This window comes from Catellatospora chokoriensis (assembly GCF_011297315.1).
In the GTDB taxonomy this organism is placed as follows: Bacteria; Actinomycetota; Actinomycetes; order Mycobacteriales; family Micromonosporaceae; genus Catellatospora; species Catellatospora citrea.
Map to the genome: position 1 here is coordinate 227,741 of NZ_JAAOTI010000003.1, position 113,634 is coordinate 341,374.

The window sequence follows — 113,634 nt, forward strand, 5'->3', positions numbered from 1 at the left end:
ACGGGTCAGCTTCGCCGCCAGCTCGGCCCGCGGCACGACCTCGCGGCCCGCCGCCGCCCACACCGCCACGACGGCGTCGTAGTCGCTCCACCCGAACTGCCGAATCTGGATCACCGCGTGATCTTCCCAGGTCACGTCAGGATCGGAAGGCCCGGGCCGGCGCCAGCGGCACCTCGCCCCATCGGGCGACCAGGGCCGCGCGCAGCTCACCGGCGAACGCCGCGATCTCCGGAGCCGCCGACGTGCGTTTTGCCAGTTCGAGGCGATGCAGCAGCAGCGCACGGCGGCGTGGGGAGTCCCTCCTGCTCGCCGCGAGCGGGTCGCCGGACAGCGTCAGCGGCAGGAACCACGACGAGTACAGCACCGCCCACAGGTCCGTGGCCGCGCCCAGGTCGAGCTCGAACTCCGGGGTGGCCACGTATGGCAGGCCGGCGGCGGCCGCCTGCCGGTAGCGGGCCACCGCGCGGTCGGCGACCTCGTCCGGCAGCCGCCAGGAGCACCAGCACGACGGCCACGGCACCCGCAGGTACGCGACGTCCCAGGCGACGTGCCGCCACTCGGCGTGCTCGAAGTCGATGAGCGCGAGGCCGTCGCCGGTGAACACGTTGTTGTCCGGGCACGCGTCGCTCGGCGACAGGGCCGACGCGGCGTCGTCGTCGAGGCGGGCGGCGTGGGCCCGGAACGCGTCGGCGAGCGGCTCCGGCACGGCGACGCCGAGCGGTCCGCACGCCTGCCGCAGGTCGGCGATGTTCTGGTCCAGGGTCGCCGCGACGGAGGTCAGCGGTGCCGAACCTGGCTGCGCCCGCGCGTCCAGCTCGGCGCGGAACGCGTCACGCAGCCCCAGCGTCGCCTGGTGCACGGCCGCGATGGCGTCGGTCCACGCGTACACGGCGGCTTCGGCGGCGGACGGGTCCGTGCCGAGCAGGGCATCGGCCACGTTCGTGCCGGTGCCGAGATCGGACATGACCACGACCGGCGGCGACGCCCCGGCGGCCAGCAGCCGCGGCGCGGGCGTGCCGACCGGCAGCAGGCCGAGCGCGGCGGATTCACGGGCCCAGCTCTCCGGGTGGTCGAACGTCTTCACGATCACCGTCGTCGGCGCCTCGCCGGGCTGCGTGATCCGTGCCCGGCGCACCGCCGAGCGGTCGCTGCCGCCGAGGGCGTCCACCGGGGAGATGGTCACTCCGGGCAGCAGGGCGCGGACTTCGTCCAGATCGTCGACCACCGCGCCACGCTACTCCCTCAGCGAGCCCCGAGCCGCGGAATATCGGGTCGGACAGCAGCTCGGACAGGGTGCCGGACTCGGTTTCCCGGCCGCTGCCTTCCCCGGTCGCGCGAGAGCAGCCGCGTCCGCGCCTACGCTCGTCCCAGGCGCAGGAGAGGGGGAAGCGACGTGGCTTACGACAGGGAACTGGCAGAACGCCTGCGCGGCATGCTTGACGGGCAGGCCCAGGTTCGCGAGGTGAGTATGTTCGGCGGGCTCTCGTTCATGGTGAACGAGCAGTTGGCCGTGGCGGCCGACACCGGCGGCGACCTGATGGTCCGGGTCGATCCGCACCGGGTGGACGAACTGCTCGGCGTCGCCGGCGCGCACTGGGCCGAGATGCGCGGCCGCAGGATGAGCAAGGGCTGGCTGGTCGTGTCGCGTTCGGAGGTGGACACCGAGGAGTCGTTACGGTTCTGGGTCGGGGCGACGCTGGAGCATGCCGCCCTGAAGACCGACCAGGGATCAGCGCCCGTCCGGCTCGCGTCAGGCGGGCCGGAAGGCCAGTAGCTCCAGGATCAGCTGGTTGACCTCCTGCGGCGTGTCGGTGATCGAGAAGTGGGCCGCCCCGGGGATGGTCTTGAGCGCCACGTGCGCGGAGCCTTCGATCGCGGCCTGCTCCTGCGCGGTGAAGCCCACCTCGTCGCGGTCGCCGCGGCCGACCCACACCGTGTTGCCCGTGCCGGCCAGGCGGGTGGCCAGGTCGCCGTGCCGTCGCAGGTTGTCGAAGAACGCGGCGACCAGGTGCCGGTTCGCGGCGTGCGGATTGCGTTTCATCTGCGCGAACAGCTCGTTGAAGCGGTCCGAGGGCAGCCGGTCGCGCATGCCCTTCTTCAGGGTCGGGTTGATGCCGAGCCAGACCAGCGTGCCGAGCACCGGGACGTGCCCGGCCTCGTCGAGGGCGATGAGATCGTGCTCCTCGTCGTCGCGGGAGAACGACGGCGACAGCAGCAGCAGGCGGCCCGGATAGTCGCCACGCGCGGCGATCTCGATGCCGACGTTGGCGAAGTACGAGTGCCCCACGATCACGTCGACGGCCTCGCGGGCGGCGAACTGCTCGACCAGGTCGGCGTACCGCTCGACCGTGTAGTCGAACCCGGACGGCACGGGGCGGCCCGCGAAGCCGGGCGGGTCGGCGGCCATGGCGAGCACACCGGCTTCGGCCAGCGCCGGATCTGCCAGCATGGCCGTGTAGAACTCGGCGGTGCAGAACAGGCCGGGCAGCAGGAGCACCCGGTGCCGGACCGTGGCGGGCTCGTTCTCGATGATCGCCCAGCCGTCCTGCTCGCGCCGGCGCAGGGGCGGGTGCTGTGTCGCGGTCATGGCGCTCCCTCCGCATACCCACGTTGATCATAATTTGGTCCTCCGGTCATGCGGGCGTTTTCCCTGTTCCGCTGCGATGCCCGGTCGTACGCTGCGGTCATGGCCGGTTTCACGGGCAGCCCGCAGGACGAGGACGCGATCGGCGTGGTGCTGGCGCGCCTGGGGCGCGCGTTCGGCAGCCTGTCCGCCGACAGGGTCGCCGACCTCTACACCGCGGACGCCGATTGGACGAACGCGTTCGGCACGACCCGCACGGGCGGCGCGCAGATCGCGGCATACCTGACCGAGCTGTTCGCCGACCGGCACTTCGCCGCGGGCCGGCCGCTCGGGCCGCCGCGGGCCGACATCCGCTTCCTGAGCGCGGACGTGGCGGTGGTGAAGACCTATCTCGAACGCGAGGGGCAGCAGCGCGCCGACGGATCGGCGATGCCGGTGCGGCGCAACTTCTCACTGAAGGCGTTCGTCCGCGAGCCGGACGGCTGGAAGATCGCGTCCGACATGTACATGGACGCCCGCGACGACTCCACCCTGCCCACCCGGGCGTGACCGCCCTCAGGCGGTGGCCGTGCCCGTGGCGCGCGCGTCGGCCTTCACCCGCTCGGGATACCAGGCGGTGAACTTGAACGCGCCGACCAGCACCGCGATCGGAATGATCCAGTTGAGCCAGGCGGAGCCGCCGTGATCGGGCTGCGCGAACATGCCCAGCACCGCGCAGACCGCGAACGTCAGGCCCCAGACCAGGGTCAGCATCCGGTTGACGTGCTTGAACTGCGGCGTGGACCAGAACTGCTGCGGCACCTGCTCGCGGGCGTACTGCTCGGTGAACGGCGTGAACGCCAGCGAGCCGAGCACGACGACCGCGAGCACGGCGCTGGAGATCGCCTGCGCGTACTCCTCCAGCCACACCAGTCTGCTGTGGTCGAGCACCAGCCCGGCGATGGTCAGCGCGCCGAAGAACAGCACGGAGACGATCTCCAGCAGCTTGATCCGGCCGCGCTCATGTGACGGGATGAGCAGGATCAACGCGGCCACCAGCGCACCGCCGGCCGCGTACTCCCAGGTGCTCGGGCCGCTCACCACCCAGAAGATGATCCACGGCACGAAGCCCAGGAACGCCTTTGCCCCCATTGTCCAAATTTCTCACACTCCCCCGGAACCGGCGGTCGAATCCGGATCTCCATGCGGTCCCGACCGGCCTGCAACAAATCTGCAACCGTCAACCCTTGCCTTATGGCAAGCGCTTTCCAGAGACTGGGTCGCAGCGACGTTCCGGGTCCCCTCCGGGCGAGGACCTCGCGCGTCACCCCGCCCCGCGGCGCGTGATCCGCACTGCCGTGCGCTCGCACCACGCCCGCTCCAGCTTGGGAGACCCATGAGAGTCACATCATTGGCCGCAGCCGCCGCGCTGACCCTCGGCGCGGTGCTGGCACTGCCCGCGCCCATGGCGACCGCCGCGCCGACCCGCCACGAGGCCGAGACCTCGCCCGCCGTGTGCGTCGGCACCATCGACAGCAACTGGGCCGGGTTCTCCGGCAGCGGCTTCTGCAACGGCGACAACAACACCGGCGGCTACGTGCAGTTCACCGTCACCGCCTCGGCCGCGGGCACCGCCACCCTGGGCATACGGTTCGCCAACGGCACCACGACGGCCCGGCCCGCCGCCCTGGCCGTGAACGGGACGACAGTGCAGACCGTGTCCTTCGAGGGCACCGGCACCTGGGCCGCCTGGACCACCAAGACGCTGACGGTGAACGTCAACGCCGGCAGCAACACCGTCCGGCTCACCCCGACCACGTCGACCGGCCTGGCGAACGTGGACCACCTGGAGTTCGAGGCGGGCTCCACTCCGCCGCCCACGACCGCGCTGTACGTCGCGACCACCGGCAACGACGCGAACGCGGGCACGCTCAGCGCTCCGCTCAAGACCATCCATCGGGCGGTCGACCTGGCCCAGGCGGGTTACACGATCTACGTTCGCGGCGGGACGTACGCGCCGAGCACCAACGTGCAACTGCTCAAGAACGGCACGTCGAGCCAGCCGATCACGCTGCGCAACTACGGCAGCGAGAAGGTCGTGCTCGACGGCGAGAACATGTCGTACACGCCGGGCGCGGTGGACTCCACGATCCCCCGCTCCGAACGCGGCGCGATCCACATCGAGGGCGACTGGTGGCGCATCGTCGGCCTGGAGATCATCCACGGCCCGTACGCCGTCTTCGGCCTGGACACCAACAACAGCGTGTTCGAGCGGCTGATCACCCGCGACAACTACGAGAGCGGCCTGCACCTGCAGGGCTCGTCCAGCAACAACCTGATCCTCAACCTGGACAGCTACGGCAACCGCGACCCGCGCAAGAACGGCGAGAGCGCCGACGGCCTGGCCATCAAGGAGGGTTCCGGCAGCGGCAACGTCGTGCGCGGAGCGCGGCTGTGGAACAACTCCGACGACGGGCTGGACTTCTGGATGTTCTCCGCGCCGATCCTGCTGGAGAACAGCCTGTCCTGGGGCAACGGGTTCAACCGGTGGAACCTGCCGAACTACACCGGCGACGGCAACGGGTTCAAGCTCGGCGGCAACGCCGTGGCCGCGAGCCACACCGTACGCAACAGCATGACCTGGGACAACGCGGTCGGCGGCTTCATCGACAACAACAACCCCGGCCAGCATCTCATCGACCGCTGCACCGCCTGGGACAACCCCGGCACCGGGTTCAACGTCAACCGCTCCGACAGCACGCTGACCAGGAACCTCGCGGTGGCCAACGGGACCGCGGTCTCGCTCGGCGCGAACTCCAGCGGCTCGGGCAACTCGTGGGACCTCGGCGGCACCTGGACGCTGCAGAGCACCGACCCGTCCACGATCACCGGAGCGCGGGCCGCCGACGGCTCGATCCCCTCCTCCACGTTCCTGCGTCCGGCCAACGGCGCCGACGTCGGAGCGCGCTTCTGACCCCGGCGCGCAGGTAGGCCGGCGGGCCGCCCGATGCCGTCGGGCGGCCCGCCGCCCAGCCCGTTGCACCGGCCCGCCGCACATGACACGATGCACATCAATAAACGCCTCTCTATATAGGAGGGTTTCCATGGCACGCGTGCTCCGCCACGTGGCCGCTCGCCTGATGGGCAGGTCCCAGGTCAGCGGCCGCTATCCGTACTGGTTCTACAACTACCCGGAGTAGGCCGACCGGCATCCGGAACCCCGGTCGCGGGACCTCGGTCCGGGGACCTGCGACCGTGGGAGATCCAATGGCACAGGCCGAGCAGCGCACCCGGCCGCCAGGGCCGCGCGGGCACTGGCTCATGGGCAACACGCCCGCCTACGACGACGACCGCATCGGTTTCCTGCGGCGCACCCATCACGAGTACGGCGACGTGTTCGCCTTCGACGAGCGCACGGTCTTCGTCACCGCCCCTGAGACCGCCCACGACGTGCTCGCGCGCACCAACACCGACTTCCTCACCGAACTCGCGCCCTTCGACGCCCGGCCCGACCTGGGCGACGCCGCCGGCCAGGCCGCCGCCTGGATGTCCGCGCGCCGCACGGTGTGGCCGGGACTCAACCACACCGCCGCCGCGTCCGCCGACACCCGCACCGTCGAGCTGCTCGACGAACTGACCCGACCCGGCGCCACACGCGAGGTCGACGTCCTGCCGCTGGCGCGCGCGTTCACCGCCCACGCCATCGCGGACTACTGCTTCGGCCGGGACGCGGCGGGGCTGCCGGCACTGCTCACCGACAACCTCGACATCACCGAACCGTTCACCGCGTCGTCCTACCAGTTCCCCGCCTGGCTGCCGCTGCCCCGCCACCGCCGTTTCTTCCGGGTGCACCGGCACACGGTGCAGACCCTGACCGCCCTGGTTCGGCGGCGGCGCGCGGACCCGCGCCCGGCGGCACCGGCCGACCTGCTGGACTTCCTGCTCGACGCCGACCCGGCGATGTCCGACAGCACGGTCATGGCCACGTTGCGCGGCATCCTCATGGGCGGACACGGCATTCCGGCGGCCGCCGTCGTCTCCATCGTCCGGGAACTGGCCATGCGGCCGGACCTGGCCGCCGACCTGCGCGACGAGGCGGGTCCCGGCGATGCCGTGCCGAAGGCGCGCCTGCCGCTGGCCGAGGCGGTGGTCAAGGAGGTGCTGCGGCTGTATCCGCCGGTGTGGCTGATGACCCGCACCGCGTACCACTCGACGACGCTCGCGAACTGGTCGCTGCACCCCGGCGACGAGGTGCTGCTGAACCCGTACCTGATCCACCGCGATCCGCGCTGGTGGGAGCGCCCGGACGAGTTCGACCCGAGCCGCTGGCTCACCGGACGGCCCGCACCGCGGGCGGCCTACCTGCCGTTCGGCGCCGGGCCGCGGGTCTGCGTCGGATCGGCCCTGGCCGTGCGCCAGCTCACCCTGACGACCTCGCGGCTGGCCCAGGCCTACACCGTCGCGTCGAGCAACGCCGTCACGGCCGCGCCCAGGTTCCTCGGCCGGCTCGCCCCGGCGGGCCTGCGGGCGCGCTTCACCCCGGCGCGCCGCTGCCCGGTCACGGGGGCGGGCGGCAGCCGGTGACACGGGTCGGGCCGGCGACCGGGCCTTCCCCGGTCGCCGGCCCTCGGTGACGCTTACGCGGCAGGTCAGAGCTTGCCCGCGCCCGCACCGGCGGTGACCGACGACTTGACCGCGCCGGAACTCTGCGCGGTGTAGCCGTAGGGCACCGAGGCCACGGAGCCGTTGGTCTCGCACGGCCCCGAGTTGGTGAGCAGGTTGTCGCGGGCCACCAGGCGGCCCGGGTCGGAGTCCGCGTAGCCGCTGGCCGACCAGCACGCCTGCACCACGTTCTCGAACACGTTGCCCTCGACGAGCACCCCCGCGTTCATGGTCGACGCGATGCCGTACGACGAGGTGTTGTTGTCGATGTTGGAGTAGTAGTTGTTGAAGACGTGGACCGTCTCGCCGAACCGCACCCGCGGGTTGCGCTCGAAGGTCCGGTCGAACCAGTTGTGGTGGTACGTGATCCGCAGGTGGCCCACGTCCTCACCGGCGTTGCCGTCGGAGTGCCCGACCAGCGAGTCCTTCCAGTGGTTGCGCAGGATGTTCCAGGACACCGTGACGTAGTCGCCGGCATGGGTGATGTCGATCATCCCGTCGTAGAAGTCGACGTCGCTCTCGATGGTGCTGGACATCATGTTGTGGTCGATCCAGATGTGGGTGGCGTTCTCGATCTGGATCGCGTCGCCGCCCGGCACCCCGCGGATGTTCATGTTCTGGATGATGACGTTCGCCGGGTGCAGGTCCTCGATGTTGAGCGTGGTCCCGGAGACGCCCGAGTTCGCGCCGACACCCTGGATGGTCTTGTTGGCGGTGATCTCGACCGTGCCGGATCCACTGAGCATGCCGTTGACCAGGATGGTGCGGGTGCCCGACGCCTGCGCCTGGGTCCGGAAGTCGGCCCACGTGCTCACGGTGACCGTGGCGCCGCCCGCACCGCCGGTGGTGCCGCCCGCCTGGGTGGCCCAGCCGATGATCCCGGTGGGCGGCGGTGGTGGGCTGGTGCTCGGCGACGGCGGCACGGACGCCGACGGCGAGGCCGACGGCGGCGCGGACGGCGAGCTGGACGCCGACGGCGGCGTCGACGGGCTCGGGCCCGCCGCATCGGTCGCCACGACGTCGTCGAACGAGGCCGCGGTGTAGTTGGCCAGCAGCCCGGCGCGGCCGGTCGGATACGAGCCGTCCGAGACGGACACCAGTTGGCTGCCGTTGACCGACCCGACCAGCGAGCTGCCGGACGCGCTCAGGGCCAGGGTGTACCAGGTGCCGGTCGCCGCGGAGAACGGCGCGGTGGCCAGCACGGTGGTGCTGCCCTTGCGCAGCTGCACCGCGGTCGGGGTGAGCACGAGCGCGTAGAAGTTCGACGTGCTCTGCACGCGGGCCGCGACGCCGACCCCGCGCGAGGTGGAGTTGCTGAACGTGTTCGCCCGGACCTTCGCCGACACTGTGGCGGTCGACCAGGACGTGGAGCCGGCCAGGGCCTTGGCGCTGGCGCCGGTGCTCGACTGGGCGTAGGCGCCGGACGACACCGACCAGCTGCCACCGGACGTGGTCCAGCCGTTGGCGTTGCCGTCGTTGAAGTCGTCCGAGAGGAGCGTGGCCGCGTTCGCGGCCGCACCGATGGTCAGGATCAGCGCCGTGACGGTGACGCTGACGCCGGCGGCCAGGGCGCTGCGGGCGCGCCTGCTCCGCCGGAGGGGGACGTGCGCTTCCTGCACTGTAGGACCTCCCTGTGTGGGAATGCGCTTTCCCCCAACGTAGGAAGACATACTTAAAACAGTCAATGGCTCCTATGTGCAGCTTTGTTGCATTCAATCGGGTCAAACGCCCATGGCCGACGGTCGGTCGGCCCCGATAGGTCTGCTATGGCGAACTTTGCGGCGCGGGCGGAAGTCCCTCCGTTCGCAGGAATGGCTCCGATCGTATGGCAAGCGCTTTCCCGGTCGCCAGTGCCCGCCTCGGGAGTGTCCGGCAGCAATGTCGCACCCGGTGCCGAAGATTTCCGGCGAGCAGTGTCGGATCTGCCGGATGCCGTTCGTGGTTGAGTCGACGACGGACGCCGTCCGGCCGAGCAGAGGAGCAGCCATGACCGAGTACCTCATCTACTTCAACCAGCAGTGGGTGGGCGACCACAGCGAGGAGTGGTTCCGCGCGCGCGGGCCACTGGCCAAGGCGGTCGTCGACGAGATGAAGGCGGCCGGGGTGTACGTGTTCGCCGGGGGGCTGGAGGAGGACAACGCGGCCTTCACCGCCGACGACACCAGCGGCACGCTGCTGTTCACCGACGGGCCCTACGTCGAGAGCAAGGAGTTCCTGGGTGGGCTGACCGTGGTGAACGTGCCCGACGAGGCGGCCGCCCGCAGGTGGGCCGGCAAGGTCGCGCAGGCGTGCGGCTGGCCGCAGGAGGTCCGCCGCTTCAAGCCGAACGGGCCCGGCGATGGAGCCGGGGCATGACGGCGAGCGGATGACTATAACGTCATACTTCGATACGCTCGCGCTTCTGGATGCTTTCTTTCCAGTTCCGAAAGCGACCTGAGGAGGAGCGATGCCCCGCTCGCCATCGTCTGTCGTCACTACGTTCCTGGCGCTCGCATCGATCGCCGCGACCCTGTCCGTCCCGCTCGCCGTCGCCACCCCGGCCGCCGCGGCCGCCGCCACGGCCGCGCCGCAGCTCGTCATCGGCAGCGACTTCGCCGACCCCGACGTCTCGCGCTTCGACGGTGTCTACTACGCCTACTCGACCAACAACGGCTTCGGCAACGTGCCGGTCGCCTCGGCGACGTCGCCGGCCGGGCCGTGGACCCGCCGCGGCAACGCGCTGCCCACCCTCGGCGCCTGGGCCAGCGGCGGCCTGACCTGGGCGCCCGACGTGTCGCGCCGGGCCGACGGCCGGTACCTGCTCTACTACACCGCGCGCAGCACCGCCGTCGGCAGGCAGTGCATCGGCGCGGCCCTGGCCACCTCCCCGATCGGGCCGTTCACGCCGGTCGGCACCCAGCCGCTGGTCTGCAACGGCGGGGAGGGCGGCGACATCGACGCGTCGAGCTTCGTCGACAGCACCGGCGCGCGCTACCTGCTGTACAAGGACGACGGCAACGCCATCGGCCAGCCGACCAGCCTGTGGCTGCAGGGCGTCGCCGCCGACGGCCTCACCTTCCAGGGCGGCCGCGTCGAGCTGCTGCGCAGCGGGCGGCCCGAGGAGGCGGGCGTCATCGAGGCCCCGGTCCTGACCAAGGTCGGCACCCAGTACGTGCTGTTCTACTCGCTCGGCGGATACGGCGGCGACGGCTACCAGACCAGCTACGCGACCTCGGCGGCGCTGACCGGGCCGTACACGAAGGCGTTCCGCTCGCTGATCACCACCGAGAGCGTCGACGGCACCGTGCGCGGCCCCGGCGGCGCGGACGTGGTGCGCGACGCCGCCGGAGACAGCATCGTGTTCCACGGCTGGATCAACAACTACAGCGCCCGCGGCATGTACGTGGCGGCGCTGGGCTGGGCCGGCGGCTTCCCCGTGGTCCGGGGCAGCCGGGTGCGCACCGAGGCCGAACGCGGCACGCTGAACCGGTGCTCGGTCCGGGCGACCACGACCGCCTCCCAGGGCCAGGCCGTCGCGTACATCGACTACGCCGACAGCTGGGTGCAGCTGAGCGTGTTCGCGCCGCGGGCCGGTGCCTACACGGTCCACGTCGGCTACGCCGCGGGCTTCGGCGACGCGCAGCACACGCTCACCGTCAACGGCGGCACGCCGACGACCGTCAACTACCCGGACACGGGCTGGGAGACCTGGCGGCAGGCCCCGGTCGGGGTCACCCTGGCGGCCGGGTGGAACACGGTGCGCCTGACCTACCTGAGCCGCTGGGCCGAGCTCGACTACATCGAGGTCGCCTGAGCAGCGGACTGCCCCGGCGGATGTCCCCCGCCGGGGCAGTCCTCCGGCGGCCCGTCAGGACGGGCGGCCGGTGGTGTAGAGCCACTGGTCGAAGAAACCGTCGAGCCGGCGGCCCGAGGCCTTCTCGGCGAGCGCGATGAAGTCGGCGGTGCTGGCGTTGCCGTCCTTGTGCTGCTGGGTCCAGGTGCGCAGGATCCCGAAGAACGTGTCGTCGCCGACGAGTTTGCGCAGTGCGTGCAGGGTCATGCCGCCGCGCTCGTAGACGCTGTCGGAGAAGATCTCCTCCCGGCCCGGGTCGCCGGGCGGGACCTTCCACAGGTCGGACTTCGTGTCGGCGTAGCGCTTGTCGTACTGCTGCTGCGCGGTCGGGCCGCCGTCGTGCTCCTGCCACAGCCACTCGGCGTAGGTGGCGAAGCCCTCGTTGAGCCAGATGTCGCGCCAGGTGTCCACCGACACGCTGTCGCCGAACCACTGGTGCGCCAGCTCGTGCGCGAGGATCACCGTGTCGGGGCCGTCGGCCCAGGTCTCGGCCGTGTAGACCGGGCGGGTCTGGCTCTCCATCTCGTCCTCGACCCGCTTCTCGGCCACCACGATCCCGCCGTACGCGTCGAACGGGTACGGCCCCGCGATCGTCTCCAGGAAGTCGGCGACCTCCGGGGTCCGGGCCAGGTTGCGGTCCGCCTCCCCCACCGGCACCTTCTCGGCGATCGCGGTGATCACCGGCTTGCCCTTGTGCTCGCCCTGGCTCACCCGGAACTTGCCGACCGCCATCAGCGCCAGGTAGGACGCCATCGGCGAGGTGACCTCCCACCGCCAGGTGCTCCAGCCCGCGTCCTCGGTCCGGCCGCGCAGCAGCCCGTTGCTGATCCCGCTGTAGCCCGGCGGCACCGTCAGCTCGATGTCGTACAGCGCCTTGTCGCGGGGATGGTCGTTGACCGGGAACCAGGCCGCCGCCGACTGCGGCTCGCCGACCGCGACCGCGCCGCGGCGGCTGGTGAAGAAGCCGTTGCCCTCGGCGTCGCGGTCGGGCGTGTCGGCGGGCCGGCCGCCGTAGACGACCTCGGTGGTGAACGCCGCGCCGGAGGCGATCGGCACGGCCGGTGTGATCACCAGCTCGTCGCGCTCCCGGGCGGTCTTGGCGGCCCGGCCGTCGACCTTGACACCGCTGACGGTCAGGCCGTACAGGTCGAGGTGGAACTCGTCCAGGGACTGGGTCGCCTTCGCGCGCACCGTCGTGGTCCCGTCCAGCCGCCCGGTCGCCGGATCGAACTTGACCTTCAACTGGTAGCGCTCGACGTCGTACCCGCTGTTGCCGTAGGTCGGGAAGTAGGGGTCGCCGATGCCGGCCAGGCCGACCTGCCCGGTCAGGCTCGGGGGAAGCAGGCCGCAACCGGCCAGCAGGGACGAGGTGACGACCATCATCCCCACGATTCGGGCTTTTCGCATGGAATCACGTTAAGTGAGACGCAGGCTCCCCGCCGACGGTCGGCGAAGCTGGGAAGAACCTGTGATTCTCGGCGTCAGAGCCCGGAGTAGCCGCGCGCGAAGTCGGCGGCCAGTTCCCGGCGGTAGACGTGCGTGGCCGCCGGGCAGGGCACGGGCCGCCCGCAGCCGTCGCAGACGGGCTCGTCCACCCTCGCCTCGTGCTCGGCGGGCGGCGGGTCCAGCGCCGGGCGGGCCAGCACGGTGCCGCTTTCGAACGCGTACATGGTGTGCCCCTCGCTTGCCGTGGACCGGCTCCGGACGAGGACGGCCCCACGGCGTCGATTCCCGTGCGGATTCCGGCACAAACACGGCCCGTCACCTGTGACCCGATCGGATGATCGACGCCTTTCACCATCCACATACGATGTGCGCACCCCTCCCTCTCCGCAGACAGGTGTGCGATGTCCACAGCAGACCCCACGGCCGTACCCAAGATCGCCTGGTCGCAGCGGATGGCCGGGATCCTGGCCAGCTCCATCGCGCTCCCGCTGATCTTCGAGATCCTGCTGGCGCTGCTGGGCGACGAGCCGTTCAACTTCGGCCGGGCCGGCGTGACCGTCGTGGTGGTCGGCATCGCCGCGGGCGGGCTGTACCTGTTCCGGCCCGGCTGGCTGAACATGCAGCGCGCCCGGGCCACGTTCCTGGTGCTGGCCGGTCTGGGCACCGCCCTGCACGGGTTCCTGGTCACGGCCGCCTTCGACCTGTTCGAGAACAAGGATCTCGTGCAGGACGTGGTGGGCATGACGACCCTGCTGCTCGGGGTGACCGTCTTCGCCATCGGCTGCTTCTACTTCCGGGTCGAGGACGTGCAGGAGGTCATCGAGAACCCGTCGACGACCCGGGTTCCCGTCGAGGAGATCGCCGTCTCGCCGGTGACGGGCGTCTACCAGGCCGATTCCAGCGACCGCGCCTTGCTGGAGGCCTGCCGCGACGCCTTGAGCGTCGAGCGGCTGCACTACATCGCGTTGTACGAGCCGCCGGACACCGACCCGGCCGCACCGGCCCAAAGGGTGTTCAGTGTGGACACGTTCGAGCAGGCCAGGTACCGGGTGCGCCAGCTCAGCGCGCACCAGCGCCGGGAGTTCTACCACGCCCAGGGCGAACGCGTGGTCGAGCTGCGGCACTCCCTCGACCCGCAGCTCGCCCACCTGCACACCGGCCCCCTGGTCCGGCTGGTGCTCGACGTCGAGCAGGGCGCGATCTACTACTACGAGATCAGTCGCAACCCCAGCCGGCACCTCGTGGCGGTCACCCTCGACCAGGACCACGTCTACACCACCGACGCGGAGCTGGACATGCTCAAAGGAAAGCTGCGCAGGGAACTAGGCCTGCCGCGCGCCTGACGACCGGCGCCGCGTGGCGTCGAAGGCCGGGCCGCGGCGCGGGCGCCGCGCTCACGACTCGCGGCGATACCTGCCGGGGGACGTGGCATGGCTGCGTTTGAAGGCGGCGGCGAAGGCGAACTCGGAGCCGTAGCCCACTTGTCCCGCGATGGATCTCAACGGTGCGTCGGTGGTCCGCAGCAGGCGCTCCGCCGTGGTCATCCGCCACCAGGTCAGATAGGCAAGGGGTGGTTGACCGACGAGCGTGGCGAAGCGCCTGGCGAACGCCGCCCGGGACAGTCCCGCCTGGGCGGCGAGTTGTGCCACCGTCCAGGGAGCTGCCGGCTCCCGGTGCATGGCGTGCAGCGCCGCGGCGACCGGCGGGTCGCTGAGCGCGGCCGCCCAGCCGGCGGTGTCGCCCCGTGCGGCCTGTTCGTCGAACCACACCCGCAGGATGTACAGCAGCAGCGTGTCCAGCAGCGCCCGCCTGGCCGCGTCCGCGCCCAGGCGAGGATGGCGCACCTCGGCGGCGAGCAGCCGGACGGCCGAGGTGAGCTCCGGGCGCCGGCCCGACCGCGCGGGCAGGTGCATCACCTCGGGCAGGCTCAGCAGGAGCGGGTGAGCGCGGGAGACGTCGAGTTGGTACGCACCGCAGAGCACCACGGTCTCGGGACCGCCCTGCCCGGTGCGGTCGACCGAGTCCGACACCGACTGCGGGTCGCCGGGAACGCAGGCGGGCGCCACGGGGCTTTCCGGACTGTCGGCCAGGGTGTGCCCGGTGCCGCGGGGCAGGAACACCACGTCGCCTTCGCCGAGCGGAACGGGCTGCGCGTCCGGTGGCAGCAGCCAGCACGAGCCCTCCAGGATCACCTGGAAGCCCGCCGACCCGGGCACCGCGGCGAAGTGCTGCCCCCAGGGAGCGTGCCAGCGCACGTGTGCCGAGCGGGGTCGGCCGGTCCGCGTCACCGAGATCACGTCACTGAGCACGTCCACCGCCCGAGGATACGGCTGGCGAGACGCACGCGTATGAACCGGGCAGCCTCACACATGGATCGTCTCAGGACACGATCGTAGGTTCGTGGCATGACCATGATGACCGCACGGATCCACGAGTACGGCGCAGCGTCGGTGATCCGCTACGAGACCAGCGCCCGCCCCCGGCCCGGTGCCGGCGAGGTGCTCCTCCGCGTCGCGGCGACGTCGTTCAACCCGACCGAGGCCGCGTTGCGTGCCGGGCTGCTGCAGAGTCTCCTCCCCGTGGACCTGCCCTACACGCTCGGCTGGGACGTTTCCGGCACGGTCGCCGAGATCGGCCCCGGCACAGCCGGATTCGAGGTGGGCGACCAGGTCATCGGGCGGCTGGACGACGCGGGTGCGGCCGCCGAATACGTAAGCGCGCCGACTGCCGCGCTGGTCCCGCCCCCCACCCGGATCCCGCTCGCCCACGCGGCGGCCCTGCCCGTGGCCGGCCTCACGGCATGGCAGGCGGTGTTCGAGCAGGGGAAGGTGGGCGGCGGTCAGCGGGTGCTCGTCAACGGCGCCGGTGGCGGTGTCGGCGGTTTCGTGACGCAGCTGGCCAAGCACGCCGGAGCGCACGTGACCGCGACAGCGAGTGCCCGCAGCGCCGACACGGTCCGCCGGCAGGGCGCGGATCACGTGATCGACTACACGGCCGTTCCGGTGGCCGCCGCTCTCGACGGTCCCGTGGACACGCTGCTCAACCTGGTCCCACTCCGCTCGTCGGACGCCGCGGCGCTGGTTTCGGTGGTGCGGCCCGGCGGGCGGATCGTGTCGATCGCGACACCGATCGAACCGCCCGCCGGCGCCGGAATCACCGCACTGCACCTGGTCGCCCGCAATGATGTCGCGCACCTGGCCGCCCTCGTGGAATTGGTCGACGCAGGCGTCGTCACGGTCGACATCAGCCGGACCCGACCCTTGGCCGATCTCGCTGAGGTCCACCGCCTCAGCGAGGCGGGCCTGCTCCGGGGCAAGGTCGTCCTCGTTCCGTGAACCTCGGCCGACGCGCCGGGAGGCCTCGACCAGACAAGCAAGGCCTGGTCGAGGCCGCAACGGTCAGAAGGTGTACGGCGTCGCGTACTGCGGCCGCAGGATGGTGGTGCGCGGTGCGGCCTGCCGGATCGCCGCCTCGAACGCGGCCAGCCGCTCGGCGTCGGCGGGCGCGACCACAGGCGGGTTCTGCAGCGGCGTCTCGAAGTTGTCCCAGTGCACCGGCACCACGACCGCCGGGCGGTCCAGGGCCTCGATCAGCCGGGGCACGTAGTCGTGGGTGTTGCCGGTCGACGGCAGGGCCAGCATCGCGACGTCCGGGTGCAGGCCCCGCAGGTTGCGCTCGACGAAGTCGCTGGCACCCATGAAGAACACCGACGGCCCGTCCTTGACGGTGACCTGGTAGGACAGCGTGTCGCCTTCGGGCAGATCGGCGATGGTCCGCGGAGCCGGGACGCCCGGGCTGGTGCGCACCCCCGGGAAAGCCACCGAGTACGCCGCGTTGCGGCTGTGCAGCGCGGACACCACCTCGACGGAGTAGTCGCCGAACTCCAGCACCTCACCGCCCTTGACCGGGCTCAGCTGCCCGGCGGCCACACCCGACGCGAGCCCGAGGTGGTACGCGGTGAGCGTGCCGAAGACCCGTGCGCCGGTGGTCGTCGCGACGTGCGGCACGTCGTTGAAGTGGTCCCAGTGGGTGTGCGTGACGAACACGTTCTCCGGCTTGCCGACGTGTGCGGCGACCGTGGCCGCGTTCACGGTGAGTGAGGTGGCGGGGTCGAACGCGCCGGTGAACAGGCCGGTCGGGAACCGGGTCAGGTACGGGTCGATGAGCAGGGTGCGCGCGCCGACGTCGATGCGCCACCCGGAGGTGCCCAGCCAGCGCAGCGTCGCCGTCTGCCGCTTGGCGGTGCCGGTCCGGGGACCGGGCGCGGCGGCGGCCGGCGTGGCGAGGGCCGGCGCGGCGGCGACCGGGATGGCGGCGATCGCGGTGCCCGCTGCGGCCGTACGCAGGAAGCGGCGGCGGTCGGCCGAGTGCTCAGACATGGGTGTTTCCCCTCGTGCGGTGGATCAAGATGACCAGCGCAGCGAAGCACCCGCCCCGCGGCACCGTCCAAGATCGCGAGACGGCACCCGCCATATCGATCCGGATATCAGCGCAGTTCAGGAGATGCCCGGCGAGCCCGACAAGTGGCCTATGTCACTCGCCACGGAGGTCGTCCACGGCCAGTTTCGCGGCCCGGCCGAGCGCCAGGTCGAGCTCCAGCCGCGGCATGGACAGACGTTCGGTCTTGGCGAACACGGCCACCGCGTAGCGGCCGCCGTCGGGATACTCCACGACCCCGGCCTCCATGTGCAGGCCCGGCAGCGTTCCGGTCTTGCCCGCCACCCGCACGCCCGGCGGGAACGCCGCGGCGAGCCGGGTCCAGAACAGCTGCCGGAACATCAGCGCGCGGACGTCCGCGCAGGCCCGCGCGGGGCCGGCCTCGTCCCGCCAGATGAGCCCGAGCAGCCGGGTGACCTCCTCGGGAGTGCTGGAGTTGGTGTGCGCGGGGTCGAACACCCGCAGTGCGCGGACCCGCTCGTCGGGCAGCGACGGGAAGATCCGCGCGAACTCCCCGTCGTCGCGCGCGCCGACATCGGCGATCATGGTGGCGAGCAGCTCCCGCGGCCCGCCGATCAGGTGCGTGCGGGTCAGGCCCAGCTCCTGCGCGAGCAGTGGCAGCAGGTCCGGGCCGACGCGGCGCAACAGCAGGTCGGCGGCGGTGTTGTCGCTGACGGACATGGCGAAGTAGGCCAGGTCGCGCAGCGACATCTCGACGTCGTCGGCGCAGCCTGCCGTGCCCCAGCCGCCGAGCCGGTCGCCGGCGCGGACCAGCACCCGGTCGGCCGGATCGAGGGAGCCCGCGGCGGTCTGCCGGGCGAACTCCAGGACGAGCAGGATCTTGAAGATGGACCCGATGACGACCTGGTCGTCCGCGCCGACCGCGACCTCCCGGCCGGTGTCGAGGTCGCGGGCGTGCAGCCACCCCCGCATGTCCGCGCCGGCGAACACGTCCGCGATCCGGTTCGTGATCAACATCGGATCAGCCTATGGTCGGACGGTGGATCTCTCCAAGCACCTGCGCTACTTCCTGGTCGTCGCGGAGGAACTGCACTTCAGCCGGGCCGCCGCGATCCTCGGCATGGCCCAGCCGCCGCTCAGCCAGGCCATGCGGCGGCTGGAGGACGAACTCGGGGTCACCCTGTTCGACCGGCTGCCCCGCGAGACCGCCCTGACCGCCGCCGGGCACGCGCTGCGCGACGAGGCACGCGAGTTCCTGGCCGCGGAGCAGCGGATGCGGACCCTCATGAACACCATCCGCGACGGCACGCTCGGCACCCTGCGGGCCGGGGTGCCGCCGGAGACACCCGCCGCGGCCCTGGGCGAGCTGCTGCGCCGGCTCGCCGAGCAGGCCCCCGGACTCGACGTCGACCTGCAGGAGCTGACCACCGCCGAGCAGCTGGAACTGCTCGCCGCCGCGCGGCTCGACGTGGGCCTGGTGCACCAGCCGGTCGACGACGCGGACCTGCACGCCGGCCCGGTCGTCCGGACCCGCCTGGGCGTGGTCCTGTCCCGGACCAGCCCGCTGGCCCGGTCGAGCGAGGTCGCCCTGGCCGATCTCGCCGGGCACGGCCTGGTCGTCTTCCCTCGCGCCACCGCCCCCGCCTGGCACGATCACCTGCTCGCGGTATGCCGCGAGCACGGCTTCACGCCGAGCCGGGTGCGGCACGCCCGCAACCCCGAGTTCCTGTGCGGGCTGGTGCTCGCCGGTCAGGGCGTGGCGCTGGAGCGGGAGTCCGCGACCCGCCGGGAGCCCCGGGTCACCTGGCGGCCGCTGACCGGCGACCCGCTGTGGCAGCAGGTCACCGCGGTGTGGCCACGCCGGTCACCGCACCCGGCGGCGCAGCGCTTCGCCACCGTCGCCGGCGAGGTCCTGGCCGGGACCGGGGCGCCGCCCGCGACGGTGCGGGCGGCAGGGGCGCCGGCGCCGTGGTCGGTCGTCTTCCATACCGCCCCGGGCGTGTGAGGCCACCACGGGGCAGGCGGCCCCGCCGCAGATGCCCATAATCCGCAGGTCAGGGCCACTTGCCGAGACGCTGGCGCATGAAGATCCAGACTCTCGCCACCGAGCTGGCGGTCGCGGTCAGGGGGTCGATCATGGCGGTGGGCGGCCCGTCCGAAGGCGCGGACGCGGCATTCGACGCGGTGCTCGCCGACGGGCGCATCCACGCGGTCTACTGCACCGGCTGGTGCCGGCCGAACCGGACACGTACTGGTAGGCCACCGCCCGAAGCGCCCGCCGGGATCAGCCGTTCAGCAGGTCACGGACCTCGCGGGCGAGTTCGACCGACGCCTCGATCTCGACCTTGCGGATGGAGACGCTCTCGACGTTGAACCCGAACGGCACGCCCAGCCGCCGGCAGAACGCGGCCAGCTCGCGGGCGGTGACCAGGCACTGCTGGTAGGACTCGGTCAGCGGGTCGTCGGAGTAGCGCAGCGCGTTCTCCAGCCAGCGGGGCACGTTCACGCCCAGCCAGTGCAGGAACGACAGCGTCTTCAGCGAGCCGCACACCGACAACGTGAAGATCACCGGTCGGGGCGCGACGCCCTTCTGCGCGCAGGTGTAGTAGTAGTCCGACAGCAGGCTCTTGGTGGCGTCGACGTCGTACACCACCTGCGTGATGAAGAACGACGCGCCGCGGTCCTGTTTGGTCAGCATGCGCAGGTGCTCGTCGCCGGTGCGGGTGTAGCGCTCGGTGATGGCGACCGCCCCCAGCGGCAGGTCGGCGCGCACCCGGTCGCGCAGCGCGTACGCCTGGGTCAGCCCCGTGCGCACGCCCTTGTCCCGCGACGACGCGCCGACGAACACGCCCAGCACCCGGTCGGTGTCCACCTCGCCGAGCCAGTCCGCCAGCTCCGGCTCGGTGTACTTGCCCACGCACCGGTAGACGACCGACGGCAGCTCCCACGAGCCCAGGTGGTCGCGGTGGAACGACACGGGATCCATCGTCGGCAGGTACGGGAACGGGCGCTCCTGCGGGTTGCGGTCGCTCTCGTCGTCGATGTCGTAGAGGATGAGCCCGTCGAGGTCCACCGTGGCCAGCCGGGCGAGGGTGACCTCGGCGATCTGGGCGGCCTGCTCGGGCGAGACGCTGCGCCGCGGCGGCGTGATGCCGAGCAGCAGCACGCCGTCCTCGGCCCGCTCCAGCATCGCCCGCAGAGACCGGCGGGCAGTCACGCTGTCGTCACTCATGGAAGCACGGTATCGAACCCGCTCGCACCGCACCGACCCGTGCTCAGGCGATCCGCGCCACATCACGCGGCGCGCGACGGCGTCGAGCGGCGCGTGGCCGGGTGCGCGGTGCCACCCGGCCACCGTTCGCTCAGTCCACGAGCGTGCAGAGGTTGGTCGTGGTGCCGTGGACCATCGTGAGGGTCTTCTGGAACGTTGGCGTGAACGCGACGCTGTAGACGCCGTCGATCAACCACATGCCGCGCGGCAGGGTGCTGCCGTCCGCCCGGAACCCGAAGATCACCGGGCCGACCACGTAGTAGGTCATCGACCCGTCCGTGCCGTACTCGACCAGCGCCGTGCCGCTCGCGTCGACCTCGGTGAACGCCCCTGTCTCCAGGTTGGTGAACTTGACGACGAGGTCACCGGCGTAGAGGTCGCGCTTCGGCTTGCCGTCGGCGTAGGTGTCCAGGACGAGCTTGCGCACCTCGTCCCGGATCGGCTCGCTGCGGATGGCGAAGTCGCAGCGGGCACCCGCAGGCTGCTCGAAGGCAGCCGACGGGGCCGGCACCCAGCCGCCGTGCGCACCGGCCCCGCCGGCCGGTTCGGTGGCCTGAGCCGGCACGGCCCCGGCCAGCAGCGCGGTGACCATGACCGCGGCCGCGATGACTGCTCGACGCATGAACGCTCCTTTCCTGTTCCTTCGTGGTGTGCCGGCACAGCCTGGCCCGGCCGGCTCACCACGGTCTGACCACCCAAAAAGGACCGGTAGAACGAAACACCCGATCCGGCAGCGGCGACACACCCGCGACTCGGCACGCCTCACCACGTCCTCGACACGCGCCAAGGTCAACCACCCGGGCGGGGCCGAGCGTCCTACCGGTATGGAGTTCCGCCTGCTCGGCCCGTTCGAGGCCTGTCACGACGGCCGTCTCGTGGAGATCGCCAGCCGCCGCCAGGAACGCTGCCTGCTGGCCCTGCTGCTGCTCGACCTCGGGCACCTGGTCACCATCGACCGCCTCATCGACCTGCTGTGGAACGGCAGCCCACCGGCCTCGGCGCGCGGCGCCGTGTACACCTACGTGGGCCGCCTGCGGGCGGCGCTGAGCCCGTACGGCGTGCGCATCACCACGCGCGCGGACGGATACCTCGTCGAGGCGGACGACCACCGCGTCGACGTCACCGACTTCCATCGCACCGTGCAGCAGGGCCTGGACGCCGCCGATCCCGCGGCGCGAGCCGCTCTGCTCGACGGCGCGCTGCGGCTGTGGCGCGGGCCGCTGCTGGCCGACGTGGCCGACGACGCACTGCGGCACCGGCTCGACGGGCAGCTCGACGAGGCCCGGCTGGTGGCCGTCGAGAAACGCGCCGAAGCGCACCTCGACCTCGGCAGGCACGCCCGCGTCGGCAAGGACCTGGCGGAGCTCGCCGACGTGTTCCCCCTGCGCGAACGGCTGATCGGCCTCCTGATGACCGCCCACTACCGCGCCGCCCGCCGGGCCGACGCCCTGCTGCTGTACGAGGCCACCCGCCAGGCCCTGGCCACCGAACTCGGCGTCGACCCCGGCCCCGACCTGCAGGAACTGCACCGGCGCATCCTCCGCAACGATGCGCGCCTGGACCAGCCGCGCCGCGCGGTGTACGAGGTGCGGGTCCGCGAGCAGGTGCTGCCCTGGACCGTCGGCGGGCATCCCGCGCTCGACTTCTGCAACACCTTCGCCGGCTGGGGTCTGCCGAGCCCGGCCCCGCCCGGCGCCGAGTGGCTGCGCGGCTACGACACCTTCGCCGTGTGGTGCGGCTACATCGGACTCGCCGACGACCCGACGGTCAGCCGGCTGCTAGCCCTCGCCGGCCGCGACCCGGCCGGGGCCGAGGCGACCCTGGAGCAGGCGCGGGCACTTCGCGCACAGGTGTACGCGTGCCTGCGCGGGCACGCCGACCACGGCGCGTTCGACGCGGTCGCCAGGGCGGCCGAGGCGGCCGCCAAGACGCTGGAGTACACCCGGGACGAGACCGGCGGCGGGCGCTGGCGGCCCGGCCTCGACGCCGGACTGCGCCTGCCGCTGCACGCCGCCGCCTGGAGCGCCGCCGAGCTGCTCGCCGACCCGCGCCGGCTGACCGTGCGGTCCTGCGCCGAGTCCCACTGCCGGTGGCTGTTCCTGGACGAGACCAGCATGCGCCGCTGGTGCAGCCTGGTGACCTGCGCCGCCTGAACGGGTCCCGCGCTCAGGGCGCCAGGGTGGCGGGCATGCCGAAGGCGGCGACGTGGTGCGCGCCGACGAAGGCGTTGCTCTCCGCGATCCTCCCGTGCTCGATCCGGAGCACGTCGACGACCAGGCCCTCGTAGCGTGGGCTGCCGGGCTCGCGCAGGTAGCAGACCAGCGCCGGCCGCCCGTTGGCCGAGCTGGGGAAGGTGCGCCAGTCGAGGGGGCGGCTGAGGAACGCCACGGCCGCGTCGATGCCGACGACCGGCGGCTCGGGCGGCATGGTGATGCGCACGTCGTCGGCGAGCAGAGCACGCAGCGACCGCGGGTCGGTCGCGGCGGCGTACCGGCGCAGGATCTCCTCGTCCTGGCGGGTCAGCGGCGGACGCCGCCAGTCCCGCGGATCGGCCGGGGCGTGGTGGCGCAGGGTCTGGCGGGCCCGCTGCAGCAGGCTGTTGACGGTGGTGACCGGGGTGTCGAGCGCGGCGGCGATCTCCGGCGGCGTCCAGCCGTGCACGTCGCGCAGCACGAACGCCACCCGCTGCCGACCGGGCAGGTGCATGAGTGCCGCGATCAGGGCCAGTTCGACGGTCTCGCGGGCGGGCACACCGGTCTGCGGGTCGTCGGCCAGCAGCGCGTCGGGGTAGGGGCCGATCTCGGTGGACCACTCCAGCAGGTCCCCGGACGGCACAGCGCGGTTGGCGGCCGCTTTGCGGCTGTCGAGGAAGACGTTCGTCGCGATCCGGTACAGCCAGGTGCGCACCGACGCCCGGCCCTCGAAGCGGTCGCGCGCCCGCCAGGCGCGCAGGAACGTCTCCTGCACCAGGTCGTCGGCATCGGGGACGTTGCCCACCAGGTGATAGCAGTGCAGATGCAGGTCCCGGCGGTGCTCGCCGAATGCGCGCTGCAGCCGGACCGCCGGTTCGGCAGGCGCGTCGGACATGCGGTTCTCCCGGAGTTCGGTCCTCGTCATGACTGTACTGACGATCGAGCAGGCCGGTCCTCATCGGTGACCGATGACGGCTGCCGCCCTGGCTCGTCTGAACAGTGACCGATCCGATTCACGAGAGGACGCCACCATGACGGCGAATCCATTGTCCGGCGCCGCGAGCCCACCGGTCGTCGACCGGCAGACCTGGCTGCGAGCGCGCGACGAGCTGCTGGCCCGGGAGAAGGCCCACACGCGCGAGGGAGACGCCATCGCCGCGGCACGGCGCCGCCTGCCGATGACTCTCGTGCCGCCGGTCGCCGTGCAGGGCCCCGGCGGTCGGACTCCCCTGGTGGACGTGTTCGAGGGACGGAGCCTGCTCATCGGGTACTTCCACATGTGGCACGACGGCGCGCCGTTCGAGGGGCAGTGCGAAGGCTGCACGTTCTCGACCTGCCACATGCAGCTGCTGGACTACCTGCACGCCCGGGACGTCACCTACGCCGTGTTCTGCCAGGGCCCCTACCCCGACAGCGCCGCGTTCGCGCGGTTCATGGGGTATCCGTTCCCCTGGTACTCGGCCCGCGACGCCGGCCCGGTCCTGGTCGACGGCCGCGACTTCGGGTTCATCGCCTGCTACCTGCGCGACGGCGACCAGGTCTATGAGACCTACTGGACGACCGGGCGGGGCGTCGAGGCCCTCATGACCAGCTATCACGCCCTGGACCTGACGATGTACGGCCGCCAGGAGAGCTGGGAGGACTCCCCCGCCGGCTGGCCGCGCGTCAGCGGTCACCCGTGGCGGCTCGACGGCCGCCCGACGGCGCAGTGGAGCCGCCTGCCCCGGGGCTGAGTCCGCGGTCGCGGCGCCGTCATGGCCGGGCAGCGGTGACGCGTCCCAGGATGCGTGGCAGCGCTCCGCCGGGCGGCGCCCAGACCTGCCGGTCGGCGTACGACCAGGCGTAGGTGGGGTTGCCGTCGCGGACGAGGTCGCACAGCCCCGGCAGGTCCAGCTCCCCGGCCGACCAGTCGTACAGCAGCTGCAGCCGGGGCTGGATCACACCGTAGTCGAGCATCCGCCCCAGGTGGTGCTCCTGGGCGAGATAGCCCCGCAGCTCCGCCGCGAGCGGGTAGCGGTCGGGCAGGACGCGGCCGAGGGACAGGAACACCCCGGTCATGCCCAACCGCGGGTCCCCGAGGAACCGGCCCAGCACGGCCAGCCTGCCCAGGGCCAGCTTCGGTGCGGCGACCAGCGCGTGCGCGTACAGCACCCGGAGCAGCACGACGTTGAGGAAGAACCGCTCCGGCATCGACTCCCGCTCGGCGAGATCCCGGTTGTCCAGGTATCCGCTGACGATGCTCGCGTTGTGGGCTCGGTACCAGTTGCGGGCCGTCGGCCGGTCGACGAACGCGGTCCACAGGCCGACGGCCGGCGACGAAGGCCGGCCCGGCATGCCGCCTGAGCGGGCCATCGCCTCGCAGCCGTCGCGCAGCAGCCGGTCGTTGACGGCCCGCCACCAGCGGCTGCCGGGCGGCCGGGCGGTCAGCGGGGCGAGCACCCCGCGGTCGGCCTGCCAGCGCATGAACGACATCGCGGCCCGCCGGAACGGCAGGTGTCGCGGAGCTCGGCCGTAGGGCCCGCGGTAGGTGCGGGCCAGCAGCGCGATGCGCTGCCGTGGGCTGTCCGCCACCGCCGCGACCTGGGCAACGGCCCACTGCGCGGCGGAGGTCGGCGGGCGCTCCGGCGGCGCGGCGGCCGGCGCCCCACCCCGCGGCTCACGACGGCCTGGGAGCACGCCGGTCCCTGCGCTGGGCCAGCTCCTCCTCGTCCACCAGGACGAGCATCGGCTGGTCCGGTGCGCACAGCATCGTCACGGTGAACCGCACCGGCGTGTCGTCGCGGTTGTTGCCGTCCTGGTAGTGGATGACGTCGCCGCCCGGTTCCCAGAACACCTCGCCGGCGCGTACCACCCGCTCAGGCTCTCCTTCCAGCTCGAACACCATCTCGCCCTCGAGCACGTAGCCGAACGCCGGGCCGGAATGCCGGTGTGGCGGTGTGCCGGGACTTCCCGGCGGATATTCGACGACGATGGTCATCGCGTGCGCGCCCGCCGGGATGAACGGCGGAACCGCCTCCTGCAGCATGGTGAACGCCGTCGAATCGATGTCTGCCATGGGATGCCTCCTGAACAGATCGTGGTGGACGTCTGCCGCTCGGGTGACTCGCCCGACCGGGCCGAGACACAGTCACGCCGTGGCGACGCCGTCGAAGCTGAGCGTGAGCAGGTCGGCCATGCCGAAGCTCGGCCCGGCCGCGGGCAGGCTCGGCTGCCAATCCGGTTCCAGGCTCAGGTAGCTCACCGCGTCGGCGCGTTGCAGGCCGATGAGGACCTCGGCGACGATGCGGCCGCCGACCGGGCCGAGCCGGTCGCCGTCGCCACGGTGCTCGGCCTCCTTGAGGATGTAGAACCACAGCGGGGTGCCCTGCGGCCAGCTCTGCTCCAGCTCGTCGGCGGTCAGCGGGTCCACGCCCAGCAGCCGGGCGACCGCCTCGCCGCTGGGCAGCGCCGTGGTGTCGCCGCGCAGCAGGTCACGGACCGCCAGGGAGCGGTAGGCGGCGTCGTCGACCGCGCCGGTGACCTGTTCGGGCAGGCCGATGAGGCTGGCGGCGAGCCGCCCGTCGAGGCGTTTGGCCCGCTGCGCGGGCGGGCGGCCGGGCAGGTCGAAGACCTGTGCGAGGTCGAGGCGGCGATCGGCGGGCACCGGGCCGAACCCGACCAGGTCGGGAAAGAGCGGCACCGCGGGGCCGCCGGCGACGAGCCGGTAGGTGTGCCTGATCTGGCCGTGCCCGTAGCGGAACGCGGCGTCGGCGAACTCCAGCGGGATGTACGCCTGTCCGGTCGGCGGCGCGAACCACCGGCCGCCTTCGGCCAGCACCTGCTCGACCAGGTCGGCTCCGACCAGGCGGGGCAGGAAGTCGTGCACGACGATCCACTGATAGTGCCAGGTGAGGGTGATGCGCGCCTTGTCGAACACGTCGGGCTCGGGCACGCCGGCCGCGCGGAGCAGGTCGACGATGCGGTTGTGCGCGCGCAGCAACGCGATGTGCAGTGTCAGCGCGAACAGGTGCGAGTCGTTGCGGGGGTCGCCGATCAGCGCGACGCCCTGGGCGTTGCGCTGCACGTCGCCGCCGTCCGGCCCGAGCAGGAACTTGGCCGCGTCGTGCAGGTCGTACAGATACGGCGAGCCGACCGGGCCGTCGGAGTAGAGCATCTCCAGGTTGAGCTTGGGGGCGCGGGCGTTGCGCAGCGCCTCCGGATCGACCCCGCCCATGATCGGTGAGCGGTCGGCGGTGATGTCGTGGGCGATGAGCTGGCCGAAGAAGGGCCAGCCGGCGGCTTCGCCGGCGTCGTCGCGGCCGGGACCGAGCCGGTCCAGGGCCGCGGTGGCGTCGCAGACCCCGCCGTCGACGCCCGCGCGCATCAGCAGCTGGGGGTCGGTGCCCAGCGGGGCGAGGCCCGGGAACATGCGCCCGTAGCGCGCCGCCCCGGTGGGCCGGTCGACGGCGCGGGCCATGCTGAGGCAGTGGTCGCGGGCGGCCACCCGGCTGCCGTGCGGGTGTGCGGCTGTGCTGCTCACCTGCCGAGCGTATGCCCGGGTGGGGCCCGGTTCGGACCGGTTGCGCAGATGCTCCGCCGTCATGCCGACCTCCCACGGCCCGGCTCGCGACCGGTGTCGTCGGGTCGGGAGCCGTCCTCCAGTGCCTCCACCGCACCGAGCAGGTTGCGGAGGCCGACCTCCTCGCTCTGGGCGTACGCCGGATCGAACATCCACTCGTCCATGGGCATCTCGGCCGCCTCCTCCTCGGACGGGCTGGACTCGGCCACGGTCAGCTCGGCTTTGACTTCGGCCTCGAGGTCGTGCAGAAATGCGTTGTCGCCGGTCGGGGTGCTCATCTGTGTCCTCCGTCGGGTGCGTGATCGTCGGCCCGTCCGGGCGACGGCCACGCGGTTCGGCCTCACCCGCTGGCGCGTGCGCACGGGCGAGGCGTTCGTCAGGTCAGGCCATGGGGCCGTGGTTCGGCCGGGTCACTTCGCGGGCGCGGTCCGGCCCGGCCAGTCGCGGTAACGGATCTCGCCGAGGACCGCGTCGGGGCCCGCGACCAGCGTCCGCTCCCCCAGCTCGGCCCCGAAGTAGTCGGCGTTCGCGTCGGCGACCACCTCCCGCGGATCGTCACGTTCGGCCAGGGCGTCGCGGAAGAACTCGTCCATCCGGACCTGCTCCGGGCCGGCGACCTCGACCATCGCGTTCAGCGGCGAGCCCACGACCACCCGGCCGAGGGCACGGGCGACGTCGTCGCCCGCGATGGGCTGGAAGAGCACCGGCGCGAAACGGACCGTGCCGCCGTCGGTCGCCGCGTCGGCCATGCTGCGTACGAACTCGAAGAACTGCGTCGCGTGCACGATCGAATAGGGGACCGTCGAGCTTTCGATCAGCTTCTCCTGGGCGCTCTTGGCCCGGAAGTAGCCGCTCTGCTGCAGCCGGTCGGTGCCCACCACGGACAGCGCCACGTGGTGTCCGACGCCGGCCGCCGCTTCCGCGGCGAGCAGGTTGCGGGTCGACGTCTCGAAGAACTCCATCACCGCGGCGGCCTCGAAGGAGGGCGAGTTCGACACGTCGACCACGACGTCCGCGCCGGCCAGGGCGTCGGCGAGCCCCTCGCCGGTGAGGGTGTTGACCCCTGTGTTCGGCGACGCCGCCACCGCCTCGTGGCCCTGCTCGCCGAGCCCGGCCACGAGCTTCGACCCGATCAGACCGGTGCCGCCGATCACCACGATCTTCATGATCAACCTCCTGAGCGTGGGGGCGGCCTGCGCCGGCCCTCCACCAGCTAAGACACGGCAGCCCCTCGGTCTGTGACAGTCCCGCGCGACATTCCTCGGCGTCGAGGTTCTGCGCGGTGTCGCAACTGCGCGTCAGTGCGCCTTGCTCACGTGGGCCGCACGGGCCGCGCCGTGGCGATCCTGGCGAGTTTGGCGGGGTTCATCACCCACATGACCTGCTCGATGCCGGCACTGTCGGCGCTGATCGCCACCAGCACGAAGGGGCTGCCGTCGCGTGAGGCCAGCACCGCGGGCCCGCCGTTGGCCTCGACCCAGGTGAGTTCCGCACCGGTCCAGAAGGTCGGCGCGAACGCCTTGACGAACTTCGCCACCGTCGTCCGGCCGGACACGGGGATCTTCGCCGCGCGGACCGCTCCGCCGCCGTCGGAGTAGCTGACGACGTCCGCCGCGAGGACCTCCTCCAGCGCGGAGAGGTCCCCTTTGCGGGCGGCCTTCAGGAAGGCCGTCAGCATCCGCCGCTGCTCGGTGGGGCGCACGGTTTCGCGCCCCTGGGTCGCGACGCGTTTGCGGGCGCGGCTGACCAGCTGGCGGGCGTTGTCCTCGGTCGCCTGGACGATGCCGGCGATCTGCTCATACGGGTAGTGGAAGGCCTCGCGGAGCACATACGCGGCGCGCTCGGTCGGCGTCAGCTTCTCCATCAGCACCAGGATCGCGAATTCGAGCGCCTCGCCGGTTTCTGCGCCCAAAGCCGGGTCTGCGCTGGTATCGACCGGTTCGGGCAACCACGGCCCGACGTAGGTCTCGCGGCGCGCGCGAGCGGACTGGAGCACGTTGATCGCGAGCCGCGTCGTCGTCGTGGCGAGGAACGCCGGCGGATCGCGCACGGTGTCACGGTCGTAGGTCTGCCACCGCAGCCACGCCTCCTGCACGATGTCCTCGGCCTCAGCCGCACTGCCGAGCATCCGGTAGGCGATCCCGAACAGCCTCGGCCGCAGGCTCGCGAACACAGAAGCCGCCTCTTCGAGCGCGGCCGCCGACGGGTCGTCCAGACGCGGCACAACCTCATGCTATCGATCTTCTCGCGGCCGGCGTCGCCCTTCGGGATGACCGGAGGGTACGGGCTCCGGCTGCTCGAGCAGAAGCTGGCGCGCGAGCACGCTCCGCTGGAGTTCGGGCTGCGGATCACCACCCTGGTCCGCGACACCATGGAGCAGGCCTGGGCCGACGCCGAGGCGAAGGTCGCGAAGATGGCCGACGGCCACGACCCGGTCGCCCGCGACCCGAGCTGGCGGGCGGCCGTCGGCCGGCGGCGGCTGCTCGACCTCGCCGCCCGCGGCGACGTGCTCGACGACAATCCGTACACCGCGCCCGGCCGGTTCGGCGGCGGCGGCGCGGGCACGACGTGGCTGGTCGGCTCGGCCGCGGACGTGGCGAGCGCGCTGCGCGAGTACCAGCAGCTCGGGGTCACCCACTTCGTGCTGTCCGACACGCGCCGTACCTGCCGGAGATCCGACGCCAGGGCGACCAGCTGCTGCCGCTGCCGCGCGGTTGACCGTCCTACTGCGCGGCGAGCGCGACCAGGTCGGCGTAGCGCACGATCTTCCCGCCGGCGGCCCAGGTGCCGTCGGGCTGCTCGTGGAGGAGCACCCAGACGCGCTGGGCATCGGCGTCGGTCAGCCCCGCCGCGTCCAGCACGGCGGTCGTGATCTCGGCGACCAGGCCGGCCTTGCGGCGCTCGGACAGCGCCCCCACCGGGACGGTGATCTCCACCCGGAACCGCGGGGCGTCGTCCTCGGCGGTGGTCTGCGCCCCGGCGGGCAGCTCGTGCAGGTAGGTCCAGGCCAGGCTGCGGAACAGGGCGTTGTCGGGTGCGCCCTCCCAGCGCAGCAGCACCGCGGCCAGGGTCTGCTGGATGCCGTCACGACCGGCGGGCGTCAGCGCGCCCACGGGAGCAGTCAGCTGGATCATCGGCACGAGCGGCTCCTCGGGGCGTACGACTCTGGGCGGCCATGGCCGGTGTGTCATGGCCACGCCGACCACCCTAGCCCCGTCGGGCACCCGGTCACGGGTTGAGTTTGGACCGCCAGTCCGCCGGAACCCGGCCGCACGGTCCCGGCACCGGCTGGTCGTCCGGGTGATGGGTGGGCGCTGCGAGCGCCGGCCCCTTCATGAACGATTCGGTGCGGTAGTCCCAGAACCAGTCCTCGCCCGGTTCGAAGCTGCGGATGACCGCGTGCCCGGTCGCCGTGGCGTGCGCCGTCGCGTGCTGGGCCGGGGAGTTGTCGCAGCATCCGATGTGACCGCACGCGGCACACCGCCGCAGGTGCAGCCACCAGCCGTCGGCCTGCCCGCATTCCACGCATCCCGGGCCGCTGGGCGGCACGTTCGGGTCGATGACTGACTCGTCGTATTTCATGCGTTGACCTACCCCACCACGGCGGCATCTGCGACCACCGCACCTCCAGGATGACAGGCTCGCCAGGTCCCCGCAGCCGGTCACCAGGTCAGGCGGCGGTCCTGCGCAGTTCGAGCCGCCAGCGCGGGGCTCCGCCGTCGGTGAGCAGTTGGTCGTCGACGATCGCCAAGCCGGTGGCGGCGAAGGCCTCCAGCTCGGGGCGGGTCAGCGGCCACGGTGGGCCGTCCGGGGTCGGGCCGTCGGTGTCGGCCACCGCGATCACGAGCAGGCGTCCGCCGGGTGCGACCAGGCGCGCCACGTTGGCGGTGGCGGTGGCCCGCAGCGTCCTCGGCAGGGCCTGCACCGTGTAGACCTCCACCACCAGGTCGAACGCGCCGAGCCACGCTGGTGGCAGGTCGAGCAGGTCGCCGACCGCATACTCCACGGTGGACTCGGGGAAGCGCTGCCGGGCCTGGGCGACCGCGGTCGGGGCGATGTCGAAGGCCAGCGTGTCGTAGCCCAGGCTGGAGATCAGCTCGGCGTTCTCCCCCAGACCGGCGCCGACCACCACGGCCCGCCGCCCGGTGACCCGCGCCTGGCCTGCGGCCCAGTCGACGAGTTCACGGCGTGGACCGCCGTCCCAGGGCATCGGGGATCGGCCGGCGGCCGCGCCCGCGTACAGCTGCTCGAACCAGCCGGTGGGCCGGCCCGCGGCCAGGGCCCGCGCGGCGAGCCGGTCGGCCTGCTGTGCCCAGCCGCCCGAGGTGAGGTGCAGGATCGCCGGCACGACCACGTCCCAGGTGGCCGGGGGCGGCGCCTCGTGGCCCATGCCGGGCAGGATCAGCCGGGTGGCGTCCGGGATCTCGCGGGCCAGCGCCTCCCCGTGGCCGGGCGGGAACAGCGGATCCCGCTCGCCGTGGATCACCAGGGTCGGCACGCGCAGGGTGCCCAGCCGCTCGCGCCATCCCGCACCGCCCTGGTCGAGGTGATCGTGGTTGCTGAGGTTGGCCTCGGTGTCGCCGCCCCGGTCGACCATGCGGGCGAACATCGCCCGGGCGGCCGGCTCGTCGATCGGCCCAGGCACCAGCGCGTGCTGGAATCCCATCAGGTAATCGATGACGGCGGTCCGGTCGGACCAGTCGGGCGGGGTGCTCTCACCGAGGTATGTGCGCAGCTCGTCCGCCATCGGCGGCAGGTCGTCGGCCGGGCCGCTGCTGGTGGCGATCAGGGTCAGCGACGCGACCCGGTCCGGGTGGTCGAGTGCGAGCAGCTGGGCGATGGCGCCGCCCATGGAGACGCCGACCAGGTGGGCCTGCCCGATCCCGAGTGCGTCGAGCAGCGCGATCGCGTCGTCCTGCAGGGCCTGCGCGGGGTAGCCCGGCTTGCCCGCCGGCCAGGTCGTCGAGGCGCCGGTGTCGCGGTGGTCGTAGCGGATGACGAACCGCGGCCCGGCCGCCAGTGCCGCGCAGAAGGCCGGGTCCCAGCCGTCCATCGAGCTGTTCGCCCCGGCGATCAGCAGCAGCGCCGGGTGGCCGGGCTCGCCGAACGTCTCGACGCCGAGGTCGGCTCCGTGCACGTGGACCAGTTCCATCCGCTCAACCTAACGCGCGGGTCCGACGGTGACGGTGGGCGCGGGGCGCGTCCCTTGTGGAGCACGCGGTCAGCTGTCCAGGTCGGCGAAGAGGACCTTCGCGGCGTCCTCCCAGTCCTGGACGAGGTCGTTGGTCTGCGGGGCGCGCAGCCACTGGATCTGCAGGCCGTCCATCATGGCCACGAGCTGGCGGGCCAGCGCGTGCGGCGTGGCGGTGACGTCCTTGGCGAGCGCGGTGAAGGTGGCCAGGATGTGCTCCTGGCGGGCGGCGAAGTAGTCGTGCGCGGGGTGGCTGGGCGCGAGCGACTCGGCTTCCAGGACGGCGAACAGCCGTACGATCTCGGGCTGGCCGGCGTTGCGGCGCACCAGCGCGGCGCACATCTGCCGCAAGCCCACGCCAGGCGGCAGTGCGCCGCCGGTCCACGGGGCGGCGAGGTCGTCGACGCCGAGCAGCGAGGCCAGCGACCGGGCGTCCTCGGCGTCGCGATGCTCCAGCACCGCGACGAGCAGGCCGTCCTTGGAGCCGACGTGGTGCAGCAGCCCGGGGACGGTCAGCCCGCAGCGGTCGGCGACGTCCTGCATCGACAGGCCCCAGAAGCCGCGCTCGGCGATCAGCTGGGCGGTCGCCTCCATGATCTGGCGGCGGCGCTCCGCCGCGGGCAGGCGGGCACGGTCCCGCCGGTACGCCGGCCCGGTCATGGCCCCGCCACCTCTCACTGAACAACCTCTTGCCGCGGCGCGGCACAGGCCCTATGTTACAGCCCAGTTACTACCTACTAGGTGCTAGGTAAGGGCCCGATGACGACGAAGTCACCCGCTCCACCCGTTCTGACGGAGACCGCGCCGGTCAGACCCGCTCTGACCGGGCCACTACGGCGGCTGCTGGTCTGGACGTTCCCCGCCAACATCGGCATGTACCTGCTGTGGGGCGCGATCCCGGGCATCCTGCTGCCGCTGCAGGTGGCGGCGATCGACGAGGACGCGAAGGCGGCCAACCTCGCCGTCGTCGCCACCATCGGCGCGCTCGCCGCGATGCTGGCCCAGCCGCTGGCCGGCGCGATCTCCGACCGCACCCGCTCACGCTTCGGGCGGCGGGGACCCTGGATCGTCGGCGGCGCGCTCACCGGCGGCCTGGCGCTGCTCGGCCTCGCCTCGGCGAACACCCTCGTGCAGATCACCATCGCCTGGACCATCACCCAGATCGCGTACAACTTCGCGCAGGGTCCGCTGGCCGCGGTCCTGCCCGACCGGGTGCCACCGGCCAGCCGTGGTGTCTTCTCCGCGGTGACCGGCACCGGCCTCATGCTCGGCGCGCTCGGCGGCCAGGTCGTCGCCACCCGGTTCGCCGACGACCTGCCCGCCGGCTATCTGACCTTCGCCGGCCTGGCGCTGGTGGCGCTGACCCTGTTCGTGGTCTGCAACCCGGACCGGGACAACCGCGCCACGCCCCGGCGGCCGTTCTCGCTGCGCGCGGTCGTCGACAGCTACTGGTTCGACCCGCGCCGCCACCCCGACCTCGGCTGGGCGTTCCTCGGCCGGCTGCTGCTCTACCTCGGCTACTTCATCGTGGTCAACTACCAGCTCTACATCCTGCAGGGCCGGGTCGGGCTCGGCGCGGCGGCGATCGACTACGTGCCGGTGGTCGGCGTGGCGTCGCTGGGCGGCACCGTGCTGGCCACGGTCGTGTCCGGACCGCTGTCCGACCGGCTCGGCCGCCGCCGGATCTTCGTGTACGCCGCCGCGGCCATGCTCGCCACCGCCCTGCTGCTGCCGTGGATCTGGCCGACCAAGCCCGGCATGCTCGCCTTCGCGCTGCTGTCCGGCCTCGGCTTCGGCGTCTTCCAGGCCGTCGACACCGCGCTGATCACCGAGGTGCTGCCCGCCGAGCAGGACTTCGGCAAGGACGTCGGCGTCGTCAACATCGCCGCCACGCTGCCCCAGGTCCTCGCCCCGGCCGCCGCCGGCGCGATCGTCGCCGCCGCGGGCTACGCCCCGCTGTTCCCGGTCGGCATCGCACTGGTGCTGCTCGGCGGCCTCGCCGTCGTGCCGATCAAGTCCGTCCGCTGACCCCCGCCACCCCAGGAAGGACCCACATGACCACCGACGCAGGATCACCCCCGCTCACCACCGCCCAGCAGGCGGCGCTCACCAGCGGCGGCGGCTTCTGGCACACCACCGCCGTCGCCGACCTGCCGCAGATCATGCTGACCGACGGACCGCACGGCGTGCGCAAGCAGGTCACCGGCGCCGACCACGGCGGTCTGCTGGACAGCGAGCCCGCGACCTGCTTCCCGCCCGCGGTGGCCCTGGGCTCCAGCTGGGACCCCGAGCTGGTCCGCTGCGTCGGCGAGGCGCTCGGCGACGAGTCCCGCGCCATGGGCGTGTCGGTGCTGCTCGGTCCCGGCATCAACCTCAAGCGCAGCCCGCTGGGCGGGCGCAACTTCGAGTACTACGCCGAGGACCCCCTGCTCACCGGCGTGCTCGCCACCGAGTGGGTACGCGGCCTGCAGAGCCGCGGCGTCGGCGCGTCACTCAAGCACTTCGCGGTCAACAGCCAGGAGACCGACCGGATGCGGGTCAGCGCCGACGTCGACGAGCGCAGCCTGCGGGAGATGTACCTGCGCGCCTTCCAGCGGGTCGTGCAGCAGGCCCAGCCGTGGACCGTCATGTGCTCCTACAACCGCATCAACGGCGTGCACGCCTCACAGGACCCGTGGCTGCTCACGCGGGTGCTGCGCGACGAGTGGGGCTTCGCGGGCCTGGTCGTGTCCGACTGGGGCGCGGTCGTGGACCGCGTCGCCGCCGTACGCGCCGGACTCGACCTGACCATGCCCGGCCCTGACGACACCGGTGACGAAGCGCTGGTACGGGCCGTCGCCGACGGCACGCTCGACCCGGTCGCGCTGGACACCTCGGCCGCACGGGTGCGGGCCCTGGTCGAGCGGGCGGTCGCGGCGCTGGACCCGGCCGCGACCTACGACGCCGACGCCCACCACGCGCTGGCCCGCGAGGCAGCCGGACGCGGCATCGTGCTGCTCAAGAACGACGGCGACCTGCTGCCGCTGCCCCGCCACGACGTCACGATCGCCGTCCTCGGCGAGCACGCCCGCACCCCGCGCTTCCAGGGCGGCGGCAGCTCGCAGATGAACCCGACCCGGCTCGACGACGCGCTGACCGAGATCACCGCGCTGGCCGGCGGGCCGGTGCGGTTCGCGGCCGGCTACGCCCCCGACGGCACCGCCGACGAGCAGCTGGCCGCCGAGGCCGTGGAGTGTGCCCGGACCGCCGACGTCGCCGTGGTGTTCATCGGCACCGCCCAGGAGACCGAGGGCGCCGACCGGGAGAGCCTGGAACTGCCCGCCGCGCAGCTCGCACTCGTCGAGCGGGTGCTCGCCGCCAACCCACGCACCGTCGTGGTGCTGTCGCACGGCGCGGTCGTGCTCACCACGCCGTGGGACCGCGCGGTCCCGGCTCTAGTCGAGGGCTGGCTGCTCGGCCAGGCCGGTGGCGGGGCCATCGCCGACGTGCTGTTCGGCGTCGTCAACCCGTCCGGCCGGCTCACCGAGACGATCCCGCTGAAGCTGGCGCACCACCCGTCCCACCTGGACTTCCCCGGCGAGGCGAGCCACGTGCGCTACGGCGAGGGCATCCACGTCGGCTACCGCGGCTTCGACGCCCGCGAGCAGGAGGTCGCCTACCCGTTCGGCTTCGGCCTGTCCTACACCACCTTCGCGTACGGCGACGCCACCGCGACGGTCGTCGACGGCGGGATCGAGGTGCGCGTCCCGGTGACCAACACCGGCTCACGGGACGGGCGTGAGGTCGTCCAGGTGTACGCGAGCCTGCCGGGCTCCGCCGTACGCCGCGCCCCGCGCGAGCTGAAGGGCTTCGCCAACGTCGCCGTCGCGGCCGGACAGACCGCCGATGTGGTGATCCGGATCGCCCGTGACGACCTCGCCTGCTGGGACCCGCGCCTGCGCCGGTGGGCCGTGGAAGGCGGCGACTACCTGCTGTCCGTCGGCGCGTCGTCGCGTGACCTGCGCACCACGGTCACCGTGGCCGTGATCGGCGACGACACCCGGGTGCCGCTGTCGGCCGAGTCGACGCTCGGCGAGTGGCTGGCCGACCCGAAGGGCGGCCAGGTGCTCGGGCAGGCGTTCGCCGCGGCGGCCGCCCAGGGCGGTGGCGGACTCGCCGGCATGGCCGCCGACCCGCAGATCTTCACGTTCCTGAGCGGGGTGCCGCTGAACCGGATGGCGGCGTTCCCGGGCAGCCCGTTCACCGACGAGGCGGTCGCGCAGCTGGTCGCGGCGGCCAACTCCTGACCCCCGTACGTGCCGTCGGCGGGCCGCTCCCCGGCCCGTCGGCGGCACGCCCTCGGCTCAGCGCTCGTGCCTGCGCTGCACCGCACCCCAGATCAGCAGCACCACGACGGCTCCGATCACCGACCCGATCAGGCCGGACGGGCGCAGCGCCAGGCCGTCGCCGCTGAGCAGGCTGATCCCGAGCCCGCCGACGAACGAACCGATGAGCCCGGCCGCGACGGCCTGCGGCCAGCGCACGTCACGGAATCCGCCGCCGCGAACGATCAGCCAGGCCAGCCAGCCGACCAGGAAACCCCATACCAGAATCGCAAGAATCAGCACGTCGAGCACCCTTCGCGTCGGCAGGCGGCCAGGCTGAACACCGGTATTCAAGTGTCTCGTACTGTTTTGCGATGTTCGCCGGAATCCGGCAACGACCCGACACTTGCGGATGATCACTACACTCGGCGGCCAGGACGCGCGGGGAGGTGGTCCCGATGGACGGATCAGTGTCGGCTCGGCTGGCCAGGCGGATCGAACGGGACTTCGGCGAGGCCGCGCACACGGCGCTGGCGGTGCTCGCCACCCGTGATGCTCCACCCGACCCGGCAGAAGACGAAGCGGTGACGGCCACCGCCGTGCTCGCCGCGGCCGGGGACCTCGAAGCGCTCGCGGTGGCGGTGGCAGCCGATGGCCGCACCAGCGACCGGCTGCTCGACCTGCACCTGGGGCCGCAGGAACTGTTCACTGCCACGCTTCCTGGGCGCTGGCAGCTCATCCCGCCCGACAAGCAGGCCGCCATGGAGCGCCAGCTCGCCCGCGAGGTGACTCCCGGCCACCGCGCGCACGGCTTCGCCGCCGTCGCCCACGCGTGGTGCGCCAGCTGCGACGACACGTTCTACGTGCTCGACACGGACCCGTTGCGGTACGTGGTGGTGCACCTGGCGTACTCGCCGATCACCGAGACGCTGCCCTGGCCGATCAGCTGGGAGCTCACGCCGCCGTTCGCGAAGGCGTTCGCCGAGTTCTACCACTACTGAGGAGGCGCCGATGCGCAAGCAGACCCTGACCGACGTCCGAGCGCCGGGCAGCTGGCGAGCCGCATGGGCGACGGTCCACGACGACGGACGGTTGACCGTCGAGGGGCAGAGTTTGAGCCGCGGTGCCGACTTCTTCGAGTACGAGTGGGCCTTCACCATCGCACCGGCAGACATCGCTGCTCTGGTCACAGCCCTCGGCGGCTCGGCCGGCGACGACCCGCTGGCGCTGCTGGCGACCCTGTACGAGGGCGAGGCCCGAGTCGACCTCCGCCGCCTGCTCGACCGCAACGGCGTACGGTTCGGCTTCTGGAGCCGCGTCGGCGACTGACGTTGACGGACCCGGCCCGGCTCGAACGGGCGGCCTCCCTCTCCAACTGCGGACGTGCCCGTACCGGATAGGCACGCCTAGGGCGGGTTGACCTGATCATAGGTCGACGTCGGGTGACCCGTGAAGCTATTTGCTGGTCCACGGCCTGATCAGCCGAACATCCCCGCCTCCACCGGGCTGTTAGGCTCGCCCCATGGTCGTGGTCCTCCGTGAGATCACTGACGACAACCGTGACTCGGTCCTTGAGCTGCATGTCTCACCCGGACAGGAGCGCTTCGTCTCCTCGGTGCGGGGTTCGCTGCGAGAAGCTGCCGAGTATCCGCACGCCAAGCCCTGGTATCGGGCGGTCTACGCGGACGGCGAGCCGGTCGGGTTCGTCATGCTGAGCTGGAATGTCGAGCCGCGGCCACCCGAGATCCACGGGCCGTGGTTCCTGTGGAAGCTGCTCGTCGACGAGCGGCACCAGGGCCGCGGCCACGGCTTCGAGGTCGTCCGGCAGATCGCGGAACTCGTGGCGGCTGAAGGCGCGACCGAACTGCTGACCAGTTACGTACCCGAGGACGGCGGCCCGGCCGGATTCTACGAGCGGCTCGGGTTCGTCCCGACCGGCGAGTCGGACCCGGACGGTGAGGTCCTCATGCGCCTCGCGCTGCCCTGGACACCCGCCGGTCGTCTGCCGGCGTGAACGAAGGCGCCGCCGCAAGCCGGGTGGCGCCTTCGTCGAGCTGAGTCCGCCGATCCTCGAACCCCGTCAGGTCGCCGGCAGGCAGGCTCCCGCTTCCGGCGCGGGCAGCCGGTGCTCCCGCAGCCCGACGCGGCCGTGCAGGCGGGACAGCCAGCGCGGGGCCCACCAGTTCCAGCGGCCGAGCAGGGTCATCGTGGCCGGCACGAGCAGGCAGCGCACCACGGTCGCGTCGATGAGCACGGCCACCGCCAGCCCCAGCCCGATCTGCTCGATGTTGCCGATCCGCGCCGCCGCGAAGCAGCCGAACACGATGACCATCAGCAGCGCGGCCGAGGTGATGACGCGCCCGGTGTGCTGCAGTCCCCGGCGCACGGCGGTGTCGGTGTCGACGTCCGCGTCGATGTACTCCTTGATCCGCGCAAGAAAGAAGACCTCGTAGTCCATGGACAGGCCGAAGGCGAACGCGAAGACCAGCACCACGACGAAGGGGTTGAGCGCGCCGACGGTCAGCGTGTCGAGCAGGCCGCTGGCGAAACCCTCGCCGAAGACCGCGGTGAGCACGCCGAAGGTGGCGCCGAGGGAGACCACGTTGGCCAGGATCGCTTTCACCGGCACCACCAGCGACCCGGTCATGGCGAACAGCAGGGCCACCATGGCCAGCAGCGTCACGCCGACCGCCCAGGGCAGGCCGTCGCCGAGGATGTCCATCAGGTCGCCGAGCATGGCCGCGTCGCCGGTCACCCACGACGGGCCGCCCGGCGGCCGGTCGGCGCGCATGGCCTGCACCAGGTCCTGCGCGGCTGGTCCCTGCGGATCGCCGTGCAGGTCGAACCCGATCGACGCCGCGCTCGGCGCGCCGGCCGGGCCGAGCGGCTGCACCGGCCGGATCGACGCGACGTTCGGATCACCCGCCCAGCGGTGGGCCCACTCCTGCAGGGCCTGCGGCTGGGTCCGGGCGACCACGGTGATGGCGGCGGCGGGCCTGCGGTCGAAGCGTTCGGTGAGGGTGTCGGCGACCCGCGCCGCTTCGATGCTGCGCGGCACACCGTCCAGGCTGGGCAGCCGCATCGCCGAATCGATCAGCGGAGCTCCGGCGGCGAGCAGTGCCGCCGTCGTGGCCAGGGCGACCAGCACGGGCCGGCGCTGGACGAGCCGGGAGAGCCGGTAGAAGAACCCGCTGTCGACGCTCGCGGCGCCGTCGGCCGCGGCCCGGCGCTGCCGGGCGGTCGGCCTGATCCACCGGCGCAGCAGCCCGATGAGGGCGGCGGCGAAGGTCAGCGACGCCACCATGGCGACCACGGCGATCGACACGCCCGCGACGCCCAGCGCGGTGAGCGTCGGCAGGTCGAACATGAGCAGGCCGCTGAGCGCGGCGGCCACGGTCAGCGCGCTGAACAGGGTGGCGCGGCCCGCGGTCGCCCAGGCTCGGGCGATCGCCGTCTCGGGCGGCCAGCCGTCCAGCAGCTCCTCGCGGTAGCGCGCGACGAGCAGCAGCCCGTAGTCGACGGCGAGGCCGAGCCCGAGCAGGCTCACCACGGTGACGCCGTCCTGGTCGACGCTGGTGAAGTAGGAGAAGCCGAGCATGACGCCCATGGCGGTGGCCACCGACACCACCGCGGTGAGCACGGGCAGCCCCGCCGCCACCAGACCGCCGAAGATCACGATGAGGACGAGCAGGGTCAACGGCAGCGAGACGTATTCGGCCCGGGCCAGGTCCTCCTTGACCGCGGTCCTGGTCTGGACGCTGAGCACCGGTGCGCCGCCGACCTCGACGCTCGCCCCCGGTGGCAGGTCGCCGCGCAGGTCGTGCAGGGCCTGCCCGACGTCGATCGCGGCCCGGTCGCGGCCGGGCCGGTCCAACGCCGTCAGCGTCACGGAGACGATGACCGCGCGACCGTCCGAAGAGGTCAGTTGCGCGGCGGCCGCGGGAGACGTGAAGGGATGATCGACCGATTTCACGCCGGGGATCTCCGCCAGGCGAGGCGAGGCGGCGAGAAGCGCCGCGCGGATCGCGGGGTCCGCCGGGTCGATGCCGTCCACGACACCGACGACCGTGCCCGCCGAGTCGCCGCCCTCGGCGATCACGTCGGCGGCGACGACCGACTCGACCCCTTGCGGCAACCTGTTGTCGGACAGGCGGCTGAACAGCGGGCCGACCGAGACGACTCCGGCGCCGACCGCCAGGGCCCAGGCCAGCAGCACCAGCGCCCAGTGCCGGAAGCACCAGCGTCCCACCCGTCCGATGACACTCGTCGGCATCCTGCTCCCATCACGGCACCGCTGGACCGCAACAGTCTCGCCTACTCCCCCGTTTCCCGCGGCCCCGCATGCGGTGGTCAACTGGTGGCGGCGCCGATCCAGCGTTGCAGGGTCGACGCGGCGGCACCGGTGTCGATCGCGTCGGCGCAGCGGAGGAGGGCGGCCGCGATCCGGTCGTCGAGGTCGCCGTCGCCGACCGTCGTCGCGCAGGCCGCCGCCGCGTTGAGCAGGACAGCGTCGCGCACCGGGCCGTGCTCGCCGCCGACCAGCGCGTGCACGACCGCGGCGTTCGCGGCGGCGTCACCGCCGCGCAGCGCCCCGGGCGCGGAGCGGGCGATGCCGAACCGCTGCGGGTCGAGCACCGTGTGCCGCACCTGCCCGTCGCGCACCTCCACGACCTGGGAGACGGTGCTCGTGGACAGCTTGTCCAGGCCGTCGTCCCCACGCACCACCAGCGCCTGGCAGCCACGGGCGGCCAGCACGTAGGCGAGCACCGCCACGAAGCGCGGGTCGGCGACCCCGACCAGCGCGTACGCGGGCCGCGCCGGATTGATCAGCGGGGCGAGCACGTTGAAGATCGTCGGTACGCCGAGTTCGCGTCGCACGGGCCCGGCGTGGCGCATCCCGGCGTGGAAGGCCGGGGCGAACAGGTAGGTGATGCCTGCCCGCTCGGCGACCTTCACGACCTGCGCGGGCGGCAGGTCCAGCGGGATGCCGAGGCGTTCGATGACGTCGCCGGAGCCGGCCGAGGTCGACGAGGCGGCCCGCCCGCCGTGCTTGACCACGGTGAGCCCGGTGGCGGCGACGACGATCGCGGCCATGGTGGAGATGTTGACCGCGCCGGTGCCGTCGCCGCCGGTGCCGACGATGTCCACGGCCGGGCCCGGCAGCGTGACGGGCACGGCATGGGCCAGCAGCGCGTCCGCGGCGCCGGCGACCTCGACGGCGGTCTCGCCCTTGGCGCGCAGCGCGACCAGGTACGCGGCCAGCTGCACCGGGGTGGCCTCACCACGCACGATCTGCGTCATCGCCCACGCGGACTCGGCGGCGGTGAGGTCGCCCCCGGCGAGCAGGGTGGTGAGAATCGTGGTCCAGGTGGTCATCGTCCGTCCTCGCCAGGTCGGGCCGACCGGTCGAGGGGTGTCAACGACGACGGCCGCCTCTTCCGGAGGCGGCCGCGGTGTACGCGTGCAGGGGATGACCGCCTAGGAGGCGGGCCACCAGCCCTGTCGACGCGAGATCATGCGGGAACGATAGCACGTATCGACGAAGCGGCCCGCCCTGGTCGGGGCGGGCCGCTCGCTCACCGGTTCGTGATCACGCGGGTGCCGTGAACACGTAGCTGCCCGAGGGCAGGTGGTAGGAGGCCGCGCCCTGGCCGTAGCCGAACGGCACCGCCTGCGCCGGCGCGGTCACCGCGGCCGCCGAGGCAGCGGGCACCCGTACCGTCGCCGAGGTGCCCGCCGGGACGGTGACCCGCAGCGTCAGCACCCCGCCGGACACCGACCAGTCGCTGACCGCCTGCCCGTAGGGCGTCTGCATCGCCGACTTCGCCGAGGTCAGCCCGCCGCCGGGCCGCGGCGCGACCAGCTGCGACTGGTAGCCCGGGCTCGCCGCGGACAGGCCGCCGACCTGCCGGTAGAGGAAGTCGCCGACGGAGCCCAGGCCGTAGTGGTTGAAGGAGTTCATCGACGGGGTCTGGAACGCGCCGTTGGTCTGGATGCCGTCCCAGCGCTCCCAGATCGTGGTGGCTCCCCTGCTCAGCATGTAGCCCCAGCCGGGATAGCCGGGCTGCAGCAGGATCTGGTACGCGATGTCGGCCCGGCCGTTGTCGGCCAGCACCGGCAGCAGGTTCTCCACCCCGAGGAAGCCGACGGTCAGGTGCCCGCCCGCGGCCGCGACCTCGGCGACGAGCTTGTTGACCGCCCCGGCGACCCGGTTGGCGGGCAGCAGCCCGAACGCCAGCGCCAGCACGTACCCGGTCTGGGTGTTGCCGGCGACCGTGCCGTCGGCGGCCACCCACCGGTTGGTGAACGCCGTCGCGACCTGGTCGGCCAGGGTGCCGTAGCTGCTCGCCTGCGCGGTGCGCCCGGTGGCCGCGGCCATCCTCGACACCAGCCGCGCCGACCAGGAGAAGAACGCCGTGGCGATGAGGTCCCGGGCGGTGTCGTCGTTGACGTTGAGCCAGTCGCCGTAGCCGCCGGTGTTGCGGATCAGATCCGCGCCCGACGTGGCGCGCAGGTAGTCGACCCAGCGGGCCATGGCGTCGAAGTGCTGGTTGACGACGTTCAGATCGCCGTAGCGCTGCCACAGCATGTACGGGACGATCACGCCCGCGTCGCCCCAGCCCGCCGTGCCGGCGCCGCAGCAGGCGTCGGGCGCGGTGTCGGTGAACGCGCCGTCGGCGTGCTGGGCGTCGGTCAGGTCATCGGCGAACTTGTCCAGGAACGCCTGCATGTCCAGGTTGAACGTGGACGTGGCGGCGAACGAGGCGATGTCGCCGGTCCAGCCGAGCCGCTCGTCGCGGTTCGGGCAGTCGGTCGGAATGGACAGCATGTTGGAGCGCTGCCCCCAGATGATCGCCTGCTGCAGCTGGTTGATCAGGGCGTTGGACGTGGTCAGCGTGCCCGGCTGGCTCGCCGAGGTCCACGCCGCCAGGCCGGTGACGGTGTCCAGGTTCGGGGTGCCCGGGAAGCCCGTCACCTCGACGTAGCGGTAGCCGTGCACGGTGAACCGCGGCGTCCAGACCTCCTGCGCACCGGTGCCCGCCAGGGTGTACCGGTCGGTGGCGAGACCCGCGGCCCGCAGGTTGTCGGTGTAGATGGTGCCGTCGGAGTTCAGCACCTCCGCGTGGCGCATGGTGACGACGGTGCCGGCCGCGCCGGTGACCCGCAGCCGGTTCCAGCCGGTGAAGTTCTGCCCCAGGTCGAAGACCCACACGCCGGGCTTGGGCTGGTTGACCGAGATCGGCCGCAGCTCGGACTGCACGGTCACGCCGTTGTCCACCTGCGACACCAGGCGCGGCGCGGTGCCGGTGCGCACCGCCGCGGTGGGCCAGGCGCCGTCGTTGAAGTCCGGGCCGTCCCAGCCGCTGATCGCGAGCCGGGCGTCGTACTCCTCGCCGCTGTAGAGATCCTCGGCCCGGATCGGGCCGGTGGTGACCTTCCACGTGTTGTCGGTGCGGATCACCGCGCTGGTGCCGTCGGTGTAGGAGATGTGCAGCTGGGCGGAGTACCACGGCTGGGTGCCGTAGTGCTGCGAACCGGCCATGCCGAGGCTGCCCGAGTACCAGCCGCTGCCCAGCCACGCGCCGAGCGCGTTGGTGCCCTGCCGCAGCTGGCCGGTGACGTCGTACACCTTGTACTGCAGGCGCTTGTCGTAGTCGGTCCACCCGGGCGCGAGCGCGTCCGCGCCGACCTTGGCGCCGTTGAGCCGGGTCTCGTGCAGGCCGAGGGCGGTGGTCAGCAGGCGGGCGGAGGCGACCGGCTTGCTGATCGTGAAACCCTTGCGCAGCAGCGGGGCGCTGCGCCGTACGACCACGTTGGCGCCCCACGGACCGGTGCCGTACGCGGTGAGCGCCCGCGCGGCGGCCCAGCCGCTGTCGTTGAAACCGACCTGCTGCCAGCCCGACGGACCGGTCTGCGACGCCTTCCAGCTCGCGTCGGTGATGACGGTCGAGCCGCCCGCGACGGTGAGCTTCGCGATGACGCCGGTCGGCGACTGGGTCGTGTTCTGCGACGCGATCGCGATCACGTTGTTGCCCACGGTCAGTCGGCCCGCCAGGTCGACCACGGTCGCCTGCTTCCACGAGTCGGTGACCCGCGGCGAGGAGCTGACCTGCACGCCGTTGACCCATACGTCGGCGGTGTCGTCGCCGGTGACCACCAGGCTCGCCTGGGCCGGTGCGCTCGACAGCGCGACGGTGCGCCGGAAGTAGCGGGTCATCGGCGGCAGTCCGGCGATCGGGTCGCCCTCCGGATACCAGATCCAGCTCGCCCCGGTCAGGCCGTCGGTGACGGCGGGCTGGCCGACGTAGGAGCCCTGCCATTCGGTCGCCGGGTTGCGCAGGCCGGTCTCGAAGAACTGCACGGTGCTCCAGCCGCTCGCGCGGCCGTGGGTGTCCCACACTCGCACGCGCCAGTGGTAGCGGCGCAGCGAGGTCAGCGCGGCCCCGGCGTAGGCGACGTCGACGGCCTGGCGGCCGACCACGCGGCCGCTGTCCCACACGTCGCCGGTGCCGCTGTCGGCGTTGGCGCTGCTGCTGGCCACGATCACCTGGTACGCGGCCTGGAACTGCTGCGCCGTGCCCGACGTCAGCTTCCAGCCGAACCTGGGTGCGGCCGCGTCGACGCCCAGCGGGTTGACGCGCCGCTCGGTGGTCGCCTCCCCCACCGCGAACGGCGACGCGCCGCTGATGACCGGCGCGACCACCGCGCTGTTCCACGGCGCGATGCCGTACGCGCCGAGGTCCGTGGCGGCGGGCCAGGACCCGTCGGCGAAGCCCGGCTGCTCCCAGCCGGTCGGCGCACTCTGGAACGCCTTCCAGCCGCCGTCGGTGACCAGGTCGGTGACGCCGCCGGAGGTCGCGACGTACACCCTGCCGAGCAGGCCCGCGGGGCCCGAGGTGGTGTTCTGCACGGCCACCGCGAGGGTGTTGGTGCCGGTGACCAGTGCCGGTGCCAGGTCGATGTAGACGGCGTTCTTCCAGGCGTCGACGACCCGGGCCGACCCAGCGAGGGGTTTGCCGTTGAGCCATACGTCGACGGTGTCGTCGCCGGTGACGACGAGCTGCGCGTCGCTGACCGCGCCGCCGGGCGCGGTGAAGGTCTTGCGGAAGTAGCGGTGGCCGACCGGCGCGGTGGTGCGCGGATCGCCTTCGGGATACCAGATCCAGTGCGCGCCGCTGACGCTGACGGGTGTGGCGGCGGCTGCGGGCACGGCGGACAGGACGGCGGTGGCGGTGAGCAGGACGGCGAGGACGGCTGCCACTCGTCCACGGGGGCTGCGGGCAGGATCGGGACGGTGCATGGCGACTCCTACGACAGGGGGATCGCGTGATTAAAACGTTTCATTGCACGGCCGGTGTCCAGACCCTAGGGTTAACAATTAACGTTGTCAATGTTTCGCTGTGACGCCCACGACATATGGGTCGTGGGCGTTCGGCCCGAGCCTGCTACGGCCGGTTCGGCCGTCACTCGGCGAACGGGGCCGCCGCGAGCAGCCGGGCGCCGCCGGAGCGGTCGAGCCGGGCCAGCGGGCTGTCCGGCTTGCGAGCCGACTGGTCGGCGACGATCGCGGTGATCGCGGCGGTGAAGCCGAGCCGCGGGTGCTCCTCGATGATCTGCCGGGTGAACGCCGGCGCGATCAGATCGAGGCGCAGGCCGAACACGTCGACGGCCGCGCCGAGGCTCAGGAGTGCGACCTCCGGGCGCGGGTCCTGCGCCGTCTGCGCGTACACGTGCAGGCGGATCGCCTCGGCCACCAGGTCGGCCCGTGCCGTGTCGGCGCCCTGTGCGAGCAGCAGTTCGTGGGCGGCGTCGGCGCCGATCTCCTCGAACGGCGCCGGCCCGTCGTACCGCTGCGTGAAACCCAGGTCGTGCAGTGCCGCACCGATGTACAGCAGCTCCAGGTCCGGGGCGAGGCCGTCGCGCTCGGCCAGGGCCAGCCCGAAATGGTACGTACGCAGGCAATGGTTGACCAGGGTCGCGGTCGACGACGCGACGAGCAGGTCGGTCGCCGCTACGGCGAGGCGGGTGTCCGGGATGCGGGAGCAGCGCGGGGTGATCGTCATGGCCTCACTGTCGATGATCTCGCCGGCGGGCACGAGTGGCGGGATCGCCACCTGGCATGGGTAGTCTCGCCAGATGGGTCCCTGGTCGGTCGACGTGCTCGGCTTCGACGACTGCCTGGCTGCCGAGGTCTACGGCATCGTCGACCTGCTCACCATCGCGAACGCGGTGGCGGCCGCGCTACGACCGGGCTCGCCGCCGCTGTTCCGGCCGCGCATCGTGTCGGTCACCGGCTCGGTGCGGCCCTCGGGCGCGGGCCGGATGAGCACCGACCTGGTCGGTCCGATACCGCGGCGCGGGGAGATCGTCGTGCCCGGCTTCCTGTGCGTCGACCCGGCGCTGGCCGTCAAACGCGTCGCCGCGTTGACGCGCGAGGTCGAATACCTGGGCGGACTCGCCGACGCACGGGTGTCGGCGGTGTGCGGGGGCACGTTCCTGCTGGCCGAGGCGGGCCTGCTCAACGGCCATGCCGCCACCACCTCGTGGCTGTTCGCACCGGAACTCGCCCGGCGCTACCCGCACATCGACGTGCAGGCCACGGCGCTCGTCGTACGCGACGGCCGGTTCGCCACGGCGGGTGCGTTCAGCGCCGCGCACGATCTCGCGCTCGACCTGGTCCGCCGGCACGGCGGCGACCGTGTCGCCCGAGCGACGTCGCAGGTCACGCTGGTCCCCGACACCCGGCACAGCCAGGCCCCGTATGTCGAGGACACCCTGCGGCCCGTCGCCGCGACGACGTTCGCCGACGACGTGCAGCGGTGGCTGCGCGCGCACCTCGCCGACCGGTACGACCTCGCGGTCCTCGCGGCCGCCTTCCACGTGAGCACCCGCACGCTGCTGCGCCGGTTCGCCGCCGCGACGGGCGGATCGCCGCTGGCCTACCTCCAGGCGGCTCGCGTGAGCGCCGCGAAACGGCTGCTGGAGACGTCCGAACGCAACATCCACGAGATCACCGTCCAGGTCGGATACGCCGACGACGCGACCTTCCGCAAGCTGTTCGTGTCCACCACCGGGCTCACCCCGTCGGAGTACCGTCGGCAGTTCCGCCGCAACGCCGTCGCGCCGCGACGATGACGGCACGGCGTCGCGGGCGTCGCCGACCCGCTACTTCGCCGGCAGCAGTGCCAGCACGGCGACGACCGCGCGGTGGTCGGTGCCCGGCACGGTCCGCTCGCCGACCGAGACGCCCGCCAGGCCGGAGCCGTGCAGGACGTGGTCGATCTGGACCAGTGGCGGCAGCGGCGTCATGCCCACCGGCCAGGTGCGGGCCCAGCCGCGGCCGAGTTCGGCGTGGGTGTCGGTGAGGCCCGCCGCCAGCAGTTCGCGCATCGGCGTGTGGTCGAGGGTGGCGTTGAAGTCGCCGAGGAAGACCGTGTCCGGGCCGTTGTCCCGGGCGACCTCGGCGAGCGCGCGCATGTCCCGGGTCCAGCGATCCGGATCACCGACCGGGTAGTACGTGTGGACGGCCACCAGCCGTACGGTGCGTCCGCCGACCGTCACCTCCGCGGTGGTCTGCGGCCAGGCGGTGTCCGCGGACAGCGGGCCGCCGCGGGTCAGCGGGAACCGGGAGTAGATCGAGGAGTCGTACTCGGGGCGGAGCTCGTGGTACGGCAGCAGGGTGTCCAGGCCGGCCGCGGTGAGCGCGGCGATGCCGGCGGTCGGCAGCTGTTGCACCGAGAGCACGTCGAGGCGTTCGGTCTGCACCAGCCGCACCAGGGCGGCCGGATCCGCCGCGCCGACGTTGGCGTTGAGGGTGGCCACCCGCAGCTCGGGCGCCTGTGCCGGAACATGCCGCCGGTCCGGCATGAACCGGGGTGCCAGCAGCGCGACCTGGGCAGCCATGAGCACCGCGACGGCGAGCACGGCCCACCGCGAGCGCAGCCCGGCGACGGCGAGCATGACGCCCAGCCCGAGCACGCTCAGCGCGAGGGAGTACGGGAAGAGCACGATCGGCACGGCGAGCATGGTTCCCGCGTCCAGCCCGGTGAGCCGCACGATCACCAGGGTGAGGGGGACGGCCAGTACGGCGCCCAGGACCAGGCAGGCGACCAGTCGGGCCGTGCGGCTGCGCCGACTGCCGCGATCGCCCGCGTCATGCCGGTCCGGAGTCTGCGGGGCGCTGACGGCGGTGTCGGTCAACGGTCCCCCACTCTGAGCTGCATGCGCGGTGATCATACGCACCGCGGGTGAACGGCGTCAGGCACGAGGGGACCGGCGTCGGCGGTGGTGCGGCGGGCCCGGCGACTGCCAGGTCTGGACTCACTCCGGTCGGGCGGCCTCCCCCGCCGTCCACGGTCGGAGCTTGTCCGGGTTGCGGACTGCCCAGATGCGTCTGATCCGGCCACCCGCGATGTCGAACGCGGCCACCGTCACGATGACGCCGTCCTGCTGTGCCACCAGACCCGGCGTGCCGTTGACGGTGCGTTCCAGGAGCTCCATCGCGGGCGCCCAGTCGGCGATCCGGACGGCGTAGCGGGCGACCTGCGCGCTGCCCTCGATCACGCCGAGCGCGGTGCTGACCAGGCCGCCGCCGTCGGCGGTCATCGTGACGGCCGGGTCGAGCAGCCTGATCAGGGCATCGATGTCCTTGGCTTCCCACGCCTGCTTGAAGTCCCTGACCAGGCGCGCCTGGTGGGCTGCCGGCGCCGCCTGCGCCCGCGAGGCGCGGACACGACGGCGGGCCGAGGACGCCAGCTGGCGACAGGCCGCCGGGGTGCGGCCGATGATCTCGGCGACTTCGGCGAAGGAGTGGCAGAAGACGTCGTGCAGGACGAACGCGACCCGCTCGGCCGGGGTCATCTGTTCGAGCACGACGAGGAGGGCCATGCTGACCGACTCGTCAAGGGTGACCCGGTCGGCCGGGTCGGCCGTGCCCCCGCCGGACCTGATGATCCACTCGGCGCGGCCGGGCAGCGGCTCCGGGACCCACTCGCCCACGTAACGCTCCCGGCGGGCCCGTGCCGAGCCGAGCAGGTCCAGGCAGACACGACCGGCGACCGTCGTCAGCCACGCGCCGGGTGACTCGACGGCCTCCTGCTGCGGCCGGGACATGGCGTACCAGCGGGCATACGTCTCCTGCACGACGTCCTCGGCCTCGCTGAACGAGCCGAGCAGCCGGTACGCGAGATTGAGCAGGTGACGCCGCTCGCCGACGATCGCGCTCAGGTCCGGATCGGCCCCGGCGTCGCCGGGCTCGGATCTGCTGTCCATGGTCTGACCGACTCCTTCGGACGCGTGCTGTGCTCACCGGTTCGACGAGACAGCGCACCGGATGGTGAGGTGCGTCGCGGTGACCTCACATTCCCGGCGGCCGCGTCGTCGGGCTACCGGGACACCATCCTGCACGCGGGACCGCCCGGCCGCCCAGCCGGATCCGGCGGTGGCCCGCTCATCTGACGACTCGACGGCCTCAAGGAGTATGCGATGCGCAAGACCTTCACCGCGCTGGCGGCCCTGCTCATGCTGGTGGTGCTGGCGGAGTTCTACTTCGCCGCGAGCGGCGCGTTCGGCGCCGCGACCGACGACGCGGCCTACCGGCCCCATCACCTGCTGGGGTACGTGATCTTCCTGCTGCCGCTGCTGATGGCGGCCGTCGCCGCGCTGGGCCGGATGCCGGGTCGGCTCATCGCGACGACCGCTCTGGTCGCCGGCCTGACCGCCGTCCAGGTGGTGATCGCGAAGGTCGCCATGGCGTTCGGCGACGCGGGTGACGGCACCGTCGGCGCGCTCGTCTTCGGGCTGCACGCGATCGGCGGACTGGCCCTGGCGGCCGTGGTCGCGGCGGTCGTCCGGCAGGCGCGGACGCTGTCGAAGTCCACGGAGGACGCTCGCAGGACCGGCGACGTCGCGGCGGCGACCGGAGCCGCCGGTCCGTCGGTCGCGTGACGGGACCGACCCGCCGTCGAAGTTGCGGTAGTCTTTCGCCGTCCTGGGGGGTGACGCGGGTGGTGTTCGCCTTACCCGGGACGGCTGTGGGTGAGTCTGGCCGCACCAGTTCGGGGAGCGCGATTTGTCACCAAACGCACGCGGCGACGGGCCGGTTCTGGCGAGCCTCGACTTTCTGGGCGATGACCGCGAGCTCCGCGCACGTGCCCGCGCCGAGCTGCGGGCGGGCGGCGAGTCCGGCTCCGCCGAGCCACGCCCGGGCGCGGACGCGGCGGGGGCGATCCGGGTCACCACCAGCGCGCAGGGTCTGGTGGAAGACGTCGAGGTGAGCCGGGACTGGCGGGAGCGCCTCGCCCCGGACCGGTTCGCGGACGCGCTGTTCCAGGCGTACGCGGACGCCCTCGCGCAGACGGTGAACGCGGCTGCGCTGCGTGAGTTCGCCGCGTCCGAGCAGGGCGGCGCGCAGCGGCGTGCGGACACCCGCCGGGCGAGCGCGGCGAGCCCCGAACCGCCGGCCGACTCCCGGGTGTGGCTCGCCTCGGTCTGGGACACCCTGCGCGAACTCGACGACACGCTGCACCGCCTCGACCGCGAGCGGCCGGACGGCGAGGGCGTACGCCACGTCGCGAGCCCGCACGGTCACCTGACCGCGACGTGCCGCGGCCTTCAGGTGACCGCCGTCAGCGGCGACGCCCGGCGCATCCGCGAGGCCGACCCGCAGCAGCTGCGCACCGAGGCCCTGGCCGTGTTCCGTGCCGCCCGGCACGGCGACCCGGCATGATCACCGACACGGCCGGGAAGGGAGACGGGTCATGGGTGCAGAGGTAACCGTCGTCACCGACGCGCTGCTGGACGAGGCGGCGAAATGGCGGGACATGGCCGACCAGGTGGCTCCCGTCAGGAACGCCGCCGACGGCCTGGACCTCGGGGTGACCGCGTTCTTCATCGGCGACATGAACGCGCTCGTGCACGCGCGGGCCTACGACGCCTTCCAGGACTTCATGGTCACCGTCCTGAGCGGCGCGGCGGTCGAGTTCGACCAGCTCGCCGGAGCGCTTGTCAAGATCGCCAAGGAGTACGACAAGGCCGACGCGATCGTCTCCCTCGACCTCAACCAGATCTACAGCGCCTGACGCTGACCCGGCCCGGGAAGGACATCGGCATGGCGCCACCCCGCTCCGACATCGAGTACACGGAGCCGTTCCGCAAGGCTTTCGAGCAGATCCGCACCGGCCTAGACAGGGCGGTCGAGGAGTTCAACAAGATCGTCGAGCAGGTCAAGGACTGGGCCTGGCTGCTCGGCGGGGCGGCCCTCTGGTGGATCAAGAACAACCTCGACGCCGTCCGGGAGGGACTTCAGAAGATCATGGACCGGGCGCGGTACGCGTTCGACCACGAGCTCCCGGTGCTCTCCCTGATCACCACCAGCTTCACGTGGGTCGACCAGGTGAAGGGCCCCGTGTCGGAGCTGTCCTTCACGACCACCGAACCCCGCGACCAGAACCTCGCCAAGTGGACGGGCGACACTGCCGCGTCCTACCGGGACAAGGCCGCCAAGCAGAAGGCCGCCGTCGACGAGACGGTCGCCAAGGCCGAGTTCATCAGCCAGTGGCTGTTCAAGATCGCCCAGGCGAACGTCGACTACGCGGTGGAACTCGCGAAGGTCGTCACCGGGCTGGTGGGCAAGCTCATCCAGGCCGGGGTGGCCGCGACGACCGTCATCGACATCCCCTGGGCCATCGACACCCTCGCCGAATCCATCGGCGACCTCATCGAGGACGGACTGAACAACCTGCTCACCGTCGGCGGGCGCTTCGTGGCCGCGCTGGGCGACGTCCGGGACCTCGCCACGCAGGTCGGCGACCACTCCAAGCTGCCCGGCGGGAGATGGCCCGAGGCCGTCCGGGGCTGACCCGGCGAACGCGGCGGGCAGCCCGCGGCGCCGTCCGTGTGTAGGGTCTCGGTATGTCGAGCGAGACTCCGGAACTGGTGGCCCACAATCGGATGATCAACGTCCGGACCGTCCTGGAGAACCGGGCCGATCTGCGCGCATACCCCCACCGGCACCTGGCGATCGTGTCGCAGTTGATGCCCTCCGGACAGGGCGTCACCCAGCTGCTCGCCGCCGTGGAGATCCTCGACCGGTTCGGCTGGGACCTCGTCAACGTGTCCGAGCTGACCGGCCGGCAGGTGTGCGCGTTCATGCGCCGGCGCTGAGGCCCTCCGCCGACCCGCGGTCCATATCGGAGCCGCGCCGGGCACGCGTCCACCAGGTCGCGGTGACCACGACGAGGCCGACGACGCCCGGCCCGGCGCCCCGGGCGAACGCCGCGAACAGCGAGTCGGCGAGCAGCCAGTACGCGAAGCCGGCCACGGCCGGACACAGGATCAGCGACCACGCCGCGCAGCGGATCCCGAGTGGCAGCACACCGACGTCGGCCCGTTCCGGTGTACGCCGCCACCAGGCGATCAGCCAGCCGACCACGATCGCGGTGCCTGCGACGTCACTGAAGCGCTGCACCCATTCCCAGCCCAGCAGGCTGCCGTGCCGAGCGGCCAGCCACGGCACGTACTGCGGGCCCCACATCCAGTCGTGGGTGACGCCGTCCCAGATGAGGTGGGTCGCCGCGCCGATCAGGACGGCGACGAGCACCCGGGCGGCCCGGCCCCGGTCCGCCACGTGGAACGCCAGGCCGCGGGGCACGTCTGCCGGAAGGCGGGCAGCCAGCGCACGGGGTGCGATGGCGCGCACGGCCGGGGCGAAGAACACCTGCCAGAGCAGGAACACGATCGTGCCGAGAGCCAGGTCGACCGTGCCGAGGCCCAGGGGCGTGTGTGCGAAGTGGACCACCTCGGGGATGGGCAGCATCATCGGCAGATCGGGCGTGACCGTGCCGATGACGAGGGCTGAGCCCGGCAGACCACTGCGGACGAGAGGCAGCACCGCGGCGGGATGACCTGCGGTGAAGGGCATGGGCCGCAGCCTAGGCGAATTCATCTCCACCGGGTGCCCCGCCGGTGCCCGGTCGTGGGCCGCACGCACCCGACCACGGGCGGGCGCCCGGTAGCGTGTGTCCATGACCGGGTTCCTGATCGCCGTCATCGTGGTGCTGCTCGCCATCATCATCGGCCTGCTGGTCGCCCGGCGACGCCGCCACGACCCGACGGACCTGCTCGGATCCGCGCTGGCCGCCCGGGACGCCGAGCACGCCCGGTCGACCCGCAAGGCTGCCGGGCCGCCCGCTGCCGAAGGCGACGCGCTGGTGCACCAGGTGCGGCTGCTGATGAACCAGCGCATGAAGATCCCGGCGGTGAAGCTCTGGCGGGAGGCCACGGGGGTCTCGCTCTCCGATGCGGTCAAGGCCGTCGAGCTGATCGCGGCCGGCGGCACGCCGACGACGACCGGGCAGCCGGTCCACCCGGTGCTCGGCCCGGACCTCATGGCGAACGCCCGCGACCTCAAACAGCAGGGCCGGCCGATCGAGGCGATCAAGCTGGTGCGCCAGCACACGGGGATGGGCCTGCGTGAGGCCAAGGACGTCGTGGACGCGCTCTGAGCCGACCCGAGCCGGGCGCTCTGCTGCGCGGGGTCACCCGGGGAGCAGCTGCTGGCCGCCGTCGATGTCGTAGGTCGCGCCGGTGAGCGCGGTGTTGGTCATGATGTGCACGGCGAGCGCGGCGACGTCGGCGGGGCCGACGACGCGCCGGATGGGCAGTGTGGCGCGCAGTTGCTCGCGGCGCTCGTCGAGGTCCGCGCCGAGCAGTTGCGCCGACAGCGGTGTGTCGACGAACCCGGCGGCGATGAGGTTGACCCGGATCGGCGCCAGTTCGAGGGCCAGGTTGGCGGTCATGGCGGGCAGCGCGGCGGTGCCCATCGCGGCGATCGTCAGGCCCGGGCGCGGGCGGCGGGCGCCGGTGCCGCCCATGAAGATGAGCGTCCCGCCGGGCCGGACCCGGCCGACGGCCAGCCTCGCCACGTTGATGGGCAGCCACATGTGCTCGTCGAAGGAGCGGCGTGCCTGCTCGACGTCCATGTCGGCCAGCAGGCCGTAGTACGGCCGACCGGCGGTGATCATCACATGGTCGACGGGTCCGGGCAGTTCCTGGAAGAAGCGTTCGAGGGCGGCCGGGTCGGTGGCGTCGAACGCCGCGCTGCGCGGGGTGCCGAGTTCGGCCGCGGCCCGCTCCAGGCGTTGGGGATCGCGGCCGGTCAGGATGACGTCGGCGCCCTCGGCGCGGGCCTGCCGCGCGGTTTCGAGCCCGATGCCGGCGCTGCCGCCGATCACGACGACCGTCCTGCCGGTGAGTGCCGACGTGTGCTCGGCGGCGGGTGCAGAGGCCACGATTCCCCCTCGGCCGGTGCGGGATCATGATGCCGACGTTCAAGACGAAAGTGCTGCTCAGCGACGACTCTAGTGCAGCAGACCGGGCCCGTGGCCCAGCGCGGGCAGGTCCGCCGAGAGCGAGCGCGGATCCGAAGCGATCATTCTTCGGACGGGGCCTTATCGTGGCGTTCGTGGACACCCCCGGCGCGGTCATCCAGTACGTTCCCCGGCCCGGCATCGTCGATCTGGGGTGGGGCCATCCGCTGCCCGCGCTGCTGCCGGTCGAGCAATGGTCGGACGCCGGCCGGACGGCGCTGCGCGAACACGGCTGGCAGGCGCTGACCTATGGAGCGGCGGCAGGGCCGGGGCCTCTCATCGAGTGGCTGGCCGACCACCTCGGCGAGGGCGACCACCGCAGCACGCGGACCTCGGAGATCTTCGTCACCAACGGCGCGTCGCACGGACTCGCGCTGGTCGCCGACCTGCTCGTCGACCCCGGTGACGCGGTGCTGGTCGACTCGCCGACCTACCACCTCGCCTTCCCGATCCTGCGCGACCGGCGCGCCGAACTGGTCGGCGTGCCGGCCGACGACCGGGGCGTGCATCCGGCCAGGACGGCGGAGCTGCTGGAACGGCTGGCGCGAGACGGGCGTCGGGTCCCGATGCTGTACCTCGTCCCGACGTTCGCCAATCCGACCGGCCGCTGCCTGCCTGCCGAGCGCCGGGTCGAACTCGTCGACCTCGCCCGGCGCGCCGGACTCACGATCGTGGAGGACGACACCTACCGGGAGCTGGCGTACGACGAGCCCGCCCCGCCGTCGCTGTGGAGCCTGGCCGAGCGCGGGACGGTCGTCCGGCTGGGCACCTTCGCCAAGACCGTCGCGCCCGGCCTCCGGCTGGGCTGGATCAACGCCGACGAAGGTTTCCTACACCGGCTGACCGGCCTGGGCTACATCCACAGCGGGGGCGGTGTGAACCACACCACCGCCCTGACCATGGCGACCTTCGGCACGTCCGGCGCCTACCGACGCCACGTCGCGGGAGCACGCGGCCGCTACGCCGCGCAGCGCGACGCGCTCGTCGCAGGTTTGCGCGCGTCCGCGCCGGACCTGCGGATCTCGGTGCCGGGCGGCGGCTGGTTCCTGTGGGCCGAGCTGCCCTCGCCCGTCACGGCGAGCGCGCTCGCACCGGTCGCCGAAGCGCACGGGGTGGCGTTCGTCGAGGGCTCGCGGTTCTTCGCCGACGGCGCGGGCGGCGATCGCGCCATCCGGCTGTCGTTCTCCATGCTGCCGCCGGACGAGCTTCAGGAGGCCGCTGCCCGGCTCGGCGAAGCGGTGCGGAGCGCACGGGCCCGGTGACCACCCGACGCCGCAGGGGACGCCCGGGCGTCCAGGTTTGCGCTGGTCACAGCTGTTTTCTCAAAGGGCTGGACTCCGCCTGCCGGGAATAGGAGCCGACGTGGGAGAGTTGTGTTGATCCAGGTCGTAATTTCGCGCGTTCAGTAGTCGATCTTTTTGACACCCGCTGGATCAGGTCGCGCGGGTGGTTTCGTCTTCCTCTTGGGGCAGATGTTGCCGCTGGGACAAACGGCTAGGGGCTGTCGCAGAGTGCGGCACCCCACTCCCAAGGAGGAGACAACATGGCACAGGGCACCGTGAAGTGGTTCAACGCGGACAAGGGCTTCGGCTTCATCTCCGTCGACGACGGCAGCGCCGACGTCTTCGTGCACTTCTCTGAGATCCAGTCGAACGGCTTCCGCAGCCTCGAGGAGAACCAGAAGGTCGAGTTCGACATCGTGCAGGGCCAGAAGGGCCCGCAGGCTGCAGGCGTTCGCGTCCTGTAAGTAATCCGTGATCACGGCCGGGAACCCGTCGGGCTCCCGGCCGTGACGCATTATTGGCCTGCACGAACCGGCACCACCCCGAGCTCAGACAGGAGTCGCATGGGCGCGACCAGTCCGCCTGCGGTCGTCGACCGCATCGATGTCCCCCGCACCGTGCACGAACCCAAACCGATGCTCGCCGCGCCGCAGAGCCGGGCAGGCCACATCGCGATCTGGATCTTCGTCGCCACCCCGTTCGTCGGCCTGCTGGCCGCCGTCCCGATCGCGTGGGGCTGGGGGCTGTCCGGCGTCGATCTGACCCTGGCGATCACCACGTACCTGGTCAGCGGTTTCGGCATCGCGGCCGGTTACCACCGGCACCTGACCCACGGATCGTTCAAGGCACGGCGCGGGCTGCGCATCGCGCTCGCCGTGGCCGGATCGCTCGCGGTCGAGGGCTCGCCGACCCAGTGGGTCGCCAACCACCGCCGCCACCACGCGTACTCCGACCGCGAAGGTGATCCCCACTCCCCGTGGCGCTACGGCACCAGTGTCACCGCGGTGCTCAAGGGCCTGTTCCACGCCCATGTCGGCTGGATGTTCCGGCGCGAGGTGAGCAACCGGGCGCGCTTCGCGCCGGACCTGGTCGCCGATCGCGACATCCGCGTGGTCGACCGTCTCTTCGGCCCGCTCGTCGCCGTGTCGCTGCTCTCCCCCGCCCTGATCGGCGGCCTGGTCACCGGCACCTGGGCGGGTGCGCTGAGCGCATTCTTCTGGGCCGGGCTGGTCCGGATGGCGGTGCTGCACCACGTCACCTGGTCGGTGAACTCCATCTGCCACGTGGTGGGCGACCGGCCCTTCGCGAGCAAGGACCGGGCCACCAACTTCTGGCCCCTGGCGATCCTGTCGTTCGGTGAGAGCTGGCACAACTCCCACCACGCCGATCCGACCGGAGCCCGCCACGGCGTGCTGCGCGGCCAGATCGACCCCGCCGCCCGACTCATCTGGATCTTCGAGAAGCTCCGGCTGGCCCGCGACGTGCGCTGGCCCGTGGCCGAGCGGCTCGACGCCAAGCGCGCTCGATAGCGCTGCGCCCGACCGCGCTGCCGCAGGCGGTCGGCGAACCCCGCCCCTCGGTCCACGCCGAGGCGGGATGGAACCTTTCCGGCCCGTCGTGCGCCCAGCAGGATGTGCAGGTGCAGGCGACCCTTATCGAGCCGGCGACGTTCGCCTCGGTGTACTCGCAGGAGTACACCGGGCTCGTCCGGCTCGCCTACATGACGACCGGCAACGTCGGCGCCGCCGAAGACGTGGTGCAGGAGGTCTTCGCGGCGTGGTACCGGCAGGGTGCCCACGTGCACCAGCCGGCCGCCTACCTGCGCCGTGCGGTGATCTCGCGGTGCACCTCGTGGGTGCGGCGCAGAGTGCTCGAACGCCGCCACGCGAGCGTCTTCGCCGACGGCCACGAGCCGGCGTACGCCGACGTCACCGCCGTGCGGGCCGCGTTGCGCCGGCTGCGCCCCCGCCAGCGGGCCGCCGTGTTCCTGCGCTACTACCTCGACCTGCCCGAGTCGGAGATCGCCGAGGCGCTGGGCTGCCGGCTCGGCACGGTCAAGTCGCTGCTGCACCGGTCGCTGGCCACGATGAAGGAGTTCCTCGGTGAGTGAGACGCCGTCGACGCGCGCAGCGCTGGAGCACCGGGTACGGGCCGCGATCCGGGTCATCGCCGAGGAGCCGGCCGTCGCACGCAGCGGCATCGTGCCGACCCCCGGCCCGCGGCGACGGCCACGCCTGCTCGCCCCGGTCGCCGTCGCGGTCGCGGTCATCGCCGCCGTGGTCCTCGTCCCCGTGCTGCGCGGCGGCGACCGTGCCGCCGGTCCCGCCGCCACCGACGCCGCTCCGGTGCTGCCACAGGAGTTCGGCGCCATGTCGCTGCTCACCGCCTCGCTGTCCGAGGCGCCGCTGGGCCGGCCGGGCATCGCCGTGCTGCGACAGCGCGTGATCGGGTCGTTCTTCGGCCTGGCCCAGGCGGTCGTCGTCGGCAGCGACGGCCGGACGTACCGTCGGATCGACCTCGCCGAGGAGCGCGGCGCGACCGAGGCCGACGGGGAGTGGAGCCCCGCCGAGGCGCTGCTGTCCCCCGACGGTCGGCGCGTCGCGATCGGCGACCGCCGGGGCGGCGCCACCGAGATCCCCGTCCTCGACCTGGTCACCGGGCAGCGCCGGGACTACCCGCTGCCCGCCCCGACGGCCTACGACCTGCAGGCGTGGTCGCCGGACGGACGCCGGCTCGCCCTGGCCCTGGAGGACACCGCCGAACGGGTGGCCGACCGCTTCCAGGGCACTGGCGGCTACCCCCTGGCGCTGCTCGACCTCGACACCGGCACGCTCACCACGGTGCCCGGCGTCGTGTTCGACCCGCTGGACTCGGTCCGGTTCTCGACCGGGGGCAGGCTCGGTGTGCCGACGGTGCAGGACCGCGGCACCAGCGCGCCGACCTCGTGGCTGACCGTCGTCGAGCCGACCGGAGCGGTCACGGCGGCCATGCGCATACCGGAAAACTCGGTCTTCGGCGGGTGGACGCCGGCCGGTGATCCCATGCTGTTCAGCGGCACGGGCGAGGCCGTCGGTGTGCAGGTCGTCCGGCTGGCCGACGGCACGGACGTCCAGCCGGCGGTGCCGATCCCCGGCGAACGGGCCTGGCTGCTCGGCTGGCGCTCGCCGACCGTGCTGCTCGCCCGCGTCGAGGACCTGGGCGTCGTCTCCGTCGACCTGTCCACGGGCAGCGTGGACGTGCTGAGCACCTTCGACACCGGCCTGCTCACGCACTCGGCGGGAGCGAGCTTCGCGGAACGGCTCGTCACGGTCGCCGCCGTCGAACCGGTCTCCCCTGCCCGCGGCCCGTGGCCGGGTTGGGCGATCACCACGTTGGCCGTGCTCGCGCTCGCCGTCGGAGCGCTCGCCGTGCGCCGCGTCGCCCGGCTGCGGGCTACGGACACGGCGAGGGCCTGACCTGCCCGACAATGGGGGTATGCCGACAAGACGCGCCGCCGACGCCGCGAACCTGCGGATGCGCCGGGTGTACGACCCGCCCTCGCCCGACGACGGCCTGCGGGTGCTGGTGGACCGGCTGTGGCCACGCGGCCTGGCCAAGGAGCGGGCCGAGATCGCTTCGTGGCCCAAGGACCTCACCCCGTCCAACGAGCTACGCCGCTGGTACCACGAGGCTCCCGACGAGCGCCACGACGAGTTCACGGCCCGCTACGACGCCGAGCTCGACGATCCCGCCGCACAGCGGGCGCTGGCCGAGCTCCGCCAGGCCCTGCACCGGGGCCCGGTGACGCTGCTGACCGCGGTGAAGGAGTTCCCCGGCAGCCACGTCGACGTGCTCGCGCGGCACCTGACCGAGAAGGGCTGACGCGGCACGGAATCCGTGCCGCGCCGGCGCCGCGTACCGACTCGCCTCACCCGCCCACGCCGGAGGCGAGCGCGTCGTGCAGGTTGCCCCGCGCGTCCGCCGGCAGCAGGTATCCGGCGTGGACGTTGCCGAGGTCCGCGCGGACGACCCGGGCGAGGTAGCCGGCCCGGGTGGGGTAAAGCCCGTCGAGCGTGGCCTCGTCGAACGGCTGGTGGCTGCCGAACAGGAAGCAGAACGACTGTCCGGCGTTGTCCCCGGTGTTGCGCGCGGTCGGCACGGTGACCTGTGAATACCGGATGCCGCCGAGCGCCAGCCCGAGGCTGTCGCGGGCCTTGGTGCCGTCGGCGTTGAAGACCAGCGGCGGCGCGGTCGGCGGCGCGACGCCCTTGCGGACCCATCGCACCAGGTGGTCGTAGGCCGCCGCGGTGGCGTGGTTGACCGGGACCCGGCTGAACGGCGGCTGGGCGCAGTCGTAGACCGGCGCCGCGCCGAGGTCGCGCACCGAGATCGGGGTCCGGTACTGCTGGCCGTGCCAGCCGGAATGCGCGCCTCCGGCGACCTCCCAGCGACGGAACTGCCCGGTGTCCGGCGACGGCCGGACAGGGGTGCGCACATCGGTCTCCGACAGGACCTGGAACACCGGCTCCGTGCCAACCCGGGTCGGCGCGCTGCCGACGATGAACGCGTACCCGTCGAACACCGGCTCGACCTGGGGCAGGATGCTCTGGTAGTAGACGGTCATCCGCGCGGCGGACTGCGACGCGCCGATGGCCAGGACGGTGCGGACGTCCAGCCCGCCCATCAGCGAGCCTCGCCCACGTGCACCGACGGCCTTCGCGGCCTGGGCGAAGATGTCGTAGGACAGCTCGTCGGCGAGGTGGCGGCCGCCGCCGGTGACGTCGAGGAAGCCGTAGCGGGCGGGGCTCCAGCCGCGTAGCTGGTCGACGCCCACGCGCTGGGCCGAGACGCCGATCCAGGCGTACCCGGCGCGCATCATCGCCTCGCCGTTCCACAGCGCGTCCAGGTCGTAGCCCGCGGTCACGTTCTGCCACTCGACCAGCGCGGTGCCGTTGAAGCCGTGGCCGCGGGCCGGACGCCGGACCACGATCCGGGTCCGGTACGGCACGTCGGTGGCGACCTGCACGCCCTGCGCATCCCAGCCGTCGGCGACCCCGGACAGGTAGAACTCCCGCTCGACGTAGCCCTGGGCGGCCAGATCATCGGGTGTGGAGAAGAACGGGTAGGTGTCCTCGACGGCCGACGCGAGCCGGTGCCGGGCACGGTGCCCGGGACCGGCCCGGAGACCGTCGGGGACGAGACAGGTGACCGCTGGTCGGCGGTCGCGGGGACGCCCGGGACGAGCGTCACGATCACAGCCGCGGCGACGGCCGCGTAGTACGCGCGAGGATGCCTCATACACCGGCATCCTGGCCGGATCCACTGGTGGCCGCATCGGCGATGTCACCAGTTTCGATCCCGGGACCGGCCTACCGGAGCTCCGCGCGGGTGATCGCGTTGCGGGCCAGCGCCTCGTTGGCCAGGCGCACACGGCGTTTCTCGCCGTCGCCGGTGATCCCGAACTTCTCGTACAGGCGCAGCAGGTGCTGCTTGACCGCCGCCTCGGTGACGACCAGCGCGGCCGCGATCTCCCGGCTGCTGGCCGGCTCGGTGAACACCGCGCCGGCCAGCAGCGGCCGGCACAGCTGGACGAGGACGTCGCGTTCACGGGCGGTCAGCTCCGGCGGCGGCGCGCCCGCCTCGGTGACCTGCCCGGCGGGCACGCGGCCGGACCGCAGCACGAACCGGGACGCGCCGGCCCGGATCTCGTCGCCGTCGGCGAGGACGTGCTCCTGCCAGATGCGCCGGCCGTTGACGAAGGTCCCGTTGCGGGAGCCGAGGTCGCGTACGCACCAGCCGGCCGGGTAGCGCTCGAAGACCGCGTGCAGCCGCGACAGCAGGCGGTCGGCGGGCACGGCGACGTCGTTGGACTCGGCGCTGCCCAGCGTGATCCGGTCGCCGACGAGCGGGATCGCCGACGCGCCGGAGGTCCCCCACAACTCGAGGTGGGCCGCCCCGCCGCTCACCGCGCGGTCACCGTGAACGCGAACTTGCCTTCGGCTCCGGTGCCGCCGAGGCTCAGCTCGTAGTCGCCGGTCGACAGGACGAAGGGTCCGGACTTCAGGCAGCCCAGCATGTCGTCGGCGATCTGGCGTCCGCCCACTCGGGACAACCGCCACCGCACGAGATTCGTGCAGACGTGTCCGGTCAGATAGACGCTGCGCGCGGAGTCGAGACGGAAGCGGTAGCGTCTCACCTCGCTGACGCCGAGCACGATTTCATCATGCTTCGGGACGCGCACGCCGATCATGATCGGCTCTGCGTAACCGGCCGTCTCCGAACCGGTCGATGATGGTGCGGCGCCGGGCCCAACCTGCGGGGATGCCGACCTGCCGGATGCCTGCCCCACCGATGCGGAGGCCGACGCGCCGCCGCTGGGACGGGCGTCGCCGAAGACGTCGTGCCATGTTCCCGGCAGCGCGATGACCGCGACCACAGCGGCGACCAGTCCTGCTGCGGCGATCGCGGCCAGGATCCGGGCACGCCGGGGTCGTCCGGCCGGGGCCCGTTCCACCACGGGCCGGTCGAGCAGCGGTCCGGCGGCCCGGGTGTCGTCGAGCCGGGTCGGTGCGGGCCCGATCCGGGTGGCGGCGACCGGCGGGGGTGTCCACTGCGTCGACAGGATCCGCGAGGTGGCGTCGACCGGGTCGGCGGCGTCACCGACGAGGGCGAGCAGCAGCGCCCGGGCCGTCGGACGCCGGCCGGGGTCCTTGTCGAGTGCCTGCGCGACGAGCCCGCGCAGCGGCTGTTCCAGCCCGCCGAGGTCCGGCGGGTCGGCGAGGATGCGGTGCATCAGCTCGTACGGCGCACCGGTGCCGAACGGCGGCCGGCCGGTCGCCGCGCAGGTGACGACCGCGCCCCAGCTGAAGACGTCGGTGGCCGTGGTGGTCGCGCCGCGGAACTGCTCCGGTGCCATGTACGCCGGCGTGCCGACGATGTCCCCGGACCCGGTGAGGCTCTCCCCGCCGTCCGGCGCCCGCGCGATGCCGAAGTCGATGACCTTCGGCCCGACCCGCGACAGCAGCACGTTGCCGGGCTTGAGGTCGCGGTGGACGACGCCCGCGGCGTGGATGCCGTTGAGCGCGGCCGCGATGCCGATGGCCAGACTGTCCAACGTAGAGCCTCGCATCGGGCCGTCGGCGTCCAGCGCGGCGGTGAGCGTCGGGCCCTCGATGTACTCGGTGACCAGGTAGGCCAGCTCGCCGTCGGTGCCCGCGTCGAGGACCTGGGCGGTGCAGAAACGAGCGACTCGCCGGGCGGCCGCGGCCTCGGCGGCGAAGCGCGCCCGGAAGCGCCGGTCGCGGGCGAGGTCGGCCCGGATGACCTTGACGGCGACGAGGCGTCCGGCGGCGTCGCGGCCCAGGAACACGACACCCATGCCGCCCTCGCCGAGCCGCCCGAGCAGCCGCACCCCGCCCGCCTGCCGCGGGTCGCCAGGATGCAGGACCGGCGCCTGCGCGCCGGTCCTCTGTGTCCCGTCACCGCGGCCGGCGTCCACCGTCATCGACGGCATTCTACGACCGTCAATTGACGGGCACCCGCAGCGCACCCTTCTCGTACCGGTGCCAGCTGAGCAGGTATTCGCCGGTCGCCGGGGCGGGCACCAGGAAGCAGGCGAACCCGCCGTCGACCGTGGCGTGCGGGGCCGGGTAGATCTGGGCGCGGCTGCAGTTGTCGGCGGTCGCGATCGAGGTGCCGTCGGGCAGCCTCAGGTGCAGGTCACGGTCGAAGACCCAGGCGAACCCGGCGTCGGTGTTGTTCGTGGCGGAGAACTTCACCTGCAGGAACTCCTTGCCCGTCGCCGCCTCGCCGTGCAGGAACGGTTCGTCGGCGCGCACCTCCGCCGACGCGACGGTCATGAAGATGCTGCCGGTCTTGTCGGCCAGGACCTTGCCGGTGACCGACAGCGGCTTCGGCTCCAGCGACACGAGCCCGTCCGGGCCGGTGAACGGGATCGTCGCCTGCCGGTTCGCGGGCCTGCCGACCACCAGCACCGCGTCGGCGAGCACGAAGTGCTCGTCGACGGCGAAGGCGTACACCCCGGGCCGGCTGCGCTGGGCCGGGACCTCACGCAGGTCCGACAGGGGGTGGTCCGGTTCGGCATAGGTGCGGTCGCCGACGGTCAGCAGGGCGTCGGGGGTCGGCGTGCCGGGGTTCTCGGAGCTGAGGTTCTGGAAGACGCCCTCGATCGTCACCGCCCTTCCGCCGCCGAAGGACGATGGGACGAGCCGCGCGACGCCGAGGGTGACCTTGAACCCGGCGAACCAGTAGGACTTGTCGATCCGCACCTCGGTGGGCGCCGCGGGTGCGGGGCTGCCGGCCGAGGCGCTCGATCCGGTGGGGTCCGTCGTCGGGCCACCGGCTCCCGGGACGCAGCCGGCCAGCGCCAGCACGATCGCCGCCGGGACGGCCGGCCGCCACCACTTCCTCATCGCGCTCATCGCCTTCAGCCTCAGCCTCTCGTCGAGCCGGGCTGGTGCCGGCTGCCGAGACCAATATGGCGTCTGGTCGATGGCGGGGAACATGGCCGCGAGGTGACATTTCCGGGCCGGCGGGGCAGGCTCGCCTTACCTTCCGGTAAGGCTCGGGCAGGGTGCCGACCGTCCGGCGGCGCGCCGGTCCCGGCCCCCGATCACCTCACTCGTCCTGGACGTCGTCGAGGCTGAGGCGGCGGCGGAACACGTGGTAGGTCCAGCCCTGGTAGAGCAGGACCACCGGGAGCAGCACGACGAGCACGACGGTCATCACCTTGAGCGCGTACGAGCCGGACGCGGTGTTGGCCAGGGTGAGGTCGTTGGCCGCGCCCAGGGTGGAGACCATGACGCGCGGGTAGAGGTTGGTGAAGATGACCAGCACGCTGGTGGCCATGGCGAAGGTCGTGGCGGTGAAGGCCCAGCCTTCCTTGTCCTCCTTGACCAGCCAGGCGGCGGCCAGCACCGCAAGCACCGCGGCGATCTCGATGACATTGGGGAAGAAGCCCTTGCCCGACAGGACGTGGGACCAGCTGATGTAGATCAGCACGGCGAGCGCGGTCACCGGGGCGATCCGGCGGGTGAGCCGGGTCGCGCGTTCGCGCAGGTCGGAGGTGGTCTTGAGGGCCAGGAAGGTCGCGCCGTGCAGCGCGCACAGCAGCACGAAGGTGAGCCCGACGAACAGTGAGTAGGGCGGTAGCAGATCGGCGAAGGTGCCCGCGAACTCCTGGTCGGAGCCGATCGGCAGGCCGTGCAGGAGGTCGCCGAGCCCGACGCCGAGCAGGAACGGGGCGACCACACTGCCCACGGTCATGAGGGTGCTCCAGGTGCGCCGCCAGCGCGGGTGGCCGTCCTTGTTGCGGTACTCGAAGGACATGCCGCGGACGATGAGCGCGACGAGCGCCAGCACCAGGGCGAGGTAGAGGGCGGAGAACATGGTGGCGTACCAGCCGGGGAACGCGGCGAACATGGCCGCGGCGGCGACGACGAGCCAGACCTCGTTGCCGTCCCACAGTGGTCCGATGGTCGCGATCGCGGTCTGCCGCCCGGCGTCGTTACGCCCGACGACCCCGTGCAGCATGCCCACTCCGAAGTCGAAGCCCTCCAGGATGAAAAAGCCGGTCCACAGCACGGCGACGGCGATGAACCAGATGTCGGGCAGTGTCATGGCGGCCTCAGTGGGAGAAGGTCGGCTCGGGCGTGGTCACGTCGTCGGCGGCGGGCACCGTCGGTGGCGGCGCCTTGCGGGCGTAGCGCAGCATGAGCACCAGCCAGACGACCGTCAGCGCGGCGTAGAGCAGGAAGAACACCGTCAGGCTGATGGCGACCGTGGTGGCGCTGATCGACGGTGAGACGCCGTTCTTGGTCAGCATGAGGCCCTGCACGATCCAGGGCTGGCGGCCGTTCTCGGTGAGCATCCAGCCGGCGGTGTTCATCAGGAAGAGCAGAAGCGGAGCCCACATGGCCAGCCACAGGAACCGGTGTGCCTTCTCCAGGCGTTTGCGCCGCATCAACCACAGGCCCCACAGCCCGAGCAGGACGATCACCACGGCGAGGTACGCCATCACCCGCATCGACCAGTACTGGATGAACACGTTGGGCACGTAGTCTCCGGGGCCGTACTGCTGCTGGTACTGCGCGTTGAGCTCGTTGAGTCCGATGACCTGGCCGTTCCAGTGGTTGGTGGCGAGCAGCGACAGCAGGTGCGGAAGTTCGATGATCTTCGTGGGGGTCTGGTCCTGCTTGCCGCCGCCGATCTGGATGATCGAGAATGAGCACGGCTGGCAGGTGGTCCACTGCGCCTCGGCGGCCGCGATCTTCATCGGCTGGTACTTGCCCTCGACGACGCCGAGCTCGCTGCCGATGAACATCTGGAAGATCATGGCGGGGGCCAGGATGACCAGGGCGAGCTTGGCCGAGCGGGCGAAGATGTCGGGATTCGAGCGGCGCCGCAGGTGCCAGGCCGACACCGCGAGCATGACGACGCAGCCGGTGACCAGCGCGGCGAGCAGCACGTGGGCGTAGGCCCACAGGAACACCGGGTTGGTCATGACCGCCCAGATGTTGTTGAGCTGCGGGCGGCCGGTGGTCGCGTTGATCTCGTAGCCGACGGGATGCTGCATCCACGAGTTCGCGGCCAGGATGAACGCCGCGGATCCGGCCGCGCCGAGCGCGACGAGCCAGATGGCGGTGAGATGGATCCGGCGCGACAGCTTGCCCCAGCCGAAGATCCACAGTCCGAGGAAGGTGGATTCGAGGAAGAACGCGGCCAGGCCCTCCATCGCCAGCGGCGCGCCGAACACGTCGCCGACCATGCGCGAGTAGGCCGACCAGTCCATGCCGAACTGGAACTCCTGGACCAGGCCGGTCACCACCCCGACCGCGACGTTGATCACGAGCAGGGTGCCGAAGAACTTGGTCAGCCGCAGGTACTCGTCGCGGCCCGTGCGGTGCCAGACGGTCTGCAGGATCGCGGTGAGGAAGGCCAGCCCGATGGTGATCGGCACGAAGATGAAGTGGTAGATCGACGTCATCGCGAACTGGATCCGGGCCAGATCTACGTTGGACATGGCGGTCACGCCTCCGGAACCTGGGTGAGTGGGCAGGTCGCGGTCGCACGGTGAGACCGGGCCACGGCGCTTGCGTGTCGCGTCACGGCTCGGTCCAGGGCTGCTGCCAGCCGCCGTGGTCGGCGACGAGCTGGTCGGCTGCCGCGGGGCCCATCGTGCCCTTGGCATACGGCTGGACCGGCGGTGGCTCGTCCAGCAGCGGCTGCATGATCCGCCAGGTCTCCTCGACGCCGTCCTGGCGGGTGAACCGGGTGCTGTCGCCGCGCAGCGCGGCGTCGAGCAGCACCTCGTACGGCGTGGCCCCCTCGCCGCCCGCATGGGCGAAGTCCACGTCGGCGGCGACGGTCTGCGGCCCCTTGGTGCCGGCGCGGCGGGCCTCGAACCGGAACCGGATGCCGATGGTCGGGTCGAGTCTGACGACGATCTGGTCGGCCTCGGGGGCGCGGTCGAAGGGCAGCTGCAGGCCCAGCTTCGGCGGCTTCTTGAACACCAGCCGGAACTCGGTCTGCGTCATCGGCAGGCACTTGCCGGTGCGGATGAAGAACGGCACCCCCGACCAGCGCCAGTTGTCGATGTCGAGCCGCAGCGCCGCGTACGTCTCGGTGGTCGAGTCCGCGGCGACGCCGTCGATGGTGCGGTAGCCGTCGTACTGGCCGCGCACGTACCGTGCCGGGTCGGCGGTGCCGACCGCCTTCCACAGCGCCACCTGGGCGTTCTTGATGGTGGCCGGGTCGGGGCCGGCCGGGGCCTCCATCGCGCCGGCCGACAGCAGCTGCATCAGGTGGTTGACGACGACGTCGCGCAGCGCGCCGACGGGGTCGTAGAAGTGGCCGCGGTCCTCGACGCCGAAGTTCTCGGCCATGGTGATCTGCACGGACTCGACGTAGTTGCGGTTCCACACCGGTTCCAGGAACGTGTTGGCGAACCGCAGGAAGACCAGCTCCTCCAGGCCCATCTTGCCCAGGAAGTGGTCGATGCGATACAGCTGCGACTCGTCGATGTAGGCGTGCAGCTCGTCGGCCAGTGCCCGCGCCGAGGCCAGGTCGTGGCCGAACGGCTTCTCCACCACGACCCGGCCGCCCCGGATCAGCTTCGCCTTGGCCAGACCCTTGATGACCATGCCGAACAGCGACGGCGGGATCTCCAGGTAGTAGACCGGCCTGCGCGCGTCCCCGATCGCGGCCTCGACCCGGGCGTAGGTGTCCGGGTCGGCGAAGTCCCCGCCGAGGTAGGACATGCGCCCGAGCAGCCGGTCGAACACGTCGTCATCGAGCTTCTCGCCGCCGCCGACGATCGCCGAGCGTGCGTGTTCGCGCAGGTCGTACGCCGTCCACGGGTCGACCGCCACGCCGATGATCGAGCAGTCCAGCAGCCCGCGGGCCTCCAGCCGGTACAGCGAGTGGAATGTCATCACCTTGGCCAGGTCGCCGGAGATGCCGAAGATGACGAAGACGTCGGCGGCGCTGTTCGCAGGCGCCTCGGCGGTGGTCATGAGGATCCGTCCTTCTGGTTCCAGTCGATGCGCGGGGTGTCGATGCGCGACGGGTCGAGCAGCTCGGCGGAGCGGTGATGGGGCCGCAGGTAGAACTCCTGCGCCCAGGCCATGTACGCCTTGAGCTCCGCGCCGATCTCGCCCAGCAGCTCCATGTGCACGCCCAGCCAGGCGAGGAAGGCGAACCGGCCGTGCAGCTCGTGCCGGTGCGGGCCGATCTCGGCGATCGCGGCCTTGGTGCCGATCATCGCCATGATGCCCTTGTCGCGGTAGTGGAACGGATGCGGCGGCTTGCCGCACATCTGCGCGAGGATGTTCTCGGCCGCCCACCGGCCCGACTGCTGGGCGACGCTGCCGAGCTGCGGCAGGGCGGGCTCATCGCCCGAGGGGATGTTGGCCATGTCGCCGAGGGCGTACACGTGCGGATGGCCGGGCACGGTGAGGTCGGGCTGGACGTCGATGCGCCCACCGCGGCCGGTGGCCAGCCCGCAGGCGCCGGCGACGTCGGCGGCCTTCTCCCCGCCGCCCCACACCACGAGCCTGGTCTTGATCACCTGACCGTCGCCGAGGGTCACGCCGTCGGGGTCGACCTGCTTGACCGCGGTGCCCAGCCGGAGCTGCACGCCGCGGCGGTGCAGCTGCTTGGCCGCGTACGCGCCGGCCTGGTCGGAGAAGGCGGACAGCAGCGCGTGGCCGAGGTCCACGAGGATCACCTGCGCGTGGCCCACGGGCACGGTCGGGTAGACGCCTGGCAGCACGTCGTGGATCAGCTCGGCCAGCGCGCCCGCGGTCTCGACGCCGGTGGGCCCGCCGCCGACGATCACGAAGTTGAGCGCGCCCTGCTCGACCAGCCGCGGATCGCGGGCGACGTCCTCGAACACGGTGAGGATGCGGCCCCGCACCTGCCGCGCGTCCTCGACGCTGTAGAGCGGGAACGCGTTCTCCCGCGCGCCGGGCGTGTGGAAGAAGTTGGGCTGGGCACCCGCGGCGAGGACCAGGTAGTCCGCGGTCAGGGTCTCGCCACCGTCCAGGGTGACCGTCAGGGCCTGCAGGTCGACGCCGGTGACCTCGGCTCTGCGCACGTCTACATCGGCTTTGTCGCGGAAGATCCGGGTGAGGTCGAAGCGGATGTCCTGTGAGGTCAGCTCCGCGGTCGCGACCTGATACAGCAGCGGCTGGAACTGGTGGAATCCGGCGCGGTCGAGCAACACGACCCGTACGCCGTCCTGGCCGGCCAGTCGCTTCGCGCACGCCACTCCGGCGAAGCCGCCGCCCACGACGACGACGTTCACATCCGTATCCATGCCCGCCCCGTCACTCATCCGGCGGCGACCCCCGCGTCCGTTTAATCCCTGTTGCATCATCACACGGCATAAACCACGAAATCCTCGCTTCAACAGGTTCTGCGGCGGACGGTCGGCGGAGGGACCGGGGCTTGCGCGTCACAGCACCGCGATGGGGTTGACCGGCGAGCCGGTGGCCGCGGGCAGTCGCAGCGGCGCGATGACGCACAGGAACGACCAGCGGCCCGCCTGCTCGCACACCGCGCGCAGCTCGCCGAACTGCAGGTAGTCCAGCAGGTGCAGGCCGAGGGCGTTGATCGCGAGCACGTGTACGGGAAAGGCGACGCCGAGCGACGGCGCGGTGTCGTTGTTGCCGTCGCTGCCCAGCACCGCGACCTTGCGCTCGGCCAGGAACTCCAGCGCCGTCGGGTGCAGCCCGGTGCGGGCCGCCGCCGCGTCCCACGGGCCCAGGCTGTTGCGGCGGCGCCGGTGGCCGACCCGGACGAACAGCAGGTCGCCGGGCCCGACCCGGACGTGCTGGGCAGCCTCGGCGGCGGTGAGGTCGGCGGTGGTGACGTGGTCGCCCGGTTCCAGCCACGGCACCCCCCGCAGGCGGGGGATGTCCAGCAGGACGCCGCGGCCGACGATGCCGTCGTGCGCCACGTCGATGGACAGCGCCGGGGTGCCGTCCGGCTCGGCCGAGCCCGCTGCGACGCCGTTGTACATCCGGCCTTCGTAGACGACGTGGCACAGTGCGTCGATGTGGGAGTCGGCATCGCCGTGGATGTTCATCGCCAGGCGGTCGTAGGCGAAGTTCAGGCCCGGCTTGTGCCGGTGCTCCGCCGGCGAGCTGATCATGTCGTGGGTCGAGGGCTTCGGGTTGTCGGCCGCCGGGACCGTCTCCACGGGCGCGGCGAGCGACACCGATCGCCCGAGCCGGACCTCGCCGGCGGCGGCCCGCATGGTCTCGGCCGTGATGTGGTTCAGCGCGCCCCGCCGGTCGTCCGGGCCGTGGTCGGCGTGGCGGCGCAGCCGTTCGTAGAGCTGCTGGAACTCGGCCGGAGCCAGGTCGGCCGGCTGCGGGGTGCGCGCGTTCGCGCCCATCTCGCCTCCCGTCCCTCAGGCGTGCCTGCGCCGGTGGGCCAGCGCGCGCCGGCTGACGCGGCCCCACAGCGCGCGCTGCGCGCGCAGGGTCGCGAAGCCCACGACGATCAGCAGCGTGATGTTGAGCAGCAGCTGCAGCAGCGAGCCGCGCGCCTCGGCGGGGCTGGCCGCGGCGAGGGCGACGCCGATGTCGGCGGCGGCGGGGATGGTGGTCACCGAGACGAAGACCCCCAGCAGGGTGCTGGTGCGGGTGTGGGTCAGCGCGACCACGCCGGCGACGCCCGCCAGCACCGCGACCACCACCGAATAGAAGTTCGGGGTGTCGATCAGGTGGGACACCGGCCGCAGCCCCAGGGTGAACGCGGTGGGCACCAGGCCGAGGGCGCGCACCAGCATCGTGAAGGCGTACGCGGCGACGACGGCCAGCCCGAAGCCCACGGTCAGCGCCGCCAGCCCGCGCCGGATCGGATGCCGGTCCCGCCGGTCGACGCCCAGCGCCACCGCGATGATCGCGCCGTAGTCGGGGCACAGGATCATCGCCGCCACGATGAGGATCTGCGAGTTGGTCAGCAGGCCGATCGCGCCGATGACGCCGGCGATCACCAGGTACAGGTAGAAGCTCGGGGTGTAGGTGGCGTCGGCGTCGATGCGCGCCTCCACCTCGGCCCAGACCGGCGCCCGCGCCAGCGGCCCGCGCAGCCCCGCCGCGGCCGCATCGACCCGGTCCGACATCACCAGATCCACCGGATCGGCCATCAGCGAGCCGTGCAGGTGCACCTGCAGCTCGCGCAGCCTCGCCAGCACGCCGTTGGCGGCCCCGGCCAGCACGTCGCACTCGATCACGTCGCCGGCGGGCTGCAGCACGCCCCGGTGCACGAGGACGTCCACCACGCACCCGTCCCCGGCGAGCAGTGCCAGGACCCGCTCGGTCCGCTCGGGCGGGCTCGCGACGCGAAGATGGATCACGCCCACGCCGGACCTCGCTCACTGTCGGCCTCGATCGCCCGTGCTCCGCGCACCTGTCGAACTTCGCGGTCCGGTACCCGGATTCTCTGACAATCCGATCCGAAATATTCTTACAGTCATAAACTGTCGCCATGCTGGCGAATGCCGCAAGGCCGCCGCGATGACTGCGGAGGTGACGACAGAGTCGGTCCGCACCGCGATTCCCGCCCGTCTGGACCGCCTGCGCTGGTCGCCGTTCCACACCCGCACGATCGTCGGGCTGGGCGACGCATGATCCTCGGCGGGCGACAACGACAGGTGACATCATGACCGCAATCGATGCCAGGATCACGGCGGAGGCGACCGCGACGGTGCCGTCGCCGTTCCCACCCATCGCGCAGTACGCGTTCCTGTCGGACTGCCACACCGGGGCGCTGATCGCGCCCGACGGCTCGGTCGACTGGCTGTGCGTGCCCGCCTTCGACTCCCCCAGCGTCTTCGGCAGCCTGCTGGACCGCGAAGGCGGCATGTTCCGGTTCGGCCCGTACTCCATCGCGCACCCGACCGCGCGGGTGTACCGACCGGGCACCAACGTGCTGGAGACGACGTGGCGCACCACGTCGGGCTGGCTGCTGGTCACCGACGCGCTGATCATCGGGCCGCGGGAGGGGGCCTGCGTGGTCACCCCGCACACCCGGCCGCCGGCCGACAACGACGCGGCCCACCTGCTCGTGCGCACCGCCGTGTGCCTCAACGGACAGGTCGAGCTGGAACTGGTCTGCGAACCCGTCTTCGACTACGGGCGCACGCCTGCCGCGTGGGCCCTGGCCGCCGACGACCCGTGCGTCGCCGCCACCGTCAACGGCGAGCCCAACCTGCGCCTGGGCTCCGACCTGCCGCTGGGCATCGAGGGCACCCGCATCCGGGGCAGGCACGTGCTGCAGGCGGGTGAGCGCGCGTACTGCGTGCTGTCGTGGGCCGACCCGTCGACGACGCCGCCCGGCAGCGACCAGGCGCACGCCATGATCGAGGCCACCACCGGGTACTGGCGCACCTGGCTGGCCGGCGCGCGCATCCCCGACCACCGCTGGCGCGACCCGCTGCAGCGCTCGGCCCTGGTCATCAAGGGCCTGACCTACATGCCCACCGGCGCGACCGTCGCCGCGCTCACCACGTCGCTGCCGGAGACACCCGGCGGGGAGCGCAACTGGGACTACCGCTACACGTGGATGCGCGACACCACCTTCACGCTCAAGGCCCTGCACTGGCTCAACCTCGAATGGGAGGCCGAGGAGTTCATGCAGTTCGTCGCCGACGTCGAACCGACCGAGGACGGCTCACTGCAGATCATGTACGGCATCGACGGCCGCCGCGACCTGCCCGAGTCGACCCGCGACGACCTGTCCGGCTACGAGGGCGCCCACCCGGTGCGCGTCGGCAACGCAGCCTTCGACCAGCGGCAGAACGACGTCTACGGCGCCGTGCTCGCCTCGATCCTGCTGCACACCCGGCACAGCAGGCGCCTGCCCCGGCGGCTCTGGCCCATCGTGGTCTCCCAGGCCGAATGCGCGACCAACGTCTGGCAGCAGCCCGACCAGGGCATCTGGGAGGCCCGCGGCGAACCGCAGCACTACGTGTCGTCGAAGCTGATGTGCTGGGTGGCCCTGGACCGGGCCGCCACGCTGGCCGGCATCAGAGGCGACAGCACGCGGGCCGCCGCCTGGCGCGACACGGCCGAGCAGATCCGCGCCGACATCCTCGCCCACGGCGTCAGCGAGCGCGGCGTCCTGCGCCAGCACTACGGCACCGACTCCCTCGACGCCTCGACGCTGCTGGCGGTGCTGTTCGGGTTCCTGCCGCCGGACGACGAGCGGCTGCGCAACACCGTGGAGGCGATCGCCGACGACCTGACCGAGCACGGTTACGTGCTGCGATACCGCACCGACCAGACCGACGACGGCATGAGCGGCAAGGAGGGCACCTTCCTGATCTGCTCGTTCTGGCTGGTGTCCGCGCTGGCCGCGGTCGGGCAGCTGGATCGGGCCCGCGACATGATGGAGCGGCTGCTGACCATCGCCTCGCCGCTGGGCCTGTACGCCGAGGAGTTCGACGCCGAAGCCGGGCGGCACCTGGGCAACTTCCCGCAGGCGTTCTCCCACCTGGCGCTCATCGAGGCCGCCGGGCGCATCATCCTGGCCGAAATCCTCGAGGAGCTGTAGCGATGGAAAGCTACGACGTCATCATCATCGGCACCGGCGCGGGCGGGGGCACGCTCGCGCGGCACCTGGCGCCGTCGGGCAAGCGCGTCCTGCTGCTGGAGCGCGGCAGCTGGCTGCCCCGCGAGCCGGCCAACTGGTCCGCCGCCGACGTGTTCATCGACAACCGCTACATCTCGCCGGACACCTGGTACGACTCCGGGGGCAAGCCGTTCCAGCCGCAGGTGCACTACTTCGTCGGCGGGGCCACCAAGCTCTACGGCGCGGCGCTGTACCGGCTGCGCCGCGAGGACTTCGGCGAGCTGCGCCACCACGACGGCATCTCGCCGGCGTGGCCGATCGGCTACGAGCAGATGGAGCCGTACTACACCCTGGCCGAGCAGCTGTACCAGGTGCACGGCGCGCGCGGGGAGGACCCGACCGAGCCGCCGGCCAGCGCCGACTACCCGTTCCCCGCCGTGTCGCACGAGCCGCGCATCCAGCAGCTGTCCGACGACCTGGCCAAGGCCGGCTACCACCCGTTCCACGCGCCGTGCGGGATCCGGCTCAACGAGGCCAACATGCCCTACAGCGTCTGCGTACGCTGCACCAGCTGCGACGGTTTCCCGTGCCCGCTGCACGCCAAGTCCGACGCCGAGGTGTTCGGCGTCCGCCCGGCGCTGGAGCACCCCAACGTCACGCTGCTGACCAGCGCACACGTGATCCGGCTGGAGACGAACCCGCAGGGCACCGCGGTCACCACCGTGGTGGTCGAGCACGAGGGCCACGAGGAGCGCTACGCCGCCGACATCGTCGTGGTCTCGGCCGGCGCGGCCAACTCGGCGAAGCTGCTGCTGCGCTCGGCCAACGACAAGCACCCCAACGGTCTGGCCAACGGCTCCGACCAGGTCGGGCGCAACTACATGTTCCATGACAGCCAGGCCGTGCTGGCCCTGTCGAAGGAACCGAACCCGACGGTGTTCCAGAAGACGCTCGGGGTCAACGACTTCTACTTCCGCGGCCCGGACTTCGACTACCCGATGGGCAACATCCAGATGATCGGCAAGTCGCAGGCGGACATGTTCCGCGGCGAGAAGCCGATCGCGACCATGCTCGCCCCGACCTGGGCGCTCGCCGACGTCGCCCGGCATGCCGTCGACTTCTGGCTGTCCACCGAGGACCTGCCGCTGCCCGAGAACCGGGTCACCCTGACCGAGGACGGCAACGTCAGGCTGACCTACCGCCAGAGCAATCCCACCGCCGCCGACCGGCTCTACCACCAGCTCAAGTCGATGCTCGGGCACCTGGGCATGCACTCGGGCCACCTGTTCCACCGCTGGGCGTACATGAAGAGCGAGATTCCCGTCGCCGGGGTGGCGCACCAGGCCGGCACCTGCCGGTTCGGCACCGACCCGGCCGCCTCGGTGCTCGACACCGACTGCCGCGCGCACGAGCTCGACAACCTGTATGTGGTGGACACGAGCTTCTTCCCCAGCATCGGCGCGGTCAACCCGGCGCTGACCGCGATGGCCAACGCCCTGCGCGTCGGCGACCACCTGCTGCGCCGCCTCGGCGCCGCGACCGGCGCCACCACCGCGGCCGGACCGGGCGGCACCCGATGACCCGCTGACATACACCGCGGCGAAGGGCGGGACATGACCACTCTCGACGCCGAGGACACCGGCGTATCAGAGCCCAGGCACCCGATCACCAAGTGGCTGGTCTTCGTCGGCGCGGTGGTCATGCTCGCCGGGCTGCTGTTCGGCTACGACCAGGGCGTCATCGGCGGCGCGCTCAACGGCATCGAGGACACGTTCCACCCGAGCACGTTCGTCATCGAGATCATCACCAGCTGGGTGACGCTCGGGGCGCTGTTCGGCGCGCTCGTCGCCGGTGTCATGGCCGAGAAGCTGGGCCGCCGGGTGACGGTCATCTGGGCGGCGGTCCTGTTCACGATCGGCGCCCTCATCGAGTCCCTCGCGCCGGGCACCGACGTCATGATCGCCGGACGCCTCTTCGTCGGGTTCGGCGTCGCCTCGCTGGCGGCTCCGCTGTACGCCGCCGAGATGGCGCCCACCCGGCTGCGCGGCCGGTCCGGTCAACCGAGCCGGGAGACCTGATAGTGGGCGATGAGCCAGGAGTCGCGGATCCGGCGCAGGATCACGCCGAGATTCACCGCCACGGTCGGCCGGTCGGTGAAGCCGAAATCGACGCCGAGGTAGCCGAGGATCACGTCTTCGGCCAGACGCCGGGTCTGCAGGATGTCGTAGTCGGCGGTCAGGCCGATCGGTTGCGAGTCGTAGTAGGCGGCCACGCCCTGCGGGCCGACGCTGTACGGGTGCAGGCCCTGGAAGATCGCGTCCTCGGTGAAGCACGACGCGACGCGGCCCGGGTCATGTGCGTCGACGGCGGACTTCCACTGGTCGAGGACGGTTCGCAGAATCTCGTCTTCGCTGCCGGTCATGGGCGGTCTCCCCTGCTCGCTGGTCGTGAATGGCCGCGGCCCCGGTCGCCACGTGATGGTCAGTGGCCGGCGCTCTGCCCGCCGTCGACGTGCAGGATCTCGCCGGTGACGAAGGGGGCGTTCTCCAGGTAGACGATGGCTTCCACGACGTCACTGATCTCACCCAGGCGGCCCATCGGGTGCATACCGGCCAGCGCATCGTAGGTCTCGGCGGGATGCATCGGCGTACGGATGACGCCGAGCGCGACGGCGTTGACCCTGATGCCGCGGGCGGCGTACTCGATCGCCAGGGACTTGGTGACGGCGTTGAGGCCGCCCTTGGTCAGCGACGCCAGCGCGGACGGCACCTGGGAGCTGGCGTGGTCGACCAGGCTGGTCGAGACGTTCACGACGTGCCCGCCGCCCTGGGTGAGCATGGCCGCGACGGCCCGTTGTGTCACGTCGAAGAACCCGCGCAGGTTCACCCCGGTCACGAACTCGTAGTCCTCGGCGGTGTACTCGGTGAACGGCTTGGCCACGAAGACGCCCGCGTTGTTGACCAGCGTGTCGATGCGGCCGAACGCCGCCAGGCCCTGCTCGATCACGCGGGCGCCGACCGCCGGGTCGGCGATGTCGCCCCCGACCGTCAGGATCGCGGGATCCTCCGACGGCGCGATGGAGCGGGAGTTCGCGACGACCGCGTAGCCGAGCCGGCGGTACGCCGGCACGAGAGCCGCGCCGATGCCCTGGGACGCGCCGGTGATGACGGCGACCTTGCGTGCACTCGTTGATGTCACTTTTGTCAGGTTATCGCACACCGCAGCGTGTCACCGCGGTCCGGGAGATCTCGTGCCCGGCGTCGGCCCCAGGACGCGGACGGACCCCTCCGGGTCCTGACCGTCGTCCTGCTCCCGGGCCTGGTACATGGCCGCGTCGGCGCGAGCGATCAGGTCCTCGATCGTGTGCGGGGTGTCGTGCTCGAAGATCGTCGCGCCCACCGTGAGCGCGAGCCGGTACGGCTGGCGGCTCGTGTCGTTGTGCCGGGCGACGTGCTCGCGCAGCCGGCTCGCCCACAGGTCGACGTCGGCGAGCCGGCTCGCCTCGGTCAGCAGCACGCAGAACTCGTCACCGCCGATGCGGCCCAGCACGTCGCGGCGGCGGATGTTGGCCCGCAGCAGCCGGGAGGTGCTTTCCAGGGCATGGTCACCGGCACCGTGACCGTAGGTGTCGTTGATCTTCTTGAGCCCGTCGAGATCGATGAAGAGCAGCACGCCTGGACGGCTCGCCCGCTCTGCCAGCGCCAGCTCGTTGCGAGCGGCGAGCAGGAACCCCCGGCGGTTGTTGACCCCGGTCAGCTCGTCGATCACCGAAAGCTGGCGGAGTTCCTCGGCCATCTCACGCTCGGCCGTGATGTCGGCGAAGGCGGTCAGCACGTAGCGAACCCGCCCGCCGTCGCGGATCGGCGTCGCCACCACCTGCAGCTGCCGACGCTGGGCATCCCGCTCGACCTCGATGTCGTCCGCGGTCACGACCTGACCCTGTCGCGCCAGCGTCGCCGGCAGCTGCTCGGCCGGGAACGGCTCGCCGGTGCCGCCGTGGAAGAGGTGCGGAAGTTCCCCCGGCACCTCGACCCGCCCCGGGTCGTAGCCGAGGATGCGGCCGGCCACCTGATTGACGTACACCGGGCGACCCGTGCCCGCGTCGCGGACGTCGACCCCGATCGGTATCGCCTCCAGGAACTGCTGGAGCCGCTCGTGCTCCCGGCGGCCGGCGTCGAGGATCTTCGTCAGCAGGTCGCCCACCCGCAGCATGAAGAGGATGAACATGACCGCCGAGGCGCACGAGAGCACGATCGGCTCGATGCGCTGCCCGTCGCGCACCGAGTCCACCACCAGCGCGGGCACCACCAGCCCGCAGAGACCGAGCGCGATCAGCCGTACGCGGCCGGCGACATCGGCCTGCTCGCGCTGCGCGGCGACGTCCCGCATCGCCGGATGGAGCGCGGCCACGCCCACGAAGAGGAACGACACCAGGTAGCCGAAGAACGGCAGGTCGCCGTCCCGTCCGACACCCTTGACCTGATGGAGCCCGTAGACGACGTCCGCGAGGAACAGCGCGGCGGCCCAGGCGGCGAGCGGCGCCAGTGCACGCCATGAGTTCCCGGCGCCGAAGAACAACCTGGTCGCCAGGAGGAAGAAGAGCATGTCCAGGAAGGGATAGACCCCCGCCAGCAACTGGGCGTACGGCGCCAGTTGCGTCGTGGTGAGCAGGGGTGCGACGACGAGTACGAAGTAGCCGCTGGTGAACGCGACGGTGACGATCAGGGCGTCGAGCAGCGCCGACCAGTCCCGGCCGGCCCGCCTGGCCCGGATGAGCCGCAGCAGCGCCAGTGCGTTGAGCACATAGGAGGTCAGGAAGATCTCCGTCGCGGGCGACGGGAAGGCGGTCGCTCTGCCTTCCGCGGCCGCTATGACGTACCAGCAGACGTTGCCGACCAGGTACGCCGCCTGTCCGGCGGCGAGCAGGTACCACGCGCTCGGGCAGGTGGGCCGGTTCATCCGGACCCCGACCAGGATCGCCACGACAGCGGCCAGGTTCGCGGCGGAGAACACGATCGCCTGCGCCAGGCTGTTGCTCACCACGGCATAGGCCGCGATGAACGCCGAAGACAGGGCTGCGTAGCCCATCCACATCCGGGTGCGGGCGGGCTGGTGCGGGACTGCGTTCCCGCCGGCGGCAGTGCCGGAGCTTGCGTCTGTGGACATGCCGACCGCCTCCGAACCGCAGCCTTCGCCCCCAGGATGCCCCAGGCAACTACTCAGGGCAAATGTTACCAAACGCGAACAATACGACATCGTTAAGGCAAGTGCCCGGCGGCCAGCCACGTGCGTGTCTCCGCTTCGGGCATGGGCGTGGCGAACAGGTAGCCCTGTCCATAGGTGCAGCCCGTGGCCGCGGACGCCTGCCGCTGGTGCTCGGTCTCGATGCCCTCCGCCACGATGTCGAGGCTCAACGCGCGGGTCAGCGTGACGATCCCCTCCACCAGATCACGCTGCCTTCGGGACGTGGTCAGTCCCCGGACGAACAGGCGGTCCAGCTTGACGATGTCGAGCGGGATCTGCCGCAGGTAGCCCAGGGCGGAGTACCCGGTGCCGAAGTCGTCGATGGCGACCCTGGCGCCCCTGCCCCGCAGCAGTTCGAGCGCATGCCACACCTTGTCGTCGTCGCGCAGGAGCATGCTCTCGGTGATCTCCAGGACGATGCGCTGCGCGGGCAGGCCCGTCTCGGCGAGCAGGCGCGTGACGGTCTCGGCGAAGTCGTCCGATCGCAGCTGCTGCGCCGATACGTTGACACTGACGTACGGGGCACGGACCTGCGCCCCGGCGGGCCACCGGCAGGCCGCCCGCATCGCTGTCGCGAGCACCCACTCCCCGATCGGCACTATCAGCCCCGATTCCTCCGCGAGCTCGATGAACTCGCCCGGTGGTAGCCGGCCGTAGGTCGGATGCTGCCAGCGCAGCAGGGCCTCGAACCCGACGGTGCGGCCGGTGCCGAGGGCCACGATCGGCTGGTACTCCAGGAACAGGGCGCCCTCCTCGGCCGCCCGGCCCAGGTCCCCCCGCAGTTCCGAGTGCCGAGCCTGATCGGTCATCGACGGCTCGTAGCGGCGCCACTGCCCGGCGCCGGCGGACTTCGCCGCCCGTAGTGCCAGGTTGGCATTGCGGAGCAGTTCGTGCGCGCTGCCGGCGTGCGCGGTGGTGGCGACCCCGATGCTCGCGCCGCAGACGACCACCGTCCCCCCACTGGTGTGGATGGGTGCGGCGAGCGAGCGGCACAGCCGGACCACGGTGCGCTCGACGTCTGCGGTGGTGGTGGCGTCCTGGATGAGTGCCGCGAATTCGTCGCCGCCGTACCGGGCGGCCATCTCGCGCTCGCCGACGGCGTCGCGAAGCCGCCGGCTCACCTCGTGGAGGACCTCGTCGCCGACGGCGTGGCCGAAACTGTCGTTGACGGACCCGAAGTCGTCGAGATCGATGAGCAGGACGGCGGTGAGCCCGGCGTTCGGGGCGACGGCATGCTCGGTGCGCTCGGCGAACAGCACCCGGTTGGGCAGACCGGTCAGGGAGTCGTGGAACATGCGCTCGGTCAGGTCGTGTTCCAGGCGGCGCTGGGCGGTCACGTCGTGCATGGTGAGCGTGACGTCGCGGGCCGCGTCCCCCGGCCGCAGCTCCCGGCAGGACACCTCGACCACGGGCGCCCGTCCGTCCAGCGCTTGGATGGTCCAGTCCGCGCGACTCTCCGCCGAACCGGCGGCGCCGGCGCGCACGTGCCGCAGGAGGAACTCGGCCGCCGGTCGTTGCGCGGGTTCGACGAAGTCCAGCAGCTTCACATGGCGGAGCGCGGACGTGCCGAACACGTTGCGGGCCGACGGGCTCGCGTACCGGATGCAGTCATCCCCGTCGACGATCAACACCACGTCGTGGGTCTGCTCCATCAGCGCTTCGATCTCACGGAAGTTGCGATAGCGGCTCACCTCGGCGGCCAGCCGGATCCGCTCCATCGCGAGCGCGGCCTGCGCCGACATGACCTCGAGGACCGGCCGCAGGTGCGGCATCGCCGCGGTGTGCCGGTCCACGAGCAGGATGCCCACGTTCCCCACCCCGGGCGCACTCACCTCTATCGGCAGGAGCGCGCCGGGTTCGTCCCCGTCCTGGCCGCCGGCGGTGTCCTCCAGCAGCCGGATGCGCAGTTCGTGTGCCGAGCCGGGTGCGGTGAGCCGGCTGACGGCACGGTCCAGCGCCGCGACGACGTCCTCGGCGCCCGCAGCCACGGCGAGTTCGGCGGCGGCATCGCGCAGCGTTCGGTCGACCTCAGCCCGTTCGGGCAGCGGTGAGTCCATGTCACGCATGTCGGCGGTCATCCTCGCCGCCGCGGGCTGTCCGGTCGCGTCTCAGACGGCCAGAGCGCCGTCAGCCGGGCTGCGGTCGGCGGCTGATCGAGCCGAGACCTTGCCCAGGGCACGTCCCGCCGCTGCGGCGAGCCGTTCGAGGACGGCCACCTCCTCACTGCTGGCCTGGTGCAGGTCTGCCCAGTAGGCGCCGATCGCGCCGACCGGCGATCCGGCCACCCGGATCGGCACCATGAGCAGGCTCCGCACGAACGTCGGGCGATAGGCGGCCTGCGGGATCCGGCTGTCGGTGCGGATGTCCCGGATCGCCACGGTCTGATCGTGGAGCATCGCCCACCCGCTGATGCACGACTCGGCCGGGAAGCGTTGGCCCTTCCACAGCGGGCTCATCGCATCCTCGTCCAGGTAGTGGCACTCGCCGTGGTCGAGCTGCACCACAGTCACCCCCTGGGCCTGCACTGCGGCACGAGCGCTGCAGCGCAGGACGGTCTGGACGTCCTCGGCGGTTTTCGCCTCGTCCAGCATGTCGATCGCCCAATCAATGGGACTGACCGAATTAATCTGCATTATCCGCCCCTCCCACTCTTGGCCTGGCAAATATAAATATACCGGCCGAATCTCCGCACTCGACCGGGTTCGTCGCCGACCACGGGCGTTCGTCGCGGTCCGCCCGCGCCTACGGGCCACGGGCGGACCGCGTCGTTGTCAGCCCAGGTGCCGGGAGAAGAAGCGCATCGCGTCCTCCGACTCGAACGCGGGCACCTCCCCGTGCCTGCCGGGGTTGGCGTGCAGCGTCTTGTCGGCCGAAGCGAACGCGTCGAACAGGGCGAGGCTCTCCTGCCGCGGCACGCGCTCGTCGTCCCACTGCATCACGAACTGCACCGGGACCGTGATCTGCGCGGCGGCCGCGGCCAGTCCCCGCGCGCCGAACAGGCCGAGCACCGCGGCACGGATGCGCGGCTCGGCGGCGACCAGCGGCACGCCCAACCCGCAGCCGAGTGACATCCCCAGATAGCCGACCGGGCCACGGCCGACGCAGTCGAGTTCGGCGACCGCGTCCAGGACCGCACGCCACTCCGGAACGGCCTGCTCGGCCAGCAGGGCGTGCAACCCGGCCACCAATGCGAACATGTGCTCGCCGGCAGCCGCGCGGGTCCGCATGTCGGTCAAGGCCTGCGCCAGTTCGGGAGTCTTGGGCCGGTCCCCGTGGCCCGGAGCGTCGACCGCCACCGCGGCATAGCCGCATTCGGCGGCGAAGCGGCGGGCGCCGGCCACGACAGGCGGCGCCGTCCTGTGCTGGCCGCCGCCGTGCCCCAGCAGGATCAGGGGCCGGTCACCGGCCGCTCCCTCCGGCGTCCACAGCACACCGGGGATCTCACCGAGGGTGAAGTGATGCTCGACGACGCCGTCCGACGACGCCGAGGAAGTGATGTTGAAGCCCATGGCGTACACCCCTTCGAGGTGCTCCGCGCGGGTGCTCCCTAGGCCATGCAGGGGAGGGAGTCCCGACTGGTCACTGTCGCTGTGTTGATCGGACTCACCTCCTCAGGTCATCGCGGTGCACGGCGCCGCCGAAGGTATCACGACGTACTCGGTTCACACCTCGCCGGTCGCCGCATAGACGATTGTCTTGACGGGACGTGTCGGGCACCGGAGACTTGAGCGGCGTCCGGAGAGCGCTCTCCCGGTCTCGGCACCCGCATCGGCGCGTCCACCACAGCCCCTGGAGGCAACCCATGAACCGTCGACGGCTCGCGCTGCGGCTGTGCGCCACCACGATCGCCGCCACCCTGCTCGCCGCCTCCGCCGGCGCCCCGGCGTCCGCGCTCACTCTCGGCAACACCGGCAGCGGCCGGCCGGCGCTGGCACTCGCCGGGACCAGGATGTACATCGCGTGGGCGGGCTCCTCCGGCGCCGCCGCCGCGAAGCAACTGGTCGTCGGCTACTCCACCAGCGCCGGCCTGCGCATCACCAAGGTGCCCGGGGCCGAGCGCGTGCCGCAGGGCGAGGGCGCCGCGCTCGACACCGACGGCACCGGCGTCTACGTCGCCTGGCCGGCCGGCGACAACGGCAACACGCTGACCGCCGCGTACACCACCGGCTCGGCGCTGACCTGCCGGACCGCCTTCACCGGGATCGTGTCCGCACACGCGCCCGCCCTCGCCTCCGATCCCGCCGGCGTACGCCACCTGGCCTGGACCGGCCCCGACGGCCGCCTCAACGTCGCCCGCCTCAACACCTCGGCATGCGCGGGTGGTGGAGCGATGACGCTGACCAACCGGGTGGTGCTGGCCGACACCAGCGTCGCCGGGCCGGCCCTCGTCTACGACGACAGCGGCAGCAGCAACCTGGGCCTGGTGCTGGCCTGGGCGTCCGGCGACGGCGCGCACAGCGTCCAGATCGGTTCGTTCACCGGGTCCGCGGCACTGGGCCACCGCTCGCAGGTCACCGCCGCGGTCGGCAGCACCGCCGCGCCCGGGCTGTCGTCGGCGACCGCCGACCTGTACGTCACCTTCCGCGGCGACAACGGCTCCGTCTTCTACGGATACTCCGAGGGCTGCATCCCGACCTGCTTCCACGCCAGCGACCTGGGCGAGCAGGCCGGCGCGGGCGTCGGGCAGCCGGCCGACGGCGACTACCGCTACTACACCTACTTCGACCTCACCGGGCACCTGGTCATCTCGCGCCTGTGACCGCCGAGCGCCACCGGGTCGGCGACGAGATGATGCCACCATCCGCACGGCGAGCCATTCCTCTTGCCCTGATCGCCCGCCTTCGATACCGTCCGGTGAGGTGCGGCGACCTTCTCGCTCATTACATGCCGCACCCGGTTGAGCCCCCTCCACAAGAGAGGCGCGACACATGGCATCCACCTCGAAACGCATCATCCGCACGGCACTGGCCGCCACCGCGGCAGTCGTGCTCCTCGCCGGGCTGACACCGGGCACGGCCTCCGCCGACGATCCGGACCCCCGCATCGGCCTCGGGCCGGGCTGGCTCGACGCGCAGACCGCGATCAGCAACCTCGAACACCTCGCCCACGTCGACAAGCCACCGGGCTTCGTCAACCCCGCGAATCCCGGCGACTTCGGGTTCGTCGCGTCGGACCTCGCGTTCACCGGCGACTACGCGATCATGGGCAACTTCAACGGGTTCAACGTCTTCGACGTCTCCGACCCGTCCGCGCCGTCGGTCGTGACGAGCGTCGTCTGCCCCGGCGGGCAGGGCGACGTGTCCGTCCACGGCGACCTGCTGTTCATGTCGGTCGAGGAGAGCCGGGCGCGCGTCGACTGCGGCACGAACCCCACCGTCGGCGAGCGCTTCCAGGGCGTGCGCGTGTTCGACATCAGCGACATCACCACACCGACGCAGGTCGCGGCCGTCCAGCTGTGCCGCGGCTCGCACACGCATTCCGTGGTGACCGATCCGGACGACCCCGCCAACGTGTACGTGTACGTGTCCGGCACCGCCGGGGTCCGACCGGCGGCGACGATGGCGGGCTGCAACAACAACCCGGCCAACGGCGAGAACCCGTCCCGGTGGCGCATCGACGTCATCAAGGTCCCGGTCGCCGATCCCGCCTCGGCGGCCGTCGTCAACGGTCCGCGGCTGTTCGCCGACCCCGCCACCGGCGCGATCGACGGGCTGCAGAACACGCCACCGGCCCCGACCCACCCGTCCGGTATGAACTGGGGTCCCACGCCCATCACCGACGCCTGCCACGACCTCACCGCCTATCCGGCACTCGGACTGGCGGTGGGCGCATGCGAGGGCAACGGCATCCTGATCGACATCTCCGACCCGGCCAACCCCGTCCGCCTGGACGAGGTCGCGGACCCCAACTTCGCCTACTGGCACTCGGCGACGCTGACCAACGACGGCAAGAAGGTCATCTTCACCGACGAGTGGGGCGGCGGCACGGCGGCCCGGTGCCGTCCGACCGACCAGGCCAGCTGGGGCGCGAACGCGGTCTTCGACATCGTCGACGGCAAGATGGAGTTCCGCAGCTACTACAAGCTGCCGGTGCCCCAGACGCTGACCGAGAACTGCGTCGCGCACAACGGTTCGCTCATCCCGGTGCCCGGCCGCGACATCATGGCCCAGGCCTGGTACCAGGGCGGCATCTCGCTGGTCGACTACACCGACTCGGCGCACCCGAAGGAGATCGGGTACTTCGACCGCGGCCCGATCTCGGCCACCGGGCTCGTCCTGGGCGGCATGTGGTCGGCGTACTGGTACAACGGCGAGGTCTACGGCAGCGAGATCGCGCGCGGGTTCGACGTCTTCGGCCTCAAGCCGAGCGCGCACCTGACCGCGGCGGAGATCGCCGCGGCCCGGCAGGTCCGGCTGACCGAGTTCAACGCCCAGAGCCAGCAGAAGATCACGTGGGCGCCGAGCTTCGCGGTCGCGCGGGCACGCTTCGACCAACTGGCCCGCACCTGCACCACGACCATCGACGGCAGCCACCGCGGCCCGCTGACGGTATCGGGCGTGACCTGCCTCGACGGCGCGACCGTCAGCGGCCCGGTCACCGTCCGCAGGGGTGCGACGCTGCTCGCGATCGACTCGACGATCTCCGGCCCGGTCTCGGCGTCGTCGGCCGCCGCGGTGCACGTCTACCACAGCACGGTGCGCGGTCCGCTGGCCGTCTCCGGCGCCACGGGCAGCGTGGCGGTGGTCGACTCGACGGTGCACGGCCCGGTCTCGCTGTCGGGCAACACGACGCCCGGCGTGGAGGCGATCATCGCGGGCAGCACGATCAACGGCCCGCTCGCGTGTTCCGGCAACTCCCCCGCACCGATCAACCTCGGTGCGGCCAACACGGTCCGGGGCCCTGCCGCCGGCCAGTGCGCCACGCTCGACTGAGCACGGCGCGAAACCTTCGCGGGGCGGCTCACCGGCGACGGCGGGCCGCCCCTTCCAGGTTTCGGGCAATATAGACAGCATGCCCGTACAGCTCAATCACACGATCGTCATGGCCACCGACCGCGACCGGACCGCGGACTTCCTGGTCGATCTGCTCGGCCTCGCACCGGCCGCGACCTACGGCCCGTTCCGGGTGGTCGGGCTGGCCAACGGTGTCTCGCTGGACGTCGTCAGGGCCGACGGTCCGATCCGCACCCAGCACTACGCGTTCCTGGTGACCGAGGACGAATTCGACCAGATCTGGACGCGGATCCGCGACCGCCGGCTGCCGTTCTGGGCCGACCCGTTCCACAGCCGACCGAACGAGATCAACCACAACGACGGCGGCCGCGGTCTCTACTGGGAAGACCTCGACGGGCACAACCTCGAGATCATCACGCGGCCCTACGGCGGCTGACCGACGCTCGCGGCGGGAGCCGTACATCGGTTAACGTCTTGAATCATGCTCGGATCCCGCCGCCTCGTCATCGCCGCCGTGGCCGCCGTCGTCGCGGCCGGTCTCGCGACGTACGCGGTCGTCATGCTGCCGGGCGGCGACACCGGCCCGGCCGAGGCCGGACCCACGCTCCGCGTCGTGCAGCCCGGCGCACCCGGCCAGTCCGCGCGCACACTCTCCCCCCAGGACGTCGCCCGGTTGTCCGCGCCGCCGCACAACGCGGCGGACACCGAGTTCATGCGCAGGATGATCCCGCACCACGGGCAGGCGCTGGAGATGACCGCGCTGGTCGCCGGGCGCAGCGAGAGCTCCGAGATCGCCCAGCTGGCGGCGCGGATCAAGATCTCGCAGCAGGACGAGATCGCGCTGATGGAACACTGGTTGACCGGCCGGCGGGAGGCGCTGCCGGCGCCGCACGCGAACCACGTCGGCCACGGCGAGCTGATGCCCGGCATGCTCGACCAGACCGACCTGACGCGCCTCGCGCAGGCGGAGGGCCCGGCGTTCGACAGGCTGTTCCTCGACTACATGATCCGGCACCACCAGGGCGCGGTGACGATGGTCGAACAGCTCTACCGGACCGGTGGCGGCATTGAACCGTCCAGCGACCGGCTGGCCCGTGACGTCAACGCCGACCAGCAGATCGAGATCCGGCGCATGAAGGAGATCCTCGCCAAGCTCGCGGCGTGAGGCACATCGAAGGTGTTGACATCCTGGAGATCGACCCTGTTTAGTAAGGAAAGTTACCTTACAGTTCGCGGCTTGGCCGCTCCCGAGCCCTGGAGTCTTCAGGGAGGACGCCGATGCTCCACACCCGACGGCGGATGCCGCTCGCCCTCGCCACTGCCCTCATCGCGCTGCTGGGCACCACGCTCGCCGTGATACCCGGCGGGTCGGCCCGGCGCGCCGAGGCCGCCCCCGCCACCTTCGCCCACCCCGGCGTGCTCGTCAGCCGCGCCCAGCTCGACTTCGTCCGCGGCAAGGTCAACAGCAACGCCCAGCCCTGGCGGCAGGCCTACGACCAGATGATGGGCAGCCGCTACGCCTCGCTGACCCGCGCCCCGAAGCCGCGCGCCGTGGTCGAGTGCGGCTCCTACTCCAATCCCAACCTCGGCTGCACCGACGAGCGTGAGGACGCGATCGCGGCGTACACCATGGCGCTGGCCTGGTACATCACCCGCGACAGCCGGTACGCCGAGAAGGCGATCCAGCTCATGGACGCCTGGTCGGCCGTGATCGTCGACCACACCAACAGCAACGCCCCACTGCAGACCGCCTGGGCCGGGTCCACCTGGCCGCGCGCCGCCGAGATCATCCGGTACACGTACACCGGCTGGCCCAACGCGACCCGGTTCGCCACCATGCTGCGCAACGTGTACCTGCCCGAGGTGGTCAACGGCAACACCACCAGCAACGGCAACTGGGACATGTCCATGATGGAGGCCGTCATCGGCATCGCGGTCTTCCTGGAGGACCGCACCGCCTACGACCGGGCCGTCACCAGGTTCCGCAACCGCATGCGCGCCTACTTCTACCTGGCCACCGACGGCGCCGTGCCGTACGGACCCGGCGGCGGCATCGACACCCCCAGCGAGATCATCAACTACTGGCAGGGGCAGAGCACCTTCGTCGACGGGCTGTCGCAGGAGACCTGCCGCGACTTCACGCACACCGGATACGGCATCTCCTCGGCCACCCACATCGCCGAGACCAGCCGCATCCAGGGCCAGGACCTCTACCCGGAGTTCACCGACCGGCTGCGCCACGCGCTGGGCTTCCATGCCAAGTACCAGCTCGGCACCGCCGCGCCGTCGTGGCTGTGCGGCGGCAGCCTGCACCTGGGCCTGGGCCCGATCACCGAGGTCGGCTTCAACGCGCTGAACTTCCGGCTCGGCATCGGCATGACCAACACCCAGACGCTCACCCTCAACCAGCGCCCCGCCGGCACCAACAACCTGTTCGTGGCCTGGGAGACGCTCACCCACGCCGCCAACCCGAACTGACCCGCCCGACCGCAGCGCCCCGGAGATTCGGGCCTTCCGGGTCTCCCGGGCGCTGCCCGGTCACCGGCCCGACGCCGGGCCGCGGTGAGGCGGCGACGTCACGCCCCGTAGGGCGACTCGATCTCCAAGTCGAAGTCGAGGCCGCGTTTCTGGAACCAGGTCAGCGGGTTCTGCACCGCGCCGTCGACATGCACCTCCAGGTGCAGGTGCGGGCTGCGGGACAGGCCGCTGTTGCCCAGCAGCCCGATCTCCGTGCCGGCGGCCACCTGCTGGCCGGCCTTGACCAGGACCTTGCTGGCGTGGGCGTACACGGTCTGCACGCCGTCGCCGTGGTCGACGATGACGGAGTAGCCGAACGCGCCGTTCCAGCCGGCCTGCACCACCGTGCCCGCATGCACCGCCGCGAATGGCGTGCCCTCGGGCAGGCCGGTCAGGTCAATGCCCGGGCGCGAGTCGCCGTGGCTGGTGCGCAGTTCGTACTCGTGCAGCGGCAGCACCCAGCCGTCGGCGGTGCTCGCCGCCAGGGTCGAGGCGCGCTCGTCGGCACGGTTGGCACGCTCGGCCGCATCGGCACGGGCGCTCAGCTCCGGGGATTGGGCATACGCGGCGACCTCACCCGCGGCGACATCGGGCTTCGCGTCGTCGATGGCCGCGCCGGTGCTGAGCGCAACGGCCCCCGCGCCGACCGCCGCGGTCGCGAGCACGGCCGCGTACCTTCGGCGGGAGGGAACCGGTGCGCGACGGCGACCTCGGTAGCGCTCGCTTTCCTTCAGCAGCTCTGGCCGGTAGGTCACGAACGCTCCGTAGCTGTCGGATGGTCTCCGGACGAGCCGGAGTCGGGTCAACCGTGATGCGACCACCAACGTAACGAGCCTCGGCGGCGCTGCCAAACACACAGGCGTCATCGGACGGCCACACACGGTGACGAACACGGTCGATGGCGCAGGCCCGACCACTCGCCGCTAGGCCGAGCCCGCCGGCACCGAAAGTGACGAACGTCTCCTGCCGACAGTCCAACCCGTGCGGCGGGTCGCCTTGCTCAGGATGCCGTCGCGCCGATATGCCAGATCCCGACCCGGTTGCCGTCGTACCCGCAGGCGAGCCGCTGACCGCTGTGGAAGCAGCGCTGCACCGTGGCCGGCAACGTGCCCAGCCCGACGAGCTGGGCGAAGCCGCATCGCCGCCCGGCCGGGACCGACCGGGCGCGATGCGGGCCGCTCAGCCTGCCGATTCAGGCGCCAGGCGGGCATGCGGTGTGTCGACACGGGAGTCCCGGCGCTGAGCCAGCGCGGCCCGGTACGCACGCACGTACCCGGCCGCCATCCGCTGGGCGCTGAAGCTGCGTACGACATGCTCACGGCACTGCACCGGATCGAGCACTGCGGCAGCGTGCAGCGCAGCGGGCAGATCGCTCGGCTGACTGCAGACCATTCCGGTGACGCCGTGCCGCACAACCTCGGGCACCGCACCGCCGCGCAGCGCCACCACGGGCGTGCCGCAGACCATCGCCTCGATCATCACCATGCCGAAGGGTTCCTCCCACTGCACGGGGAACAGCAGGCACCGGGCATTTGCCAGCAACTCACGCTTGAGTGTCGCGTCGGCGATGCCGATCATCTGGTCGTTCGGCCCGAGCAGCGGCTCCACCTGCTCGGCGTAGTACTTCTTCTCCGCCGGTTCGGCGCACTTGCCGGCCAGGATCAGGGGCAGCCCGGCCTCGTGCGCGGCGAGCACGGCGGTGTGCGCGCCCTTGTCGGCGTTGAACCGGCCCAGGAACAGGGCGTAGTCCTTCTTCTCGCGCTGGAACGGCCAGTCGGCCGGGCGCAGACCGTTGTGGACGGTGCCGATCCACCTCAGTTCCGGAGCCAGTGCGCGTTGCCGGGCGCTGATCGCCACCAGGGACAGGTCACGGTCCAGGGTCCGGTAGTAACCGCGCAGCTCCGAGTCGACCGGACCGTGCACGGTCGCGATCGTGGGCAGGCCCATCGCGTCGTACGCGGGGGCGTTGAGCGGCCCGGCGAACGTGTGGTCATGCACGACGTCGACCTCGCCCGCGGCGGCCAGCCTCTGCACCACCCGGCGGGTGAGCGTGGCGTAGATGATCTCGGGTCCGGGCTCGCCCAGCCGTTCCGGCACGGCCCGCTCCCATACCTGCCAGAACCTCGCCTTCGTGCCGTCCCGGCCGGCGCCGACCACGGTCACCTGGTGGCCGAGTTCGACCAGGGCATTGGACAGGTCCGCGAGAACCGCCTCGATCCCCCCGTAAGCGGCCGGTGGCACGTCGAAGTACGGCGGGGCGATCATCGCGATCTTGAGTGGGACCGTGTTGTCGGCGGGTGGATCGCACCACGCCCTCATAAGTGATCCGGGCGCATCGTCTCCGCCCTTCACCAGCATGTTCGTCACGGTCGAGCCAGTATCCCCGACCCGCGCAGATCATGCCGATGTGCCCGAGGATCACCCGATGGTGTCAGTTCCGCGGTGCGCCGGCCGTCAGACTTCGTCGTTGAGCACGCTGCTGACCCCGCGCAGCTGCGCCGCGTACGCCGAGGCGATGACGCCGGACGGGATGAGCCTGGTGAGCACGCGCAGCGGCGCGGGGACGGGCTTGTTGGTCCGCTCGCTCACCGCCCGGCGGGAGACCTTGCGCACCCGCGGCGCCCGCAGCCGCTCGTAGCGGCGCAGCGCGTCCGGAACCGACGCCGAAGTCTCACGCAGCACCCGGCTGAGCACCCACGCGTCCTCCAGTGCTTGGTTGGCCCCCTGTGCCTGGGTGGGCGGGAAGGCGTGCGCGGCATCGCCGAGCAGCGTCGCGCCGCCGCGTCCCCACTGATCCGGGATGCGGTGCGTCACGTGCCGGAACGATTCCAGGTCGGCGTCGCGGACCTGTGCCAGCAGCGCGGAGACGAGCGGGCCGTAGCCGGTGAACCGCTCGGCGAGCGCGGCGGCGGGTGAGCCCGTCAGGGGGCTCGGCACGTCGAACCACCACTGCAGGAGCCCGTCGCCCGAGGGCAGCATGCCGACCAGCCCGGCCGGCCCGACGACGCAGACCCCGGTCGCGCTCGCGGCGAGTTCGGGCAGCACCGGGGTCAGGCCCTGCCAGGTGGTCCACTCGTTCTCGACGGCGGGGGTCGGGTCGAGGACCGCGCGGCGCACGGCGGAGCGGTGGCCGTCCGCGCCCACCACCACGTCGGCCACGTGGCGGTCGCCGGTGGCGTCGGTGACGGTCACGCCGTCGGGGCGGACCTCGACGTCGACGAGCTCGCGGGAGAACTCGACGTCCACGCCCCGCGCGAGGTGCTCGACGAGCCGGGCGCGGGGCGTGCTCACGACCGGGAAGCCGGTGCGGCGGGCGACGGCCGCGAGGTCGGCGGTGACCATGGTCGCCCCGTTTGCGGTGTCGAACCGCAGCACGTCGAGCCGTCCGCCGAAGCCGTCGAGGGGCGCGCCGAGTCCGGCGAGCGCAGCGGCGCCGTTGCTGAAGATCGTGACGGCCGCCCCGCCGGTCCGCAGCGCGGGGGCGGACTCCAGCACGCGCACCCGGTGGCCCGCGCCGAGCAGGCCGCGGGCCAGGGCCAGGCCGCCGATGCCGCCACCGGCGATCAAGATCTCCACGAAAGTCCTCCGAGACACCGTTCACTACGTACGTTGTACAACGCATGGTGCCATAGGATGGCCGGGTGCCACCACCCAACGAACAGCGGCGGGCGCAGCTCGCGGACGCCGCCATCGAGCTGCTCGTCGAATCCGGGGTCCACGGGGTCACCCACCGGGCCGTCGACCGCCGGGCCGGGCTGCCGGCCGGCACCGCGTCGAACTACTTCCGCTCCCGCGAGGCCCTGCTCGTCGCGACGGCCCGGCGGGTGATCGAGCAGCATCAGGCCGACATGGCGCAAGCCGCGCGGAGCGCGACCGTTCCGGACCCCGCGGCCCACGCCGGCGGCCTCGACGGCCGCGCGCTCGCGATCGAGCTGATCGCGGGTTCGCTCCTGCTCGCCGGGGGCCCGCACCGCAACCGGTATCTCGCTATCTATGAGCTGCGCCTGGAAAGCCTGCGCCGGCCCGCGCTGTCGGCGGCGATCGACGAGCTCATGGCCGCGATGGCCGCCTTCACCGGTGACCACCACGCCGAGGTGGGCTTGGCCATCCCGCCGGCCGCGATCCCGGCGCTGCTGGTGATGTACGGCGGGGCGCTCTTCGCGCTGGTGACCGGCCCGGTCGAGCTGGTGACGCCGGAGGCGGTCCGGCCGCTCGCCGTCGCCGTCGTCGACGGAGGTCTGGCCGCCGGCCGCGACGCCGGCGTCTCAGCACAGTGAGGCCCCGGTGCCCGTACACGGCGGTCCCCGGATCACCGGGGACCGCCGTGGGCTCGCGCGGTCAGCCGGTGGGGAAGCTGTCCGCGGTGCGGATCCGGTCGCGCACCCAGACCCCGGCGGGCTTTAGCCTGCTGGTTCCGGCGTAGGGGCCGGTGCCGCAGGTCCCCGTCGTGAAGACGGCCCCGGTGCGGAAGTCGTCGCTGAAGTTCCAGTTCGTCCAGCTGATCTTTTTCGCGGCCATCAGGTCGAGGTACGCCTGTGCCTGGGTGAAGTTGTTCGGGCCGTCGCCGGAGGCCTCCTGGGTGCCGAACTCGGTGACGAACATCGGGATCTGGTCCGCCGCCCGCGACAGCGCGTTGAGATAGCTGCTGCCGTGGGAGGCGGCATAGAAGTGGAAGGTGTACATGATGTTGGTCGCGTTCACCTTGTTGTTGATGACTTCGGTCTCGCCGGCCCCGTCGGACAGGCCGAGAGACGACCAGGCCCGGGTGCCGACCAGCACGACCGCGTCGGAGTCGATGGCGCGGATGGTCGGGATGATCTGCTCGGCGTAGCTCTTGATCGCGGCCCAGCCGACGCCGTTGGGCTCGTTGGCCACCTCGTACAGGATGTTGGTCTTGGCGGCGTGCCGCTGGGCGATCGCGGTGAAGAAGGTGCGGGCGCGGGCCAGGTTGTAGTTCGGGTCGCCCGGGGTGAGCATGTGCCAGTCCACGATGACGTACATGCCGCGGGCGGTGGCCTGCTCGATGTAGCCGTGCACCCGGTCGGTGAACAGCTGCGGGTTGGTCTCGTAGCCGTCCTCCTGGATGTACATCGACACCCGCAGCACGTCGGCGTTCCAGTCGGTGGCGAGGGCGTTGAGCGAGGCGTCGTTGACGCACTGTGGATACCACTGGATGCCGTGCGTCGACATGCCGCGCAGCTGGATCGGCTGGTTGTACCGGTTGCACAACTTCACGCCGCAGACCCGCAGCTGCCCGTTGATCGCGACCGGCGTCGTGCCTGTGGGCGGGCTGGGCGAGGCCGACGGGCTGGGCGGCACGGAGGGGCCGGTGCCGTAGACGTCGAACTCCCACAGCGAGTATCCCCACTGGGTCGCCCGCGCGGTGCCGTACACCCGCACGTAGCGGCCGTTGGCGGTCAGCCCGGTGATCGAGTCCGTGCCGCCGTTGCCGCTGGCCGTGCTGTAGACACTGGTCCAGGCGTTGCCGTCGGTGGAGACCTCGATCCGGTACGCGGTCGCGTAGGCCGCCTCCCAGTTCAGTTCCACCCGGCTGATCGCCGACGGCGCGCCCAGGTCGACGCGCAGCCACTGCGGGTCGACACCGGCCGCGCTGGCCCACCGGGTCGTGGTGCTGCCGTCGACGGCGTTGCCGGCCGGCAGGGTGGCGTCCTCGACCGACGACGCGGTCGCGGGCTTGCCGCGCGACAGCAGCGTCTGCGTCGGCGCAGTGCTCACCTCGACGTCGAGGTAGTCGAGGTTCGCGGTGCCCTGCGCGGTGGTCGCCGCCACCCGGACGGTGTTGGTCCCGGCCGCGAGGAGCGCGGTGACGGTCTTGTCGGTCCAGGTGGTCCACGCGCTGGTGGCGTTGAAGGCGCCGGCGGCGGACACGACGGCGCCGTTGACGATGATGTCGGCGGGCCGGTTGGCCCCGCTGCCGTTGGCGTACCGGATGGTCAGGGTCGCGTTCGCGGCGCTGGGCAGGGTGACCGTCCACTGCACCGCCGAGCCGGTCACATTGTCGGTGTTGACGAACCCCGAGCCGGAATACCCGGAGTGGTTGGACTCCACCACGCCCTGCGCGATGGTCGCCGACTCCGCCTCGTAGCGGGTCGGCGCGGCCCACGCCGGCAGGGTCGCGCCGACGGCGAGGGCGGCCAGCGTCACCAGTGACGCGACGGTGGCCGCGCGCCAGGACCTGCTGATGATCTTCATGTACGAACTCCTTGCTGTCGTCGGGGTGCGGGCCCGTGTCAGGTCGCCACGGGCCCGCACCGGTCAGGACGCGAAGCGCAGCCGCACGATGACGTTGTTGAGCACCGTCGGCGTGCCGCCGTTCATGTCGTTGTTGGTCGAGGTGAGCCAGAGCCCGCCGTCGGGCGTCTTGACCACGGTGCGCAGCCGGCCCCAGGAACCGTTGAAGAACGCCCGGGGCGTGTCGGTGGTGTTCCCGGTGATCCGCATGACCCACAGCCGGGTGCCGCGCACGGCGGCCATGTAGATCCAGTCGTTGACGATCTCCAGGCCGCTCGGCGACGCGGACGCGGTGCTCCACGTGCGCACCGGGTTGACGAAGCTCGGGTTGCTGCAGGTGCCTTCGCAGGTCGGCCAGCCGTAGTTGGAGCCCGCGGTGATGATGTTGAGCTCGTCCCAGGTGTTGTCGCCGAACTCCGAGGACCACAGCCGGCCCTGGGAGTCCCAGGCCAGGCCCTGCGGGTTGCGGTGGCCCCAGCTGTAGACCCGGGTGCCGAACGGGTTGCCCGGCGCGGCCGCCCCGGTGGTGGTGACCCGCAGGATCTTGCCGTTGAGCGAGCTGAGGTTCTGCGCCCGGCTGCTGTCCTGCCCGTCGCCGGTGGTGACGTAGACGTATCCGTCGGGGCCGAACTTGACCCGGCCGCCGTTGTGGAACCGGTTCTTGGCGATGCCGGTGACCAGCGCCTCGCGCGGGCCGATGGTCCCGTTCTCGAACTTGAACCGGACGAGGCGGTTGTCCGACGCGGCGGTGTGGAACGCGTACACCCAGTGGTCGGTGGCGAAGTTCGGGCCGACGGCCAGGCCGAGCAGACCGCCCTCGCCGGTGGTGGTGACCGCCTCGGTGATGGTGCCGACGACGGTCTTCTGCCCGGCCAGGGTCACCCGGACGATCTCGAACCGGTCCCGCTCGGCGACCAGCGCGCTGCCGTCGGGCAGGAAGGCGATGCCCCACGGCAGGTCGAGCTGGGTGTTGACGTTGCGGTCGAAGACCGGGTCGCCGCCGCCGGCCTGCGTCGAGGTGGTCACCGCCAGCACCGGGCCGGCCGGCGACGTGTTGCCGTTGGCGTCATAGGCCAGCACCGTGTACTGGTACGTCGTCGCGGGTGTCAGGCCGGTGTCCGACGCGGTCAGGTCGGGCACGTCGGCGATCTGGACACCGTTGCGCGACACCCGGTAGCCCCGCACGCCGACGTTGTCGGTGGCGGCGTTCCAGGCCAGCGTCACCGTGCTCGCGGTGACGCCGGTGGCGCGCAGGTTGGCCGGGGTGGTCGGCGGCTGGGTGTCGGTGCTGGACGGGGTGGTCACCGCGAGGTTGTTGCTGCCCTGCGACGGGTTTCCCGCCGCGTCGTAGGCCAGCACGCTGAAGACGTACGACGTGTTGGGCTGCAGGGTCAGGGTGGCGGTGAGGATGTTTCCGCCGACCTCGGCGACCACGTTGCCGCCGTTGTAGACGACGTACCGGGCGACGCCGACGTTGTCGGTGGCGGCGTTCCAGGCCAGGTCGACGCCGGTGGGCCGGACCTCGCCGACGACCCGCAGGCTGCCGGGCGCGGTGGGCGGCTGGCTGTCCGACGGTGCCGTGACCCGCAGCCGATCCAGGTTCGGTCCGCCGTTGACGGTCGTCGCCGCGGCCCGGATGGTGTTGGTTCCGGCGGTCAGGCTGGCCGTGATCGTCTTGTCGACCCAGGTGGGCCAGGCGCCGGTGCCGGGAAAGGACAGTCCGGGTGCGGCGGGGCTGCCGTTGACGGTTATGTCCATGGGCCGGTCGATGGTGGTGCCGTTGGCATACCGCAGCGTCAGCGGGTAGTTGCCGGCGGCGGTGACCGACACGGTGAACTGCACGTACGACCCGGTCACGTTGTCGTAGTTGACGAATCCGGTGCCGGTGTAGCCGGCGTGGTTGGACTCGACCAGGCCCTGCGAGATCGTGGCGCTCTCGGCCTGGTAGTCGGTGAACGCGGGCGGCGGCCCGGCGGCCAGGTTCCACTGCTGGCTGGTCAGCCCCGCGACGCAGGTCCAGATGTGCAGCTTGGCGGCGTCGGCGGTGCTGCCGCCGACCACGTCGAGGCACTTGCCGGTGACCGGGTTGACCAGCGTGCGAGCGGTGCTGCTGTAGGCCCACTGCTGGTTGGGGTTCGTCGCCGAGCAGTCCCAGATCTGCACCTTGGTGCCGTTGGCGTTGACGCCGCCGGCGACGTCGAGGCACTTGCCGCCCAGCGCGCGGACGGTGCCGTCGGTGCCGACGGTCCAGGTCTGCGCGGCCGTGGCGTTGCAGGTGTAGATCTGCACCTGGGTGCCGTTGACGGTGCTGGCGGACGGGATGTCGACGCATTTGCCGGACGCGACGCCGGTGATCGGGCCGACGGTGTCGGCCGCGGCGGGGGCTGCCACGGCGATCTCGACGGTGACGGCGACCAGTAGCGCGGTGGCGAGCAGGGCGAGACGCCTGAGCGGCGGTGAGTTCATCGGGGGGCTCCGTTCCTGGCGGCGGCGCGCGACGAGATCGCGGGCGCTCGGACGGGTGGACCACGCGGCGTTGCCAGCCAGTGTTAGTTAAGTTAACTTATAGACCGTGGACCATATTGGCTCTCATGAGTGCGGTCAAGCCGAACAGTCCGAATTGGCATGCCCGGCACGCGCACCCGAGCCCGTTTGACGCATTCGCGAACACCGATCTACGATGTGGCTCTTCGGCGAACCGCACGCGTATTCACCTGCCCGTCCGTCCCCCATCCGGGAGCACCCGCATGAGTCGCCGCCGAAGCATCCTGCCCGTCATCGTCGCCCTCGCCGCCCTGGTGCTGTCCACCTCGGTGGCCGCGCCGGCGTCCGCCGCACCCCGGTTCCGGGTGCTGGTCTTCTCCAAGATCACGAACTTCTACCACGACTCGATCCCCGCCGGCGTCGCCGCCGTGCAGCAGCTCGGCGCCGCGCACAACTTCGAGGTCGAGGCCACCACCGACGCCGCCGCGTTCACCGACGCCAACCTGGCCCGGTTCGACGCGCTCGTCTTCAACAACACCAACTCCACGCCCGCCTCCGGAGCCCTGCTCGACGCGTCGCAGCGGCTCGCCCTGCAGAACTTCATCCGCGGCGGCGGAGGCTGGGCCGGCCTGCACGCCGCGTCGGCCAGCGAGCGCGACTGGGCCTGGTACGACGGCCTGGTCGGCACGATCTTCGACTACCACCCGGACTTCACCGCGACCGGCGGGGTGTTCCCCGGCCGGATCAAGGTGCTGGACCGCGCGCACCCGTCCACCCGCAACCTTCCTGAGCTGTGGGAGCACAGCGAGGAGTGGTACAACTGGAAGACCAACCCGACCGGCCGGGTGCACACCCTCGCCCAGATCAAGGTCCGGGACGGCATCTCCGGCCTGGACGAGGGCGTCGACCACGCGTACTCGTGGTGCCAGAACTACGACGGCGGCCGGTCCTGGTTCACCGCCGGCGGGCACAGCATCTCGTCGTTCAGCAACACGCTGTTCCTGGAGCACCTGCGCTGGGGCATCGAGTGGGCCGCCGGCGCGGTCGCGGGCGACTGCAGCGCCACCCAGAACGGCCAGTTCCAGCGCGTGCCCCTGGTGGACGAGGATCTGGCCGACCCGTTCGAGCTGGCCGTCGCGCCCGACCGGCGTGTCTTCTACATCCAGCGCACCGGCGCGGTGAAGGTCGTCGACCAGGCCACCCTCGCCGTCACCACGCTGATCGACTTCGCCTACACGCCCGCCCAGACCAGCCAGTCCGACGGGCTGCTCGGCCTGACCCTCGACAACGGCTTCGCCACCAACAACTGGCTCTATCTGCTGTGGTCCGACAAGACCCTCAACCAGCTCAACCTGTCGCGGTTCACGGTCACCGGCGCGACGATCGCGCTCAGCTCGGAGAAGCGGCTGCTGACCATCCCGACGCTGCGCGGCGAGGCCCGCGCCAACTCCCACATGGGCGGCTCCATCGCCATGGGCCGGGACGGCAACCTCTACGCCGCGATCGGGGACAACACCGACCCGTTCGAGTCCAGCGGCTACACCCCGATCGACGAGCGGTCCGGGCGGCGGGCGTTCGACGCCCAGGGCACCTCGGGCAACACCAACGACCTGCGCGGCAAGATCCTGCGGATCCGGCCGCAGGCCGACGGCACCTACACCGTTCCGGCGGGCAACCTCTTCGCGCCGGGCACGGCCAAGACCAGGGCCGAGGTGTACGCGATGGGCTTTCGCAACCCGTTCCGGATCACCGTCGACCCGCTGTCGAACGCGGTCATGGTCGCCGACTACGGGCCTGACGCGACGGCTGCCAACGCCAACCGCGGGCCCGAGGGCACCGTCGAGTTCAACCAGGTGACCAGCGCCGGCAACTACGGCTGGCCGTACTGCATCGGCAACAACATCGCCTTCAACGACTACAACTTCGCGACCAGCACCTCGGGGGCGAAGTTCAACTGCGCGGCCCCGGTCAACAACTCCCCCAACAACACCGGCCTGACCAATCTGCCCGCCGCCCGCAGCGCTTTGGTCTGGTATGCCTACTCCGCCTCCGCCCAGTTCCCGGAGGTCGGCACGGGCGGCGGCGGCCCGATGAGCGGCCCCGTCTACGACTACGACCCGGCCAACCCGCGCATCTCGAAGTTCCCCGAGTACTTCGAGGGCAAGTGGATCGTGTACGAGCTGACCCGGCAGTGGTGGAAGACCCTCTCGCTGCACCAGACGGCGCAGACGTTCACCGACCCGCGCTTCGGACCCACCACGGTCGGCGGGCTGCAGTCCGTCAACGGCATCTTCGCGGGCATGAGCTGGATCCAGCCGTTCGAGGCCGAGTTCGGGCCCGACGGATCGCTGTACGTGATCGACTTCGGGGCCGGGTCCGGCAGCGGGCGCGGCGGCTCCAACGAGGGCGCGGGCATCTACCGGATCGACTACGTGGCCAGCGGAATGCCGCCCACCGCGAAGATCGCGGCGAGCCGGGACAACGGGCCCGCGCCGCTGGCAGTGACCTTCTCCAGCGCCGGATCGGTCGGGGCGACCGGCTACGCGTGGGACTTCGACGGCAACGGGACCGTCGACTCCACCGCCGCCAACCCGTCGTACACGTACACCGCCAAGGGCCGGTTCAGCGCCCGGCTCACCGTCACCGGCGCGGCCGGACTGACCGCGGTGGCCAGCACCGAGATCACCGTCGGCAACACCCGGCCGACGGTCACCATCAACGTGCCGCAGGGCGGCTTCTTCGAGTTCGGCGACCGCATCCCGTACACGGTCACGGTCACCGATCCGGAGGACACCGCCATCGACTGCAGCCGCGTGGTGGTGCAGACGCTGCTCGGCCACGACGCGCACGCCCACCCGCTGGACAACTACGTCGGCTGCTCCGGCACGCTGGTCACCGAGTCCGGCGGCGGCGACGGGCACGGACCGGGCACCAACCTGTTCACCCTGATCAGCGCCCAGTACACCGACGCGGGCGCGACCGGCGCGCCCGCCCTGGTCGGCTCCCTGCAGGTGGAGCTGCAGACCCGCAGCATGGAGGCCGAGCACTTCGACGCCTCCTCCGGCGTGAGCGTGCTCGACCGGGCGACCGCGCAGGCCGGACGGCGGCTCGGCGACATCGACAACGGGGACTGGATCAACATCGGGCCGGTCAACCTGCAGAACATCAGCGGCGTCGTGGTCGGGGCCAGCTCGGCGGGCACCGGCGGCACGATCGAGTTCCGCAGCGGCTCCCCCACCGGCGCGCTGCTGGGCACGGCGACCATCCCGGTCACCGGCAGCTACGACTCGGTGGTGTCGCCGACGGTCGCGCTGACCAACCCCGGCGGCACCTTCACGCTCTACCTCAGGTTCGTCAAGTCCGGGCAGACCGGCGACCCCGACATCATGGCCCTGGACTGGCTGCGCTTCAACGGCCGGGGCGTGAAGGCCGAGACCGGTGCGACGCTGTCGGTCACGGCCACGCCGACCGCCGGCACCGGCCCGCTGACCGTCGCCTTCAACAGCACGTCCACGGCCCCACCGGGACGCACCATCGTGGACCGCGAGTGGCGTTTCGGCGACAACACCGCCACGGTCCACGCCGCGTCGGCCAGCCACGTCTACACCCGCAAGGGCACCTACACCGCCTGGCTGACGCTGACCGACAGCGTCGGCGCCACCCACTCCAGCAGCGCGGTGATCACCGTGAACTGACCGGAGGCCGCCGGCGGCCTCTAGCACCACGAGGCCGCCGGCGGCAGGTCCGGCGCGGCGAGGTGATCACCGGCCGCGATCCGTCCGACAATGGCGACATGCGCCGCTGGCTGTTCGCCGACCAGCTCGGACCACACTTCCTCGACGAGCCCGACCAGCCGGTGCTGCTCATCGAGTCGAAGGCGGTGTTCCGCCGCCGCGCCTTCCACCGCCAGAAGGCGCACCTGGTCCTGTCCGCGCTGCGCCACCGCGCCGCCGAACTCGGCGACCAAGCCTTGCACCTGCGCACCGAGACCTACCGCGAGGCGCTGGCCCAGGTGCGTGAGCCACTCGACGCCTGCCATCCCACGTCCCGCGCCGCGCGCGGTCTGCTGCGCTCCGCCGGGGTCACCGTGCACGAGCCCCGCGGCTTCGTCACCTCCCCCGGCCAGTTCACCGCCTGGGCGCAGGGCCGGCGCAGCCTGCGGCTGGAGGACTTCTACCGCCATGTCCGGGTGCTGCACGACGTGCTCATGGACGGCGGCGCACCCGCCGGCGGCCGGTGGAACCTCGACGCCGACAACCGCGAGCCGCCCCCGGCCGACGGCAGGCTCGACGTGCCACCGCCGCCGATGCCCGTCGAGGACGACATCGACGCCCAGGTGCGCGCCGACCTCGACCGCTGGCAGGACGAAGGCGTCGTCTTCACCGGACGGGACGGCCCGCGCCTGTTCCCGGCCACCCACGCCGAAGCCGCCGCCCGGCTGCGGCACTTCGTCACGCACCGGCTGGCCGCGTTCGGCCCGTACGAGGACGCCATGCTCGCCGGTGACCCGTGGCTGGCCCACAGCATGCTGTCCGCCCCGCTCAACCTCGGCCTGCTCGACCCGATCGACGCCGTGCACCGGGCCGAAGCCGCCTACCGGGCCGGGCACGTCCCGCTGGCCGGCGCGGAAGGCTTCATCCGGCAGCTCATCGGCTGGCGCGACTACATCTGGCACCTGTACTGGCACCTCGGCGCGCGCTACCCGCACACCAACAGACTCGCCGCCCGCCGCCCGCTGCCCCGCTGGTTCGCCGACCTCGACGCCGACGCCGTGCAGGCCCACTGCCTGTCGGATGTGCTGGCCGGAGTGCGTGACCGCGGCTGGGTCCACCACATCCCGCGGCTGATGGTGCTGGGCAACTACGCCCTGCAGCGCGGCTGGCGACCGGCGGCGCTCGCCGACTGGTTCCACCGCAACTTCGTCGACGGGTACGAGTGGGTGATGACCGCCAACGTCGTCGGCATGAGCCAGTACGCCGACGCGGGCGCCATCACGACCAAGCCCTACGCGGCCGGCGGCGCCTACCTCAACCGGATGAGCGACTACTGCGGCTCCTGCCCGTACGACCCGCGCCGCCGGCTGGGCGACGACGCCTGCCCCTACACCGCCGGATACTGGGCGTTCCTGCACCGCAACCGGCAGCGCCTGCACGGCAACGTCCGGCTCGCCCAGCCGCTGCGCCAGCTCGACCGGTTGGCCGACCTCGACGCAGTCGTGGAGCAGGAACGCCACCGCGGCTCCCGCGCGCCCTGAACCGTCCTGCGTCAGTGGTTGCCCCCGCAGGCGCTGCACACCTTCGGGGTTCGACGCATCAGGCCCAGCTTCTCCAGGGTCCACTCGTCGGTGATCTTCTCATCCTCGGCCAGCAGCAGGATCCGGGTGAGCAGGCGCAGCGTCGCGCGGTCCCGGCCGTCCACGGTCGGGAACAGCGCCCGGTGCAGGGTGTCGCCGAAGACGTACGGCAGGTCGCAGGGCTGTCGCCGGGTGCCGACGGTGACCGCTTCCGTGCCGAGGTGCACCCGGTACACCGCGCGCGCGCCGTCGACCACGACGGTGTCGCCGTGCCGGGTGATCCGCTTGGTGTCGTCGCCGAGCGCCGCGCTCAGCAGCTCCGCGCGGGCCCGGGCCAGGCCCGACCGGTAGTCGTCGACACTGCGGCGGCCCGCCCAGGCGGCCTGGTCCAGGTCTCGTACGGCCTCGGAGAAGACGGCCGCCGGCACGCCATCGGCCGCGACGGGCCTGTCGCCGTCGCGGAACTCCAGCCGTGTGAAGCCGACATCGCCCGCGCCCCAGTATCCCGCCGCGGCGACGTGCAGCACGGCGGTCCGGGTGCCGAACGTCCGACTCGCGTACGGCTGTGCGCCGTCGTGCACCGTCCAGCCGCGGACCGCCAGTTCCCGGGACGCCGCGTCGCCGTCGATCACCCGGTCGGACAAGCGGGTCGCCTCTCCGGCGGCCTCCTGCGGTGTCGGGGCGTACCACTCGCGGAACAGCTGCGGCACGGGCTGGCACAGCCTGCGCCGGGCCGCCTCGGACTGCCAGCGGCCCAGCAGCCCGGCGGCGGCCAGCGCGGCCGGATGCGCCGCCGTGACCGGCCCGGTGGCGTCCACGTCGTCGAGCAGCCCGAACCGGCCGGCCGCGTCCTGCCACACCAGCAGCGGCAGCAGCGCCGCGCCGGCCGGGGTGGCGCGCAACCGGGCCAACTCCGCGGGCGGCAGCGGCCTGCCCGCGGTGACGAGGCGGTGCAGCATCGTGCGCAGCCGCGTGGTGTGGCCGCGCAGCAGTTCGTGCTGCTCGCGCAGGGGCGCGAGGCCCGGGTCCGCGCTCACGGCCGTGGGTGTCGACTTCAGCACCCGGGCGCCCTTCACCGTGACGATCGCCGGCTCGGAGCCGTCGAACCCGACCGTCGCCGTGTACGGCCCGACGGCCAGCGGCGGCGGCACCGGCGTGGGCCAGTCCGCCTCCCCGGCGGCGTCCAGCGCGGCGGCGTCGGCGTACCCGCCGACCTGGGCGAGGTGTTCCAGTGCCACGTTCACGGCGGCCTCGTGCTGGCGGCGGCGGTCCCCCACGGACAGCTCCATGCCGCGCCGGTGCACCTCACGCAGCGCCACCCAGCGGTCCATCACCGTCTCGCCGTCGGCCAGCGGCAGCATCCCGTACGCCGTGATGCCCACCGGCGAATCCTTGCCGACCCGGGTCATGATCGGGCGGCGGCGCAGGCCGAGTGCCGCCGCGACCACGTCGTTGCTCGCCAGCTTCAGCAGCCTGCCCAGATCGGCGTCGCGGGCCTCGGCGGCGGCGGTGAGGATCGCCGCGCGGTCGTTGCGCACCACCCGGTTGACCGCCTGCCCGGACTGGATCAGGCGCAGCAGCCGCTCGGCGCCCGCCAGGCCGAGCACCGGCAGCAGCGCCTGCGCGTCCCCGGCCCCGAGCCGCAGCGTGAACGCCTGCTCCTGCCGGGCGGCCGGCGCGTCGCGCAGCAGCTCGATCAGGTGGGCGCGCTCCGTGGCGGTCAGCTCGGCCGCGCCCAGGTGCCGGGCGACCCGCCAGTTGCCGGTGTAGTCCAGTGCCCACAACACGAACCGCAGCCCGCGCGGCCTGGGCCTGGTCAGCAGCCGGTCCTCGTTCACGTCCGGCGCGTTGACGAGCTGCCACATGTGCTCGTCCCAGGCGGGCCGGAACCTGTCGCCGGTGGCGGCGGAGGCGACCGGATCAGCGGGGCGGACCAGGTCGCGGAGCAGGTCCTCGTCAGCCACGACCCGCGCCACGATCTCGTCGTCCAGCTCGCCCGCCGCCTGCAGCGCGTCGAGCAGCAGCGCCCACGACGCGTCGTGGATCCGGCCGAACGGGGTGAGCGCGACGGCCCGCAGCACTCTGCGGTCACCGGCGTCGAGCGCGGCGTCGACCAGCGGGTCCAGCTGCTTCTCGGCAAAGGACCGCTCGTCCAGCAGCGCCGACAGCGCCTGCATCCGGGTCGAGGTCGGCCACGGCGCGTCGAGCACGTCGGCCGGGTCGGTCGGGTCGGTGAGCGGGAACGCCTCGTCGTAGAGCCGGGTCATCTCCTGCTCGTCGGCGTTCACCAGGGTGTCGCCGGCGAGCTGGCGCAGCAGGTGCCCGGCGGTGGTGCGCATGGCGTCGAGGTCTGCCGCGGCCGCCGCCTTGCGCGCCCGATGGATCAGCGCCATCAGCGCCAGCGCGCCGCCCGGGTGCTCGAACATCCTCGTCCTCCGCATGTCCACGACTGGTCGTCCTTGATCGACGAGCAGACCCTAGAACGTGCCTGCGACAGGCGGTCGGGCCGCCCGCCGATCACTGAGCGTCGGCGGGCACGACCGCTGGGGTCTGCTCGACGGGAACCGGGTCGCGCCGCATCGCGCGCACGACGAAACCGAGGGCGATCACCGAGTACATCGGATAGCCCACCTCGCGCACGTCGAGGGCGTCGCCGATGAACCACGTGGCCGGGTCGAGGCCGAAGTCGTAGTCGACGAGCGCGAACAGCAGCCACAGCGGCGCGTACGCGCGGTCGAGCGTCTCCCCCGGCTCGGCGTGGAATCCGGTCGACGGCATGAGCTGGACCAGCACCGCGACGTCGGCGACGGCGATCGCGCCGAGCACCCCCACGAGCCAGGCGGTACGGAGCAGTCCACGGCGCGCGAGCACCGCGGCGACGACGAGCACGACCGCCAGGCCCGCCAACCAGACCAGGCCCGCCTGCCACTTGCCGGAACTCTTGCCCCATTGCTGGATCGCGAACGCCACGGCCGGGACCAGTACGGCGAGGACCGCCGACCAGCCGCGCGCCCGCAGCGGCCCGGCGATCCGGTACGCCGCCACGGCCGCAAGCCCGGAGACGACCGCGGCCGCCAGCAGGTAGACGTAGTCCACGTCGGCGTGGTCGAACGCCCTGTCGCCGCCGAGGCCCCACAGGAGCACGACGGCGATCACGCCGACGGCCAACAGCGCCGTGGACACCACCGGGGTAAGGACGATGCGGGCGATCCTTCTGGGGTTCATGTCGGCCATGCCGCATCGTGCCACGTCCGCGCGGCGCGCGGTGTCCCGTGGTCCGGCCGAGCAGGGACGCCCCGGGCCTGGGTGTCCCGGGGCGAGCGTCACCGCAGGCAGAACTCGTTGCCGTCGGGGTCGGCCAGCGCCGTCCAGCCAGCCTCGCACTGACCGTGGTCGCGCCGGGTCGCGCCGAGCGAGATCAGGCGGTCGATCTCCGCCTCCCGGTCGCCGCCGGCGGGCGGGGTCAGGTCGAAGTGCAGCCGGTTCCGGCCCGTCTTCGCCTTCACCGGTGGGCCGCCCCAGGTCAGCTTCGTGCCGCCGTGCGGCGACTGGATCGCCGTCTCCTGGTCCTGGTCCCAGACCAGCGGCCACCCGAGCGCCGCGCTCCAGAAGTAGCCGACCGCCTGCGTGCCGTCGCAGGCCAGTGCCCCGATGACCCCGCAGCCGGCGAGGAAGTTGTTGCCGGGCTCGATGACGTCGAACTCGTTGCCGTCGGGGTCGCCGAGCACCACGTGCGCCGCGTCCGCGCCCTGGCCGATGTCGAGGCGCCGGCCGCCGAGCTCGAGCGCCCTGGCCACCCGCTGCTGCTGGTCTTCCGGACAGGTGCTCGTCAGATCGAAGTGCGCCTGGTTCTGGCCGGACTTGGGCTCGCCGGTCGGCACGAAGCGGATCCGGAATCCGGTGTCGTCGTCGGGCAGGATCGCGATGCCGTCGTGTGGATCGTCGGCCAGCTGCCGCTCCAGCACCCCCGACCAGAACCTCGCGAGAGCCGCGGGTTCGATCGCGTCGAAGCAGATCGCGTACAGATCACTGGCCATTGCCTGCTCATCTCCGTTCCACCCGGCCGGCGTCGCGCCGGCCGCCCGGTCGGCAGCCTATGGTGAGCCGGCCTCACCCGCAGCCGGGTTTCCGAGCCGGCCTGAGCAGCGTGTCCACCCGCGGGCGCCCTGCGCTGTGGCGTACAAATCTCGATAACGGGCTAATCCTGGGCCACACGCCCATAAACCTCGAAGTTAACTTGAATCGGTCCAGATCATGGCATATTGGGTGCGTGACGTCGGGCTTCGAGGCGCAGCTGCGGGCGGTCTCCCTGCGGGTGACCCAGCCCCGGCTGGCCGTGCTCGCCGTGCTGGGCGACCACCCGCACGTCGACACCGAAACCGTGATCGCTCTGGTGCGTGCCGACCATCCGGCGGTCTCCCACCAGACGGTGTACGACGTCCTGCGGGCGCTCACCGAAGCCGGCCTGGTCCGGCGCATCCAGCCGGCCGGTACGGTCGCCCGCTACGAGTCCCGCGTGGGCGACAACCACCACCACGTCGTGTGCCGCTCCTGCGGTGCCATCGCGGACGTCGACTGCGCGGTCGGCGCAGCCCCCTGTCTCACCGCCTCGGACGACCACGGCTTCGCGGTCGACGAGGCGGAGGTCGTCTACTGGGGCGTCTGCCCCGGCTGTGCGGCCGAACGTCAATCCCGTTGATCGGCCAGTTCGGAGGAAGCAGATGAGCGACACCCAGGACAACACGCCTGCGAACGCGCAGGGCGTGGCAGAGAAAGCGGCGGCCGGCTGCCCGGTCGCGCAGGATTCCGTGACCGCGCACGGCAGCGAGAGCGAGAACCCGGCGATCCCCTCGCCGACGGCGAAGACCGGCGGCCGTCCGCGCACCAACCGGGACTGGTGGCCCAACCAGCTCGACCTGTCGGTGCTGCACGCCCACTCGGCCAAGGGCAACCCGCTGAGCGACGACTTCAGCTACGCCAAGGAGTTCGGCAAACTCGACGTCCAGGCGCTGAGGCAGGACATCGTCGGAGTCCTCACCACCTCGCAGGAGTGGTGGCCGGCCGACTTCGGCCACTACGGCGGCCTGATGATCCGGCTGAGCTGGCACGCGGCGGGCACCTACCGCACCCACGACGGGCGCGGTGGCGCAGGCGACGGCGGCCAGCGCTTCGCCCCGCTCAACAGCTGGCCGGACAACGCCAACCTGGACAAGGCCCGCCGCCTGCTGTGGCCGGTCAAGCAGAAGTACGGCCAGCGGATCTCCTGGGCCGACCTGCTGGTGCTCGCCGGCAACGTCGCCCTGGAGTCGATGGGATTCAAGACGTTCGGCTTCGCCTTCGGCCGGGAGGACGTCTGGGAGCCCGAGGAGATCTTCTGGGGGCCCGAGGACGCGTGGCTAGGTGACGAGCGCTACGTCTCCGAGAAGGAGATGGCCGCCGGGGTCGGCGCGACCGAGATGGGCCTCATCTACGTCAACCCCGAGGGCCCCAACGGCAACGCGAACCCGGCCGCGGCGGCGCACTTCATCCGCGAGACCTTCGGGCGCATGGCGATGAACGACGAGGAGACCGTCGCGCTCATCGCCGGCGGCCACACCTTCGGCAAGACCCACGGGGCCGCCGTCGCGGCCGACCACGTGGGCCCGGAGCCCGAGGCCGCCCCGCTGGAGGCGCAGGGCCTGGGCTGGCTGAGCAGCAGCGGCACCGGCAAGGGCGCTGACACGATCACCAGCGGTCTGGAGGTGACGTGGACGGACCGGCCGACGCAGTGGAGCAACCGCTTCTTCGAGATCCTCTTCGGCTACGAGTGGGAGCTCACGACGAGCCCCGGCGGCGCGAAGCAGTGGGTCGCCAAGGACGCCGAGGAGATCATCCCCGACGCGCACGACACCACGAAGAAGCACAAGCCGACGATGCTCACGACCGACCTGTCGCTGCGGGTGGACCCGGCGTACGAGAAGATCTCGCGGCGCTTCCTGGCCAACCCCGACGAGTTCGCGCTCGCCTTCGCCAAGGCCTGGTACAAGCTGCTGCACCGGGACATGGGTCCGGTCAGCCGCTTCCTCGGGCCGTGGGTCCCGGAGGCCCAGCTCTGGCAGGACCCGGTGCCCGCCGCCGACGGCCGGCTGGTCAGCGATGCCGACGTCGCCGCGCTCAAGGCGAAGGCCCTGGACTCCGGACTGTCCATCGACCAGCTGGTGTCCACCGCGTGGGCCGCGGCCGCGAGCTTCCGGTACACCGACCGGCGCGGCGGCGCGAACGGCGGCCGGCTGCGCCTGGAGCCGCAGCGCAGCTGGGAGGTCAACCAGCCGCGGCAGCTCGCCACGGTCCTGCAGACCCTGGAGGGCGTCCAGCGGGAGTTCAACGCCGCGGGCGGCGCGCAGATCTCGCTGGCCGACCTGATCGTGCTGGCCGGCTCGGCGGCGGTGGAGAAGGCGGCCCGCGACGGCGGCGTCGAGGTGACGGTGCCGTTCCACCCGGGCCGCACCGACGCCGCCCAGGAGCAGACCGACGTCGAGTCCTTCGGCTTCCTCGAACCGCGTGCCGACGGGTTCCGCAACTACCTGCACGCCGGCGAGAAGCAGCTGCCGGAGGTGCTGCTCGTCGACCGCGCCTACATGCTCAACCTGACCGCGCCGGAGATGACCGTCCTGGTCGGCGGCCTGCGCTCGCTCGGGGCCAACACCGGCGGCACGAAGCACGGCGTGCTCACCGACCGCCCCGGCGTGCTCAGCAACGACTTCTTCGTCAACCTGCTCTCGCCCGGCGCCCGGTGGAAGGCCGCCGAATCCGGCGAGCACCTGTACGAGATCCGCGACGTGGCCACCGACCAGGTGAAGTGGACCGCCACCGCGGTCGACCTCATCTTCGGTTCCAACTCCCAGCTGCGGGCACTCTCGGAGGTGTACGCCAGCCAGGACGCCCGCGAGAAGTTCGTCAACGACTTCGTCGCGGCGTGGACCAAGGTCATGGACCTCGACCGGTTCGACCTGAACTGATCCTGTCCGCACCGGCGGGCCCGGACGATCCGTGGTGATCGACCGGGCCCGCCGGGCCGCGGACCAGGTCGGGCTGCAGGTCGCGGTCGGCCGTCGGCCGAGATCAGGCGGGTTGGAACAGCTCGATCGGGTTGCCGGAGGGGTCATCGAGCACGATCTGCTGCCCGCCAGGGCCGGTGACGATGTCGTTGCGGAAGCTGACCCCGGCCGCGCGCAACCGGTCGGCCTCGGCCGCGATGTCGTCGACGATGAGGTGGATGCGGTTCCAGCCACCCGGTGCCGGAGTCCTGCCGTCGGGCATGGGCCGTCCTGCCGAGCTCGTCGGCCCGGACAGCAGCAACCGCAGGTTGCCCCGCCGCACGTCCGCGAACGCCGGCGGGAACGCGGTGCCGACGACGAAGCCGAGGCGGTCGGTGTAGAAATCGATGGCGGCTTGCACGTCATCGACCAGGTAGCGGACGTTGACGGTCGCGTCGGTCGGGCTGTTCATGGTGCCTCCAGAGGCGGTAGTGGAATCGCGAGCGTGTGCAGCAGGAAGCCGACCCGTTCGGACAGCTCGGCCGCCACCCGCTGAAAGGCCGGGTAGCCCGCGGGATCGCGGGCCGGGTCGGGGATGCTCCAGTGGGCTTGCGGCGGTCGTCCACCGAACTCCGGGCACACCTCGCGTACCCGGTCGCACAGCGTGATGACGTGGCTGAAGGTCTCGTCGGCGTAGGTGTCGAAGTGCTTGGGCCTGGCCCCGGCGAGGTCGATGCCGTGTTCGGCCATCGCTGCCACCGCATGGGGGTGGACGGCTTTCGGATGGCTGCCGGCGCTGCCGGTGTGCACCGCGAAGCGGGACTGGTGGCGCAGGAATGCCTCGGCCATCTGGGAACGAGAACTGTTGCCGGTGCACAGGAACAGAACGCTCGCCCCGGCACGGACGGCCGACGCGGCAGGTGGCTGCGGCATGGCCAGCCGAAGCGCGGGATGCAGCGTGTCTCCGGCAGCGGCCAGCAGCGCACCACAGCGGGCGAGGTCGAGGCGGTAGTAGGTGTCGCGCCCGTCGGCGCTGCTGCGCCGACCGGAGATCAAGCGGGCGCTGCGCAACTGACCGAGGTGGTATGACACCAGGTTCTGCGGCACGCGGACCCGTTCGGTCAGGTCCCGAACGTTGCGGTCGCTCGTGGCCAGTTCACCGAGCAGGCGCCAGCGCAGGGGATGCCCGGCGGCCCGAAGGAACTCGGGCACCCCGTCGAGCGGCTCGTGCGCCATCTCACCAGAATACATCAAATCGGTTTGATATGTTCTGGGTCGCATTCGAGCGGCGGGAACGGCTGAGGGGACGGCCACCCCTCAGGACCGTCCCCTCAGCGAAGTGCGAATCGGCTCCGCCCGGGGGCGGGCTCGCTCAGCACCACGCCCTCACCATAACGGACCAATCACCGCATAGTGCATTCGCCGCGCCGTGTCGCCGCGCCTGATCGTCATAATCGTGACCAGAGGGCCGCCACGTTCGGCGGCTCCCAGCCGACCTGCGACTGGTGCGGCTGACGGCACTGCCAGCGCGCACCGGCGTAGGTAACGACCGTCCCCGCCGCGTACGACACGTTCGGCGCCCAGGCCGCCTCGGCCGGCGGTGGCGTCGGCGGGTCCGTCGGCCCCGCCGTGGCCGCCAGCAGCGCGCCGAGCCCGGAGGCCTGGGTGCGCCAGTCGCGCGCGTTCGGCGTGCCGCCGGCCCAGCGCTGCCCGATCCGGTGGAGGCTGTCGCGATCGGACTGCCAGATCGCGTCGGCCTGCCGCTGCGCGTAGGTCCGGTACGCGGCCACCCCGGAGGCGTCGGCCAGGTCCATCAGATACCGCATGAAGATGCCCTTGAACTGCTTCTGGTTGTCGTCGCAGCTGTTGGCCGGGTCGCAGGACTCGGTCAGGATGCCCGAGCGGGTCAGCACGGTCGAGTTCATCGCCGCGTCGGCCAGCTGCCGCGCCGAGGCCAGCAGCGCGGCGTTGCCGGTGGCCCGCCACAGCTCGACCGCCCCGCCGATGGCCAGCCCCTGGTTGTACGTCCACACGGTCTGCCCGTTGTTGGCGCAGCCGCCGGTGATCCCGTCGTTGACCAGCCCCGAAGAATTGATCATGCCGCTCGCGGCGAACCAGTTCCAGCCCGCGGTCGCCCGGCCGAGCCACAGCGTGTCGCCGGGCAGGCGGTTGTGCAGCGCGGCGGTCAGCCGGATGTACAGCCCGATGGTGACCGCGTTCTTGTAGGTGCGCTCGCGGTTCCACCAGATGCCGCCGCCGCAGGCGCCGTCCCAGTACGAGTGCATGTAGTTCGCGATGGTCACGGCCATGTTCAGGAACTTGGCGTCGCGGGTGACGTCGTACGCCTGCACCCAGGCCAGCGCCCACCAGCCGGTGTCGTCGATCGCGCGGCTGATGAAGTTGCCCTCGATCGCGTCGGTGCTCTTCTGCCCGGCCGGCAGCACGCCCTTGTTCAGCTCGAACGTCCGGTCGATCAGCCAGCGGTAGTCGGTGCGGCCGGTACGCGCCGACCAGTCCCCCAGCGCGGTGACCGCGACCGCGGAGTTCCACCAGCTCGACGGCCACCACGCGGTGTCCGTGCGGTACGCGTGGGCCAGCGCGTCCGCGGCGGCGGCCGGGCGGTCGGCGGCGGGCCGGGCCCAGGCCGTGCAACTGCCACTGGCTCCGCCGGTCGCCCGGCCACAGGCGCGCACCGCCCCGCCGTAGAGCAGCGAGCGCGGATCGCGGGTGTTGACCATCGTGGTGCGCACCGAGGTGGCCCCGGCCGGGACGCTGACCCGGCCCAGCGACGAGCCGCCCGGCCAGGACGCGCCCTCGTCCCACGAGCGGTCCAGCCACACCTCGTCACCGGCCGTGCCCGAACCCAGCGTGGCCCAGGCCAGGCCGCGGTTGTCGAGGTGCAGGTCGATGCGGCGGTTGCTGATGGTGGTCCCCGGCACCGGCTGGCTGTCGCCGACAGCGGTGGCCGGGTCCGCGCCGTCGCAGACGGCATCGCAGACCTTGACGTACGCCCACGCGGTGCAGGTGACCCCACCCGCGTCACCGCAGGCGCGGACCATGCCGCGCCGGTGGGCAGCCGGGTCGGCGACGTTGTACATGAGGGTGCGGGTGCCCGTCCAGGTGGTCGGGATGCTCGCCCGGCCGAGCAGGCCGTCCCAGGTGGAACCGTCGGTCCAGCTGCGGTCGAGCCAGACGGAGTCACCCGGCACGCCGTTGTCGATGCTGCCCCAGGCCATCCGGTCGGCGTCGGAGACGTGCAGAACCAGCCGCCGCCCGTTGAGGTTGACCTCGGGCACCGGGAAGGCCTCCTGGCGGGCCAGGGACGGGTCGCGGGTGTCGCAGTGAAGGGCGCACACGGCCGGTGCCGCGCTCGCCGGGGTCGCGACCACCGCGCCCGCCGCCGCGGCGAGCAGTGCCGTGATGAGGGCGGTGAGCTTGCGCATCGGATCCACCTCGCTGTTCACACGAGTTCCCGCACGTACGAACAGATTCCCGTTGGCATCTGTCGATGTAAGTCGATCGAAGTTAACAAACTTAACCGTTGGCTGTCCACGGCGCGGCCGTGCCAGGACGCCGGATGAGGCGCGCCGCGCGGAACCGGATTCGGCGACATCGACGTCATAGGACGCGACGACCGACTCGGGAGGCGACCATGCACCAAGGACATCTCGACGCCGCCACCGCCACGCGGCGGGCGCTGCTGCTGGGGCTGGCCGCGGCCGCCGC

The 113,634-nt window shown here is 71.9% G+C and carries 102 protein-coding genes and 2 pseudogenes (2 of these 104 only partly in view); 44 read left to right on the forward strand and 60 right to left on the reverse strand.

What is annotated here, in order from left to right; translation table 11 throughout:
- Positions 1–135, reverse strand: the start of a protein-coding gene (locus HAV39_RS06010) for a GNAT family N-acetyltransferase (RefSeq protein ID WP_239120480.1). Its footprint begins 288 nt before the window's first position; only the first 135 of its 423 coding nucleotides appear in the window; it begins with the start codon at positions 133–135; its stop codon lies off the left edge, out of view.
- A gap of 1 nt (position 136) precedes the next feature.
- Positions 137–1,225: a phosphotransferase family protein gene (locus HAV39_RS06015; protein ID WP_191838179.1), complete on the reverse strand. Its 1,089-nt coding sequence runs from the start codon at positions 1,223–1,225 to the stop codon at positions 137–139.
- Between the two features lie 168 nt (positions 1,226–1,393).
- Here HAV39_RS06015 and HAV39_RS06020 point away from each other — a divergent pair, with 168 nt between their 5' ends.
- On the forward strand, positions 1,394–1,774 hold the full coding sequence (locus HAV39_RS06020; protein WP_191838180.1) for a TfoX/Sxy family protein: 381 nt from the start codon (positions 1,394–1,396) through the stop codon (positions 1,772–1,774).
- On the opposite strand, the gene HAV39_RS06025 is transcribed toward HAV39_RS06020, so the two are convergent.
- Positions 1,751–2,587, reverse strand: a complete 837-nt coding sequence (locus HAV39_RS06025) for an alpha/beta fold hydrolase (RefSeq protein ID WP_191838181.1) — start codon at positions 2,585–2,587, stop codon at positions 1,751–1,753. The two genes, HAV39_RS06020 and HAV39_RS06025, sit on opposite strands and share 24 nt — an antisense overlap.
- A 99-nt stretch (positions 2,588–2,686) precedes the next feature.
- Between HAV39_RS06025 and HAV39_RS06030 the strand changes: the two genes are divergently transcribed.
- Entirely contained in the window at positions 2,687–3,133 is a 447-nt protein-coding gene (locus HAV39_RS06030) for a YybH family protein (protein ID WP_191838182.1), read from the forward strand.
- Positions 3,134–3,139: 6 nt separating this feature from the next.
- Here the strand turns inward: HAV39_RS06030 and HAV39_RS06035 are convergent, their stop codons facing one another.
- Entirely contained in the window at positions 3,140–3,715 is a 576-nt protein-coding gene (locus tag HAV39_RS06035) for a DUF3159 domain-containing protein (RefSeq protein ID WP_191838183.1), read from the reverse strand.
- Between the two features lie 244 nt (positions 3,716–3,959).
- Here HAV39_RS06035 and HAV39_RS06040 point away from each other — a divergent pair, with 244 nt between their 5' ends.
- Both HAV39_RS06040 and HAV39_RS06045 read left to right on the forward strand, forming a co-directional pair.
- On the forward strand, positions 3,960–5,537 hold the full coding sequence (locus tag HAV39_RS06040; protein WP_239120479.1) for a right-handed parallel beta-helix repeat-containing protein: 1,578 nt from the start codon (positions 3,960–3,962) through the stop codon (positions 5,535–5,537).
- A 293-nt stretch (positions 5,538–5,830) separates the two neighbouring features.
- Entirely contained in the window at positions 5,831–7,147 is a 1,317-nt protein-coding gene (locus HAV39_RS06045; RefSeq protein WP_191838184.1) for a cytochrome P450, read from the forward strand.
- 65 nt (positions 7,148–7,212) lie between these two features.
- Here the strand turns inward: HAV39_RS06045 and HAV39_RS06050 are convergent, their stop codons facing one another.
- Positions 7,213–8,844, reverse strand: a complete 1,632-nt coding sequence (locus HAV39_RS06050; protein ID WP_239120478.1) for a pectate lyase family protein — start codon at positions 8,842–8,844, stop codon at positions 7,213–7,215.
- A gap of 367 nt (positions 8,845–9,211) precedes the next feature.
- Between HAV39_RS06050 and HAV39_RS06055 the strand changes: the two genes are divergently transcribed.
- Both HAV39_RS06055 and HAV39_RS06060 read left to right on the forward strand, forming a co-directional pair.
- The gene (locus tag HAV39_RS06055) at positions 9,212–9,580 is read left to right on the forward strand and encodes a YciI family protein (RefSeq protein WP_191838186.1); all 369 of its coding nucleotides are present in this window, start codon (positions 9,212–9,214) and stop codon (positions 9,578–9,580) included.
- Between the two features lie 91 nt (positions 9,581–9,671).
- Positions 9,672–11,018: a family 43 glycosylhydrolase gene (locus HAV39_RS06060; protein WP_191838187.1), complete on the forward strand. Its 1,347-nt coding sequence runs from the start codon at positions 9,672–9,674 to the stop codon at positions 11,016–11,018.
- A gap of 54 nt (positions 11,019–11,072) precedes the next feature.
- Here HAV39_RS06060 and HAV39_RS06065 read toward each other — a convergent pair whose 3' ends face one another.
- Both HAV39_RS06065 and HAV39_RS06070 read right to left on the reverse strand, forming a co-directional pair.
- A complete protein-coding gene (locus HAV39_RS06065; RefSeq protein ID WP_191838188.1) occupies positions 11,073–12,464 on the reverse strand; it encodes a M1 family metallopeptidase in 1,392 nt (463 codons plus the stop codon).
- 74 nt (positions 12,465–12,538) lie between these two features.
- Positions 12,539–12,727: a hypothetical protein gene (locus tag HAV39_RS06070; RefSeq protein WP_191838189.1), complete on the reverse strand. Its 189-nt coding sequence runs from the start codon at positions 12,725–12,727 to the stop codon at positions 12,539–12,541.
- Between the two features lie 177 nt (positions 12,728–12,904).
- Between HAV39_RS06070 and HAV39_RS06075 the strand changes: the two genes are divergently transcribed.
- Positions 12,905–13,846 carry a hypothetical protein gene (locus HAV39_RS06075; protein WP_191838190.1) on the forward strand — a complete coding sequence of 314 codons (942 nt, stop codon included), beginning with the start codon at positions 12,905–12,907 and terminating at the stop codon, positions 13,844–13,846.
- Positions 13,847–13,897: 51 nt separating this feature from the next.
- Here HAV39_RS06075 and HAV39_RS06080 read toward each other — a convergent pair whose 3' ends face one another.
- Positions 13,898–14,818: an AraC family transcriptional regulator gene (locus HAV39_RS06080; RefSeq protein ID WP_191838191.1), complete on the reverse strand. Its 921-nt coding sequence runs from the start codon at positions 14,816–14,818 to the stop codon at positions 13,898–13,900.
- Positions 14,819–14,908: 90 nt separating this feature from the next.
- Here HAV39_RS06080 and HAV39_RS06085 point away from each other — a divergent pair, with 90 nt between their 5' ends.
- Positions 14,909–15,838: an NADP-dependent oxidoreductase gene (locus tag HAV39_RS06085; protein ID WP_191838192.1), complete on the forward strand. Its 930-nt coding sequence runs from the start codon at positions 14,909–14,911 to the stop codon at positions 15,836–15,838.
- A 63-nt stretch (positions 15,839–15,901) separates the two neighbouring features.
- Here HAV39_RS06085 and HAV39_RS06090 read toward each other — a convergent pair whose 3' ends face one another.
- Together HAV39_RS06090 and HAV39_RS06095 are read right to left on the reverse strand one after the other, a co-directional pair.
- Entirely contained in the window at positions 15,902–16,882 is a 981-nt protein-coding gene (locus HAV39_RS06090; RefSeq protein ID WP_191838193.1) for an MBL fold metallo-hydrolase, read from the reverse strand.
- A gap of 154 nt (positions 16,883–17,036) precedes the next feature.
- Positions 17,037–17,918, reverse strand: a complete 882-nt coding sequence (locus HAV39_RS06095; RefSeq protein WP_191838194.1) for a serine hydrolase — start codon at positions 17,916–17,918, stop codon at positions 17,037–17,039.
- 22 nt (positions 17,919–17,940) lie between these two features.
- On the opposite strand from HAV39_RS06095, the gene HAV39_RS06100 reads away from it, so the two are divergent.
- A complete protein-coding gene (locus tag HAV39_RS06100) occupies positions 17,941–18,906 on the forward strand; it encodes a LysR family transcriptional regulator (protein WP_191838195.1) in 966 nt (321 codons plus the stop codon).
- 279 nt (positions 18,907–19,185) lie between these two features.
- Here HAV39_RS06100 and HAV39_RS06105 read toward each other — a convergent pair whose 3' ends face one another.
- Together HAV39_RS06105 and HAV39_RS06110 are read right to left on the reverse strand one after the other, a co-directional pair.
- Positions 19,186–20,133 carry a methylenetetrahydrofolate reductase gene (locus tag HAV39_RS06105; RefSeq protein WP_191838196.1) on the reverse strand — a complete coding sequence of 316 codons (948 nt, stop codon included), beginning with the start codon at positions 20,131–20,133 and terminating at the stop codon, positions 19,186–19,188.
- 130 nt (positions 20,134–20,263) lie between these two features.
- Positions 20,264–20,794 carry a hypothetical protein gene (locus HAV39_RS06110; RefSeq protein ID WP_191838197.1) on the reverse strand — a complete coding sequence of 177 codons (531 nt, stop codon included), beginning with the start codon at positions 20,792–20,794 and terminating at the stop codon, positions 20,264–20,266.
- Between the two features lie 202 nt (positions 20,795–20,996).
- On the opposite strand from HAV39_RS06110, the gene HAV39_RS06115 reads away from it, so the two are divergent.
- Positions 20,997–22,325, forward strand: a complete 1,329-nt coding sequence (locus HAV39_RS06115; RefSeq protein WP_191838198.1) for a BTAD domain-containing putative transcriptional regulator — start codon at positions 20,997–20,999, stop codon at positions 22,323–22,325.
- Between the two features lie 13 nt (positions 22,326–22,338).
- Here HAV39_RS06115 and HAV39_RS06120 read toward each other — a convergent pair whose 3' ends face one another.
- Positions 22,339–23,259: an RNA polymerase subunit sigma-70 gene (locus HAV39_RS06120; protein WP_191838199.1), complete on the reverse strand. Its 921-nt coding sequence runs from the start codon at positions 23,257–23,259 to the stop codon at positions 22,339–22,341.
- Between the two features lie 136 nt (positions 23,260–23,395).
- On the opposite strand from HAV39_RS06120, the gene HAV39_RS06125 reads away from it, so the two are divergent.
- A complete protein-coding gene (locus HAV39_RS06125) occupies positions 23,396–24,097 on the forward strand; it encodes a DUF899 family protein (RefSeq protein ID WP_191838200.1) in 702 nt (233 codons plus the stop codon).
- A gap of 19 nt (positions 24,098–24,116) precedes the next feature.
- On the opposite strand, the gene HAV39_RS06130 is transcribed toward HAV39_RS06125, so the two are convergent.
- The 6 genes from HAV39_RS06130 to HAV39_RS06155 form a co-directional block, all read right to left on the reverse strand.
- Entirely contained in the window at positions 24,117–24,935 is an 819-nt protein-coding gene (locus HAV39_RS06130) for a hypothetical protein (protein WP_191838201.1), read from the reverse strand.
- A gap of 85 nt (positions 24,936–25,020) precedes the next feature.
- Positions 25,021–25,419 carry a cupin domain-containing protein gene (locus tag HAV39_RS06135; protein WP_191838202.1) on the reverse strand — a complete coding sequence of 133 codons (399 nt, stop codon included), beginning with the start codon at positions 25,417–25,419 and terminating at the stop codon, positions 25,021–25,023.
- A 72-nt stretch (positions 25,420–25,491) separates the two neighbouring features.
- Complete coding sequence (locus tag HAV39_RS06140) at positions 25,492–26,883, reverse strand: peroxidase family protein (protein WP_239120477.1); 1,392 nt, start codon at positions 26,881–26,883, stop codon at positions 25,492–25,494.
- Positions 26,884–26,942: 59 nt separating this feature from the next.
- The gene (locus HAV39_RS06145) at positions 26,943–27,200 is read right to left on the reverse strand and encodes a hypothetical protein (protein WP_191838204.1); all 258 of its coding nucleotides are present in this window, start codon (positions 27,198–27,200) and stop codon (positions 26,943–26,945) included.
- Positions 27,201–27,332: 132 nt separating this feature from the next.
- Positions 27,333–28,088, reverse strand: coding sequence for an SDR family oxidoreductase (locus tag HAV39_RS06150; protein ID WP_191838205.1), 756 nt, complete (start codon positions 28,086–28,088; stop codon positions 27,333–27,335).
- Positions 28,089–28,234: 146 nt separating this feature from the next.
- On the reverse strand, positions 28,235–29,146 hold the full coding sequence (locus tag HAV39_RS06155) for an RNA polymerase sigma-70 factor (protein WP_191838206.1): 912 nt from the start codon (positions 29,144–29,146) through the stop codon (positions 28,235–28,237).
- Positions 29,147–29,293: 147 nt separating this feature from the next.
- On the opposite strand from HAV39_RS06155, the pseudogene HAV39_RS06160 reads away from it, so the two are divergent.
- Positions 29,294–29,500: pseudogene (locus HAV39_RS06160) on the forward strand (LLM class flavin-dependent oxidoreductase); the annotation flags it as partial.
- A 145-nt stretch (positions 29,501–29,645) separates the two neighbouring features.
- On the opposite strand, the gene HAV39_RS06165 reads toward HAV39_RS06160, so the two are convergent.
- The 4 genes from HAV39_RS06165 to HAV39_RS06180 all read right to left on the reverse strand — a co-directional run bounded on the left by HAV39_RS06165 (position 29,646) and on the right by HAV39_RS06180 (position 32,773).
- Positions 29,646–30,056, reverse strand: a complete 411-nt coding sequence (locus tag HAV39_RS06165; RefSeq protein ID WP_239120490.1) for a tautomerase family protein — start codon at positions 30,054–30,056, stop codon at positions 29,646–29,648.
- A gap of 94 nt (positions 30,057–30,150) precedes the next feature.
- Positions 30,151–30,504, reverse strand: a complete 354-nt coding sequence (locus HAV39_RS06170) for a UBP-type zinc finger domain-containing protein (RefSeq protein WP_191838208.1) — start codon at positions 30,502–30,504, stop codon at positions 30,151–30,153.
- Between the two features lie 88 nt (positions 30,505–30,592).
- The gene (locus HAV39_RS42550) at positions 30,593–32,074 is read right to left on the reverse strand and encodes an alpha/beta fold hydrolase (protein WP_239120476.1); all 1,482 of its coding nucleotides are present in this window, start codon (positions 32,072–32,074) and stop codon (positions 30,593–30,595) included.
- Positions 32,075–32,143: 69 nt separating this feature from the next.
- A complete protein-coding gene (locus HAV39_RS06180; RefSeq protein WP_191838209.1) occupies positions 32,144–32,773 on the reverse strand; it encodes a TetR/AcrR family transcriptional regulator in 630 nt (209 codons plus the stop codon).
- 99 nt (positions 32,774–32,872) lie between these two features.
- On the opposite strand from HAV39_RS06180, the gene HAV39_RS06185 reads away from it, so the two are divergent.
- Positions 32,873–34,141 carry an MFS transporter gene (locus HAV39_RS06185; RefSeq protein ID WP_191838210.1) on the forward strand — a complete coding sequence of 423 codons (1,269 nt, stop codon included), beginning with the start codon at positions 32,873–32,875 and terminating at the stop codon, positions 34,139–34,141.
- Positions 34,142–34,167: 26 nt separating this feature from the next.
- Positions 34,168–36,399, forward strand: coding sequence for a glycoside hydrolase family 3 C-terminal domain-containing protein (locus tag HAV39_RS06190; protein ID WP_191838211.1), 2,232 nt, complete (start codon positions 34,168–34,170; stop codon positions 36,397–36,399).
- Positions 36,400–36,456: 57 nt separating this feature from the next.
- On the opposite strand, the gene HAV39_RS06195 is transcribed toward HAV39_RS06190, so the two are convergent.
- Positions 36,457–36,720 carry a GlsB/YeaQ/YmgE family stress response membrane protein gene (locus HAV39_RS06195; RefSeq protein WP_120322477.1) on the reverse strand — a complete coding sequence of 88 codons (264 nt, stop codon included), beginning with the start codon at positions 36,718–36,720 and terminating at the stop codon, positions 36,457–36,459.
- A 155-nt stretch (positions 36,721–36,875) separates the two neighbouring features.
- Between HAV39_RS06195 and HAV39_RS06200 the strand changes: the two genes are divergently transcribed.
- From HAV39_RS06200 to HAV39_RS06210, 3 genes are all read left to right on the forward strand, one after another.
- A complete protein-coding gene (locus HAV39_RS06200; RefSeq protein ID WP_191838212.1) occupies positions 36,876–37,418 on the forward strand; it encodes a hypothetical protein in 543 nt (180 codons plus the stop codon).
- Between the two features lie 10 nt (positions 37,419–37,428).
- On the forward strand, positions 37,429–37,746 hold the full coding sequence (locus HAV39_RS06205) for a hypothetical protein (RefSeq protein WP_191838213.1): 318 nt from the start codon (positions 37,429–37,431) through the stop codon (positions 37,744–37,746).
- 193 nt (positions 37,747–37,939) lie between these two features.
- On the forward strand, positions 37,940–38,431 hold the full coding sequence (locus HAV39_RS06210; protein WP_203736192.1) for a GNAT family N-acetyltransferase: 492 nt from the start codon (positions 37,940–37,942) through the stop codon (positions 38,429–38,431).
- 66 nt (positions 38,432–38,497) lie between these two features.
- Here HAV39_RS06210 and HAV39_RS06215 read toward each other — a convergent pair whose 3' ends face one another.
- The 4 genes from HAV39_RS06215 to HAV39_RS06230 all read right to left on the reverse strand — a co-directional run bounded on the left by HAV39_RS06215 (position 38,498) and on the right by HAV39_RS06230 (position 46,532).
- Positions 38,498–40,690, reverse strand: a complete 2,193-nt coding sequence (locus HAV39_RS06215; protein WP_191838214.1) for an MMPL family transporter — start codon at positions 40,688–40,690, stop codon at positions 38,498–38,500.
- Between the two features lie 77 nt (positions 40,691–40,767).
- The gene (trpD, locus tag HAV39_RS06220; protein ID WP_191838215.1) at positions 40,768–41,793 is read right to left on the reverse strand and encodes an anthranilate phosphoribosyltransferase; all 1,026 of its coding nucleotides are present in this window, start codon (positions 41,791–41,793) and stop codon (positions 40,768–40,770) included.
- 214 nt (positions 41,794–42,007) lie between these two features.
- Positions 42,008–45,718 carry a family 78 glycoside hydrolase catalytic domain gene (locus tag HAV39_RS06225; protein WP_191838216.1) on the reverse strand — a complete coding sequence of 1,237 codons (3,711 nt, stop codon included), beginning with the start codon at positions 45,716–45,718 and terminating at the stop codon, positions 42,008–42,010.
- Between the two features lie 163 nt (positions 45,719–45,881).
- Positions 45,882–46,532, reverse strand: a complete 651-nt coding sequence (locus HAV39_RS06230; protein ID WP_203736191.1) for an HD domain-containing protein — start codon at positions 46,530–46,532, stop codon at positions 45,882–45,884.
- Between the two features lie 22 nt (positions 46,533–46,554).
- On the opposite strand from HAV39_RS06230, the gene HAV39_RS06235 reads away from it, so the two are divergent.
- Entirely contained in the window at positions 46,555–47,553 is a 999-nt protein-coding gene (locus HAV39_RS06235) for a GlxA family transcriptional regulator (protein ID WP_191838217.1), read from the forward strand.
- Positions 47,554–47,583: 30 nt separating this feature from the next.
- On the opposite strand, the gene HAV39_RS06240 is transcribed toward HAV39_RS06235, so the two are convergent.
- Together HAV39_RS06240 and sigJ are read right to left on the reverse strand one after the other, a co-directional pair.
- The gene (locus HAV39_RS06240) at positions 47,584–48,618 is read right to left on the reverse strand and encodes an endonuclease/exonuclease/phosphatase family protein (protein ID WP_203736190.1); all 1,035 of its coding nucleotides are present in this window, start codon (positions 48,616–48,618) and stop codon (positions 47,584–47,586) included.
- Positions 48,619–48,738: 120 nt separating this feature from the next.
- On the reverse strand, positions 48,739–49,689 hold the full coding sequence (sigJ, locus tag HAV39_RS06245; protein ID WP_191838219.1) for an RNA polymerase sigma factor SigJ: 951 nt from the start codon (positions 49,687–49,689) through the stop codon (positions 48,739–48,741).
- A gap of 213 nt (positions 49,690–49,902) precedes the next feature.
- On the opposite strand from sigJ, the gene HAV39_RS06250 reads away from it, so the two are divergent.
- From HAV39_RS06250 to HAV39_RS06270, 5 genes are all read left to right on the forward strand, one after another.
- On the forward strand, positions 49,903–50,364 hold the full coding sequence (locus HAV39_RS06250; protein ID WP_191838220.1) for a DUF6220 domain-containing protein: 462 nt from the start codon (positions 49,903–49,905) through the stop codon (positions 50,362–50,364).
- 124 nt (positions 50,365–50,488) lie between these two features.
- Complete coding sequence (locus HAV39_RS06255; protein WP_191838221.1) at positions 50,489–51,145, forward strand: hypothetical protein; 657 nt, start codon at positions 50,489–50,491, stop codon at positions 51,143–51,145.
- A 31-nt stretch (positions 51,146–51,176) separates the two neighbouring features.
- Positions 51,177–51,497, forward strand: coding sequence for a hypothetical protein (locus tag HAV39_RS06260; protein ID WP_191838222.1), 321 nt, complete (start codon positions 51,177–51,179; stop codon positions 51,495–51,497).
- 29 nt (positions 51,498–51,526) lie between these two features.
- Entirely contained in the window at positions 51,527–52,276 is a 750-nt protein-coding gene (locus HAV39_RS06265; RefSeq protein WP_191838223.1) for a hypothetical protein, read from the forward strand.
- A gap of 53 nt (positions 52,277–52,329) precedes the next feature.
- The gene (locus HAV39_RS06270; protein ID WP_191838224.1) at positions 52,330–52,581 is read left to right on the forward strand and encodes a transcriptional regulator; all 252 of its coding nucleotides are present in this window, start codon (positions 52,330–52,332) and stop codon (positions 52,579–52,581) included.
- Here the strand turns inward: HAV39_RS06270 and HAV39_RS06275 are convergent.
- Positions 52,565–53,338: a DUF4184 family protein gene (locus HAV39_RS06275; protein ID WP_191838225.1), complete on the reverse strand. Its 774-nt coding sequence runs from the start codon at positions 53,336–53,338 to the stop codon at positions 52,565–52,567. The two genes, HAV39_RS06270 and HAV39_RS06275, sit on opposite strands and share 17 nt — an antisense overlap.
- Before the next feature lie 103 nt (positions 53,339–53,441).
- Between HAV39_RS06275 and HAV39_RS42160 the strand changes: the two genes are divergently transcribed.
- Entirely contained in the window at positions 53,442–53,921 is a 480-nt protein-coding gene (locus HAV39_RS42160) for a ribosomal protein L7/L12 (RefSeq protein ID WP_203736189.1), read from the forward strand.
- 33 nt (positions 53,922–53,954) lie between these two features.
- On the opposite strand, the gene HAV39_RS06285 is transcribed toward HAV39_RS42160, so the two are convergent.
- Positions 53,955–54,707, reverse strand: coding sequence for an SDR family oxidoreductase (locus HAV39_RS06285; RefSeq protein WP_203736188.1), 753 nt, complete (start codon positions 54,705–54,707; stop codon positions 53,955–53,957).
- Between the two features lie 173 nt (positions 54,708–54,880).
- On the opposite strand from HAV39_RS06285, the gene HAV39_RS06290 reads away from it, so the two are divergent.
- From HAV39_RS06290 to HAV39_RS06315, 6 genes are all read left to right on the forward strand, one after another.
- Complete coding sequence (locus HAV39_RS06290; RefSeq protein ID WP_203736187.1) at positions 54,881–56,047, forward strand: aminotransferase-like domain-containing protein; 1,167 nt, start codon at positions 54,881–54,883, stop codon at positions 56,045–56,047.
- 281 nt (positions 56,048–56,328) lie between these two features.
- Positions 56,329–56,532, forward strand: coding sequence for a cold-shock protein (locus HAV39_RS06295; protein WP_120322455.1), 204 nt, complete (start codon positions 56,329–56,331; stop codon positions 56,530–56,532).
- 171 nt (positions 56,533–56,703) lie between these two features.
- Positions 56,704–57,597, forward strand: coding sequence for an acyl-CoA desaturase (locus HAV39_RS06300; RefSeq protein ID WP_203736199.1), 894 nt, complete (start codon positions 56,704–56,706; stop codon positions 57,595–57,597).
- Between the two features lie 110 nt (positions 57,598–57,707).
- Entirely contained in the window at positions 57,708–58,178 is a 471-nt protein-coding gene (locus HAV39_RS06305) for a sigma-70 family RNA polymerase sigma factor (protein WP_239120475.1), read from the forward strand.
- Positions 58,171–59,523 carry a TolB family protein gene (locus tag HAV39_RS06310; RefSeq protein WP_191838227.1) on the forward strand — a complete coding sequence of 451 codons (1,353 nt, stop codon included), beginning with the start codon at positions 58,171–58,173 and terminating at the stop codon, positions 59,521–59,523. The genes HAV39_RS06305 and HAV39_RS06310 overlap by 8 nt, the downstream gene beginning before the upstream one ends.
- Before the next feature lie 19 nt (positions 59,524–59,542).
- Positions 59,543–59,929, forward strand: a complete 387-nt coding sequence (locus HAV39_RS06315; protein ID WP_191838228.1) for a DUF488 domain-containing protein — start codon at positions 59,543–59,545, stop codon at positions 59,927–59,929.
- Positions 59,930–59,975: 46 nt separating this feature from the next.
- On the opposite strand, the gene HAV39_RS06320 is transcribed toward HAV39_RS06315, so the two are convergent.
- The 10 genes from HAV39_RS06320 to HAV39_RS06365 form a co-directional block, all read right to left on the reverse strand.
- Positions 59,976–61,349, reverse strand: a complete 1,374-nt coding sequence (locus HAV39_RS06320; protein WP_203736186.1) for an alpha/beta hydrolase domain-containing protein — start codon at positions 61,347–61,349, stop codon at positions 59,976–59,978.
- Between the two features lie 67 nt (positions 61,350–61,416).
- Positions 61,417–62,013, reverse strand: a complete 597-nt coding sequence (locus HAV39_RS06325) for an FHA domain-containing protein (protein WP_191838229.1) — start codon at positions 62,011–62,013, stop codon at positions 61,417–61,419.
- The gene (locus tag HAV39_RS06330) at positions 62,010–63,551 is read right to left on the reverse strand and encodes a serine/threonine-protein kinase (RefSeq protein ID WP_191838230.1); all 1,542 of its coding nucleotides are present in this window, start codon (positions 63,549–63,551) and stop codon (positions 62,010–62,012) included. The genes HAV39_RS06325 and HAV39_RS06330 overlap by 4 nt, the downstream gene beginning before the upstream one ends.
- Before the next feature lie 19 nt (positions 63,552–63,570).
- Positions 63,571–64,488 (reverse strand): hypothetical protein, encoded by a 918-nt coding sequence (locus tag HAV39_RS06335; RefSeq protein WP_191838231.1) that lies wholly within the window; start codon positions 64,486–64,488, stop codon positions 63,571–63,573.
- 196 nt (positions 64,489–64,684) lie between these two features.
- Positions 64,685–65,686: a cytochrome d ubiquinol oxidase subunit II gene (cydB, locus tag HAV39_RS06340; protein WP_191838232.1), complete on the reverse strand. Its 1,002-nt coding sequence runs from the start codon at positions 65,684–65,686 to the stop codon at positions 64,685–64,687.
- Between the two features lie 7 nt (positions 65,687–65,693).
- Positions 65,694–67,088: a cytochrome ubiquinol oxidase subunit I gene (locus HAV39_RS06345; RefSeq protein WP_191838233.1), complete on the reverse strand. Its 1,395-nt coding sequence runs from the start codon at positions 67,086–67,088 to the stop codon at positions 65,694–65,696.
- Positions 67,089–67,170: 82 nt separating this feature from the next.
- Entirely contained in the window at positions 67,171–68,580 is a 1,410-nt protein-coding gene (zwf, locus tag HAV39_RS06350; RefSeq protein WP_191838234.1) for a glucose-6-phosphate dehydrogenase, read from the reverse strand.
- Positions 68,577–69,884 (reverse strand): NAD(P)/FAD-dependent oxidoreductase, encoded by a 1,308-nt coding sequence (locus tag HAV39_RS06355; RefSeq protein WP_191838235.1) that lies wholly within the window; start codon positions 69,882–69,884, stop codon positions 68,577–68,579. Before HAV39_RS06355 ends, zwf begins: the two co-directional genes overlap by 4 nt.
- A 138-nt stretch (positions 69,885–70,022) precedes the next feature.
- Positions 70,023–70,967 (reverse strand): cyclase family protein, encoded by a 945-nt coding sequence (locus tag HAV39_RS06360; protein WP_191838236.1) that lies wholly within the window; start codon positions 70,965–70,967, stop codon positions 70,023–70,025.
- 15 nt (positions 70,968–70,982) lie between these two features.
- Positions 70,983–71,933 carry a DUF389 domain-containing protein gene (locus tag HAV39_RS06365; RefSeq protein WP_223124397.1) on the reverse strand — a complete coding sequence of 317 codons (951 nt, stop codon included), beginning with the start codon at positions 71,931–71,933 and terminating at the stop codon, positions 70,983–70,985.
- A gap of 305 nt (positions 71,934–72,238) precedes the next feature.
- Here HAV39_RS06365 and HAV39_RS06370 point away from each other — a divergent pair, with 305 nt between their 5' ends.
- Genes HAV39_RS06370 through HAV39_RS06380 form a run of 3 tightly spaced genes read left to right on the forward strand, consistent with a single transcriptional unit; the run spans position 72,239 to position 76,227 of the window.
- Entirely contained in the window at positions 72,239–74,131 is a 1,893-nt protein-coding gene (locus tag HAV39_RS06370; RefSeq protein ID WP_191838238.1) for a glycoside hydrolase family 15 protein, read from the forward strand.
- 2 nt (positions 74,132–74,133) lie between these two features.
- A complete protein-coding gene (locus HAV39_RS06375; RefSeq protein ID WP_191838239.1) occupies positions 74,134–75,729 on the forward strand; it encodes a GMC oxidoreductase in 1,596 nt (531 codons plus the stop codon).
- Positions 75,730–75,762: 33 nt separating this feature from the next.
- A complete protein-coding gene (locus HAV39_RS06380; protein ID WP_191838240.1) occupies positions 75,763–76,227 on the forward strand; it encodes an MFS transporter in 465 nt (154 codons plus the stop codon).
- On the opposite strand, the gene HAV39_RS06385 is transcribed toward HAV39_RS06380, so the two are convergent.
- From HAV39_RS06385 to HAV39_RS06410, 6 genes are all read right to left on the reverse strand, one after another.
- Entirely contained in the window at positions 76,206–76,571 is a 366-nt protein-coding gene (locus HAV39_RS06385) for a nuclear transport factor 2 family protein (protein WP_191838241.1), read from the reverse strand. The two genes, HAV39_RS06380 and HAV39_RS06385, sit on opposite strands and share 22 nt — an antisense overlap.
- 59 nt (positions 76,572–76,630) lie before the next feature.
- Complete coding sequence (locus HAV39_RS06390) at positions 76,631–77,347, reverse strand: SDR family NAD(P)-dependent oxidoreductase (protein WP_191838242.1); 717 nt, start codon at positions 77,345–77,347, stop codon at positions 76,631–76,633.
- A gap of 30 nt (positions 77,348–77,377) precedes the next feature.
- On the reverse strand, positions 77,378–79,315 hold the full coding sequence (locus HAV39_RS06395; protein WP_191838243.1) for a sensor domain-containing diguanylate cyclase: 1,938 nt from the start codon (positions 79,313–79,315) through the stop codon (positions 77,378–77,380).
- A 92-nt stretch (positions 79,316–79,407) separates the two neighbouring features.
- Positions 79,408–81,459 (reverse strand): putative bifunctional diguanylate cyclase/phosphodiesterase, encoded by a 2,052-nt coding sequence (locus tag HAV39_RS06400; protein ID WP_191838244.1) that lies wholly within the window; start codon positions 81,457–81,459, stop codon positions 79,408–79,410.
- A gap of 42 nt (positions 81,460–81,501) precedes the next feature.
- Positions 81,502–81,984, reverse strand: coding sequence for a GAF domain-containing protein (locus HAV39_RS06405; protein WP_203736185.1), 483 nt, complete (start codon positions 81,982–81,984; stop codon positions 81,502–81,504).
- A 180-nt stretch (positions 81,985–82,164) separates the two neighbouring features.
- Positions 82,165–82,902, reverse strand: a complete 738-nt coding sequence (locus tag HAV39_RS06410) for a dienelactone hydrolase family protein (protein ID WP_191838246.1) — start codon at positions 82,900–82,902, stop codon at positions 82,165–82,167.
- Positions 82,903–83,195: 293 nt separating this feature from the next.
- On the opposite strand from HAV39_RS06410, the gene HAV39_RS06415 reads away from it, so the two are divergent.
- The 5 genes from HAV39_RS06415 to HAV39_RS06435 all read left to right on the forward strand — a co-directional run bounded on the left by HAV39_RS06415 (position 83,196) and on the right by HAV39_RS06435 (position 88,824).
- Positions 83,196–84,152, forward strand: coding sequence for a hypothetical protein (locus HAV39_RS06415; protein WP_191838247.1), 957 nt, complete (start codon positions 83,196–83,198; stop codon positions 84,150–84,152).
- 169 nt (positions 84,153–84,321) lie between these two features.
- Positions 84,322–86,325, forward strand: coding sequence for an LVIVD repeat-containing protein (locus tag HAV39_RS06420; protein WP_191838248.1), 2,004 nt, complete (start codon positions 84,322–84,324; stop codon positions 86,323–86,325).
- Positions 86,326–86,404: 79 nt separating this feature from the next.
- Entirely contained in the window at positions 86,405–86,782 is a 378-nt protein-coding gene (locus HAV39_RS06425) for a VOC family protein (RefSeq protein ID WP_191838249.1), read from the forward strand.
- Positions 86,783–86,827: 45 nt separating this feature from the next.
- Complete coding sequence (locus HAV39_RS06430; RefSeq protein ID WP_191838250.1) at positions 86,828–87,511, forward strand: DUF305 domain-containing protein; 684 nt, start codon at positions 86,828–86,830, stop codon at positions 87,509–87,511.
- Positions 87,512–87,624: 113 nt separating this feature from the next.
- Positions 87,625–88,824 carry an alginate lyase family protein gene (locus HAV39_RS06435; RefSeq protein WP_191838251.1) on the forward strand — a complete coding sequence of 400 codons (1,200 nt, stop codon included), beginning with the start codon at positions 87,625–87,627 and terminating at the stop codon, positions 88,822–88,824.
- Positions 88,825–88,922: 98 nt separating this feature from the next.
- Here the strand turns inward: HAV39_RS06435 and HAV39_RS06440 are convergent, their stop codons facing one another.
- The 3 genes from HAV39_RS06440 to HAV39_RS06450 all read right to left on the reverse strand — a co-directional run bounded on the left by HAV39_RS06440 (position 88,923) and on the right by HAV39_RS06450 (position 92,439).
- Positions 88,923–89,528 (reverse strand): M23 family metallopeptidase, encoded by a 606-nt coding sequence (locus HAV39_RS06440; protein WP_373311706.1) that lies wholly within the window; start codon positions 89,526–89,528, stop codon positions 88,923–88,925.
- Between the two features lie 514 nt (positions 89,529–90,042).
- Positions 90,043–91,182 (reverse strand): glycosyltransferase family 4 protein, encoded by a 1,140-nt coding sequence (locus HAV39_RS06445; RefSeq protein ID WP_223124398.1) that lies wholly within the window; start codon positions 91,180–91,182, stop codon positions 90,043–90,045.
- A 135-nt stretch (positions 91,183–91,317) separates the two neighbouring features.
- Complete coding sequence (locus tag HAV39_RS06450) at positions 91,318–92,439, reverse strand: FAD-dependent oxidoreductase (protein WP_191838252.1); 1,122 nt, start codon at positions 92,437–92,439, stop codon at positions 91,318–91,320.
- A 65-nt stretch (positions 92,440–92,504) separates the two neighbouring features.
- Here HAV39_RS06450 and HAV39_RS06455 point away from each other — a divergent pair, with 65 nt between their 5' ends.
- Entirely contained in the window at positions 92,505–93,140 is a 636-nt protein-coding gene (locus HAV39_RS06455; protein ID WP_191838253.1) for a TetR/AcrR family transcriptional regulator, read from the forward strand.
- A 61-nt stretch (positions 93,141–93,201) separates the two neighbouring features.
- On the opposite strand, the gene HAV39_RS06460 is transcribed toward HAV39_RS06455, so the two are convergent.
- The 3 genes and pseudogenes from HAV39_RS06460 to HAV39_RS06465 form a co-directional block, all read right to left on the reverse strand.
- Positions 93,202–94,599, reverse strand: a complete 1,398-nt coding sequence (locus HAV39_RS06460) for a cellulase family glycosylhydrolase (RefSeq protein WP_239120828.1) — start codon at positions 94,597–94,599, stop codon at positions 93,202–93,204.
- Between the two features lie 12 nt (positions 94,600–94,611).
- Positions 94,612–95,076 (reverse strand): annotated as a pseudogene (locus HAV39_RS42555) (CBM35 domain-containing protein); the annotation flags it as partial.
- Between the two features lie 63 nt (positions 95,077–95,139).
- Positions 95,140–97,581: a PQQ-dependent sugar dehydrogenase gene (locus tag HAV39_RS06465; RefSeq protein WP_191838255.1), complete on the reverse strand. Its 2,442-nt coding sequence runs from the start codon at positions 97,579–97,581 to the stop codon at positions 95,140–95,142.
- 281 nt (positions 97,582–97,862) lie between these two features.
- On the opposite strand from HAV39_RS06465, the gene HAV39_RS06470 reads away from it, so the two are divergent.
- Both HAV39_RS06470 and HAV39_RS06475 read left to right on the forward strand, forming a co-directional pair.
- Positions 97,863–101,294 (forward strand): ThuA domain-containing protein, encoded by a 3,432-nt coding sequence (locus HAV39_RS06470; protein WP_191838256.1) that lies wholly within the window; start codon positions 97,863–97,865, stop codon positions 101,292–101,294.
- A gap of 98 nt (positions 101,295–101,392) precedes the next feature.
- The gene (locus HAV39_RS06475) at positions 101,393–102,853 is read left to right on the forward strand and encodes a cryptochrome/photolyase family protein (protein WP_191838257.1); all 1,461 of its coding nucleotides are present in this window, start codon (positions 101,393–101,395) and stop codon (positions 102,851–102,853) included.
- A gap of 11 nt (positions 102,854–102,864) precedes the next feature.
- Here the strand turns inward: HAV39_RS06475 and HAV39_RS06480 are convergent, their stop codons facing one another.
- The 3 genes from HAV39_RS06480 to HAV39_RS06490 form a co-directional block, all read right to left on the reverse strand.
- On the reverse strand, positions 102,865–105,318 hold the full coding sequence (locus HAV39_RS06480) for a DUF4132 domain-containing protein (protein WP_191838258.1): 2,454 nt from the start codon (positions 105,316–105,318) through the stop codon (positions 102,865–102,867).
- A 91-nt stretch (positions 105,319–105,409) separates the two neighbouring features.
- Positions 105,410–106,117 (reverse strand): hypothetical protein, encoded by a 708-nt coding sequence (locus HAV39_RS06485; protein ID WP_191838259.1) that lies wholly within the window; start codon positions 106,115–106,117, stop codon positions 105,410–105,412.
- 98 nt (positions 106,118–106,215) lie between these two features.
- Positions 106,216–106,929 carry a VOC family protein gene (locus HAV39_RS06490; RefSeq protein ID WP_191838260.1) on the reverse strand — a complete coding sequence of 238 codons (714 nt, stop codon included), beginning with the start codon at positions 106,927–106,929 and terminating at the stop codon, positions 106,216–106,218.
- A 233-nt stretch (positions 106,930–107,162) separates the two neighbouring features.
- Here HAV39_RS06490 and HAV39_RS06495 point away from each other — a divergent pair, with 233 nt between their 5' ends.
- A complete protein-coding gene (locus HAV39_RS06495) occupies positions 107,163–107,591 on the forward strand; it encodes a Fur family transcriptional regulator (protein WP_203736515.1) in 429 nt (142 codons plus the stop codon).
- A 22-nt stretch (positions 107,592–107,613) separates the two neighbouring features.
- Positions 107,614–109,890: a catalase/peroxidase HPI gene (gene katG / locus HAV39_RS06500; protein ID WP_191838262.1), complete on the forward strand. Its 2,277-nt coding sequence runs from the start codon at positions 107,614–107,616 to the stop codon at positions 109,888–109,890.
- A gap of 103 nt (positions 109,891–109,993) precedes the next feature.
- Here the strand turns inward: katG and HAV39_RS06505 are convergent, their stop codons facing one another.
- From HAV39_RS06505 to HAV39_RS06515, 3 genes are all read right to left on the reverse strand, one after another.
- A complete protein-coding gene (locus HAV39_RS06505) occupies positions 109,994–110,380 on the reverse strand; it encodes a VOC family protein (RefSeq protein WP_191838263.1) in 387 nt (128 codons plus the stop codon).
- A complete protein-coding gene (locus HAV39_RS06510) occupies positions 110,377–111,144 on the reverse strand; it encodes an arsenate reductase/protein-tyrosine-phosphatase family protein (RefSeq protein ID WP_239120820.1) in 768 nt (255 codons plus the stop codon). The genes HAV39_RS06505 and HAV39_RS06510 overlap by 4 nt, the downstream gene beginning before the upstream one ends.
- 212 nt (positions 111,145–111,356) lie before the next feature.
- Complete coding sequence (locus HAV39_RS06515) at positions 111,357–113,351, reverse strand: glycoside hydrolase family 76 protein (RefSeq protein WP_191838265.1); 1,995 nt, start codon at positions 113,349–113,351, stop codon at positions 111,357–111,359.
- A 209-nt stretch (positions 113,352–113,560) separates the two neighbouring features.
- Between HAV39_RS06515 and HAV39_RS06520 the strand changes: the two genes are divergently transcribed.
- Positions 113,561–113,634: the 5' portion of a serpin family protein gene (locus HAV39_RS06520; protein WP_191838266.1), read on the forward strand. The gene runs 1,231 nt beyond the window's last position; the window shows 74 of its 1,305 coding nt (coding positions 1–74); its start codon is at positions 113,561–113,563; its stop codon lies beyond the right edge, outside the window.

Bases quoted from the DNA above. Each gene is read 5' to 3' on its own strand.
- HAV39_RS06425 (WP_191838249.1), top strand. From the start codon at position 86,405: ATGCCCGTACAGCTCAATCACACGATCGTCATGGCCACCGACCGCGAC.
- HAV39_RS06210 (WP_203736192.1), top strand. From the start codon at position 37,940: ATGGTCGTGGTCCTCCGTGAGATCACTGACGACAACCGTGACTCGGTC.
- HAV39_RS06295 (WP_120322455.1), top strand. From the start codon at position 56,329: ATGGCACAGGGCACCGTGAAGTGGTTCAACGCGGACAAGGGCTTCGGC.
- sigJ (WP_191838219.1), bottom strand. From the start codon at position 49,689: ATGGACAGCAGATCCGAGCCCGGCGACGCCGGGGCCGATCCGGACCTG.
- HAV39_RS06465 (WP_191838255.1), bottom strand. From the start codon at position 97,581: ATGAACTCACCGCCGCTCAGGCGTCTCGCCCTGCTCGCCACCGCGCTA.
- HAV39_RS06215 (WP_191838214.1), bottom strand. From the start codon at position 40,690: ATGCCGACGAGTGTCATCGGACGGGTGGGACGCTGGTGCTTCCGGCAC.
- HAV39_RS06060 (WP_191838187.1), top strand. From the start codon at position 9,672: ATGCCCCGCTCGCCATCGTCTGTCGTCACTACGTTCCTGGCGCTCGCA.
- HAV39_RS06075 (WP_191838190.1), top strand. From the start codon at position 12,905: ATGTCCACAGCAGACCCCACGGCCGTACCCAAGATCGCCTGGTCGCAG.
- HAV39_RS06485 (WP_191838259.1), bottom strand. From the start codon at position 106,117: ATGAACCCCAGAAGGATCGCCCGCATCGTCCTTACCCCGGTGGTGTCC.
- HAV39_RS06115 (WP_191838198.1), top strand. From the start codon at position 20,997: ATGGAGTTCCGCCTGCTCGGCCCGTTCGAGGCCTGTCACGACGGCCGT.
- katG (WP_191838262.1), top strand. From the start codon at position 107,614: ATGAGCGACACCCAGGACAACACGCCTGCGAACGCGCAGGGCGTGGCA.
- HAV39_RS06105 (WP_191838196.1), bottom strand. From the start codon at position 20,133: ATGAGTGACGACAGCGTGACTGCCCGCCGGTCTCTGCGGGCGATGCTG.
- zwf (WP_191838234.1), bottom strand. From the start codon at position 68,580: ATGACCACCGCCGAGGCGCCTGCGAACAGCGCCGCCGACGTCTTCGTC.
- cydB (WP_191838232.1), bottom strand. From the start codon at position 65,686: ATGACACTGCCCGACATCTGGTTCATCGCCGTCGCCGTGCTGTGGACC.
- HAV39_RS06470 (WP_191838256.1), top strand. From the start codon at position 97,863: ATGAGTCGCCGCCGAAGCATCCTGCCCGTCATCGTCGCCCTCGCCGCC.
- HAV39_RS06145 (WP_191838204.1), bottom strand. From the start codon at position 27,200: ATGAGCACCCCGACCGGCGACAACGCATTTCTGCACGACCTCGAGGCC.
- HAV39_RS42160 (WP_203736189.1), top strand. From the start codon at position 53,442: ATGACCGGGTTCCTGATCGCCGTCATCGTGGTGCTGCTCGCCATCATC.
- HAV39_RS06165 (WP_239120490.1), bottom strand. From the start codon at position 30,056: ATGATCCAGCTGACTGCTCCCGTGGGCGCGCTGACGCCCGCCGGTCGT.
- HAV39_RS06510 (WP_239120820.1), bottom strand. From the start codon at position 111,144: ATGGCGCACGAGCCGCTCGACGGGGTGCCCGAGTTCCTTCGGGCCGCC.
- HAV39_RS06095 (WP_191838194.1), bottom strand. From the start codon at position 17,918: ATGTTGATCACGAACCGGATCGCGGACGTGTTCGCCGGCGCGGACATG.
- HAV39_RS06430 (WP_191838250.1), top strand. From the start codon at position 86,828: ATGCTCGGATCCCGCCGCCTCGTCATCGCCGCCGTGGCCGCCGTCGTC.
- HAV39_RS06055 (WP_191838186.1), top strand. From the start codon at position 9,212: ATGACCGAGTACCTCATCTACTTCAACCAGCAGTGGGTGGGCGACCAC.
- HAV39_RS06090 (WP_191838193.1), bottom strand. From the start codon at position 16,882: ATGTCTGAGCACTCGGCCGACCGCCGCCGCTTCCTGCGTACGGCCGCA.
- HAV39_RS06085 (WP_191838192.1), top strand. From the start codon at position 14,909: ATGACCATGATGACCGCACGGATCCACGAGTACGGCGCAGCGTCGGTG.
- HAV39_RS06205 (WP_191838213.1), top strand. From the start codon at position 37,429: ATGCGCAAGCAGACCCTGACCGACGTCCGAGCGCCGGGCAGCTGGCGA.
- HAV39_RS06435 (WP_191838251.1), top strand. From the start codon at position 87,625: ATGCTCCACACCCGACGGCGGATGCCGCTCGCCCTCGCCACTGCCCTC.
- HAV39_RS06475 (WP_191838257.1), top strand. From the start codon at position 101,393: ATGCGCCGCTGGCTGTTCGCCGACCAGCTCGGACCACACTTCCTCGAC.
- HAV39_RS06345 (WP_191838233.1), bottom strand. From the start codon at position 67,088: ATGTCCAACGTAGATCTGGCCCGGATCCAGTTCGCGATGACGTCGATC.
- HAV39_RS06225 (WP_191838216.1), bottom strand. From the start codon at position 45,718: ATGCACCGTCCCGATCCTGCCCGCAGCCCCCGTGGACGAGTGGCAGCC.
- HAV39_RS06270 (WP_191838224.1), top strand. From the start codon at position 52,330: ATGTCGAGCGAGACTCCGGAACTGGTGGCCCACAATCGGATGATCAAC.
- HAV39_RS06265 (WP_191838223.1), top strand. From the start codon at position 51,527: ATGGCGCCACCCCGCTCCGACATCGAGTACACGGAGCCGTTCCGCAAG.
- HAV39_RS06505 (WP_191838263.1), bottom strand. From the start codon at position 110,380: ATGAACAGCCCGACCGACGCGACCGTCAACGTCCGCTACCTGGTCGAT.
- HAV39_RS06125 (WP_191838200.1), top strand. From the start codon at position 23,396: ATGACGGCGAATCCATTGTCCGGCGCCGCGAGCCCACCGGTCGTCGAC.
- HAV39_RS06380 (WP_191838240.1), top strand. From the start codon at position 75,763: ATGACCACTCTCGACGCCGAGGACACCGGCGTATCAGAGCCCAGGCAC.
- HAV39_RS06030 (WP_191838182.1), top strand. From the start codon at position 2,687: ATGGCCGGTTTCACGGGCAGCCCGCAGGACGAGGACGCGATCGGCGTG.
- HAV39_RS06260 (WP_191838222.1), top strand. From the start codon at position 51,177: ATGGGTGCAGAGGTAACCGTCGTCACCGACGCGCTGCTGGACGAGGCG.
- HAV39_RS06275 (WP_191838225.1), bottom strand. From the start codon at position 53,338: ATGCCCTTCACCGCAGGTCATCCCGCCGCGGTGCTGCCTCTCGTCCGC.
- HAV39_RS06415 (WP_191838247.1), top strand. From the start codon at position 83,196: ATGAACCGTCGACGGCTCGCGCTGCGGCTGTGCGCCACCACGATCGCC.
- HAV39_RS06395 (WP_191838243.1), bottom strand. From the start codon at position 79,315: ATGTCCACAGACGCAAGCTCCGGCACTGCCGCCGGCGGGAACGCAGTC.
- HAV39_RS06515 (WP_191838265.1), bottom strand. From the start codon at position 113,351: ATGCGCAAGCTCACCGCCCTCATCACGGCACTGCTCGCCGCGGCGGCG.
- HAV39_RS06480 (WP_191838258.1), bottom strand. From the start codon at position 105,318: ATGTTCGAGCACCCGGGCGGCGCGCTGGCGCTGATGGCGCTGATCCAT.
- HAV39_RS06405 (WP_203736185.1), bottom strand. From the start codon at position 81,984: ATGCTGGACGAGGCGAAAACCGCCGAGGACGTCCAGACCGTCCTGCGC.
- HAV39_RS06355 (WP_191838235.1), bottom strand. From the start codon at position 69,884: ATGGATACGGATGTGAACGTCGTCGTCGTGGGCGGCGGCTTCGCCGGA.
- HAV39_RS06385 (WP_191838241.1), bottom strand. From the start codon at position 76,571: ATGACCGGCAGCGAAGACGAGATTCTGCGAACCGTCCTCGACCAGTGG.
- HAV39_RS42550 (WP_239120476.1), bottom strand. From the start codon at position 32,074: ATGGAACTGGTCCACGTGCACGGAGCCGACCTCGGCGTCGAGACGTTC.
- HAV39_RS06400 (WP_191838244.1), bottom strand. From the start codon at position 81,459: ATGCGTGACATGGACTCACCGCTGCCCGAACGGGCTGAGGTCGACCGA.
- HAV39_RS06335 (WP_191838231.1), bottom strand. From the start codon at position 64,488: ATGAGCGCGATGAGGAAGTGGTGGCGGCCGGCCGTCCCGGCGGCGATC.
- HAV39_RS06315 (WP_191838228.1), top strand. From the start codon at position 59,543: ATGCCGACAAGACGCGCCGCCGACGCCGCGAACCTGCGGATGCGCCGG.
- trpD (WP_191838215.1), bottom strand. From the start codon at position 41,793: ATGACCACCTGGACCACGATTCTCACCACCCTGCTCGCCGGGGGCGAC.
- HAV39_RS06135 (WP_191838202.1), bottom strand. From the start codon at position 25,419: ATGGCAGACATCGATTCGACGGCGTTCACCATGCTGCAGGAGGCGGTT.
- HAV39_RS06045 (WP_191838184.1), top strand. From the start codon at position 5,831: ATGGCACAGGCCGAGCAGCGCACCCGGCCGCCAGGGCCGCGCGGGCAC.
- HAV39_RS06180 (WP_191838209.1), bottom strand. From the start codon at position 32,773: ATGACCGGGCCGGCGTACCGGCGGGACCGTGCCCGCCTGCCCGCGGCG.
- HAV39_RS06330 (WP_191838230.1), bottom strand. From the start codon at position 63,551: ATGACGGTGGACGCCGGCCGCGGTGACGGGACACAGAGGACCGGCGCG.
- HAV39_RS06065 (WP_191838188.1), bottom strand. From the start codon at position 12,464: ATGCGAAAAGCCCGAATCGTGGGGATGATGGTCGTCACCTCGTCCCTG.
- HAV39_RS06300 (WP_203736199.1), top strand. From the start codon at position 56,704: ATGCTCGCCGCGCCGCAGAGCCGGGCAGGCCACATCGCGATCTGGATC.
- HAV39_RS06040 (WP_239120479.1), top strand. From the start codon at position 3,960: ATGAGAGTCACATCATTGGCCGCAGCCGCCGCGCTGACCCTCGGCGCG.
- HAV39_RS06190 (WP_191838211.1), top strand. From the start codon at position 34,168: ATGACCACCGACGCAGGATCACCCCCGCTCACCACCGCCCAGCAGGCG.
- HAV39_RS06170 (WP_191838208.1), bottom strand. From the start codon at position 30,504: ATGAAATACGACGAGTCAGTCATCGACCCGAACGTGCCGCCCAGCGGC.
- HAV39_RS06070 (WP_191838189.1), bottom strand. From the start codon at position 12,727: ATGTACGCGTTCGAAAGCGGCACCGTGCTGGCCCGCCCGGCGCTGGAC.
- HAV39_RS06025 (WP_191838181.1), bottom strand. From the start codon at position 2,587: ATGACCGCGACACAGCACCCGCCCCTGCGCCGGCGCGAGCAGGACGGC.
- HAV39_RS06185 (WP_191838210.1), top strand. From the start codon at position 32,873: ATGACGACGAAGTCACCCGCTCCACCCGTTCTGACGGAGACCGCGCCG.
- HAV39_RS06360 (WP_191838236.1), bottom strand. From the start codon at position 70,967: ATGGGCGCGAACGCGCGCACCCCGCAGCCGGCCGACCTGGCTCCGGCC.
- HAV39_RS06120 (WP_191838199.1), bottom strand. From the start codon at position 23,259: ATGTCCGACGCGCCTGCCGAACCGGCGGTCCGGCTGCAGCGCGCATTC.
- HAV39_RS06035 (WP_191838183.1), bottom strand. From the start codon at position 3,715: ATGGGGGCAAAGGCGTTCCTGGGCTTCGTGCCGTGGATCATCTTCTGG.
- HAV39_RS06420 (WP_191838248.1), top strand. From the start codon at position 84,322: ATGGCATCCACCTCGAAACGCATCATCCGCACGGCACTGGCCGCCACC.
- HAV39_RS06250 (WP_191838220.1), top strand. From the start codon at position 49,903: ATGCGCAAGACCTTCACCGCGCTGGCGGCCCTGCTCATGCTGGTGGTG.
- HAV39_RS06200 (WP_191838212.1), top strand. From the start codon at position 36,876: ATGGACGGATCAGTGTCGGCTCGGCTGGCCAGGCGGATCGAACGGGAC.
- HAV39_RS06150 (WP_191838205.1), bottom strand. From the start codon at position 28,088: ATGAAGATCGTGGTGATCGGCGGCACCGGTCTGATCGGGTCGAAGCTC.
- HAV39_RS06235 (WP_191838217.1), top strand. From the start codon at position 46,555: ATGGGTCCCTGGTCGGTCGACGTGCTCGGCTTCGACGACTGCCTGGCT.
- HAV39_RS06410 (WP_191838246.1), bottom strand. From the start codon at position 82,902: ATGGGCTTCAACATCACTTCCTCGGCGTCGTCGGACGGCGTCGTCGAG.
- HAV39_RS06110 (WP_191838197.1), bottom strand. From the start codon at position 20,794: ATGCGTCGAGCAGTCATCGCGGCCGCGGTCATGGTCACCGCGCTGCTG.
- HAV39_RS06490 (WP_191838260.1), bottom strand. From the start codon at position 106,929: ATGGCCAGTGATCTGTACGCGATCTGCTTCGACGCGATCGAACCCGCG.
- HAV39_RS06375 (WP_191838239.1), top strand. From the start codon at position 74,134: ATGGAAAGCTACGACGTCATCATCATCGGCACCGGCGCGGGCGGGGGC.
- HAV39_RS06445 (WP_223124398.1), bottom strand. From the start codon at position 91,182: ATGAGGGCGTGGTGCGATCCACCCGCCGACAACACGGTCCCACTCAAG.
- HAV39_RS06370 (WP_191838238.1), top strand. From the start codon at position 72,239: ATGACCGCAATCGATGCCAGGATCACGGCGGAGGCGACCGCGACGGTG.